We start from the raw sequence: 115343 nt of genomic DNA, 5'->3' as shown, positions 1-115343 counted from the left end.
ACTTCCCTATTTTTCGGGCGGCATGCGCTCCGACACGACACAGCGGCGCTTTCTCGATGCGCATCACGCATGGTGGAACAGCGATGCCGCTCCCGCCGGCATGGTCAACCCGGGTCATATGTTCCTCTGGGCCTGGGATGCCCGCGCCATGCCGGCCTTCCCCGAGGACACCAGTCTTTTCGCCGATGGCGGCAACTGGACGCTCGGCCATTGGCTCAACGGGCGGCTGGGTGCCGGGACGTTGTCGACAGTTATTGCTGCGATTCTGAAGGATCACGGCGTCAGGGACTTCGATGTGTCCGGCGTGTCAGGCGAACTCAAGGGTTACGTCGCAGGTAATCTTGCGTCGGCGCGGGCGCTGCTTGAACCGCTGGTCTCGGCCTATCGGCTGGACCTAACGGATATCGACGGCGTTCTGACGTTCCGGTCGCGCGGGCAGGTCTCGGCGCCGGCCAGCGAGATATCAGTGTTCGCCGACCGCGATGACGAGCCGCGCTGGACTGAGATGAACGGCCAGGACTCGGATTTCGCTAGCGAGGCGGTGATCGATTTCCAGGGCGAGGCGGACGAATACGAGAACCAGACGGCGCGCTCGCGGCGGATCGAGCCGGTCAATGATCGCATCCTGCGGGTAGGGTTGCCCGGCGTGCTGCCCGAGGAATCTGCCGCACCCGTGGTCGAAGGGCTGCTGCGGGATCACCGGCTTTCCCGTCGCCAGGTGCGATTCTCGCTGCCGCCGACAGCGCTGGAATACGAGCCGGGCGATGTGATCACGTTTGATCAGGGGCCGGCGGGGCGTTTCATGATCGCTCGGATCGAGGACGGCGAGACCCGCGAAGTCGAAGCGCGGCAGACCGGTTCGGGCGACAGTGCCGCGGATTATACGCGCTCCGGCAAACGCTGGCGCGGCCGTGATGGCAACAAGGCCTTCTCGCCGGTCATGCATCTGATGGACCTTGCCAGATATAAAGATGGCGGGGGTTTTGCCCGTGCGGCGGTTGCGGCCCGGCCGTGGAAGCGAGTGGTCCTGTCGGTTTCGCCGGAGAGCGAGAATTACCAGCGCCGGCTGGTTCTCTCGCGTCCGGCCAGGATGGGCCGAGTCACATTGGCTGTTGGCGGTGGAGTGACCGGCCGCATCGACGCGGCGAGCCGCATATCGGTGCGGATGATCTATGGCGGGCTTTCCTCGGTGTCGGAGCTTGCGCTGCTCAACGGTGCGAACCGGGCGGCGATCAGGGCCGCGAACGGCGCGTGGGAAATCATCAGCTTCCGGAACGCCGAAGAAGTGATGGAGAACCATTGGGAACTGTCGGGCCTGCTGCGCGGGCTGGCCGGTACGGAAGACGCGATGGCAGCCGGCGCTGCCGTTGGTGCGCCCTTCGTTGTGCTCGATGAAGGCGTTCGGAGCCTCGGACTTGAGGCTGATGAGGCGGGGCTGGTGCTCAACTGGCTCGCGGAAGCTGCGGGTTCCGGCGGTGGAAGCGTCGGACCGGTAAGTTTTGCCGGTGGAGTGAGGAGCGAGGCGCCGCTTTCGCCGGTGCATCTGGCGGCGGCACGTACGGGTGGCGGCATTCAATTGAGCTGGGTCCGGCGCAGCAGGATCGCTGCCGACGGCTGGGAAGGCGACGAGATTCCGCTCGATGAGGATGTCGAGGCCTATCAGGTCGAGATTCTTGATGGCGGAGTGCCGGTCAGAATCGTCTCAGCCAATACGCCATCGTTCCTATACACATCGGCGATGGAGACAGCCGATTTCGGTGGTGCGCAGACGGCCATCAACTTCCGCATCCGGCAGAAGGGCGGGAAGGTCGCGCTGGGGATTAGGGCAGAGGCGAATATCGAACTTTAGATTTTTGAAAAGAAAGGGTTTTCCAATGATCGATACGAAATACTGGTACCAGTCGAAGACCGTCTGGGGCTCCCTGGTCGCAATCCTGGCCAGCGTGCTGCAGGCCGGCGGTTTCGAGCTCGACGAGGGGGCACAGGGCGATCTCGCCGAGGGCATCGTGGCGCTCGGCGGGGCGATCGGTGGGCTCCTGGCGCTCTATGGCCGCCTCAGTGCCGATAAGCGGCTCGGTTGACGAACGGATTACCATAGCGACAACCGGCAACTTCTCGGGAGCCCCACATTCATTTGCCATTCATTGTGGTTCGACTAAAGATGATCACAAGTTAGGTAAATCCCCGAGAGGGATATGGAAAGTAGATGACATCGTTTGTGGTAACGGCGCTGGTGGCGGCAGGCTTGATGGTGACCCCGTCCGAGCCACTTCCCGACGCCGGTGTGTATGCCCCCCAGGCTGAGGTTACGCAAGCACGCGGCGCCTGCGACCGCGCGGTGGAACAGGCGCTCGAAATGACCGGCGGCGAATTGCTGTCGGTGCAGCCGGCGCGCAACGGCAAGCCGATCTGTCGCGTCACCGTCCTCGTCGTGAAAGCCAATGGCCGCCCGAAAAAGATAAGACTCCGCATTCCCATGGACTTCTAGCAATGCGTTTCCAATTCGTCAGGGCGGGCTGCAAATGGCGATTTCTGCGCTTCCGGTGCTCGCGTACTTGAAGGTACGCTGCGCTCCGGTTCTCGAAATCACCATTTTCGCCGCACCCTGCCGAATTGTCGAACGCATTGCGCGTCGCGGCTAGTCTCACCAAGGCTGGTTCCGGTCAATTCTTGAATGGGCGGCGATGGACGGTTAGGGTAAGGCCTCAGGAAATCAGGATTCATTGATGCGCATACTTGTTGTCGAAGACGATCAGAACCTCAATCGCCAGCTCACCGACACGTTGAAGGAGGCGGGCTATGTGGTCGATCAGGCCTTCGATGGCGAGGAGGGCCACTATCTCGGCGAGAACGAACCTTATGATGCAGTCGTGCTCGATATCGGCCTGCCCGAGATGGACGGCGTGACGGTGCTCGAGAAATGGCGCGAGGCCGGCCGCAAGATGCCGGTGCTGATCCTGACCGCCCGCGACCGCTGGAGCGACAAGGTGGCGGGCATCGATGCCGGCGCCGACGATTACGTGACCAAGCCTTTCCATATGGAAGAGGTGCAGGCGCGGTTGCGCGCGCTGATCCGTCGCGCGGCGGGGCATGCGAGTTCCGAAATCTCCTGCGGTCCGGTCAAGCTCGATACCAAGAGTTCGAAGGTCACCGTCAGCGGCATGACACTGAAGCTCACCAGCCACGAATTCCGGCTTCTCTCCTATTTGATGCATCACATGGGGCAGGTGGTTTCGCGCACCGAGCTTGTCGAGCACATGTACGACCAGGATTTCGACCGCGATTCCAACACGATCGAGGTGTTCGTCGGGCGGCTGCGCAAGAAGATGGGCATCGACCTGATCGAGACCGTGCGGGGCCTCGGCTATCGCATGCAGCCGCCGGCCGAAGGAGACGCCAAGGGCGGCAAATAATGGCGGACAACGCGGACAGCGGGCCGACCGCCGAGACGGCCAAGGGAAAACTGGTCCGGCGCCTACGCGCATTCTCGGCATCGCTGCCGGCCCGGCTCAACTCACTGACCGCGCGCGTCTTGCTCTACACCACCGTCTGGTCGGTGATCGGGCTGGTTATCCTCGCTTTCGTCATTTCCAACCTCTATGCCGCGGGCGCCGAGCGCAACCTGCGAGATCTTCTCCGGACGCAGCTCTATTCGGCCGTCAACTCGGTCTCGATCGATCCCGGCACCAAGGCGCTCCAGGGCCGGCCGGCGCTTGACGAGCTGGCGTTCCAGCAGCCCGGCAGCGGCTGGTACTGGGAGGTGCTGCCGCTGGGCGACTACAAGACCGACAAGCTCGCCTCCGACAGCATGGAAGGAATCGTAGTGCCGACGCCTTCCAACACCGAAGTGCAGTTCAACCCGCGCTTCGAGCGCTTTTACCAGACGAAGGACTCGGCCGGAAACGATGTACGCGTCGCCGAAGCCGAAATCAGCATGCAGGAAGAGGCCGGCGACGAGGGCAGTGATTTCTCCGCTGACGAGCCGGAGGCTGTCTATCGCAGCGTCCGCTTCCGGATGATCGGCAACCACAAGGTCGTCGACGACGATGTGGCGCTCTTCAACCGCAGCCTCTATTTCGCGCTGGCGTTGTTCGGCGCCGGATCGCTGGTGCTCAATGCGTTCGTCGTGCTCGTGGGTCTAAGGCCACTCGATCGGGTACGGGCGGCGCTGACACGGATCCGGGATGGGCACGCCGAGCGGCTCGACGGCAACCTGCCGCTGGAGATCCAGCCGATGGCGACCGAGGTCAATGCGCTGATCGAGAGCAATCGCCGCGTCGTCGAGCGCGCGCGCATGCAGGTCGGCAATCTCGCGCATTCGCTGAAGACGCCGATCGCCGTGCTGCTCAACGATGCCAGCCAGATGCAGGCGCCGCATAACGGTCTGGTCCGTTCGCAGGCCGAGATCATGCAGGGCCAGGTGCAATCCTACCTCAACCGCGCCCGCATCGCCGCCCAGCGCGACAGCATTCTCGCCCGCACGGAGGCCGAGCCCGTGCTGCAGAGGCTGGTGCGCGTTATGCGCAAGCTCAATCCGGACAAGGAATATGCGCTTTCGATCGAGCCCAAGAACCTGAGGCTCGCCATGGAGGCGCAGGATATCGAGGAAACGATCGGCAACCTCGTGGAGAATGCCGGCCGCTTCGCGAAGCACCGGATCACGATCGCCGCGCGCATCGCGCCGCAGGGCGTGACGGGCGACGATCCCGCGCGCCGGCACTGGGCGCAATTGACGATCGAGGACGACGGGCCGGGACTGGAGCCCGGCCAGATCAAGGAAGCGCTCAAGCGCGGCCGCAGGCTCGATGAGAGCAAGCCCGGCACGGGGCTTGGCCTGTCGATCGTCTCGGAGATCGTCTCCGAATACAAGGGCGCATTCTCGCTTTCTCGCGCCGCGTCCGGCGGGCTTCGGGCCGAACTGGTGTTGCCGATGATCGCCGCCCGGGAGATTTGAAACAATTCGCTGGCCGCCGGCACGGTTTAGGGTCGCCGAATCGAATATAAGCCGGTTATGATGCTGCCTTAATACTGCCATCAGTGCTGAGCAGATGGGGTTGATACCGTGACTGTCTCGCAGTCGCGGCCTTGAAGGGGCAAAGCAGATTCGAATGGCGATCCTCGATCCCGCAATCATGAGCCGCATGAAGCTTGCCGGCATGCTGTTGGCCGCCCTGCTCGCGGCGGGTTGCACCACCACGTCGGGATCGGACAGGCTCGATGAAACCGGCGAGCAGATGGCCGAGGCGACGACAAGCGAGCCGGAACCGTCCGCCTTCTATATCCAGGCACTGAAGGGCGGGCTGGTTTCCAAGATCGCCGACATCAAGCTCTCCTCCGCCGACCGTTCGCGCGCGCTGGAGGCGGAATACAGGGTGCTGGAATCGACGCCCAGCGGACAGACCGTGGCCTGGGAAGGCTCCGGCGGGATGAAGGGCCAGGTGATCGCGGCCGTGCCCTACCAGGTCGGTTCACAGAACTGCCGGCAGTATAGCCATTCGATCACGCTCAAGACGGGCGCCGAGCCGAAGCTGGCGCGCGGCGCTGCCTGCCGCAATGCCAACGGCTCCTGGACGCCGCTCTGAAATTCATCGCGTTATAGAATTGGAAAGGCCGGACCCGCGCTGCGGGTCCGGCCTTTTTTGACGTTTTGTCATTTGCGATAGCCGCCAGCAAATTGCGGCTTATCGCCTCAAATTTGCGTTATGTTTGATCCTGGTCATTGGAATGTCGGCGCCTTTGACATAGTGGATCGTGGATATGTTCTGGATTCTCGCCATTTCGATTGCGCTGGTCGCAGCGCTGCTGATCGCCTCTCCGCTGCTTCGGCGCGGGGAAGAGGACGTTGCCGCGCGTCCGAACGATGCCGAAGTCTATCGCGACCAGCTCTCCGAGATCGAAAGCGACGAGAAAAGCGGGTTGATCGATGGAGAAAGCGCCGGACAGGCGCGGGCCGAGATCGCGCGCCGGCTGATTGCCGCGAGCCAGGATGCGCCGCGCAAGTCGTCGTTGCTCGGCGGGCGGCAGGCGGTGATGCTGGCCGTCTTTCTCTGTCTTGTCGTGCCTGCCGGGGCAATGGCGCTATATAGCCATGCCGGCCGGCCGGATGAGCCGGATTATCCGCTCAGGGCGCGCTTCGAAAGCCCGCAGCCCGACAGCAACATCCTGATCCGGCGCGTCGAACTCAGGCTCGAAGAGCATCCGGAGGACGGACGCGGCTGGGAAATACTGGCGCCGGTCTATCTCAAGCGGGGCCAGATCGCCGAGTCTGTGAATGCCTGGCGCAATGCAATCAAGTATCTCGGCGCCGATGCCCGCCGCTATGGCGGTCTCGTCGAGACGCTTGTCGTGAGTAGCAAGGGGCGTGTGGATGCCGAGGCGCGCGACGCCTTCACCAAGATCCTGGAGCTTGTGCCCGGCGATCCCAGGGCGCGGTTCTACCTGGCGCTCGCCGAGGCGCAGGATGGCAAGGCCGACGCCGCGATTGCGGCGCTTGAGGCACTGAAGAAGGATTCGGATCCCGCCGCACCCTGGATCGAGGTGACCGACGCCCAGATCGCACGCATCCGCGCCGAGAAGGAGCAGGCCGCCAAGGCGCCCGGCAACCCCGATGAAGACGATGTGGCGGCGGCAGCCGACATGTCGGACGAGGACCGGACGCAGATGATCCGCACCATGGTCGAGAGCCTCGATGCCCGCCTCGCGGATGACCCCAAGAATTTCGAGGGCTGGAAGCGGCTAATGCGTTCTTATGTGATGCTGCAGGATCCGGTTAAGGCCACGGAAGCGCTCAAGCGCGGCCTTGCGGCTTTTCCCGCCGACAGCGACAATGGCAAGGCACTGATATCAGATGCCAAGGAATTGGGCATCAGCCTGGAGGGCGTTACTGAATGACCCGCAAGCAAAAGAGACTGGCGCTGATCGGTGGCGGCGTGGCCTTCCTTTGCGCGGCCGTGATCCTCGTCATGTTCGCCTTCAGCCAGTCTGTCGCCTATTTCTACGTACCGTCCGACCTTGCCAAGGCCGCGCTGAAGCCGGAAACGCGCGTGCGGCTTGGCGGGCTGGTCAAGGAAGGCTCGTGGAAGCGCGGGCAGGGTATGGTCGAGACATTCGAGGTGACCGATACGCTGGCGACCGTCTCCGTCAGCTATACCGGCATCCTGCCCGATCTCTTCCGCGAGGGGCAGGGCGTGGTGGCGGAGGGCAGGCTCCAGGGTAATCCAATGGTGTTCCGCGCCGACAGCGTGCTCGCCAAGCATGACGAGACCTATATGCCGAAGGATGTCGCCGACCGGCTGAAGGCGAAGGGCGTGACCATGTCGGGCAAGGAGACCATCAAGTGATCGTCGAGCTTGGCCATTTTGCGCTGGCGCTGGCGCTGGTTGCGGCGCTTCTGCAGGCGACGGTTCCGCTATTGGGGGCGCTACGCCGCGACGAGCGGTTGATGGCGGTTTCGACATCAGGCGCGCTGGTCACCTTTCTGCTGGTCGGTCTTTCCTATGCGGCACTGACCTGGGCCTATGCGACCTCGGACTTTTCAGTGCTGAATGTGTGGGAAAACTCGCATTCGAAGATGCCCGATCTCTACAAGATCACCGGCGTCTGGGGCAATCACGAGGGATCGATGATGCTCTGGCTGTTGATCCTCGTCTTCTTTTCGGCGCTGGTGGCGATCTTCGGCGGCAACCTGCCGGCGACGCTGAAGGCCAATGTGCTGGCAGTCCAGGGCTGGATTGCTTCGGCTTTCCTGCTCTTCGTGCTCTTGACCTCCAATCCGTTCACCCGCGTGTTGGGGCTTCCTGGCATGAACCCGCCGCCGGCCGAGGGCCAGGACCTCAATCCGGTGCTGCAGGATTTCGGCCTCGCGATCCATCCTCCGCTGCTCTATCTCGGCTATGTCGGCTTCTCGGTCTGCTTCTCCTTCGCGGTCGCCGCCCTCATCGACGGGCGGATCGATGCGGCCTGGGCGCGCTGGGTGCGGCCCTGGGCGCTGCTCGCCTGGACCTTCCTTACCGCTGGCATCGCCATGGGCTCCTATTGGGCCTATTACGAGCTCGGCTGGGGCGGCTGGTGGTTCTGGGATCCGGTGGAGAACGCCTCCTTCATGCCGTGGCTCGCTGGCACGGCGTTGCTGCACTCGGCACTGGTGATGGAAAAGCGCCAGGCGCTGAAGATCTGGACCGTGCTGCTGGCAATCCTCGCCTTCTCGCTGTCGCTGCTCGGCACGTTCCTTGTGCGCTCGGGCGTGCTGACTTCCGTGCATTCCTTCGCGTCGGACCCGTCGCGCGGCCTGTTCATCCTCTGCATTCTTGCGATTTTCATCGGCGGGGCGTTTGCGCTGTTCGCGCTGAGGGCTGGTTCGCTGGCGCCCGGCGGGCTGTTCCAGCCTGTGTCGCGCGAAGGGGCGCTGGTACTCAACAACCTGATCCTGGTGGTTGCGACCGGCGCGGTGCTGACCGGCACGCTCTATCCGATGCTGCTGGAAGCACTGACCGGCGACAAGATATCGGTCGGCGCGCCCTTCTTCAACATCGCATTCGGCTGGCTGATGGTGCCGCTCATCGCGGTGCTGCCCTTCGGGCCGCTGCTCGCCTGGAAACGGGGTGATATGGTCGCGGCGGCCAGCCGGTTGCGGCTCGCCTTCGTGCTGTCGCTTGCGCTGGGGATCATCATCTGGATCGCACGTGGCGATGGGCCGATGCTGACCGCGCTCGGCGTCGCGGGCGGGCTTTGGCTGATCTTCGGCGCGCTGACCGATCTCTGGGGCAGGGCGGGTTTCGCCCGCGCCGGGTTCTCGAACGGTAGTCGGCGGCTGATCGGCCTGCCGCGCTCGGCCTTCGGCGCAGCGCTTGCGCATGCGGGGCTCGGCGTAACGGTCCTCGGCGTCGTGCTGGTAACGAGCTGGGAGACCGAGCAGGTGCTGGAAATGTCGGCCGGCCAGACGGTGGAGGCGGGAGGCTATTCCGTCCGCTTCGACCGGGAAAGCGTGCGCGCCGGCCCGAACTATGTCGAGGATGCCGCTCATTTCTCGATTCTCACCGGCGGCGTGGTGCAGGCCGAGACCGACAGCGCCAAGCGCATCTATCCGGCGCGCCAGATGCCGACGACCGAGGCGGGCATCGTCAGCTTCGGGCTTTCCCAGCTCTATATCTCGATCGGCGACAAGACCGAGGACGGCAAGCTCGTCGTCCGCATCTGGTGGAAGCCCTGGATCCTCTGCATCTGGGGCGGGGCCTTGGTCATGATGGCTGGCGGTGTGGTTTCGCTGTCGGATCGCCGGCTGAGGGTCGGCGCGCCCACGCGGCGGCCAAAGGCTGCGCCTGTCCTGGGGGCGGCCGAATGAGGACGATCCTGGTGGCTCTGATCTTGCTGGCTGCCTCACTGACCCCGGCGTTTGCGGTCAATCCCGACGAGGTGCTGGCCGATCCCGCGCTCGAAGCGCGTGCCCGTGCGATCTCCGCCGAACTCCGCTGCATGGTCTGCCAGAACCAGTCGATCGACGATTCCAATGCCGAACTCGCCAGGGATCTGCGCGTGCTGGTGCGCGAACGGCTGACGGCGGGCGATACGGACGACGAGGTGCTCGCCTATCTCGTCTCCCGCTACGGCGAATTTGTGCTGCTCAAGCCGCCGCTGGGATTCAATACGGTGTTGCTGTGGGGCATGCCCGTGGCGCTGCTGGTGATCGGCGGTGTGGTGATTTTCCGTCAGTCGGCCCGGCGCAGGCACCCCGTTCCAGCGGCACCGCTGTCGGAAGACGAACAAAAGGCACTGGACGCGATTCTGGCCGACCGATCCGGAAAATAATCGGCTGCATACATTACCAATTTTTCATTCTCCGGAAACATTGCCGCAAGGTGCCCGGCTCTACATCTTTCCCATCGAACGAATTCGCCGGTTGCACCGATGCTCCGGCACTATCGAAGGAAAATGTGACATGATCGGCAAGTTTGCTAACGTCTCTTCTCTCCTCAAGGCAGGCACCATCGCCGGTGCCGCCGTCGCCGTGACCATTACCGGCATGCCGGCGATCCACAGCGCATTTGCGGCCCCCGTCAAGATCGAAGCCCAGCAGGTCCCGGGCTTCGCCGATGTAGTTGCCGCCGTGACCCCCGCCGTCGTTTCGGTCCGCGTCCAGTCGCGCGCCAACCCGGTCAACGACGACATGTCCTTCAATTTCGGCGGCCCGAACGGGTTCGACGACCTCCCCGACGATCATCCTCTGAAGCGTTTCTTCCGTGAGTTCGGCGAGGGCGACCAGCGCTTCGGCAACCAGATGCCCGGCCAGCGCAATGACGATCGCTGGAATCGCGACAACCGCCGTGCCGACAGGCCTATGAAGCCCCGCCTGCGTCCGACGTCGCAGGGCTCCGGCTTCTTCATCACCGAAGACGGTTATCTCGTCACCAACAACCACGTGATCGACGGCGGCACGGCGTTCACCGTCGTGATGACCGACGGTACCGAACTCGATGCCAAGCTGATCGGCAAGGATCCGCGCACCGACCTCGCCGTGCTGAAGGTGGACGACAAGGAAAAGCGCAAGTTCACCTATGTCTCCTTCGCCGACGAACACAAGGTTCGCGTGGGTGACTGGGTCGTCGCCGTCGGCAATCCCTTCGGCCTTGGCGGCACGGTGACCGCGGGCATCGTTTCGGCACTTGGCCGCGATATCGGCGCCGGCCCCTATGACGACTTCCTGCAGGTGGACGCTGCCGTCAACCGCGGCAATTCCGGTGGCCCGACCTTCAACCTTTCGGGCGAAGTCGTCGGCATCAACACCGCGATCTTCTCGCCGTCGGGCGGCAATGTCGGTATCGCGTTTGCCATCCCGGCTTCGGTTGCCAAGGATGTGGTCAACCAGCTCATGAAGGGCGGCGATATCGCCCGAGGCTGGCTGGGCGTCAAGATCGAGCCGGTGACGGCGGATGTCGCCGAATCCCTCGGCCTGGCGGAAGCCGCCGGTGCCCTGATCAACGAGCCGCAGGCCGACTCGCCGGGCTTCAAGGCCGGCCTGAAGGAAGGCGACGTGGTTACCGCCGTCGATGGCGATCCGATCAAAGGGCCGAAGGAGCTCGCCCGCAAGATCGGCTCCATGCAGCCCAACAAGGTGGTGGACCTCTCGGTCTGGCGCGACGGCAAGTCGATCAGCGTCAAGGTCACGCTCGGCAAGCTGCCGGATGAGAACCGCGTTGCTTCCGCCGATCCCAACATGGGCGGCCAGAATGGCGCCCAGGAACCGGAGACCCCTGCCGAGCAGACGCTCGACAAGCTCGGCATCGTGGTCACCCCGGCTGACGACGGCAACGGCGTGCAGATCACCTCGGTCGATCCCGAATCCGACGCTGCCGACAAGGGCCTGAAGAACGGCGAGAAGATCACGTCGGTCAACAACCAGGACGTCAAGTCGGCGTCCGATATCCAGAAGGTGATCGACGAAGCCAAGGCCGGTGGCCGCAAGAAGGCGCTGTTCCAGATCCAGGATCAGAACGGCAACCGCTTCGTGGCGCTCGATCTCGGCTGATAGAGCCGGCCCACCAGCAACCACGACACCCTGACGGTTTGCCCTTTCCCCAAAATTTTGGGGGGAGGGCTTCCTGACACCTGAAATTCATGCGTTATGCTCCAGTCCATGAAGATTCTCATCATCGAAGACGACCTGGATGCGGCGAGCTATCTGGTGAAGGCCTTCCGCGAGGCGGGTCACAGCACCGAACACGCCAGCGACGGCGAGAGCGGCCTCTTCATGGCGTCGGAAAACAATTATGACGTTGTGGTCGTAGACCGCATGCTGCCGCGCCGCGATGGCCTGTCGGTGATCTCCGAACTCCGCAAGCGCGGCGTCAACACGCCGGTGCTGATCCTCTCGGCGCTCGGCCAGGTCGATGACCGGGTGACCGGCCTCCGGGCCGGCGGCGACGACTATCTCCCCAAACCCTATTCCTTCACCGAACTGCTGGCCCGCGTCGAGGTTCTGGGCCGCCGACGGGGTTCGCCCGAGCAGGACATGGTCTACAAGGTCGGCGACCTCGAACTCGATCGGCTCGCCCATGACGTGCGCCGCGCCGGCAAGGAAATCGTGCTCCAGCCGCGCGAATACCGCCTGCTCGAATATCTCATGAAGAATGCCGGCCAGGTGGTGACCCGCACCATGCTGCTGGAGAATGTCTGGGACTATCATTTCGATCCGCAGACCAATGTGATCGACGTCCACGTGTCGCGGCTGCGCTCCAAGATCGAGAAGGACTTCGACCGGCCGCTCCTGCGCACCGTGCGCGGCGCCGGCTATATGATCAAGGATGACGCCTGATGGCTGAAAAGGGCACGAGCGCGGCGCTCGCCCGTTTCCAGATGCTCTACAGGAATACGGCCGTCCGGCTCTCGGCACTCTATCTGCTGCTTTTCGCCGTCTGCGCGGCGACCCTCGTTTTCTACGTCACCTCGATCTCAGAGAGCCAGCTGCAGCGGCGGATGAAGGATTCCGTCGCCGAAGAAGTCGGCATTCTCAACGACATTTTCACCCAGGGTGGGCTTCAGGCGCTGCTCAGCGTGCTGGAGCGGCAATCCCACCAGCCGGGTGCCAATCTCTATGTCATCGCCGGCCCCAATGGCGAGATGCTTGCCGGCAATGTCGCCAAGCTGCAGCCTGGTGTCATCGATGCCGAGGGCTGGACCGACCGGCCGTTCCTTTACAACCGCTTCGGCGACCAGTCCTCGAAGGACAAGCACATGGCGGTCGCCAATGTCTTCTTTCTCGACAACGGCATGCGCATCCTTGTCGGCCGCGATCTCGGCGAGCCGGAAAATGCCCGCCTGCTGGTCCGCCAGGCATTGATGCTGGCGCTCGGCATCATGGGGCTGGGCGCGCTGATCATCTGGTTTGCGATCGGCCGCAGAGCACTTCAGCGCATCGACCGGATGTCGGGCGCAGCGCAGAACATCATGGCGGGCGATCTCTCCGAACGGCTGCCGGTGACCGGCTCGGGCGATGAGTTCGACCGGCTCTCGACGTCGCTCAACACCATGTTGTCACGCATGGAGCGGCTGGACGAAGGGCTACGACAGGTCTCCGACAATATTGCCCACGACCTCAAGACGCCGCTGACGCGGCTGCGCAACAAGGCTGAAAGCGCGCTGGGCGACAAGAGCGAGCGCGGCCATACGGCAGCGCTCGAGGATATCATCGCCGAGAGCGACCAGTTGATCCGCACCTTCAACGCGCTCCTGATGATCTCGCGCGTCGAAGCGGGTTCGGCGGTCGCCGAGATGTCGGATATCGACCTTTCGGCCGTGGCCTCGGAGGTCGCGGAACTCTATGAGCCCGTCGCCGAGGATGCGGGGCTGTCGATCGAGAAGGTGCTGGCGGCCGATTGCCGGGTGCGCGGCAACCGCGAACTGATCGGCCAGGCGATCTCCAACCTGATCGACAATGCGATCAAATATGGCGGCGGCACCGGGCCGAACACGATTGTGCTTGTCACCAGCCGCGCGGGCGGCGGGACGGAACTTGCCGTCTCCGATCATGGTCCTGGCGTCCCGGACGACAAATACGAGGAAGTCACCAAGCGCTTCGTTCGGCTCGATGAAAGCCGTTCCAAGCCGGGTACCGGGCTGGGGCTGGCACTCGCCGTGGCGGTGATGGAACTGCATGGCGGACGCATCGATTTTGCCGCGACCGTTCCAGATAAGACTGAGAATAGTGGATTGACGGTGAAAATGGTGTTTCCGGAGAGCAAAGCGAACTAGGTTTGCGTTGTTCTGGGAGGAATGCGCGTGGCAGATGACAATGGCGGCAGGCTCAGCGATATCGAGCCGAACGCACTGAAACCCTTCAATCAGCAGGAACTGAAATCGGTTCTGTCCGACCTGAAGGATTGGGCGAAGGGCGAGCCTGATATTGCACGCCTGCTCGAACAAGGCGGGCCGCTCAAGGATTTCGTGTCGGCCGCCTTCACGTTGTCGCCTTATCTGCGCGATACCGCGCGGCTGATGCCCTCCTTACTCTCGGCGGCGATCACGCAGGATATCCGCGCGCTTCTCGCCGAGATCACGCGACAGGCGCGAGACGCCTGGCATGGTGCGACGGAAGCCGAACTGATGACGGCGCTGCGCAAGGCCAAGCGCCGGGCGTCGTTCCTGATCGCCATGGCCGACTTGGCCGGCTTGTTCGATGGCCGGGAGACGACGCACTGGTTGTCGGAACTCGCTGATGTCAGCATTTCCGCCGCCTTCGACCATCTTCTGACAATCGCCCATCAGACCGGAAAACTGGTTCTTCCCCACGAAGACGAGCCGTGCCGTGAAACCGGCCTCGTCGTGCTGGGCATGGGCAAGCTTGGCGGCCGCGAACTCAACTATTCCTCGGATATCGACATCGTCGTGTTCTTCGATCCGGATAATGGCATGTTGGCCGATCCCGACGAGGCGACCGACACTTTCGCGCGCATGTTGCGGCGGCTGATCCGCATTCTGCAGGACCGCACCGGCGACGGCTATGTGTTTCGCACCGATCTGCGGCTCCGGCCCGATCCCGGTTCGACGCCACTGGCGATCCCCGTCGACGCGGCCATGCTCTATTACGAGGGCAGGGGGCAGAACTGGGAGCGTGCGGCCTTCATCAAGGCGCGACCCGTCGGCGGCGACCTCAAGGCCGGAGAACGGTTCCTCAAAGACCTGGTGCCTTTCGTCTTCCGCAAATATCTCGACTATGCGGCGATATCGGACATCCACTCGATCAAGCGGCAGATCCACGCCCATCGCGGCCATGACGAGATCGCGGTCAAGGGTCACAATATCAAGCTCGGTCGCGGCGGTATCCGCGAGATCGAGTTCTTCGCCCAGACCCAGCAGCTGATCGCCGGCGGGCGCATGCCGGAACTTCGAACAAAGAGCACCGAGCAAGCGCTTCTGCCGCTGGAGCAAGCGCGCTGGATCGATACGAAAACCAGGATCGAACTGACCGAGGCCTATTGGTATCTGCGTGCGGTCGAGCACCGCATTCAGATGGTCAATGACGAGCAGTCGCACAATCTGCCGGAGGGCGAGGCCGAGCTGAAGCGCATCGCCTTCATGATGGGCTGTGACGGCACGGCGAGCTTTTCGGCTGATCTGGTCAAAATGCTGAGGACCGTCGAGAAGCGCTATGCCCAGCTTTTCGAACAGGAGGCGAAGCTCTCCACCGAGACCGGCAACCTCGTCTTCACAGGCCGGGTCGACGATCCCGATACGCTGGAGACGCTGAGAGGCCTCGGCTTCAAGCGGCCCGAAGGGGTGTCGGCGACGATCCGCGCCTGGCACTATGGCCGCTATCGCGCTACGCAATCGGTCGAGGCGCGGGAACGTCTGACTGAATTGATGCCGGAACTGTTGCGTACCTTCGGCCAGGCGGCCGAGGCCGACGAGGCGCTGTTGCGTTTCGACCAGTTCATCTCCGGCCTGCCGGCGGGCATCCAGCTGTTCTCGCTGCTCTCCTCCAATCCCTCGCTGCTGTCGCTGATCGCCACGATCATGTCTGCGGCGCCGAAGCTTGCCAGCATCATCGCCTCCAAGCCGCATGTCTTCGACGGCATGCTCGATCCGGCGCTGATGTCGGAACTGCCGACGCGCGACTATCTGCAAAGACGGCTGCGAAGCTTCCTGTCGGGCTCGTCGCATTTCGAGGAGACACTCGACCGCCTCAGAATCTTTGCCTTCGAGCACAGGTTCCTGATCGGCATCCGCCTGCTGACCGGTGTGATTGGCGGCGCGTCGGCGGCGTCCGCTTTCACCCATCTCGCCGATCTCGTGATATCGGAGGCGCTTGCCGCAGTGACGTCAGAGCTTGAGACAGTGCACGGCAAATATCCCGGCGGCCGGGTGGCGATCATGGGGCTCGGCAAGCTCGGCAGCGGTGAACTGACGGCCGGTTCCGATGTCGACCTCATCCTGCTCTACGACTATGACAGCGAGGCGGCGGAATCGGATGGCCCGAAGCCGATCGACTCCAATCGCTATTTCGCGCGGCTGGCCCAGCGCATGATCGCGGCGCTCTCGGCGCCGACCGCCGAGGGCGTGCTCTATGAAGTCGACATGCGGCTGAGGCCCTCCGGCAACAAGGGGCCGGTGGCGACGCGCATCAACGCCTTCGAGAAATACCAGTCGGAGGAGGCCTGGACCTGGGAGCATATGGCGCTCAGCCGTGCGCGCATGGTGGCGGGCGATGAAAGCCTGAAGACCGAGGCGGAGCGTATCATCGAGCGTGTCCTGGGTATGCCGGCCGACGCCAGGAAGATCACCAAGGAGGTCGCCGAGATGCGCGATCTGATCGAGGAGGAAAAGCCGCCCAAAGACATCTGGGATGTGAAGCTGATCCCTGGTGGGCTGGTCGACATCGAGTTCATCGCGCAATACCTCACGCTGATAGCACCGGGAGAGGGAATCTCGGCCGAGGGCCGCACTGCCAATACCGAGGCGACGCTGAAGCGGCTCGGGCCACACTTCCTCAAACCGGCCGATCTCGACACGGTGGTCGCCGCACTCAAGCTCTATTCGGACTTGGCGCAGGTGGTGCGGCTCTGCATCGGCAACGGCTTCGACCCCAGGGAAGCTCCCGAAGGGTTGAAAGAGATCATCTGCCGCATAACGGAGTTGCCCGACCTCAAGGTGCTCGAGGGCGAGCTGAAGCGCTATTCGCAAGAGGTTCGCGCTATTTTCAAGCAGGTGGTCAGCGCGGCACGTGAGCGAGACTAGTAAGAGTGCTGCGGCAACCGGTTGCTGCAGGTGGCATGGCGTCCTCCCGCAGCAAGGCGGAGTGGGTCCGCCCCTTCTGTCCCCGCTGCGAATGCAGAATCGTATCATGACAAATTTATGAAACGTCGCAATCACAACATTCAGGGATGTGGGGTCTGCCGGTGGAATAGCCGCCGCTCAATGGGAGACGGCCGACGCCCCATTTGAGGGGACGCCCGACCGTCGGAGGGGCAATCTTTTTGGGGGATTGCAATCTTAGTATATGCTTAAGTGCGGTTCATTTCTATCTTCGGCGTAACTTTGTACGCTTTTGACCAACCACCGTTGGCCGGGAACCCGCTAAGAATAGCGGCGTTTCAGGAGGTCGTGTCTAGCGTATTAGGACGACACGCCGCGCGCATGGTGAGCCCTGCACATCGGCGCGCGGCACCTTGACAACATGGCCGTGACCCCGCTTTTTCGGCGGCACAGTATTTCGTCACAGCAAAAAGAAGTCCGCTACGGGAGCCATCAAGTAGGGAGCAAACTATTTTAGCGCGGCACAATGCGCGTGGGCGGGTGATGGTTGAGAGCAGCGCAAGGAGCACTGAGAGCCTCTGTCGCATCCGTCATTGAGCAAGCAAGTAAAACTTAGCCAGATTGAAATAGTGGTTGACCTAAGCTTCGAAAGTGCCACCATCACTTCGCTATCACCGTTCACCCGCTACACTGGGTGAGGCGAGCCGAAGGAGGACGTCATGATAGAGAATGGCAGCCACACCGGAAAGTGCTTCTGCGGCTCAGTTGAGATCGAGGTGAGCGGCGACCCGGCTGCCATGGGCTTCTGTCATTGCAGTTCGTGTCGGACATGGTCGGCGGGACCCGTGAACGCCTTCACGCTTTGGCCACCCGAGAAGGTCCGGATCGTCAAGGGCGCGGACAATCTGTTAGATTATCAGAAGACCGCCAACAGCGTGCGCAAATCGTGCAAAATCTGCGGTGGACATCTTATGACCGACCATCCGCTCTGGAGTGTCACCGACGTTTATGCCGCAATTATTCCAACACTGCCGTTCGAACCCGCGCTCCATGTAAATTATCAGGAGACGGTGCTGCCGATGAAGGACGGATTGCCCAAGTATCGGGACGTGCCAACGGACCTGGGAGGCACGGGAGAATTGATCGCGGAGTGATCAGGCCAGCCAGACGGAGCGGTACCCCCGGAAGCTTGGTCCGGAGCCATCCCGTTTCGAAGGCTGAGTGGAACTAACCATCGGTGCATTGCATTCCCGGCTCGCAATCAGAGGCCGCGCGCCGTGTCAGACGATGACATCCCGTTTCTGTGGGACTCAGTGACGAAGACCGCTCGCGTGTTGAAAGGCAACCGAACCGCTACCGTACCCGGCAGCTACGTCGATCGGAGCCAGGCGACTGAGGCTGCCTTAACCCTTTGCCGCAAGCTTGGGTGTGGATGCGGTCGCGAGCGAAGCTAAAGCACCATGAAAACGAAGTCGTTTACATCGAGATTGGGTTTGCCCCCACCTTCACTCTCGACATGGGCGAGAAGGACCTGATATTCAGTGTCATCTCCATCGCGAAAGACCTGCAGGAACGAGCCGGTGGATTCTTCATAGATCATCTCGTCGGCAAAAAAGCCTGCATTGCCCGAGAAAAGACCACGGTCCATGATCCGGCCGTTGTCGTAGTTCAAGTAACCCATCTCGTCCATTTCACGATCGATTATCCGAATTTGATCTCCGAATTTCGCAGGGTCGAACTCGCCGCCGATGTCGAGCACGAGCGCGATCTTGTCGATGCCCTTCTGGAAATCGGTGATGTTGGAGTAGGAGTAGTCCTCGGTCAGATGAAACTGGAAAACGTCCGCGCCTGCGCCGCCTGTCAGTTGGTTCCGTCCACCGGCAGCGCTGAGGAAGTCGTTGCCACCACCGCCGTTCAGCACATCGTCGCCGCGCCCGGCGAAGAGATAGTCGTTTCCGTTCTCTCCGCGGATCTTTGCGCCGTTTTCGCCGCCATAGATGGTCTCGCCCGCTTTTGTACCCATCAGAGTCTGCTGGAGGGTCGCTTCGCTGAAATTGTAGATAATTTCTTCAACGCCGCTGACTTTGGCGACAAGGCCCATGCGGCTGAGTTCGGTGGTTTTGGCGCCGCCCTCCGCGTCCACGATCAACGTGTCGTCGCCGCCATCGCCGTCGATCGAGGCGCCTCTCGATTTCGATCGATTGGGATTGCTGAAGTTGAAGCTGAAGCCGCTGATCAGGTCATTGCCCCCGCCCGCATGAATCACGTCGGCCGCCCCGTCGCCGATTTCTTCCCAGCCCGATATCAGGTCATTTCCGGCATTGCCCCAGATCAGATCCTTGGCTTTTCCTCCCCGCAGTGTATCGTTGTAGGTCGAACCAGTCATCTTCATCGCAATATCCTCCGGGCAAATCATCATTGTTGCTGCACACGCCGGATCGGCGGGCGTTTGGGGTTGCCGCAATCATTGGATGAAATTTGTTAAGAGGAGTTAAATCCGCACGCCGATAACCGTGCCTTTGCCCTCGGCCGAGCGGATGCGCATCGCGCCGCCATGGAGCTGGGTCAGCGAGCGGGAAATGGCGAGCCCCAGCCCCGAACCGCCCTGGCTCTTGGCATACTGGCTCTGCACCTGCTCGAAAGGCTGGCCGATCTTCTGCATCGCGGCCCTCGGGATGCCGATGCCGGTGTCGCCGATGACGAGCGCAACCCTGCCGTCGATCTTGCGCGCACGCACGATCACCCGGCCGTTTTGGTTGGTGAACTTGACCGCGTTGGAGAGCAGGTTGAGCAGGATTTGCTTCATCGCGCGCCGGTCTGCATGGAGGTTGAGGTCGGGGCTGATATCCTGCTCGACCACGATGTTCTTGGCACCCGCCTCAATCGAAATCAGCCTGAGGCTCTCCTCGATCAGCACGGCGAGATTGGTCGGTTCGGTCTTGATCTGCAACTGACCCGCCTCGATCTTCGACATGTCGAGAATGTCGCTGATGACGTTGAGCAGGTGAATGCCGCTGTCATGGATGTCGCAGGAATATTCGTGATACTTGTCGCTGCCGAGCGGGCCAAACATCTGGCTCTGCAGGATTTCCGAGAAGCCGAGAATGGCGTTGAGCGGCGTCCTGAGTTCGTGCGACATGTTGGCGAGGAATTCGGACTTGGCGCGGTTGGCGCCCTCGGCGCGCTCCTTTTCCGCCTGGTAATTTGCGTTGGCGACGGAGAGCGCGGCCTTCTGCCGTTCGAGCTTGACGCGCGAGGCGGAGAGGTCGCCGATCGTCGCCATCAGCCGGCGCTCGGATTCGCGCAGGCGTTCCTGGTGCCGCTTGAGCAGCGTGATGTCGGTGCCGACCGAAACCAGCCCGCCATCATGCGTGCGGCGTTCGTTGATCTGCAGCCAGCGGCCGTCGGCGAGTTGCACTTCCGTCGTCTGCGACTGGCAGTTCTCCGGGTCCGGATCGGCAAGCCGGCGCTCGATCACCGGGCGGCAGGCGGAGGCCATCAGCGAACTTCTCTCCGTGCCGGTCACCAGCACGCTGTCGGGCAGGCCATAGGCTTGCTGATAATGCGCGTTGCACATCACCAGCCGGTCGTTCTTGTCCCACAGCACGAAGGCTTCCGAGGTGGATTCGATGGCGTCCGCCAGGCGCTGGTCGGCCTCGGCATAGCGCTGTGCGAGCTTGGTTTGCTCGGTCACGTCCATCGCGATGCCGATCAGGTGGACGCGGCCGGAATGGGCGCGGATGATCTGGGCGCGGGCGCGCAGCCAGACATAATGTCCGCCGGCATGGCGCACCCGGAAAATCTGGTCGACATTCCTCAGTTCCCCTTTGGCAATGCCGCGGGCCAGCGAATAGATCGAATTGTCATCCGGGTGCATCATCCGGGCCATGTCTCCGAAGGAGAGCACGTCGGTGCGCGGCGGTATGCCGAGCATTTCATACATCGACCGCGACCAGAACAGGCGGCCGTCGGCCATGTCGAAATCCCACAATCCGCAGCGGCCGCGCGACAGCGCTGTTTCGACGCGCAGGTTGGATTCGACGAAGACGTCGTCGGCGTCACGCGCCCGTTTCGCCTGGGTGTAATAGGCGTAGAGGATGACCAGGATGATTGCCGAAATGCCGGTAAACAGCGTGACGTTCAGGGAAATCTCATCGCGAAGATGGCCGGAAATCGCATCGAGCGGGGTTACCGCCAGCACGAAGCCGCCCTTGCCGGGGAGGGCCATGAAGGATGCGAGATGCTCGCGCCCACTGAGCGAGATGTTCAGAAGACGGTTGATTTCGAACTCGCCGGAGAAGAGTTCCGGCAGCAGGACCTGGAGGTAGCGGCCCTTGAGGAAGAAGCCGTCGCCGGTGCCGGCGATCACGTAGCCGCCATTATCGGCAAGCAGGACATGGGCACGAAATGCGCCCGGTGTCGTCTTGCCGAGTTCGGTCAGCATCGCCTGGGCGCGCTCTGCATTGGCGCGTTTTGCGAGTTCGGGCAGCGTCGAGAGTTTGGCGGAAACCAGCGATGCGGTGAAGGCGGCCTCGCGGCCCGCCGTGTCTTCCATGCGCACGACTTCGCCATAGATGCCGAAGACGCGCGATGCCGCAACAACGAGCAGGAAGGCGGTAATAAGGATCGGGATCGATTTCCTGAGCGCAGGCTCGGCCCGCGCCAGTTCGATCGCGGGCGGAAAATTGAGCCGCCGGGAGCCTTCCCTGATGCTTCGTTCGACCCCCGAAAGGCCCGTCAGGCCACGCCTGAGCCAGCCGCCGGCCACGCTTCCTCGTTGCGCATCCGCCATGATTCCCGCCTTGATTCTCTTGCAGATTCGCCGCGCCGCTCGCCCGAATCATCCATAAGGAATCACGCGGCGGGGACATTGTCCAGATGCCGCATTTAACGGATTTTTAACCCGTTCTTTTGACTCACAGATTTTTTTGCCCGCAAGCACCGCGCAAGCAGTTTGTAGTGCTTTACACCTTCTGCATGCGGTCGATGAGGTCTCGCACGTCGGTGGAGAGCGGGCCGGACTGGTCGATTTGCAGAAGCGCGAAGCGGGCGTGTCCCGCACGGTTCTGCTCCAGCGAACGCCAGGACCGCATCGACGTGAGAATGCGGGCGGCGACCTGCGGGTTGCGCTTGTCGATATCGATGATCTGCTCGGCGAGGAACCGGTAGCCGGCACCGTCGGCGCGGTTGAATCCGGTCGGGTTGGCCATGGCGTAGGAGCCGATCAGCGCGCGCAGCCGGTTGGGATTGTTCGGCGCGAAATGAACACTCTCCATCAGGCCCTTGATCCGGTCGAGCGTGTCCGCTCCGGGGATCGTTGCCTGGATCGTGAACCACTTGTCGATGACCAGTGGATTGCCGCTGAAACGCTCTTCGAAGGCCGCGATGGCATCCGATGCCGCCGTCGTCTGGGGAAAGCGATGCGCCAGCACCATCAGAGCATGCGACAGTTCCGTCATGTTGTTGGCATTGCCGAAGGCGGCGGCCGCGCGGGCCGGATCGTCGTCGGCATAGGAAAGCCACGTCAGAGACGCATTGGCGAGCGCGCGCCTTCCGGCACTGGCCGCGTCGGGGCTGAACGGCCCTTCGACCTTCATGCTCGCTTGAAGGGTATTGAACTCGTCCCTGGCGTTCGCTGCGATCGACCAGATCACACCATCGCGGACATCATGAATGAGGTCGGGGTCGATGTTGCTGCCCATTTCTCGGGCAATGTCGGCTTCCGACGGAAGTGCAAGCACTTGTGCCCGGAAAGCAGGCTCGAGCGCTTCGTCGGCGATCGTCGCCGTGATGATCGAATGCAGCGCATCCGACGCGCTAGTGGTTTCGCCTAAGCCGGCGTTTACGCCAATGATCATGTCCTGCATGGCTAGGTGATTGATCGCCTGCCAGCGGGAAAAGAGATCGCCGTCGTGGCGGGCGATATGGACGATATCGTCCGACGACTGGTCGAAATGCATGTTGACCGGCGCCGAGAAGCTGCGGTTTAGCGATACGACGGGCCGGGACGAAATGCCCTCGAACGTGACTTCCTGGGCGCGCTCGGTCAGGTGCAGCACGCCGCCCGAATATTCACCGCCCGTGACAGCACTTGGCGTGGCTTCCGAACCATTGTCCAGGATCAGGCCCATCGCCAGCGGGATGTGCATGGGCTCCTTCACCTGCTGGCCGGGCGTCGGCGGGATCATCTGCTCGAGCGAGAGCTTGAGATTACGGGCCGAGGCGTCATAGGCAGCCGAGACGGTGACCGCCGGCGTGCCGGCCTGGTGATACCAGCGCGTGAACTGCGTGAGATCGCGGCCGCTTGCTTCCTCGAAGCACTTGACGAAATCCTCGATCGTCACCGCCTGACCGTCATGGCGCTCGAAATAGAGGTCCATGCCCTTGCGGAACGTGTCGCGGCCGAGAAGCGTCGCGATCATGCGCGTGACTTCCGAGCCTTTTTCATAGACCGTCGTCGTGTAGAAGTTGTTGATTTCGCGGTAGATGTTCGGCCGCACCGGATGCGCCAGCGGGCCGGCATCCTCGGCGAACTGCTCAGCCTTGAGGTGGCGCACTTCGGCGATGCGCTTGACCGCGCGGCTGCGCTGGTCGGCGGAGAATTCGTGGTCGCGGAAGACGGTGAGGCCTTCCTTCAGGCAAAGCTGGAACCAGTCGCGGCAGGTGATGCGGTTGCCGGTCCAGTTGTGGAAATATTCGTGCGCGACGATCGCCTCGATATTGGCGTAGTCCTGGTCGGTGGCGGTTTCCGGGTCGGCCAGGATGTACTTGTCGTTGAAGACGTTGAGGCCCTTGTTCTCCATGGCGCCCATGTTGAAATCGGACACGGCGACGATCATGAAAATATCGAGATCGTATTCGCGTCCAAAGGCTTCCTCGTCCCACTTCATCGAACGCTTGAGCGCATCCATGGCATAGGCCGCGCGGTCTTCCTTGCCGTGCTCGACATAGATCTTCAGCGCCACTTCGCGCTCGCTCATGGTGGTGAACGTGTCTTCCACGACCCCGAGGTCACCGGCAACAAGTGCGAACAAATAGCTCGGCTTCGGATGCGGATCATACCAGGCGGCAAAGCGCCGGCCGTCGCCGTAATCGCCGGCGCCGAGGAAATTGCCGTTCGACAGCATCAGCGGGTTGGCGGCGCCGTCGCCGATGATGGTGATCGTATAGATGCCCAGCACATCCGGCCGGTCCATGAAATAGGTGATGCGGCGGAAGCCCTCGGCCTCGCACTGGGTGCAATAGGTGCCGTTGGTGCGGTAGAGCCCCATCAGCTTGGTATTGGCTTCCGGATTGACGATGGTCTCGACCGTGACCTCGAAGGTCGTGCCGGTCGGCAGGCCTCTAATGGTCAGCGTGTTGGGGCCGACCGTGTACTGGCTCTCGTCGATCGGATTGCCGTCGATGGCTACCGCGCGCAGATTGAGTTCGTCGCCGTCGAGGACCAGCGGCGCATTCTCGTCGGCGCCTTCGCGGCGGTGCATCAGCGAGCGCTGGATGACGAGGGTTTCGCGCGGGTCGAGCTCGAAGGTCAGATCCACCCGTTCGAGAACGAAATCGGTCGGACGGTAGTCTGCCAGATGGATGACCTGGCCGGCGGTAGCTTCCATGTGATGTCCCGAATGGCATGCGCCATTGTCTGCGTTCAATTCATCTGCGCCAAGTATCGCGGAACGTGAGCGACAGGGCGAGTCCCGGCGGCAGCATCCCAGTCAAACCCTGAAACATCGTTAAACGCAATCCCGGAATGACACAATTCAGGAGGGCCATTTTCATAATTTCATGATCAGCGGGGTTCAAAATATGACGAAAGGCAATATGGTAGTGTGATCAACGAAGCGGCATCGCCGATCCTGTCCGCCGCAGCTTCACCAGACCGTCCGATAGCAGGGTTGCACATATGAACGTGCCGAAATTTGGTATTGGAGCCTCGGCGCTCCGCAAGGAAGACTTCAAACTCGTCAGGGGCGAGGGAAGCTATACCGACGATGTGCAAGTGGAGAATGCGCTGCACGGCTTCGTCTGGCGCTCGTCGCATGCGCATGCCTGGTTCAAGATCGTTTCGACGGAGGCAGCACTTGCGTCGCCGGGCGTGCATCTGGTGTTGACGGGGGAAGACGTCGGCCACCTCGGCGCGATGCCGAGCAAGGAGCAGGTCACCCAGCCGGATGGCACCCTGAACGTCAAGCGCGAGGCGCCGGTTCTCTGCAGCGGCGTTGCCAGGCATGTCGGCGATGCGCTCGCCTTCATTGTCGCCGATACGCGCGAACAGGCCGAGGACGCGGCCGAACTGATCGAGATCGAGGGCGATGGAATTGGAGCGCATGTCGATCTCGCGACCGCGCTCGACGAAGGGGCATCGCTGGTCTGGGAGGAACTCGGCAGCAATCAGGCTTTTCACTACCGGATCGGCGACAGGCAAGCGACAGACGGGGCCTTCGCGACGGCAGCGCATACGACAGAGCTTCGCGTGGTCAACAACCGGGTGATCTCGCATTATCTGGAGCCGCGCGCGGCGGTCGGCGCCTATGACGCCGAAGCCGATAGTTTCACGCTGCATACGCCGTCGCAGGGCGTCCATTCCCAGCGCAGCATTCTTGCCAAGGATGTCTTCCGCATCGATCCCGAGAAAATCCGCGTGATCACCGGCGATGTCGGCGGCGGCTTCGGCACCAAGATGTTCACCTACCGCGAATATGCACTCGTGCTGGAAGCATCGCGCCGGCTCGGCCGCCCGGTCCGCTGGGTTTCGAGCCGCACCGAGCACGCGCTTGCCGACACGCACGGGCGCGACAGCATCATGGATGCCTCGCTTGCCTTCGATGCCGATTACCGGATCACCGGCATGCGCGTGGATATGGTTGCCAATATGGGCGCCTACCTCTCGCAATACGGGCCGATGATCCCGACCATGGCGGCGCTGATGGCGACCGGCGTCTACGACATTCCCAACCTCGATTACGAAATCAAAGGTGCTTACACAAACACCACGCCGGTGGATGCCTATCGGGGCGCCGGCCGCCCGGAAGCCGCCTATCTCATCGAGCGCCTGATGGATTCCTCGGCGCGCGATCTCGGCGTCAGCCCGGTCGAACTCAGGCGGATCAATTTCATCAAGCCGGAGCAGTTCCCCTATCGCACCCAGTCGGACTGTCTTTACGACGTCGGCGAATTCGATGGGCATCTGCAGCAGGCGCTTGAAATGTCCGGATATGGCAGCTTTCAGGAGCGCTACGACGAGGCGGCATCGCGCGGCAAGGTTCGCGGCGTCGGGCTTTCGACCTATGTCGAGATCTGCGCGTTTCCCGGCTCCGAACCGGCGCATCTCCATCTCAACCTCGATGGCACGATCACGCTCTTCATCGGCACCCAGACCAACGGCCAGGGCCATGCCACCGCCTACAGCCAGCTCATCGCCGAGAAGATCGGGATTGATTTCGACAAGATCATCGTCCGCCAGGGTGACACGGCCGAGCTCTCGCGCGGCGGCGGCACCGGCGGCTCGCGCTCCATCCCGATCGGCGGCGTCTCGGTGGTCCGCGCCGGCGAGGATCTGGCGGAAAAGATAAAACGTATTGCCGGCGACGAACTCGAAAGTGCCACTGACGACATCGAACTGGTTGGCGGCATGGCACGCATCGCCGGCACTGACCGCATGATGAGCTTCGCCGACGTCGCTCGCGCCGCGAAAGACCCGGCGGACATCATCGCGATTGCCGACGTCAAACAGGACGAGGCGACATTCCCCAACGGCACGCATGTCGTGGAAGTCGAGGTCGATCCGGAAACCGGGATGACCGACATCGTCAACTACCAGATCGTCGACGACTTCGGCGTCATCGTGAACCCGGTTCTGCTGATGGGCCAGATCCATGGCGGCGTTGCGCAAGGTGCGGGACAGGCGCTGGTCGAAGGCGTACAATATTCCGAAGAGGGCCAGCTGCTCACCGCCACCTTCATGGATTACGCCGTGCCGCGCGCGGGAGACCTGCCGTTCTTCAAATTCGAGACCCGCAACGTGCCCTCGGTCGCCAATGCGCTCGGCATCAAGGGCGCGGGCGAGGCGGCGACGATCGGCTCGACGCCCGCGGTGATGAATGCGGTGATCGACGCGCTCCATCGCGGATATGGTATCAAGACGTTGGACATGCCCGCCACGCCGGGCAAGGTCTGGGAAGCGATCGAGGCCGCCAAGGCCGGCTGATCATTCCATGCTTCATGCCGGTCGCCGGATGGCGGCCGGGCAATGCTCTATTCGGACATGCATCCATGGACAAGACCGTCGCCAACCCCGCTCGCGGCATCGCAATGAAAGTGATGTCGATCCTGCTGTTCATCTCGATGCAATCGATGGTGAAGCTGGCCGGGCCGGGCATCGCGACCGGCGAGATCACCTTCTTCCGCTCCTTCTTCGCGCTCGTGCCGATCATGGTCTGGCTGTTTTTCCGTGGCGAACTGGGCGTGTCGTTCAAGACGGCCAATCCGATGGGGCATTTCTACCGCGGCTTCATCGGCGTCTCGTCGATGGCGCTCGGCTTCTACGGTGTGGTGCACCTGCCTCTGCCCGAGGCCGTGGCGATCGGCTATGCCATGCCGCTGTTCGCCGTCGTCGCGGGCGCAGTGCTGCTGGGCGAAGACGTGCGGCGCTACCGATGGGGTGCGGTGTTCGCGGGTTTCATCGGCGTGGTGATCATCGTGTGGCCCAAGCTCACATTGTTCGAGCAGGGCGGCCTCAGTCCCAATGAAATCTCCGGCGTGGCGGCGGTGCTATTTTCTGCGGCGCTGGCGGCAGTCGCCATGGTGCATGTGCGCCAACTGGTCCGTACCGAGAATACGCCGACGATCGTGCTCTATTTCTCGCTGTCCTCCGCCATCTTCTCGCTGATGACGCATCCCTTCGGCTGGAACGCCTTGCCCTGGTCTTCCGCTGCTCTTTTGATCGGCGCCGGTTTCGTCGGTGGGCTGGGGCAGATCCTGCTGACCCAGAGCTATCGCTTCGCCGACGTCTCGACCATCGCACCCTTCGAATATACCTCGATCATCTGGGCGACGTTCTTCGGCTATTACCTGTTCGGAGACCTGCCGGGCGGCACGCTGCTGTTCGGCGCGGCGATCGTCATCGGTGCCGGCGTCTTCATCCTCTATCGCGAGACCCGGCGGAAGGTGCCAACCCACCGCGAGGACCAAACGCTCACGCCTTAGGGCAACGCGACATTCAGGCTCTGCGAGTTCGTTGAAACGTCTCTTTACAAAAGCTTCATTTTGAAGAATTGCTTTTACGCCTCTTCGACCGTTGTGAAGTAGACTGTTCCTATGTCACCAGAGATCATCGACTTTGTCTCGCAACATCAAACATTGATCGCCGCCCTGTTTGTCGGCGTTGTTGCGGGGTTGGCGGTAGCGCGCTTGAGAACAAGCCTGCGGCGGCATGCTTGGAGAAAGCGCGACCGCGCATACCAACAAGGACGGCAACCTGTAATCTCCCATGCGGAGCCTAATCCGTGGTTCCGAGAGTCTGAGGCATCCAACAGGCCCACCGATGCCGCAGACCAACTGCGCATTGTCATGGCCGCGAACTTCTCGCCGCAGCCGCTTCTTAGTAAAAGCGAAGCGCGTGTCTTCCAGGAACTCGATGCCTTTGTCACCGCCTGCAATCCGCACTGGCTGGTCATGGCGCAAGTGTCACTTGGCGAGATACTCAAAAGTCGAGATGCCCACGCATATAGTTGCATCAACTCCAAGCGGGTAGACTTGCTGCTGATTGACGAAAATTGTCATCCTCGTCATGTCGTCGAGTACCAAGGCAGTGGACATCATCAAGGCACCGCCGCAGCACGTGACGCAGTCAAGAAGGAAGCGCTGCGGCGTGCCGGCATTGGTTACCATGAAGTGGTGGCCGGGCAGACGACGCCATCCGAATTGAAGCGGCTTGTCGAAAGGCTGGTTGAAAGTCCCGCACCTGCGCAGCCCGCGGCGACGCGGACGTCCAGCAACTGAAGCGTCCAACTACGCTCACGCCTTGGCCGGACGCCTGAGTATGCGCCACGTCGCATAGACTCCGTAAATGGCGAAGAAGACCGCCAGCACCATGGGCAGACCGCGTGCTCCGGCATTGGCGATGGCCTGGCCGCCGATCAGCGGTCCGAGGATGACGCCCACTCCGTAAAGCACGGTGATGCCCGACGATATCCGGACGAATTCGCCCGGCAGTGCCATGTCGTTGGCATGGGCGACGTTGAGCGAGTAGATCGGAAACATCACCATGCCGGACAGGCAGGCCGCCATGTAGAGCTGGTATTCGTGGCGGGCATCGAGCGTGAACATCCACAGCCCGGCGATCACGCCGAGAATGCAGCAGAACACCATCACCGCACGGCGGTCGACATGGTCCGAAACGCGGCCGAGCGGAAATTGTGCAACGATCGCACCCACGGTGATCGCCGCGATCAGGTTGGCGCCGCCGGTTTCGGTGAGGCCCGACATCTTGGCGAAGACCGCTGCGAAGTTCAGCCATGCGCCTGCGATGACGCCAGACAGAAACGTGCCGACGAAGGCCACTGGCGAGCGCCGCCATAAGCTCTTGAGATCGAAGCCGACTTCGGTTGGCGGTGTCGGCGTCGAAGAGGCCGAGAGCGCGACGGGGAAAACGGCGGAGGCGAGGATGATCGCCGCGACGATGAACAGCGCGGTGTTCATCACATCGCCGAGCGAGGCGATATAGGGTCCGGCGATCGTGCCGCCCATCGCGGTCACCATGTAGACCGAGAACATAAAGCCGCGATATTCGTTTTCGGCCTTCTCGTTGATCCAGCTTTCCATGATCAGGTAGCAACTGGCGATGGCAAAGCCGAACATGCCGCGGAATGCCATCCATGCCCAGAGATCGGCGACCAGCGCGCAGAGCAGGATCGACACCACCATCAGCGCGATATTGGCGGCGAAGACGCGGATATGGCCGGTGAGCCGGATGAACTTCGGGGTGATGAAAGAGGCAAGCGTATAACCCGCCGAATAGACCGCGCCGATCAGTGCGATGTCGGTCGCCGTCCAGCCTTCGCCGAGCGCGCGCAGTGGCACGACATAATTGGCCAGCCCAAAGCCCGACATCAGGATGAAGACCGAGGCAATCAGGCTCGATACCGCGCGTATGCTCGCAATCAAGAGGGGGACTCCATCCGCATAAAGACAAGTTCCAAGGCAGCCGCGTGAATCTCTGTTCTCGCGGCTGCTCCGGTGACGGCTGTCAAACTACTACACCGGTTCAGGCGCGGCTGCCGGATTGCGCCAGCAGCTGGCGCGCGGGCATCGTCGTCCAGTTGGCGATGTCGCCGCGTTCGCCGATCAGCGCCAGGCCGTGGGCGATGGACAGCAGCTCGCCGCCGCTCTCGATCCGGCCGCGGTCGAAACGGTTTTCGAAGATGCGGCGCACGGCGGGCACGAAGCTCGTGCCGCCGGTGAGGAATACCTTGTCGATCGCGCCGGGCAGGGTGCGGGTCTTGACCAGCACCTCGTCGAGCGCACCCTCGATCTGGGCGAGATCACTCGCGATCCAGCCCTCGAAGGCCGGACGCTTGATCACACGCTTCGAATGCGGCCCGAGCGGCGGGAAATAGAACTCGACTTCGTCGGCTTCGGACAGCTTCATCTTAGCCGCCGAGACCGCCTGGTAGAGCGGATAGCCCTCGTCGTGCTCGATCAGCTCGATGAAGGTTTCCAGCCGTTCCGGATCGAGGCTGGAGCGCACCAGCTGCTTGAGGTCCTGGAAGTCCTTCAGCGTCTTGAAGATCGACAGCTGGTTCCATCGGCCGAAATTGGCGTAGTAATTCGACGGGATTTCAAGAACCTTGTCGAAGCTCTTGTAAGAACTGCCCTTGCCGATCTGCGGCGAGACGACGTTGTCGATGATCCGGAAGTCGAAATGATCGCCCGCAATGCCGACGCCGGAATGGCCGAGCGGCACGGCCGTGAGCTTGCCGGCATGGCTCTCGAAACGGATCAGCGAATAGTCGGTCGTGCCGCCGCCGAAATCGGCGACCAGCACCGTGGCGTCCTGCTTCAGGTTCTGGGCGAAGTAGAAGGCTGCCGCCACCGGCTCGTAGACGAAGTGGATCTCAGGAAATCCGAGGCGGTTGAGCGCGTTGTTGTAGCGGTCGAGCGCCAGGTTTTCGTCCGGATTGGACCCGGCGAACTTCACCGGCCGGCCGGTGACGACGCGGCCATAGGTGGCGCCAAAATCCATACCGGCATATTTTTCCAGCCGCTTGAGGAAGATCTCCATCAGATCCTCGAACTGGTGCCGCCGGGCATGGATCAGCGTGCCCTGGAAGACAGCGCTTGCGGCAAAAGTCTTGATCGACTGCAGGAAGCGCGCTTCGCCGGGATTGTCGATGAAGGCGCGGATCGCCGCCGCCCCCGCCTCGACCTTCAAGGCCTGCGCACCGAGCTTGGTATCCTTCATGAAGGACAGGCAGGTCCGCATGCTGTCGGAATGGCCGGCGGAGCTTTCAAAGCCCATCGACCGGGTCGTCTCGCCATCCCTGACGGCGAGCACGGTGTTTGTCGTGCCGAAATCGAGGCCGATTGCCGAGGCCATGGGACGCTCCGGTTGAAATGTGGTTGATGTGGCGATGACTGTGCGGCGCAACAAGGCGCGCGCTGGCGAGCGGGCCTAATGGCACAGCAGGGCCATCATGGCAAGACCAATGCGTTTGACGGGCGCGATCAGCCGGTTTAGATTGATGCGGTACCGGAGCCGAGGCAGTCCGATGAACACGAATGTGACGATCAGCGACGAGCAGATGGAGAAGATCAGGACAATCTCGGCGGAGACCGGAGTGTCCGAGGCCGAACTGGTACGCGAGGCAATTGACAAACTGATTGAGGAGAAGGCGCCTCGCACCGGCAACTGGCGTGAGGCCCTCATGGGCATTTACGGCATCTGGGCGGATCGCGACGATCTGGATGAGCTGTTCCGGGAAGGGCGTGCTCAATTGGAACGCCGACATCGGGAAATGTTTCCGGGTTCTTCATGATCGTCGACAGTTGCATTCTGATCGATGTCTCCCGGAGATTGCCTGCTGCGCTGGACTATCTGGCCGCTCTTGAAGCGTCCGGCATCGTACCGGCTGTAGCGGCCGTGACAGTCACGGAAATCATGCGTGGGGTTCGCATGGATCATGAGAGAGAACTGTTCGAGGCGTTCTTCCAGCGGTGGACGATCATCCCCATTGATCTTGCGATCGCTCTCAAGGCAGCGGAGTTCCTGAAGGCATATCATGCGAGCCATCGTTTGGACATTATTGATGCTTTGATCGCAGCAACGGCAAGCGTTCAAGACGAACCACTTGTTACCCTCAACCTGAAACACTTTCCGATGTTTCCGGGCCTCGCGCGGCCCTACTGACCTACCGCCGCCGCGACCACCACATCACAACCAGCCCGGCCACCACGAGCAGTCCGCCGTAATAAATCCATTGGCTGTTGTTGATCATCGGACTTGTGGCCGGGTAGGGCGCCAGGCCGCTGCCCTGGCCGGCCCAGAGCAGGCCCATGATGACGGCGATGACGCCGGCGAGAAACAGCAAGGTTTTCAATCCGCCCATGGTCTTTCCTCGATTTGCGCAAGCACTGGTGGAATCGAACCTATCCCAGGACAGGCGGCAAGCCAATCGCCTCGGTGCCATGTGCGACGATTGGTGTCCATTTGAGGCTCAGACACAATTGAATTTGCCGCGCATTGGCTCGACAAGCCTGTTTTGTTTTGCCAATAGTCGAACCCTGCCAAATGTAGCTAAGTCCGGACGGGGTTGAGAATATGAGCGAGATGGAACTTCCGGAACGGGAGAGCATGGAATTCGACGTGGTGATCGTGGGCGCTGGGCCTGCGGGGCTTTCGGCTGCGATCCGGCTCAAGCAGGTCAATCCGGACCTCACCGTCGTCGTGCTCGAAAAGGGTGCGGAAGTCGGCGCGCACATTCTCTCCGGCGCGGTGGTCGATCCTATCGGCATCGACAAGCTGTTGCCCGGCTGGCGCGAGGATAGCGAACACCCGTTCAATACCGAAGTCACGGCCGACCACTTCCTGCTGCTCGGTCCCGCCGGCTCGATCCGTCTGCCGAATGTCATGATGCCGCCGTTGATGAACAATCACGGCAATTACATCGTCTCTCTCGGCAACGTCTGTCGCTGGCTAGCGACCAAGGCGGAAGAACTCGGCGTCGAGATTTATCCGGGTTTTGCCGCCACCGAAGTGCTCTATGACGAGAACGGCGCGGTGCGGGGCGTCGCCACTGGCGACATGGGCATCGGCCGCGATGGCGAACCGACCAGCGCCTATGCGCGCGGCATGGAACTGCTCGGCAAATATACGCTGATCGGCGAGGGCGTGCGCGGTTCGCTCGCCAAGCAGCTGATCGCGAAATTCAAGCTCGACGAGGGCCGCGAGCCCCAGAAATTCGGCATCGGCATCAAGGAACTCTGGCAGGTCAAGCCGGAGAACCACAAGCCCGGCCTGGTGCAGCATTCCTTCGGCTGGCCGCTCGACATGCGCACCGGCGGCGGCTCGTTCCTCTACCATCTCGAGGACAATCAGGTCGCCGTCGGCTTCGTGCTGCATCTGAACTACAAGAATCCCTGGATCTATCCGTTCGAGGAGTTCCAGCGCTTCAAGACTCATCCCGCCATTCGCGGCACGTTCGCGGGCGGCAAGCGGCTTTCCTATGGCGCTCGCGCCATCACCGAGGGCGGCTACCAGTCGGTGCCGAAGCTGACATTCCCCGGCGGCTCGCTGATCGGCTGTTCGGCGGGCTTCGTCAACGTGCCGCGCATCAAGGGCTCGCACAACGCGGTGCTGTCGGGCATGCTGGCGGCCGAGAAGATCGCCGCCGCGATCGAGGCGGGACGCGCCAACGACGAGGTCATCGAGATCGAGAACGAATGGCGTTCGACTGATATCGGCAAGGATCTCAAGCGCGTCAGGAACGTCAAGCCCTTGTGGTCGAAGTTCGGCACTTATATCGGCATCGCGCTCGGTGGGCTGGACATGTGGGTCAACCAGATTTTCGGGACGTCTTTCTTCACGCTCAAGCACGGCAAGACCGATGCGGCCTCGCTGGAGCCGGCGGCGAACTACAAGAAGATCGATTACCCCAAGCCCGACGGCGTGCTGACCTTCGACCGGCTGTCCTCGGTCTATCTCTCCAACACCAATCACGAGGAAGACCAGCCGATACATCTTCAGGTCAAGGACGCGGCACTTCAGGTGAAATCCGAACTCGGCGTCTATGGTGGACCGTCCGCCCGCTACTGTCCGGCCGGCGTCTACGAATGGGTGGAGAAGGACGGCAACGAGATCTTCGTCATCAACGCGCAGAACTGCGTCCACTGCAAGACCTGCGACATCAAGGATCCCAACCAGAACATCAACTGGGTGCCCCCTCAGGGCGGCGAGGGGCCGGTCTATCCGAACATGTGATGGGCGTGCGCGCCCGGTTATCGTACCTCGAAATTCAATCGGGCACTCTTTCTCCCGGACCGCCGGGAATGACGTTCTCCATACCTGAGCCGTCTTCTTTCCAGCGCCGTCTGCGTGGGGCAACCAACTCGGGCGAGGAGCCTCCAAGCTGGATCAGGCCGCGCGCGGCTCCGCGCTGGACCAGTGATGTCAAGGCGTGGCGAATGAGGGCGTGCTTATCCTCAATGCCTGTGAATTCCATCGCATCCGCAATGAGTTCGTCGTCTAAGGTCACGGTGATGCGCATCTTCGTCTCCTGAAGTACTCGAATGTACACTCAGTGAGTTCGGAATCCAACGCCCGCCATCCATGCATCACTGCCCCGGCTCAACGCTCGCGCCACCCTCCGGCGCTGGCCTCAGCGACGGCACGAACACACCGGCGACAACAGTCAGGCAGGCGATCAGCACCATGGCTCCGAATGTGAGATGAAGAGAATCCTGCAGCGCCGCCCTGATCGGCGCGACGGCGCTGGCGATCTCGGTCGACCTGTTCAGCAAATCCTGCAACTGGCCGGCGGTGACCGAACTGCCCCCGGTGGAGTGAAGCAGGCCGTAATTCAGCACGGCGCCGAAGAGTGACGCGCCGAGCGTGCTGCCCAGATTGCGCGAGAAAATGTTGGATGCAGTCGCACTTCCCCGTTCGGTCCGGCCGGCGGATGCCTGGATCAGCATCAGCGCCGAAATGCTGGTCAGGCCCATGCCGACGCCGACGATGAGCGATCCAGCCGCGGCGACCAACGGGCTGCTCGCCGGTGTCAGTGACAGGAACAGGCTGCATCCAAGCGGCACGAACACGCTGCCCGTTATCATTAACGGCCTGATGCCGATCTTGTGGAAACTTCTGGCGGCAAAGGTCGCGGCGGCGGGCCAGCCGAGCAGCATGGCCGACAAAGCAAGTCCTGCAACCAGGGCGGAGCGGTTGAGGACGGTCTGGATGTAGATCGGCAGAAACGTCGTCAAGCCCATCATCGCCATGCCGGCGATGAAGGTGACCATGTTGGAACTGGCGATCGGCCGCCTGAGCCACAGGTCTAGCGACAGCATGGGATGCGTCGTGCGGATCTCCTGCCAGATGAACAATCCCAATGCGGCCAGGAACACAGCGCCAGCCGTGATGATGTAGGTCGCGGATGCCTGCTCTATGTTGGTGAGCCCGATCATCAGGGCGCCCACCGCAATTGAAAACAGCACGGCGCCCATCACATCGACCTTCTCGTCGCGACTTTGGAAGTCCTCGCGCAGGAACACGATGAATCCGGCTGCGGCCAGAATGCCGACCGGAATATTGACCCAGAATACCCAGGACCAGGAAACCGCGTCGACAATAATGCTGCCCGCCAACGGTCCAACGACGGCTGACACGGCCCACACACTGGCGAGATATCCCTGGACCTTGCCGCGCTCATGGAGAGGATAGAGATCCGCCACAACAGTCATGGCAACGGGCTGGATCGCGCCGGCACCCAGGCCCTGAAGCAGGCGGAACGCAATCAGCATATGCATGCTCTGGGCAAATCCGGCGAAAATGGTGCCGACGAGGAAGATGGCGATGCCGACGAGCAGCACCGGCTTCCGGCCATAGATATCCGCGAGCCGGCCGAAGATGATCGTGGTCGCCGTCTGTGCCAGCAGAAATGACGAAAACGTCCAGCTGTAGAGGTTGATGTCGCCGAGTTCCGCAGCAATCTGCGGCATGGCGGTAGCGACGATCGTTGCCTCGATGGCGATCATTGCCATGCTTGCCATGACGGCGGCAATGACAAGTGCTCTGTTCGAGCCTTTGGCTGACATGATATGTCCTTGGCGTGGAATTGTCGGTAGCAAATGCGCGTGCGCGCGAAGCAACGTTACTCTAGGCGTCTGGATTGTACAGTCAACCAATTGTGCCCGGGCAAGCCAGTTCGATCTGCATTTTTCGATTCCGCACGGACCTTGCCCGCTATCGCCTCGGCCTGCTATCCCTGTTCAACGCCTTCAAGGGATTTTCGCGGGTCGGCGAAGCTTCGCAGCTCGGCAATCGTGCCTCGCTGCTACTCAGGTGGCTGATGCGGACGACGTGGTCGTCAAGCTGCGTGCGCTGCGTGGTTAAGCGGATCAACAAACGCCTTATCATTGTCCTGGAGTTGCTGTTCAGTACTGCTGCGGCGATACACCTGTTCACAAAGAGCGGCCGCCATCTGTTGATCGATCAAATTCATACGTCACCCCTTGTGCTTTCGAGATAATATTGTCGGTAGCGAAGCAGGTATTGGTCACGCTCGACGATGGTGGGCACGTCGGCGCCAAGACCCCAGCGATCGATCACCCCCTTGACCGGCTCGCCATCGACAGTTGCCCCCGCCGGAACGCTTTCCGCTACCTGCTGGAATTGCCGGGGCCACTCCATCGCGTAACAATAGGCGAAGCCCCGCTTCTTGCCGCCGTCTACCTCGATGCCGGCTGTGGTAATCGACTTCAAAGTCGCATAGGCGGCCGCCCGCTCGTCCGGAAGCTCTGGCCATTTGTTCTGGCTCATCGTCGTGCCGGCGGGGTAGAGAGAGGCGGCGTTTGCAAGATGGGGCAAAGAGAACCCCGCTCTGGCGGAGCCATCGCGCCTCATCGCCCCCCAATCTACATCCCAGATCGAGCCTCCGCCTGACGCAACAATGCGCCCATCGTCTCGCATCATCTCGGCCCCGCCCGGGGTCTGGGCCGCGTCGGCGATTTCGCCACCCAAATCACTCAGTTGCTTCCGGTCGGTTAAGGTCCAATATTTCGGCCGATTCGCCGGCCAGTATTTCCGGACAATCGCCTGCTGCTCCGCGTTGAGCTTCCAGCGCGAATAGGCATAACAATGCCAGCCGAAGGCCGGATGGCTGCGCTTCAGGCCGAGCCGCTTCAGCGTGTCGTCCCATTGTACGGAGTGATACTGGCTGCGCGTGACGGCGTTGGGCGGACCGTTTTCGCGGAAGTCGATGAACTCTTCGCGCGTCGCCTTTTCGATCGTCGCCTTGCCGAAGGTCATCAGCGAATAGGGGCTGTCATAGGCCTCGTCGGACATGTAGGCCGTGCCGAAACCCATCGTGTTGGTATCGTCATAAACGATCATGACCGGCAGAAAATTGCGCGGAACCTCGCCATTTGCAGTCGTGGAGCCGCGGCACGCATCGGGCGGACGCACGACGACGGCCTTGCCATCGCTCATTCGCTGGCCATAGACAGTCGGCGTCATCCCCGGCTCGTAAGTGCCTGAGCCATCCTTGTAGCGAATATTGAGAACACTGCACCCGACAACGATATCGAATTTCTTCGGTTCGCCGCGATAGGTGAAATCGACTTTGAGCCTGAAATACACGCTGCGATCGACTGCCGCCTTTTCAACAAAGCTCGTCGATGAAATCAAGAACCGAGTGACTGGTAGCGACAATACAGCGATGATTCCGAGAAATATCAAACCCGTCGCGATGATAACCAGCTTACGCATCCAGAGCGGCCTCTTCCTTGGTGGTAACATGAGCGCCTGGCTGGCGGCGTATATTTCCTGCTCGCATTAGTGGAGATAGAGGTAGCACGAGGCTAAGTGATCGCAAGTTGTATTTTCGAACCTTTGTTGAATTGCGTTGGGAGCGCTGTCTCGGCTATGCCCGGCACGCCGGGCGTGACCCTCGCCGGGCTCCAATGATTGTGTAGGCTTTATAACTCTTTGGAAGACTTGATCTCCGCCTTGAGTACATTTCACCGTCCTCCGTTCGACCATTGGGCCGTCGAAACACATGGAGGCCTGATATGCTCACCCCGATGTCCATCACCTCGCTTGATCAGGGCAGGGATCTTGCCCATTGGCAGATCGGGCGGCTTTACGCCGAACCCGAACAGCAGATCGAGGAGGAAGCGCCGAATGTGGTAACCGTATCTGAGCCCTCGCGCTGGCATCGCATCGCGACCGCGCTGGTCCGCATGGCGCGTGCTTTGCATGGGCATGAAATGCCGGCAAGTTTAGGTGTTTCATGGACCGCGACAAGCCGAAATCACACGGCCGTTTAACCGGCTGTTAACCATAATTCCTTACTTCTCGTTAGCACTTAGGAGAAGCAAGGGGATATGGGAATGTCGATTTCGCGGCGCGGGTTGTTGCTGGGTTCACTCGCACTCTTGGCTGGCTGCAGCACCAACGGATCGACGCAGCGCGCCAATTATGCGGCGCGGACGGAAGAAGCCCATCCGCTGCCGGCCATGCCGCTCGATAAGATCAAGCCGGAACTGCGCCGCACCGAAGTCGCCTACGAGACCGGCCAGACGCCCGGCACGATCGTCGTCGATACGCCGGCGCGGCGCCTCTATTACATTCTCGGCGACGGCATGGCGATGCGCTACGGTATCGGCGTCGGCCGCGAGGGCCTCGCGCTCTCGGGCAGTGCCTATATCGGCCGCAAGGCTGAATGGCCGAGCTGGACGCCGACGGCCAACATGATCCGCCGCGATCCGGCCAAGAACCGGAGATATGCCGGCGGTGTGCCGGGCGGCCTCGCCAATCCCCTCGGCGCCCGCGCGCTCTATCTCTATCGCGGTGGCGGCGATACGCATTTCCGCATCCACGGCACCAACCAGCCGAGTTCGATCGGCCACGCCATGTCGTCGGGCTGCATCCGCATGCTCAACCACGATGTGATCGATCTATACAGCCGCGTCGACGTCGGTACCAAGGTCTTCGTGATCCAGGCTTAAGCCTTTTTCCGCGACAGGATACCCGTCGACAACAGCACGCCTGCGCCGGTGACGACGGCGGCGGCGATGATCAGCATCCCCACGGGCTCGCCGAGAATCCATGCGCCGGCAAAGGCGGCCGCGACCGGGGTGATCGCGGTATAGGCCGCCGCCTGCGTACCGCCGAGCGTACGCACCGCGTAACCATAGAGGATCATTGTTCCGAGGCCCGAGAGCACGCCTTGCGTCAGCACCTGCAAGCCGATCTCGCGCATGGGTACATCGAAGAAGCCAGTGCCGAAGAAGGGCAGCAGGGCAAGGTTGATGATGGTCGACCAGACGGAGATCAGCGCGCCGCCTTCGAACGCGTTGAGACCGGAATGCTTGAAGGCATGGGTGTAGATCGCAAAGCAGGTCGCCCCCAGCGGGAGAACGACATAGCTCACCCAGGACAACGCATGTCCCGTGAGGCTGCCGGCAAGCAGGATCAAGCCGCCGGCGAGAATCGCGGCCATGCCGAGCTTGCGGGCATTGTCCGGTCGTTCGCCGAGTACCGCCATGCCGATCAGCGCGACGAAGAAGGGCATGGCGCCGGGCAGCAGCACGCCGGCGGCAGAGGCAGGCGTGTGATGCATGCCGAGGGCGACGATCTGGAAGAAGAAGGCGCCGCAGCCCAGCACCATCAAGACAAGCGGCAATTTCGGCGTGTTTTTCGGCCAGAGGCCCGTCCGCAGCCAGAATGGAGCCAGCACGATTGCGGGCACGCCATAGCGCAACAGGCTCAGGTCGAGTGTGGTCAGCGCCGTGCCGAACCCATGGCGCGTGGAGGTGAGCCATGCGGCCCAGATGAAGACCACGCCCAGCGCTGATAGCGCTCCGAGCAGGTTATGGGAGGATCCGGATGTCGTCGTGATTGCTGTATCGCTCATCGTCATCTCCGTTCTTTGGATGTCACGATGGTAGGCGGAAGCGCCGGGGCGTGTCCTTGCGCATTCGGTCTTGAATTTCCATCATGGCGCAATATTATGCCAATGCACATTGCGCAGGAGATGGAAAATGCCAAAGCTTGATGCATTCGATCTCGCCATCCTCTCCAACTTGCAGGAGAATGGCCGCGCTGCCAACGTCGATATTGCCGAGGCGGTGCACCTGTCGCCATCGCCCTGCCTGCGGCGAATCCGCAATCTTGAGGAGCAAGGCGTGATCCGCGGCTATCGCGCCGACATAGACCGGACCAAAGTCGGGCTTGGACTGACGGTCTTCGTCGAAATGAAGGTCGGTGGACATAACAAGGAGAGCGCCAACCGCTTCCAGGAAGTGCTGGCCGAAGTGCCGGAGGTGATCTCCTGTTTCATGATCTCGGGCAGCGCCGATTTCCTCGCGGAGGTCGTCGTCGAGGATCTGCCGGCCTATGAGCGCGTGCTGACCGACAAGCTTTTGACGCTGCCCTTCGTCGTCGACATCCGCTCCAACTTCGCGATCCGCACGGTCAAGACCGCTGGGCCGCTGAAGCTGCCGGGCACCGGTGAGAGCGTCCGGAAGTCTTCAGGCGACCCGTTCGATGAGCTTTTCAAGAAGTAACTCAGAAGCCTTCGAGCACGATCTTGCCGATCGTCGTATGGCTCTCGATCTGCCGATGGGCGCGCCGGAGATTGGCGGCATTGATCGTGCCGTAGCTTTCGGCCGCCGTGGTCCTGATCTTTCCTGCATCGACGAGTTCCGAGACCTGATTGAGAAGCCGGTGCTGCTCGATCATGTCTGATGTGCCGAAGACCGCGCGGGTGAACATCGACTCCCAGCGGACCGAGGCGGACTTGCCCTTGAACGGCTTGATGTTGAGCTCGACGGGATCGTCGATCAGGCCGAAGCGGCCTTGCGGCGCGATGATTTCGGCGATGCCGGCGACATGCTGGTCGGTATGCGTGGTCGAGAAGACGAAGCCGGGCGTGATGCCAAGTGCCTTGAACTGCTCGGGCAGGGGCTTGCTGTGGCTGACTACGTGATGCGCGCCAAGCGACTTGACCCATTCGGCTGTCTCCGGACGCGAAGAGGTGGCGATGACCGTCAGGTCGGTCAGCTGGCGCGCGAGTTGGATGGCGATGGAACTCACGCCACCGGCGCCGCCGATAATCAGGATCGACCGGAAGTCGCCGGGAACCGGATCCTTCACCTGCAGCCGGTCGAACAGCATCTCATAGGCCGTGATCGAGGTGAGGGGCAGGGCGGCGGCTTGCGCGAAGTTCAGCGACTTGGGCTTGCGACCGACGATGCGCTCGTCGACCAGATGATATTCGGCGTTCGTCCCATCTCGATTGATGACGCCGGCGTAAAAGACCTCGTCACCCGGCTTGAAGAGTGTAACATCACTGCCAACTGATTTGACGACACCGGCGGCATCGTAGCCCAGTTGCACCAGCCCGCCCGGCGCCGCTTCGCGGCTCTTGCGCACCTTGGTATCGACCGGGTTGACCGAGATCGCCTTGATCTCCACCAAAAGGTCATGGCCCTTGGCCTCCGGCATCGGCCGCTCGACATCGACGAGCGAGGTCTCGGAGGAAATGTCCTGGGGCTTTTCGTAAGCGACTGCGCGCATGATTGGTCTCCTTCAATGTTGTCGAGAAGGTAGATGCGCATTATCTATCGGGAACGCAAGAATGCACATTTTGTGTATATAGGTACAAAAAGGATACCGTGAATTCAGCGGCATCCGCAAACGGAAGGCTTACCCCATGTCCCGTCCGCGCGCCAAGCTCACCAACAATTTCCCCGGCTGCCCGGTGGAATCGACGCTGACTTTTCTCGACGGCAAATGGAAGGGCGTCATCCTCTTCCACCTCTTCGATGGCACGCATCGGTTCAGCGAATTGAAGCGGAAGCTGAAGTCGATCACTCAGCGCATGCTGACCAAGCAGTTGCGGGAACTGGAAGAGGCGGGGCTGGTGTCGCGCACCGTGCATCCGGTCGTGCCGCCGCATGTCGATTATGCGCTGACGCCGCTGGGCAAGAGCATGGAGCCGGTGATCCGGGCGCTCGCCACCTGGGGCGAGCAGCATGTCGTCTGCCGGGATGGCGAGAAGTTCGTTATTCCGCCGCTTGCGGAAGTTGCGGCCGCATAGAACGCGTCGGGCTCTTGCGTTCGAGCCAGACCGAAAGGCCGAAGATACCCAGGCCGATAATCGACAGGACCACACCGACCCAGCCGGTCGCGGCATAGCCGAAACCCATGGCGATGACCACGCCGCCGAGCCATGCGCCGATGGCGTTGGCGACGTTGAAGGCAGAATGCATCGAGGCTGCGGCCATGGTCTGGCCATCGGCCGCGACATCCATCAGCCGTGTCTGCACGGCAGGACCCGCCGCAAAGCCGCAGCCGATCAGGAAAACCGACAGGCAGAGCAGCCACACGCTGCCGGCACCGAGCGCAAACATCGTCATGACGACCATGTTCATCACCAGCATGCTGCCGATCGTGCCCATCAGGAACATGTCGGCAAGCTTGGAGCCGATGAGATTGCCGATATTCATGCCGACGCCGAAAATCACCATGACCACAGGCACCATGCCGACGGAGAGCAGCGTCACTTCGGTCACCGTCAGCGCGATATAGCTGAAAATGGCGAACATGCCGCCGAAGCCGGTGGCGGCAATGGCGAGCGTCAACCACACTTGCGGGCGGGTGAAGGCACCGAGTTCGCGAGCAATGCTGGCGCCTTCGACCACGCGGTCCTGCGGCAGGTAGATCCAGATCAGCGTCACGGTCAGCGCCGCGATCAGGCCGACCGCCCAGAACATCACTTCCCAGGACAGCGCCTGGCCGAAGAAGGCCATGACGGGCGTGCCGGCCAGCGTCGCGACCGTCAGGCCGAGCATGACCTTGCCGACAGCGCGCACGCGATAGTGCAGCGGCACCATGGAGGCGGCGACCAGCGCGCCGACGCCGAAATAGGCGCCATGCGGCAGGCCGGACAGGAAACGCAGGATCGTGAACGAAGTGAAATCTGGCGCGGCCGCGCTCAGGATATTGGTGACCGCAAAGAAGCCCATCAGCAGGAGCAGTAGCGGCCGCCGCGCCATTTTAGCCGCCATGATCGCGATCAACGGCGCGCCGACGACCACGCCCAGTGCATAGGCGCTGATCACATAGCCCGCGACAGGTGTCGAGACGGAGAAGGTGGCGGCAACGTTGGGCAGCAGGCCCATGATGGCGAACTCGCCCGTTCCGATCGCAAAGCCGCCGACTGCGAGCGCGAACAACACCAGCGCCACCTGCAGCTTGGAATAGCTTGCCGCGGGTTCCGCCTGGTCGAGCGAATCGGAATAGGCCATATCGGTCACGAGCGGCATGCTTTCTGTCTTGGAGCGCTTCCGGATGGCCGGAGAAAATCGGGGTTTGCCAGGCACGGCCTGTGAATCCGCGATTGGTCATACGATATAACAAGAAGCTTCGCTGAGCGTAAAGCTTTTGTTGCGGCGCACAAAGCCGCGCGCGGCGCGGAACCGGCCTTCCCCGTCACGCGTTTCTATGGGATTGATCGGAAAATCCGATTTTCAGGGCGAATTCATGCATTTCAAAGCGTATTTCAACCGGGACGGCGGTACTTTCCGGACCATCGACATGCCGGCCTATGTGCAGAAGGCAGAGCAGGTATTCCGTGATGCGGGACATGAGATCGAGTGCCATGTGATCGGCGGCAAGGAAATCGTCCGTGCGATCGAGAAAGGCGCGTCTGAGCAGGGCACTGAGGGTCTGATCGCCGGCGGCGGCGACGGCACGATCTCGACCGCGGCGGGCATTGCCTGGAAAGCGGACCTGCCGCTGGGCATCGTTCCGGCCGGCACGATGAATCTGTTTGCGCGCTCGCTGAAACTGCCGCTCGATATCTGGGCTGTCCTCGACGTGCTCGCCAGGGGAAGGGTGGAGCATGTCGATATCGGCACCGCCGACGGCCGGCCGTTCGTGCATCAATTTTCGGCCGGCATGCATGCCCGGATGGTTCGCCTTCGCGACGCGATGACCTATGCCTCCCGCTTCGGCAAGATCGCGGCCAATGTGCGGGCCTCGGTCGGCGTGGTGCTCGATCCACCACAGTTCGAGGTGGAGTTCGATGTTGACGGACATCGTGAACATCGCATGGTCTCGGCCGTTTCCGTGTCCAACAATCCTCGCGGCAACAACAGCTTGTTGTTCTCGGAAGAGATCAATACGGGTGAACTCGGCTTCTACCTCACCGATGCGTTGCGGCCGGCAGGTGCGGCCAAGCTGGCCATTGATATCCTGCGCGGCAGGATGCGCCAGAACACCGCTATCACCGAGATGCGCGCGCGTTCGGTCGACCTGCATTTCCCCAAGCTCTACCGCAAGGCCAATTGCGTGCTCGACGGCGAGTTGATGCCGCTCGGCCGCAATGTGTCGCTCCGGCTGCATGCAGGGGCGCTGAAGGTCATCGTGCCGGAAAATATACCTGTCATGCCCTGATCTTGTTCCAGATCAAGGTCACAGGATGCCTCCGGCGTGATACCGTCCGCCATATCGGCGACGCGGGCGGATGGAGCATTCATGGCTACTCACGAAAATCACCCGAACCATGTGCATCATGGCCATCACGGGCATGAGCATCACGACGCCCATGGCGCATATACGCCACAATCGGCCCGGATGCTGCCTGAGGGAACGGTCTATACCTGCCCCATGCATCCCGAAATCCGGCGGATGGCGCCCGGCAATTGCCCGATCTGCGGTATGGCCCTCGAACCGGAAGTGGCGACGCTCGACCAGGGGCCGAGCGCCGAATATCTCGACATGAGAAGACGGTTCCTGATCGGCCTCGCGCTGGCGCTGCCGGTCTTCGTGCTCGAAATGGGCGGTCATCTCTTCGATCTGCACATGATCGTCGGACAGCAGCAATCGAACTGGATTCAACTGGTTCTCGCAACCCCCGTGGTTTTGTGGGCCGGATGGCCGTTTTTCGAACGGGCCTGGACGTCGCTGGTCACCCGCCATCTCAACATGTTCACGCTGATCGCCATGGGCACCGGCGTCGCCTGGCTCTATAGCGTCGTGGCGACCGTCGCGCCCGGTATTTTCCCACCGACCTTCCAGGAGATGGACGGATCGGTGGCGATCTATTTCGAGGCGGCGGCGGTCATCACCGTACTCGTTCTGCTGGGTCAGGTCCTGGAATTGAGGGCACGCGAACAGACCGGCGGTGCGATCCGGGCGCTTCTCGACCTCGCGCCGAAAATGGCGCGGCGAGTACACGATGACGGCGCCGAGGAGGATGTTTCCCTCGATGCCGTCAATGTCGGTGATCGCCTTCGGGTGCGTCCCGGCGAAAAGGTGCCCGTCGACGGCACGCTGGTCGAGGGCCGCAGTTCGGTCGATGAATCGATGATCACCGGCGAATCCATGCCGGTAACCAAGGAAGAGGGCGCCCGGCTGATCGGCGGCACAATGAACCAGACGGGCGGTTTCCTGATGGAGGCCGGCAAGGTCGGCCGTGACACTGTGCTCTCCCAGATCGTCCAGATGGTCGCGAATGCCCAGCGGTCGCGTGCCCCCATCCAGCGGCTGGCCGACGATGTATCTGGCTGGTTCGTGCCGGCCGTCATCGCGATTGCCGTCATGGCGTTCGTCGTCTGGATGGCGGTCGGGCCGGAACCGCGCTTCGCGCATGGGCTGGTGGCGGCGGTCGCCGTCCTCATCATCGCATGCCCCTGTGCGCTGGGTCTCGCCACGCCGATGTCTATCATGGTCGGTGTCGGCCGCGGCGCGGGGCTCGGCGTGCTCATCAAAAATGCCGAGGCTCTCGAACGCCTTGAAAAGATCGATACCCTCGTGGTCGACAAAACGGGCACGCTGACCGAGGGGCGGCCGAAAGTCACCACGATCAGGACCGTCGAAGGTGTCGACGAAAACGAATTCCTCCGCCTCGCGGCAACGCTCGAACGGCCGAGCGAACATCCGCTGGCCGCCGCCATCGTCGATGCCGCCGGCGAACGGAAGCTGTCCCCCGGCAGCGTGAGCGGCTTCGACAGCCCCTTGGGCAAGGGCGTCACCGGCATCGTCGAGGGCAAGAGCCTGGTGATCGGCAGCCTTCGCATCATGGCCGAGGCGCATATCGATCTGTCGGTTCTGGCAAGGGAGGCCGAGCGGCTCCGGGGCGACGGCGCGACCGTCATCTTCATGAGCATCGATGGCCGGCTGGCCGGTCTGATGGCGATCGCCGATCCTGTCAAGACGACGACGCCGGCAGCGCTCGCGGCCCTCAGGCAGGCCGGCATCCGCGTGGTGATGCTCACCGGCGACAACAAGACAACTGCGGCGGCCGTGGCACGCGACCTGGGCATAGACGAGGTCGAAGCCGAAGTGCTGCCCGAGAACAAGGCGGAGATCGTCGAGCGATTACGATCGGAAGGCCGCGTCGTGGCCATGGCCGGCGACGGCGTCAACGATGCACCGGCGCTCGCGGCAGCCGATGTCGGCATAGCGATGGGAACCGGAACCGATGTGGCGATCGAGAGCGCCGGTGTCACGCTGCTGAAAGGCGATCTCCTGGGTCTGGTCAAGGCCCGGCAACTCAGCCACGCCACGATGAGCAATATTCGCCAGAACCTGTTCTTCGCCTTCGTCTACAATGCCGCCGGCGTGCCGATCGCCGCTGGCATTCTTTATCCGGCGTTCGGGCTTCTGCTATCGCCCGTTCTGGCAGCGGCGGCCATGGCGCTCTCTTCCGTCAGTGTGATCGGAAACGCGCTCAGGCTGCGCGGGGCCAAGATTTCGTGACACGACGCGCCGGCCTGTCCCAAGGCGCGCCGGTCAAGTGCGCCGTAACATCACTGGAAAGCCGTCTCGAAGAAGCTCCTGAGCTTGCGCGAATGAAGCTGTGCGGCAGGCATGGCGGATAGCTTTTCGAGCGCCAGGATGCCGATCCTCAGATGCTGGTTGACTTGGTTCTTGTAGAAGGCGGTGGCCATGCCCGGCAGTTTGAGCTCGCCATGCAGCGGCTTGTCGGACACGCAGAGCAGCGTGCCATAGGGCACCCGGAAGCGGAAGCCGTTGGCGGCGATGGTTGCCGATTCCATGTCGAGCGCGATGGCGCGCGCCTGGCTGAGCCGCTTGACCGGTCCGCGCTGGTCACGCAGTTCCCAGTTGCGGTTGTCGATCGTCGCCACGGTGCCGGTGCGCATGATGCGCTTGAGCTCATAGCCGTCATAGCCGGTCACGTCGGCCACCGCATCCTGCAGCGCCTGCTGGACCTCGGCGAGCGCCGGAATCGGCACCCAGAGCGGCAGGTCGTCGTCCAGAACGTGATCCTCGCGCATATAGGCATGCGCGAGCACATAATCGCCCAGCGTCTGGCTGTTGCGCAGGCCGGCGCAATGGCCGAGCATCAGCCAGGCATGCGGCCTGAGCACCGCCACGTGGTCGGTGATCGTCTTGGCATTCGATGGCCCGATGCCGATATTGACCAGCGTAATGCCCGCATGGCCCTTCTTCTTGAGGTGGTAGGCCGGCATCTGCGGCAGTCGGGTGGCAGGCACGCCGGATTGCGGTTCGCTGAAACCCGGCGGCGTGACGGCATTGCCGGGCTCGACGAATTCGGCATAGCCATTGCCGCCCTCGGCCATCATCTGGCGCGCCCAGGCGCAGAACTCATCGACATAGAACTGGTAGTTCGTAAACAGCACGAAGTTCTGGAAATGCTTGGCGCGCGTGGCGGTGTAATGGCTGAGCCGCGCCAGCGAATAATCGATGCGTTGCGCGGTGAAGGGTGCCAGCGGACGCGGACCACCCGGCGGCGGTTCGTATTCGCCATTGGCGATCTCATCATCCGTGGTGGCAAGATCGGGCGTGTCGAAGAGATCACGCAGCGGCACATCGAGGGTGTTGGCGGCACTCGCCTCCACATGCGCGCCCTCGCCGTAGGCGAAATGCAGGGGGATCGGCGTCGCCGATTCCGAGATCGTTACCGGCAGGCCATGATTGACGATAAGCTGGCCGATCTGGGTCTTGAGGTAATGCCGGAATAGCTTCGGCTGCGTGATCGTGGTGGAATAGAGCCCGGGCTCGCTGAGGAAGCCATAGGGCAGGCGGGAGTCGATGCGATCGTAGCGCAGGGTCTCCATGCGGACTTCGGGATAATAGGCCCGGTAGCGCTTGTGCGGCTGGCCGCCCTTGATCACCGCCTCGAAACTGTCGCGCAGGAAGGCGGTGTTGCGGTCGTAGAGCCCTTCGAGCGCGTCGACCGCGGCAGTCGCGTCGTGGAATGCGGCCGATGGGAAATTCTCAGGGGTGACGGTGTCGAGGAGGGACGTGGAGAGGATTCGCTTTGCCATGTGCCATTATAATAGGCACTCGATGACAATCAATCGGGGCCGTCGGATTTCAAGCGGAATTTTGCTTGAAATCCGGCGACAGCATATTTCAAAGCGATGCCTTGCAATGGATGCCCGAAGGCTGCGGGCAGGGGGCGCTCAGTCCGATGAGACCGCCATGGTTGCGCTTGCCGCTGCTTTCCACAGCCGCGGTGAGGCCGACAGCGAAGAGCGACATGATGAGGCAGATGATGGTGAAGCGGCGTGCGAGAATGGTCATTTCCGTTCCGAAGTGTCCCAGTGTTGAAAGCCTTCTAAACCGCCGAGGCTGAACTCACGCTGATCTCGCCATTCATTCGGCATTCAGAATGGTTGCCGATCTACAAACGAAACACTACCTGACAGAGGGCGCGACGGAATGCGGCATCGGCGGGCGCGGCCTGTTGGTCTATATGTTGCGCCTCAAAGGAAATGGTCCCTCATGGAAGATGCCGCCGAACGCCGGGCGCGGATTGTCGAACAGAAGAAGCGCGAGACGGGCATCGATGAAGCGATGATCGACCGTCTGGTACGCGCATTCTATGGCAAGGTCCGGCTCGACGCGGCTCTCGGCCCGATCTTCAACGAACGCGTCGTGGATTGGGAACACCATTTCAAACAACTGGGCGCCTTCTGGTCCTCGGTGACATTAGGCAGCGGCGCCTATGCCGGCTCACCGATGCAGAAACATATCGGCCTTCCCGTCGATGGCAGGCATTTCGACCGGTGGCTCAGGCTGTTCGCCGAGACCGCGATGGAAACCTGCCCGCCCGCCGCGGCACGCCTCTTCCTCGAACGCGCGATCCGCATTGCGGAGAGTCTGGAACTCGCCATATCGGGCGATCTCGGCGTGATACTGGCCAAGGGCGAACGCCTGCACCGACCGGAGCTCGATGCCACGGCCTTGCCACAGGCCTGAAAGCGCTTCTCGCCCGGCTCTCAAATGCCCCCATTTCTTAATATCCGGCGGCGGTTTTCGTGTCTCCGCGCGGGCATCTTTTTACGACGCCCTGATTTCCAACCTTTTTCGTGGTGAACAAAGGGTTGAAACCACAAGCTGAAATTTCGGTAAAGTTTTTCGCGGAATCCGCCGGACTCAACAGGTCCGATGCTTAACAAAAACCCAAGTTTACCAAGCGTTTGTACTTTGTTTGTCTCAAATTAATCATGCATTTTAAGCGAGTATTGAAAGCCGTCCGGCATAGTGAAGCCATAAGACGAGCGGGGACGAAAACACCGCCAGACACCGGGGAAGACCGAGAAAAACCGCTGAAGCGGACCGGCCTTCTCCGGAGCCTTCCAAGGCAAAACAGAGAGAAAAAGAACAACGGTTACTGGCAAACAAAGGGACGACTGAAATGGCACGCTTTGACATGAACACGATGGAAGCTTCGATGGGCGGCGAGACCCGCGCTGATACTTTCTGCACCATGGGCCTGATGTATGCGACCGGCCGCGGTTGCGAAATCGACCTGGTCTCGGCGCACAAGTGGCTCAACATTGCCGCCATCAAGGGTTCCGAACGCGCCGCTCACCTCCGCGCCGAGCTTTCCCGCTCGATGAGCAAGAGCGAACTCGCCACGGCACTCCGCGCCGCTCGCGAATGGATGACAATGCATTGAGTGATCAGTTTTTGGCGAATGGCGAGTAGTTTTGGGCTTGTGACCTCCAGTCAGCCCGGCAAACTATTCGCTATTCGCTATTCGCTATTCGCTATTCGCTAATCGTCTAGACCTTTTCCATCGAGAATCCGCGGCATGCATTTCGCGATCCGAGCCTCGCGGGTCTTGGCTTGCTTGGCCGATGAAAAGTGAAGCAGATAGCCCCGCTGCCGGCCCGGTGTCAGCGCGTGGAAGGCGGTCTTCAGCTCGGGCATTGCGTCCAGCTTGGCCTGGAACTCCTCGGGCATTGCGAATTCCTTGGTGTCCTTGAAATCCACTTTCAGGCCGGCCTTTTCCACATCGATCGCCTGGTGGATATAGTCCTTCAGGATGTTGTCCATTCGCTTGATTTCGGCGAGTCCGCTAAACCGGATCTGCCGCGCCGCCTGCACATTCTCCGTCTGCTGGATCAGGATCTTTTCGGGATCCTTCATCAATGCGCCTTTGAAGAGCAGCAGCGCGCAATAGTCCTTGAAGCCATGAGTCAGCACCACGTTCTTCTTGTCGATGGAATAACAGGGCCAGCCCCATTTGAAATCCTCGGTCAGCTGACAGTCGAGAATGATCCTTCTCAGTGCCTCGATTTCCGCGTGCCATTCCGTGGTCCGTGCCAGGAATGCATCGACCTTGGGATTTGTCTCGCTTTTTGCCATTGTCTACCTCCCAGTTGGCAACGGTCTACTGGTTTCCCAACCGCTTCAAGACTTTCGGCAGTGCCGCCTCAAAGAGATCGAGATCCTTGTCCGGACCGACACTGACCCGGATGCAGCGGTTGAGAGGCGCGACACCGGGCATGCGGATGAACACGCCTTCCTCCATCAGGCCATCGACGATGGCGCGCGAATAGGCGCCGTCGCGGCCGCAATCCACCGCCACGAAATTCGTCGCCGAGGGCAGAGGGCTGAGCCCATTGGCGCGTGCGATGGTGGCGATGCGATCGCGCGCTGCGCTGATCTTGCCCAGAACCTCCTCAAGGTAGGTCTTGTCCTTGAGCGCCGCGATGGCTGCCGCCACACCGATCCGGTTCAGCCCGAAATGGTTGCGGATCTTGTCGAAGGCGGTGGCGGTATCCTCAGCCGAGATGACGTAGCCGATACGCGAGCCGGCCAGGCCATAGGCTTTCGAGAAGGTGCGGGTGCGGATCACGTTCGGCCGGTCGATCAGCGCCTCGGATGGCGGTATAGTGCCGGATGGTGCGGTCTCGCCATAGGCCTCGTCGAGGATCAGCATCGTGGTTTCCGGCACCGCGCGCGCGAATTCCAGCACGCGTTCGGCACTGTACCAGCTGCCCATCGGATTGTCCGGATTGGCGAAATAGGCGAGCGGCGCATCCTCGCGCTTGATCGCCGCGAGCAGGCCGTCGAGGTCTTCCTTGTCATCCCTGTAGGGAACCGTGACCAGCCGGCCGCCGAAACCCACGACGTGGTAATTGAACGTCGGATAGCCGCCGAGCGAGGTGACGACCGGCATGCCGGGCTCGATCACCAGCCGCACGATCTGGCCGAGAATGCCGTCTATGCCTTCGCCGATATTGATGAATTTGGGGTCGAGGCCTAGATGCGCGGCGATCGCGTGCCTGAGCTCGAAGCTCTCCGGATCGGTATATTTCCAGGTCTCGGTCGCGGCCTGCCGCATCGCCTCGATCACCGACGGCGCCGGTCCGAAGCCGCTCTCATTGGCGCCGATCCGCGCCTTGACCTCTAGATGGCGGTTGCGCTCGATGGCCTCCGGCCCGACGAACGGAACGGTGGCCGGCAGATCGCGGGCGATGCGCGTGAAGCGCGAGAAAGTCGACATGCTGGAAAACCCTGATTCACTCCGGAGGAGGACAATAAGGTTTTCGCTTGCGCCTGCAAGATGGTCATTTGGCTTCGGTGAAGAAGTCGCCGCGAACGATCACGTGCAGCAACTCGTCCTCGATCGGCTTGATGAATTTCACGCCGACGCGGCTGCCATTGCGATAGATCTCGGCGCAACCGATGCGGTTCGAGGTGCCGACGATGTTGAGGTAGTAGTGATCCGGCAGGCCGATCGTGGTCATCAGGTTGATGGTTGCGCCGATCTTTGAAATGTCCACGAGGTGACAGCTGCGGATCGACATGCCGGCGAGCGCGGGATTGACCGCCATCAACCGCGCAGCGCGGTTGAGGACAAATCGCTCGGCGCCGCGGCCGTGCTGAGAGGCGTCGCTATGAAGGCTGGCTAGTGCGTTCTCGGCCATGATGGCTCCCCAGGGGTTACCGGGACAACTTCGCACAGGAGTGTTTCACTCGCTTCAATCCGAAAGTTAGATTTTTATCTATTGCGAAATTTATTGAGGAAAACCAACGGTCAGTGTCCAGCTTTGAAACGCATCTCTGGATTGCGCGCCGAGCGTTCGTAGAGGTTGGTTAGGCGAGCGGCTCGATCTCGAGCGAAGCGGTGCCGACGATGCTCTGCAGGAAGCCGACATCGAGGAACATGTTGAACTTGACCAGCATGTGATCGCCTTCGCGGCTTGCTTCGGTCGCACCGATCTCCTCGCTCGAGCCGAGGATGACGAGGAAGAAATTCTTCGGCAGCTCGATGCGGGGATTGATGTTGATCAGCGCCGCAGCACAGGAAATGCGCTGGATGACGCAGTGATGCTGGGTGGAGATGGTAAGATGATGGCCAACCGGGATGATCAGCCCGGAACGATCGATACTGTGCAGGCGGAAGCTGCGCTTCGGATTCTGGAGTTGCAGCCGCTCGTGAAAGTCCTTGAAATGATGTAAGGACATGGCTCCCTCCAGAGTGTTGCGTCGGTGCAATCATATCATCCGATCGTTTAACAAATCTGAATCCGCTTTGGCGCCAACGCGTTACGCTTTATCGGCCTGGAGATGGGTGTCATAAGACAATGTCATGGATCGGCAGATTGACGCTTTTGCCGGCGTCCCGTATATCGATTGGCGGCCGAGGTGCCTGCCGCTCGCGAGCAAATGCTCATGGTGAATTCCTCTTCTGATCGAACCCTGTCACATCGCTTGAGCGAACTGACGGCAATGCGAGCTCCCGACATAGTGCGTTCTGAAGCGTGCTGGTTTCGCGAACTGGATTGACGAGGTTTCGATGAATTCCACTGATGCGAACAATATGTTCCTGCATGGCAGCCTGCCTGCGCTTTTTGCCAGGACCGCGGCGCCGATCATCCTGATCATGACCATCAACGGCCTCTATGTCGTGGCCGACGCCTATTTCATCGGCCTTTATGCCGGAGCCGATGCGCTCTCCGCCGTGTCCCTCATCTTTCCCATGGCGATGATGATGGTCGCGCTGCAGACGCTTGTGTCGAATGGCATGTCGAGCATTCTGGCGCGCCATCTCGGCGCCGGACGCCGCGATCAGGCGCGCCAGACCTTCACCGGCGCGCATCTGCTGGTTCTCGCCGTGATCGCTTTCGTCTATCTGCTGTTCTTCACGCTCGGCCGCATGGCGATCGCCGAGGGCGCTGCGGGTGCGCCCGCCGTGGCTGCCAATGCCGAACTCTTCATGACGATCATGGTCGCCTTCGCGCCCGTCACCTTCTTCCTGTCGCTCAATATCGACGGGCTGCGCTGCGAGGGGCGCCTCGGCTTCATGACGCTGGTGACGATCTCGGCGACGCTGATGAATATCGCCTTCAACTGGCTGTTCATGGGCGTCTTTGGCTGGGGCGTCGCGGGCTCGGCCTTCGGCTCGGTGCTGGCCCAGGCGATCTGCCTGTCGATCGTGCTGGCCTTCCGTTTCCGGACCCCCGGCGTGCTGAAGCTCGCACGTCCCGGCCCGGTGACCGAATGGAAACAGATGCTGGCACTCGGCGCCCCGTCGAGCCTCGGCTTCCTCGGCACCTCGCTGATTTCGGCGGCAATGATCACAAATATCCGCCTTTGGGAGATGGAGCACTATGTGGCGACGATCGCCGCCTATGGCATCGTCACGCGTCTGCTGACGGTCGCCTATCTGCCGATGCTGGGCATCTCGATCGCCTTCCAGACGATCGCGGGCAACAATTACGGCGCACGATTGATGGACCGCACCAATGCCAGCCTCAAGATCGCGCTCCTAGTCGTCACGCTGCATTGCGGGGCCGTACAGCTTGTCGCCTGGCTCATGGCGCCACAGATCGGCGCGATGTTCTCAAGCGACCCGCTGATCATTAGCGAGACCGCGCGAATCCTGCCCTGGATTGCCGCTGTCTACGTGCTCTGCGGCCTGCCGATCATCCTGTCCGGCTATTTCCAGTCGATCGGCGATGCCGCCAATGCCGGTATCCTGGGCCTGTCACGGAACTATCTGTTCACGATGCCACTGCTCCTGATCCTGCCGCATCTGTTCGGCGAGACGGGCATATGGATGGCAGGTCCCGCCTCCGACATCGCCATGGTCGGCCTGATCGCGGTGGTGCTGGGGGTGAACGCCATGCGGCGGGGTTGGCGGTTTGGGGTGTTGCAGCCGGTGTGAAGTGATTATGAATCCGAATGGGCGGGGATTTCTCCGCCCGTTTGGTCCGGTTGCTTGACAATCGGCTCCATCCGGACAGTCCTACCAGGCCCTTCAGAAATAAGAATTTCTTCTCCAGAGCGAGCGCGCTCCATCAACTCTTCAAAGCGTTCCACAGCCTCTTCCACATTGAAAAGCATCGCGACCTCCAGTTTGACTCGAGAGTCTCAAACTGGAGGCAAAAGTCAAGCTGTGGGCCGTTGTCGCTCACGCCTTCAGCAGCCACTCGTGCTCGGGCGCATTATGAAACTTCCACACCCGCTTCGGCCCGGCCATGACGTTGAGATAATAGAGGTCATAGCCGTGGATCGTCGCGCAGGGATGATAGCCCTTCGGCACCAGCGTCACATCGCCGTCCTCCACCGCCATCGCCTCGTCGAGCGAGCGGTCGTCGGTGTAGACGCGCTGGAAGGCGAAGCCTTGCGGCGGGTTCAGGCGGTGGTAGTAGGTCTCTTCAAGCAGGCTCTCGTTCGGCAGGTCGTCCTGGTCGTGCTTGTGCGAGGGATAGGACGAGGTGTTCCCGGATGGCGTGATCACTTCCACCACCAGCAGCGAATGGGCGGAATTATCGTCTTCCGGCATGATGTTGGTGACATGCCTGACATTGGCGCCCTTGCCGCGGATGAATTGCGGATGCGTGCCGGGCGGAATGAGCTTGGTTTTGTGGTCGCCGCCGCTGGGTGCCGAGCAGACGGCGAGTTCGAGATCGGTCAGCGCCTTGACCTGCCATTCCGAACCAGCCGGGACATAGAGCGCATGCGGTGCGCCTTCGAACGGGCTCATCCGCTCGCCGAGCACGCCCATCGGTTTCTCTTCGACAACAGTCTCGCTCTTGCCGCTGATCCAGACGAGGCAGACTTCGCGGTCGCCGGTCAGGGCGCTGATCCGGTCGCCGGATTTCACCCGGTGCATGTCGAAGCCGACATAGGTCCAGCCCGCGCTTTCCGGCGTCACATGTGTGACGCGGCCTTGGGTGCCGTTTGGTTTTACGAGTAGGTTTGGCATGGCTGTGTTCTCCATTGATTTTGAGGAGAATTTACCCCTCACCAACTTCGGCCAAGGGTTCGCTTCGCTCACCCGGCCTTCGTATCCTCTCCCACAAGGGGAGAGGTAAGGTGCCTCACGCTCGGCCTCCCTTGTGGCAAGGCTGTGCCGCGAGTTTACCTCTCCCCCTGTGGGAGAGGATAGTAAGCCCGCGTGAGACGAAGTCGAACGCTTGGGCGCACTAGGTGAGGGGTGAAACGACGTACGCCGCTAACCCTTCGGAAACCCTTCCGTCTCCACCGTATAGCCCGCCGCCGTCATCACCCGCATCAGCTCCTTATACCCGATCTCGGCCATCCTAGCGGGCGGCGCTTTCCTCGGGTCCTGCTCGGCCTCGACGACGAACCAGCCTTCGTAGCCGTGATCGGCCAGCCGCTGGACGATCGCGCCGAAATCCAGCGAGCCGTCGCCCGGCACGGTGAAGGCGCCGAGCGCCACGGCATCGAGGAACGATTGCCGGCTGCGGTCGAGACCATCCACCACGGATTTGCGGATATCCTTGACGTGGACATGATTGATACGGGCATGGTGGTTGTCGATGGCGCGCAACACGTCGCCGCCGGCAAAGGCCAGGTGCCCGGCATCGAGCAGCAGCGGAATACCTTCGCCCGAATTCTTCATGAAAGCATCGAGTTCAGGTTCAGTCTCGACCACGGCGGCCATATGGTGGTGGTAGGACAGCGGCATACCCTGCTCGGCGCACCATTCGCCGAACTGGGTGACCTTGCGGCCATAGGCCTTCATCTCGTCGTCATCGAGGCGCGGCTTTGTGGCGAGCGGCTTCGAACGGTCGCCCTGGATCGAGCGGCCCACTTCGCCATAGACGATGCAGGGCGCTTCTACCGCCTTGAACAGTTCGATCATCGGGAGGATGCGATCCTTGTTGGGGCCAAGTTCCTCGTCGACCAGCGTGCCGGAGAACCAGCCGCCGCACAGCGTCACGTCGGCGGCGCGCAGGATCGGCAGCATCTCCGAGGGATTGTTGGGGAAGCGGCGGCCCTGTTCCATGCCGGTGAAGCCGGCGCTGCGCGACTGGCGGAGGCATTCCTCGAGCGACACATCGTCGCTGAGTTCCGGAAGGTCGTCGTTCCACCAGGCGATGGGCGACATGCCGAGTTTGGCTTTCATACTATTCTCCTTCATGCATCGCCAGGCGATCGAGACCCGATCTTTCGGCGACGGTCATTCCTGTTGGCCTTAGTTGATACGCTGGGCGGAGAGGGCCTTCACATACTCCGCGCGCGCCTTGTTGACCTGTTCGCGGGTGCTGACTTCAGGCACCGCGACATCCCACCAATGGCCGCCCTCATCCGTGGTGATCAGCGGATCGGTATCGATGACGATCACGGTGGTCCTGCCGTTGTCCCTGGTGTCCTTCAGCGCCTGTTCCAGCTCGGCGATCGAGGCAACCTTTATTGCCACGGCGCCCATGCTCTCCGCATGCTTGCGGAAATCGATGTCGGGCATCACCTCGTGATAGGCGTCCTTCAACAGGTTGTTGAAGTTCGCGCCGCCGGTCGCCATCTGCAGCCGGTTGATGCAGCCAAAGCCCCGGTTGTCGAGCAACACGACCGTAATCTTCTGGCCGATCATGACGGAGGTCGAGAGCTCCGAATTCATCATCATGTAGGAGCCGTCGCCGAGCATCACGACGACATCGGCATCGGGGCGCGCCATCTTGACGCCCAGCCCGCCGGCGATCTCGTAGCCCATGCAGGAAAAGCCGTATTCCATATGGTAGCTGCCCGGCGAGGTGGCCGGCCAGAGCTTGTGGAGTTCGCCCGGCAGGCCGCCCGAGGCGCAGACCAGCACGGTGTTCTCGCCGGAATGATTGCGAGCGGTGCCGCCGATGACATGGGCGTCGGAGGGGAGCGCCACATTGGTCGCGGCCATTGCCTTGTCGGCCGCCGTCATCCATTCGGCCTTCACCCTGGCTGCCTTGTCCTTGAGAGCGGCAGGTGCTGCCCAGCCGCCGAGCGCCTTCGACATCGCATCGAGCGTCACCTTGGCATCGCCGACAACGGGCAGCGCATCATGCTTGGCGGCGTCGAAGCCCGCGGTGTTGATACCGACGAACTTGACGTGATCGCCCTTGAAGATCGCCCAGGAGCCGGTCGTAAAATCCTGCAGGCGGCTGCCGACGGCGAGGATCAGATCGGCCTCTTCGGTCAGTGCATTGGCGGCCGAAGTGCCGGTCACGCCGACCGAACCCATGGCGAGCGGATGGCGCTCGTCGATCGAGGACTTTCCCGCCTGTGTGACGACGACGGGGATGCCGTGCTTTTCAGCGAAGGCGGTGAGTTCCCCGGTTGCCAGCGAATAGAGCACGCCACCGCCGGCGATGATGACCGGCTTGGTCGAGGCCTTGAGCGCCGCGACGGCTGCCGCAAGCTCGTTCTCGTCGGGTAGCGGGCGGCGGAAGGACCAGATTTTTTCCTCGAAGAAGCTTTCCGGATAGTCGAAAGCCTCGGCCTGTACGTCCTGGCAGAGCGACAGGCAGACCGGGCCGCAATCGACGGGATCGGTCATCACCTGCATGGCGCGGCGAAGTGCCGAGATGATTTGTTCCGGCCGCGTGATGCGGTCGAAATAGCGGACCACCGGGCGGAAGGCATCATTCGCCGAGAGGGTGCCGTCCTGAAAACTCTCGATCTGCTGCAGCACTGGGTCCGGCGCGCGGTTGGCGAAGACGTCGCCAGGCAGGAACAGCACGGGGAGGCGGTTTACATGGGCGACACCGGCGGCGGTCACCATGTTGAGCGCGCCCGGTCCGATCGAGGTCGTCACCGCCATGAAGCGCTGGCGGAAGCTGGCCTTGGCATAGGCGACGGCGGCATTTGCCATGCCCTGTTCGTTATGCGCGCGGTAGGTCTTCAGTTCGTCGCGCACCTGGTAAAGCGCTTCGCCCATGCCGGCGACATTGCCATGCCCGAAGATCGCCCAGACGCCGCCGAAGATGGACACTTTTTTGCCGTCGACCACGGTCATCTGCTTCTTGAGGTAATGCGCGACAGCCTGTGCCATCGTCAGCCGGATCGTCTTGGTCATCGTGTTCCTCCCGCCATTCAATTCGGTCGCGGTTTAATTCGTTCTCGTTTGATTTGGAGAGGATTCACCCCTCACCAACTTCGGCCAAGGGTTCACTATCGTTCACCCGGCCTTCGTATCCTCTCCCGCAAGGGGAGAGGTAAACTCGGCGCCTACCTCTCCCCCTGCGGGAGAGGATAGCAAGCCCGTGTGAGCCGAAGGCGAAGACTTGGGCGCGCTTGGTGAGGGGTTTTATCCCAACCAAGCAACATCACCGCCCCCGCGTCCTCAACCACGCCTTCGTCAATTCCTCAAACCGCCCCGCCATGTCTGATATGGCAGCCTCATCACTCATCTGCCCCGACAGCCATTGCTGGGCGGCATGCGCGAAGATCGTGCGGCCGACGGCAAAACCTTTCACAGACGAGGCAACAGCGGTGGCCGCAAAAGCCTTCTCCAGTTCCGCAGCCGGAGCTTCCAAGCCCAGCAACACGATGCCACGGCAATATTCGTCGTTCTCGGCGATCACGGCTTCGATGTTCTTCCACGCCTGGGCCGAATGCTGGGGTTCAAGCTTCCACCAGTCGGGCTTGATGCCGAGATCATAGAGTTCCTGCACGGCGCGGGCGATCGTGTCGTCATCGAGCTTGCCATGCTTGCCAGCGATGATCTCGACCAGCAGTTCGCGGCCCACCTTGCGGGCGGCTTCGAACAGCGTGCGCAATTTCTGCTGTTGCTCTTTCTTGAGGTGCTCCGGATCGTCGGGGTGGTAGAAGCACAGGCACTTGATGCAATGGTCGACAGGCCATTCGACGAGTTGCGAGCCGATGTCCTGGCTGAACTCGAAGCGCAGCGGACGCGAGCCGGGCAGTTCCACCGGCCGGCCGATCCAGGTGAGGTTCTTCTTGGCCGCATCGAAAAAGGCTTCGCGGCCGAAACGCTCGTCGATCAGCATGCCATAGCCCTCGCGACCTTGGCTGACGCGGGCGCAAGCGGCGACGGCGAGCCGCTTGAAGGCATTGATCTTGCTATGAGAAACCTTCAACTCGTCGGCGATGTCGGTCAGCTGCGAGCGATGGTCGATGGCGAGCGCCATCAAGAGCGGGATTTCCTTGCGGCGGTTGGTGGCCCAATGGATATGGTTGATCGCCTCGTCTTTGCGCAGCGCCTTGAACTTCGAACCGTTGCGGAGGAAGAACTGCAATTCATCCCAGGTCGGATATTCCGGCGCGCAGAGCAGCCGGGAGACGGCGAAAGCACCACAGGCATTGGCCCAGGTGGCCGATGTCGCGTGCGGCTCGTCCTTCAGCCAGCCGCGCAGGAAGCCGGACATGAAGGCATCGCCGGCGCCTAGCACATTATAGACCTCGATCGGAAAGCCCTGGCCGATGATGCCGTCTTCGAGATCATCGCTGATCGGACCGTCATAGACGATGCAGCCCATGGCGCCGCGCTTGAGCACGATGGTCGCAGGCGTCACAGCGCGGATCGCCTTCAGCGACGCCAGCACATTATCCGCACCCGAGGCGATCATGATCTCCTCCTCGGTGCCGACGATCAAATCGCAATCCGGCAGTACCGACTTCATCAGCGCCGAGACGCGGTCGGATTTCACATAGCGCTCAAAGCCCTCGGCATGGCCTGCGAGGCCCCACAAATTGGGGCGATAGTCGATATCGAAGATCACCTTGCCGCCGCTTTCCCTGGCGAGGCGGATCGCCTTGCGCTGTGCGGCTTCGGTGTTCGGCTTGGAGAAATGCGTGCCGGAAACCAGCACGGCGGCTGAGGATTTCACGAAATCCTCGTCGATATCGTCCTCGTCGAGCGCCATGTCGGCGCAGTCCGTGCGCACGAAGATCATCGGCGAGACGCCTTCGGATTCGACCGACAGCAGCACCAGCGCGGTCAGCCGTTCCTTGTCGGTGACGATGCCTGATGTGTTCACACCCTCACGGTCGAGCTGTTCGCGGATGAAGCGGCCCATCTGCTCGTCGCCGACCCGGGTGACCAGCGCGGAACGCAGGCCCAGCCGCGCCGTGCCGACGGAAATGTTGGTCGGGCAGCCGCCGACGGATTTGGCGAAGGAGGCGATGTCCTCGAGCCGCGAGCCGCTCTGCTGGCCATAGAGATCCACGGAGGACCGGCCGATGGCGATCACATCGAGACGTCTTTCAAGACCGCTACCGGACTGGGCCATGTTTTCCTCCGCGCAAGGCGTCTTCTGCATTATCGATTTATTTGTTTTGAAACATTAGTTCCATTATAAAGTCAAATGGAATTTTCATTTCATCTCTCGTTCTGCAACTTTTCACGCCCGCTCTGCCGTCGCTTCTCGGCGATCGCTACCGGCAGGGCCATGGCAAGCGCCATGGAGGCCGAGAGTGAGCGGAAGCCCGAGAAATCCGATTCCGCAACCTCGAACCATGTGGTCGAAAAACCGGTCAGCGGAGAGAAGACTGAGTCGGTGATCGACACCAGTGGCACGCCGCGCTTCGCAAAAGCCTGGGCATAGGCGATGCTGTCGGCGGCGTAGGGCGAGAAGGAGACTGCAAAGGCGGCGTCACGCGTGGTGGCGAACTGCGCCATCTCCGGCTCCACCCCATTGGGCGAGGAGACCATGATATAGCGGATACCGAGCTTGCCGCAGGCGTAGGCCATGTGGGCGGTGAGCGGATAGGAGCGGCGTTTGGCGATCAGGTAGATCGTCTCGGCTTGCGCCATTATATCGACCGCTTTGGCAAAATGCGCCGGATCGATTGCCGAGGCGAGGCGAGCGATGGATTGTGAAGCCGCGTTGAGGAAGCCGCTCAAAAGCTCGGCTTCCTCGACATGCTTCCTGTCTTTTTCGAGGATGTTGAGGCGTTCCTCGTAGGAGAGGTTCTTCTCCTTGAGTCGATCGCGGAAAATGCTCTGGAGATCGGAGAAACCTTCATAGCCGAGGTGCCTCGCCAGACGCACCAGCGTCGATGGCTGCACCTCGGCGGCTGAGGCAATGCTGGCGGCCGTGCCGAAGGCGATTTCATCGGGATTGGCGAGCGAATAGGCTGCAACCTGCGCTAGCCGTTTGGGCATGTCGGACTTGCGCTCGACCATGAACGCACGCAAACTGTCGAAATCGCGGGGCACCGCTCCGGTCTTCGCCTGATCGTCCATCCATTCCTCCACATTTGAGAGGATTGCATACCAAGACCGGAACGTTTATTCCACAAGAAAGCGAAACCACTGTCACAATCCCCATAATGGCGAAATTTATATTCCCAAATTACTAGCGATAGCGTATCCGTTCCGGCAATCGGATGTGGAGGTCATCGTGGCGGGATTGGGAATCGGGCTTATCGGCACGGGTTACATGGGCAAGTGCCATGCGCTGGCGTGGAACGCGGTGGCGTCCGTATTCGGCGATGTCGAGCGGCCGCGCCTGGTCAGTCTCGGCGAGGTCAATGCCGAGCTCGCCCGCAAGAAAGCCGACGAATTCGGCTTTGCCCAATCCACGGCTGACTGGCGCGAGGTCGTCGCCAACCCGGATGTCGATGTCGTCTCGGTCACCACGCCTAACCAGTTCCACGCCGAAATGGCGATCGCCGCGCTCGAAGCCGGCAAGCATGTCTGGTGCGAAAAGCCGATGGCAACCTCGTTTGCCGATGCCGAGCGCATGCTGGCCGCCGCCCGCGCATCGGGCAAGGTCACTGTGATGGGCTACAACTACATCCAGAATCCGCTGATCCGCCACATTGCCGCGCTCATCCGTTCGGGTGCCATCGGCAATGTGACCCACGTCCGCGTCGAGATGGACGAGGATTACATGGCCGATCCCGCCGAGGCCTTCTATTGGAAGAGCGAGGCGCGATCCGGCTATGGCGCGCTCGACGATTTTGCGGTCCATCCTCTGTCGCTGCTCTCGGTCCTTGTCGGCCTGCCCACCGAAGTGATGACCGACATGGCCAAGCCCTATGCCGACCGGCCGGCGCGGGAAGGGGGCAGGCGGGCGGTCGAGAACCACGACATCGCCAATGTGCTGATGCACATGGAGGGCGGCGTGTCGGGCGTGCTGCTCGCCAACCGTTCGGCCTGGGGCCGCAAGGGTCGAATCATGGTGCAGGTCTATGGCTCCGAGGGCTCCATCCTTTACGACCAGGAGCGGATGAACGAATTCCAGCTCTACGACCGCAAGGGCGAGCCGGCAAATCACGGCTTCCGCACGGTCATGACATCGGGCAATCACCCGATCTATGGCAAGTTCATCCCGGCGCCCGGCCATGGCCTGGGTTTCAACGATCTGAAGATCATCGAGTGCCGGGAAATGCTGTCGGCAATATCCGGGCAACCGGCCCACGTGATCGATTTCGAACGCGGTCTGGAAATAGAACGGGCCGTTCACGCGATGGCCAGATCGCATTTCGAGCGCCGCTGGATGACCGTTGCGTGAGCCCCGGGTTTATCAATTATTAAATTTTCTCCATGCGCGACATTGAATCTCATGGGGCCATCCGTAATACTCCCGATAGACTTTCTGGAGGTACGGGCATGTCCATGCGGCTAACACCACGCCGTCTCCCTTTGTTGTTTGTATTCGCGGCGGTTTTCGCATTCTCCAGTGGTGCCGCGGAAGCGGGCAAGAGAGTTGCGCTGCTGATCGGCAATCAGCAATACCTCGCGACGGCGCCGCTCAAGAATCCCAGCAATGACGTCCAGCTGATGCGCACCACGCTGCTCGCTGCAGGCTTCGACGAAGTCGATGTCGCGATCGATGTCGATCTTGTGGGCATGAAGAAGGCGCTGCGTTCCTTCGAGGACAAGGTCTACGGCTCCGAGGTCGCGGTGCTCTATTACTCGGGCCACGGCCTGGAAATGAAGGGCACCAACTACCTCATCCCGACCGATGCCCTGCTGAAATCCGACCGCGACGTTGAAGACGAAGCGCTGCCGCTGGAGCGCGCCGAACGTTCGCTCAATGGCGCCTCGCGCCTCAAGCTAATCATCCTGGATGCCTGCCGCAACAATCCATTCATCGAGGCGATGGCAGCATCGTCCGGCACGCGCGCCGTGCAGAAGGGCCTTGCCAAGGTCGAGCCCGAAGGCGCCGACACGCTGGTCGCCTACGCCTCGCGCGCCGGCACCGTCGCGCTCGACGGCTCGGGCGAGAACTCCCCCTTCGCCGAGGCGCTGTCGAAATATATCGCCCAGCCCGGCGTCGATATCCGCATCGCACTCGGCCAGGTCCGCGACGAGGTGGTCAAGGTCACGCAGCGCAAGCAGGAACCGTTCGTCTATGGCTCGCTCGGCGGTGCGCAGATCTACCTTTCGATCAAGGAACTGAACGTCACCGTCAACAACAATGCCGATGCCAAGCCCGAGGAAAAGAAGGAAGAGGTCGCCCCGAACGGTATCTCATCTGCTGCCGCCGATTGGCAGAACATCAAGGACCTCGCCGACAAGGAACTGCTCGAAGCCTTCATCGCCAAGCACGGCTCGGACGCCGTCTACAAGATGCTGGCCGAGAAGAAGCTCAAGCTTCTCGCCGCAGCCGAAGCCGACCCTGACATAAGCGCAGACCAGATCGCCTGGGAGGCACTGAAAGGGTCGACCGATACGTCGGCCCTGAAACGGTTCCTCGAGCGCTACCCGGACAGCAAGTACAAGGGCGAGGCCGAGCAGGCGATCGCCTCGCTCGCGCCGGCGCAGAATCAGAACATCGCCTCCTTCACCCTCAAGGACACGCCCGCCGCGCGCGACTGCTACCTGCTGGCGGCAGAACCACAGTCGCTCAGCGGCTTTCCCGGCGTCTACCTGACCAAGATCGACGCCAAGCGTGCGCTCACGGCCTGCGCCCAGGCCGTCAACGAAAATCCGCAGGACGGCATGTTGGCCGACCTTCTCGGCCGCGCCCATGAGGCCGACCGGAACTATGCCGAAGCACGCCGCAACTACAAGAAGGCGGCAGATCTCGGCAACCTCTTCGCGCTGACCAATCTCGGCTGGTTCTCGGTCTATGGCCTTGATGGCCCGGTCAATGTCGGGGAAGGTCGCAAGGCATTCGAAAAGGGTGCGATCTCGGGCAACCATGCGGCCCAGGCTTCGCTCGCTTTCCTCTATCGCGATGGCTATGGCGGCACCGAGCAGAACAATGCCGAGGCGATCCGCTGGTACGAGAAATCGGCCGAGCAGGGCAATGCCACCGCACTCGGCAATCTCGGCTGGTTCTATCGCGAAGGCGTAGGCGTCGAGAAGGATTTCGAGAAGTCACTCGCCTATTATCGTCGCGGCGCCGATGCCGGCGACATGAGTTCGATCACGGCCATGGGCTATGCCGCCCAGAATGGCCTCGGCATGCCGCAGAGCTACGAAGAGGCGCGCAATTGGTACGAGAAGGGCGCCAATGCCGGCGATTCCTATTCCATGGCCTCGCTCGGCTTCCTCTATGATGCCGGTGCCGGCGTGAAGCAGGACTATGTCGAAGCCCGCTACTGGTATGAGAAGGCCGCCGATGCAGGCAGCGCCTATGCTATGGGCAATCTCTCACGCCTCTACGACCAGGGCCTCGGCACATCGGTCGATGCCAAGGAAGCCGTGCGCTGGGCAGTGGCTGCCGTGGAACGCGGCGATACCGGCAAGCTCGACGAGTTGAAGAAGTCGCCGACCAATTTCTCGGCCAATTTCCGGGTCGAATTCCAGCGCGTGCTCAAGGAGCGCGGCTATTTCCGTGGCGTCGTCAACGGCGATTTCGGTGCCGACACCATGACCGCCATCGACAGCCTGGCGGCAGGCAAGGATCTCAATCCCGAGACCGCCAACAATAACACCAACACAAACAACAATGTCGGCATCTCCTCGAGCGGCAAGGTCGAGAACGGCGCCGACGTCAATAGCGCCAATTCGGTCTCGACCACGATTGCCGATGCCATCACCTTCCGTCCGAATGTGAAGAGCCTGACCAGCACCGCGCGCGAATGCTATGCGCTGGCGGGCGAACCCGGTTCGGAGCCGAACTTCCCGGGCGTCGTCTTCGCCGATATCCAGATCCGCAAGGCAATCGATGTCTGCACGAGGGCATCAGAGGAAGACCCGCGCGACTCCATGCTCTATGACATGATCGGCCGCGCCAACGACATGGACCGCAATTACGAGCAGGCGCGCCGCTGGTACCAGAAGGCCGTCGATCTCGGCAATTCGCACGCCTATACCAACATGTCGTGGCTGGCGATCTACGGCAACGGCGAGCCGCAGGACATGCAGAAGGGCATGCGGATGATGGAGCGGGCGGCAAATGCCGGCAACTCCTATGCCCAGGCCTCGCTCGGCTGGATCTACCGTGAAGGCTATGGCGGCATTTCGCAGAACTACAAGGTTGCCTTCGACTGGTACCTGAAGGCGGCGATGCAGGATTATGCGAATGCACAGGCCTCCGTGGGCTGGCTCTATCGCGAAGGTCTCGGCGTCGAGCGCGATTATGCGAAGTCGCTCGATTTCTACCGCAAGGCGGCGCTCCAGGGTGATATCAATGCCATGGGTTCTGTCGGCTATGCGCTGCAGAACGGCTTCGGCACCGACGTCAATTTCGACGAGGCGCGCTACTGGTACGAGAAGGGCGTCGACAAGAACGATGCCTATGCGCTCTCGGCGCTCGCCTGGCTCTATCGCGAGGGCAAGGGCGTCGACCAGAATTATGGCCGCGCGCTCGATCTCTATCGTCGTGCCGCCGAAAAGAACGATGTCACGGGCATGTCGTCGCTCGGCTACATGGCGCAATATGGTCTCGGCATGCCGGTCAACTATCCCGAGGCGCTGCGCTGGTACGAGATGGCGGCGGCACAGAACGATGCTTATTCCTTCTCCTCGCTCGGGTGGATGTATCGCGAGGGCGTGGGCGTGACGCGCGACTACGTGAAGTCGCTGGATTACTATCGCCGCGGCGCCGAGCTCGGCGACCTCAACTCGATGGGTTCCGTCGGCTACGCATTGCAGAACGGCCTCGGTGCGCCGATCAATTTCGAAGAAGCGCGCCAATGGTACGAGAAGGCCGCCGAGCGGGAGGATCCCTATTCGATGGCGTCACTCGCCTGGCTCTACGAGAACGGCAAGGGCGTCCCCCAGGACTATAACCAGGCCAAGATCTGGTATGAGAAGGCGGCCGGCAGCGGCAATACCTACGCGATGGGCAACCTCGCCTATCTCCTGGATCGCGGCATGGGCACCAGCCCCGACCCGCGCGAGGCCGCACGGTTGGCGATCTCGGCGCTGGAAGGCGGCGAGGCACCCTTCATCAACGACATGAAGAAGGGCGCGGCGAACTACAGCCAGGAATTCCGCCGTGAAATTCAGCGCGTGCTGCAGCAGCGCGGCTATTACAAAGGCCCGCTCGATGGCGTCTTCGGTGTCACGACCTCGACAGCCATCGACAAGCTGACGGGTTCGCGCACCTGAGATCCGCGACAGCCTAAACGGAAGAACGCCCGGTGATGAGCCGGGCGTTCTGCATTTCAGAAAGATGTTATCCCCGTCAGAGGATGAAATCGCTGTTCTGCAGGCTGTTGACGCCCTTGACCTCGATCTGGAAGTCGGCGGTGCCGTCGCCATCCACGTCACCGGAAACAACGCCGTTATCGAAGCGAAGCTCGCCGGCTGTGTTGCTGAAATTCGCCGAGCCGATGAAGGTGAAACTGCCTGCGGCGCTCAGGTCGATCTTGTCGCCGTTCTCGAAATCCTCGATGATATCGCGATTGCCGCTGCCGACGCCCGTGTCGGTAACGTCGGTGAAGATGAAGTGATCGTTGCCCGCATCGCCCCACATCTTGTCGACGCCCTTGCCGCCGGTGAGATCGTCCGCGCCATTGCCGCCATAAATGAAGTCTGCACCATTGCCGCCGAACAGATTGTCATTGCCTTTGAAGCCGTTGACATCGTCGCTGCCATTCATGCCCCAGAGCTTGTTGTCGCCCTTGGAGCCAAGGATGCCGTCGCCGTAGGATGTGCCTTCGGCATTTTCAAAATCGAAGATCTTTTCCTTGCGGCCCTGGCCGGTGCGGGCGAATTCCCGGCCGAGGTCGAGATCGACGCCCCAGCCTTTCAGGAAGTCGTCGTCCTGGGCCATGTAGCTGACGGTGTCGTTGCCATTGCCGCCGACAAGGAGATTCCAGTAACCGGCAGAGGAGATGAAATCATTGCCGCCGTCGCCGAAATAGTCGCTCTGGCGGGTATGGATCGTCATCGTGTCGTTGCCGCCGGCGCCATAGATCTCGTCATGACGTCCACTCTTGGCGAAGCCGTCACCGGTATAGATGTCCGCGCCATTACCCAGGTTAAACCTGTTGGCGCCTTCGACATCGCTGGTCACCACGTCGGCACCATCGCCGGCGTTGACCCAGGTGTTGGTCAGTATCACGTTGATCTGGTCAGCGCCGCCCTTGGTGATGATGTTGTAATAGGCGTGATTGCCATTGTTCTGGTTGACAATATCGACCCCGTTGGTGCCTGTGTAAGTCTTGGCCATGGATTTTTCCTCGATGTTCCTTGTGCCCGCTGTTCTCTGGCCGCTCGTGTCCCAAATAAATGGTCAAATCGCGGCGAAGGGAAGTGGCATTGTGGGCGCTCTACCGGATACCTTCTGAATCCAGCCTGAAACGTCCGTTAATCCCACGTTCAGGAATCTTTCTGGCGATTCCCGAAATGGCTCAGCGGCTCGAACGCCGGACACGGAAAGTGGTTCCGCGCGGTCGGAGAGCGCCTTACGCAGAGTCAATGAATGAACCGAGAGTCACCCTTGGAGATTACATACCCCAGCGCAGGCCTGCCGTATGCACCGGCCGGTCCCAGAGATCGAGCATTTCACCGTCCATCATGACAACGGTGATCGAGCAACCCGCCATGTCGAGCGAGGTGACATAGGAGCCGACGAGCGAGCGGACGATCGTCACGCCCTTCTTCTCAAGGATCGCCCGGGCGGAATTGTACATCAGGTAGAGTTCCATAACAGGCGTGCCGCCGAAGCCGTTGACGAAGAGCAGGGCATTGCCCTTCGCCCTGTCGCCAAGGTCGTTGACGATGGATGTGCAGATTTCCTCGGCGATCGCATCGGCGCTCTTCAGCGTATCGCGGCGGCGGCCCGGCTCGCCATGGATGCCGACACCGAATTCCATTTCGCCGTCGCCGATGTCGAAGGTCGGCTTGCCGGCGGCCGGCACGGTGCAACTGGTCAGCGCCACGCCCATCGAGCGGGCATTGGCATTGACGCGCTTGGCAAGCTCGGCGAGGGGGGCGAGCGCCATGCCGCTTTCGGCGGCCGCACCGGCGATCTTCTCGACCACCATTGTGCCCGCGACGCCGCGCCGGCCGGTCGTCCAGGTGGAATCCTCGACGGCGACGTCGTCATTGGTGATGACGCTCATCACCTGGCCGCCGGCCATTTCGGCGCCCATCTCGAAATTCATCACATCGCCCTCATAGTTCTTGACGATGAACAGGCAGCCCGCGCCGGTATCGACGGCGGCGGCCGCTTCCACCATCTGGTCGGGTGTCGGCGAGGTGAAGACCTGGCCTGGGCAGGCGGCATCCAGCATGCCGTGGCCGACGAAGCCGCCATGCAGCGGCTCATGGCCCGAACCACCGCCCGAGATCAGCGCCACCTTGCCCGCCTTGAGCGCCTTGCGCTGGATGAATTTGCCGGATGGGTCGAGCGTCAGGATATCGGCGTGTGCCGCGGCAAAGCCATGCAGGCTCTCGGTCAGGATCGTGTCCACCGAATTCATGAATTTTTTCATTGTGTTCCTCCTAAATTGCATTTCACGTCTGCCCCTCATCCGGCTGCCGGCACCTTCTCCCCGTGAAAAACGGGGAGAAGGGAGATGGGGGCGCTGTCCGTGCCACAAGCCCCTTCTCCCCGCATGCGGGGAGAAGATGCCGGCAGGCAGATGAGGGGCAGCCCCAACCGCCCAAATTCTACTCACTCTTCCCCATGATCGCCGCCATGCGATGGGCGAATTCCGCGATTGCCTCGTCGAACCGCCGGTTCCGCTCCTCGTCCTTGAAGTCGAGCACCATCAGCGACATGTGCCGAAGCACGGTGCCGCCTTCCAGTTCCTCGCGTTTCTCGGGATGAGCGGCGTGATAGTCTTCGAGGAATTGCCGTTTTTCCTCGCCGTTGAAATGGCAGACCGAAAAGATCACCGGCACATGCTTGGCCGGCAGCGGCGTCGCGTAAGCCGTCGACAGGATCTGCGTCACGAAGCTGCGGTGCTTGCCGAGCGCATCGGCGATGCGCTGGCGCGTGCCGGATGGGCGCTTGTCGATGAGCGCCGAGAGCCGGGCCTTGTAGAGCTTGACGGGATCTTCGGCCGAAATGTCTGTCACGCGGTTCTTTCCATGGCCTGCAGATCGATCTCCGCGATTGCCGCCTTGACCATGCCGATCCTCGACGCGGCGACGGAGACGGAGCGTAATCCCGCCTTTAACAGGAGCGGGATAAGTTCGGGATCGCTGCCTGCATCTCCGCAAAGACTGATGGGAATGTTGTTCTTCAGTCCATATCGCGCGACATTGCCGATCAACGACAGCACGGCCGGATTGCTCGCCTCGGCGATCTTTGCCAGCGCGCCGCTGTCGCGCGACGCCGCCATCACATATTGCGTCAGGTCGTTCGAGCCGATCGAGAAGAAGGCGGCCTTGCTGAAGCGCTCAGGCGTGATCGCGACCGAGGGGACCTCGACCATGATGCCGAGCTCGGGCGGTGCGAAGGCCACGCCCGAGGCCTCAAGCTTGCGCATCTCCTCGTCGAACAGCGCGCGCGCCTGTTCGATTTCATCGGGCACCGAGACCATCGGCAGCATGATCTTGAGATTGCCGTGCACACCGGCACGCAGCAGCGCCCGTATCTGCACCTGGAAGACATGCGGCTTGGCGAGGCAAAGGCGGATGCCACGCACGCCGAGAAATGGATTGCTCTCGGCTTCCGTGAAGCCGGGCACCGGCTTGTCACCGCCGGCATCGGCCGTGCGGATCGTCACCGGCTTGCCGCCGGCCCATAGCAGGACTTTTCGATAAGCGGCGTACTGCGTCTCCTCGTCGGGGAGCCTGCTATTGTAGAGGAATTCGGTCCGCATCAGCCCGACGCCGTCGACATGGCCGATGTCGATGGCTTCCGTCTCGTGCGGGTCCGCGATGTTGACATGGACCGCGATCGACACGCCATCAGCGGTCCTGCCGGGCTTGGGCGCGAACCGCGCGGCGACCGTTGCCTTGCGTTCGAAGGCACCCCAGTCGTCCTTCCACGTCCTAAGCGATGCGTCGTCCGGCTGGACGATGAAGCGGCCCGCCTGCGCATCGAGGATCGAGGGCAGGCCGGAATCCACATGACCGCCACCGATGCCGACGACCATCGGCACGCCGCGCTGGCGGGCCAGCATGGCGACATGGCTGGTGGGGCTGCCTTGCCGCAATACGATGCCACCGTCCGTCCAATTGTGGAAGAGGAAGGTGGTCGGCGCGATATCGTCCGCAAGATAGATAACATTTTCAGGAATGGCCGCCTCCAACTCGTCGCGCAATTCCCGCAGCACGCGGTCCTTGATGTCGATCAGATCGGCCGTGCGGGCGCGAAAATACTCCTCCTCGGATTGGGCATAGTTCTCGATCTCGGCGTCGAGCACTTGGCTCCAGGCGAGATCGGCGGCCATGCCGTTGTCGATCAATTCTTTCGCCGCGTCTCGGAATGTGTCGTCTCCAAGCATGGCGGCCTGGAACTCGAGAATGTCGGCGGCATCACCACGCGCCTTTGACATCATGTCGATGGTAATTCCCATCGTCAGTTCGACTGTATGGACCAGATGTGCATATTCCGCGTCGGTCGATTTGTGGCGCTGGTAATGACCGTGCGCGGCAAGCGCGGCACAAAAGACCGGCCCGATGGCAAAACCTGCACTGGCCGGCGTTCCTGTGAAAACCTGTTCATCCCTGCTCATGGACTCCGCCCTCGTCGAAATCGCGCTCCACCAGCGCGCGGAGCGTCTCCACTGCCTGATCGGCATCCCGGCCCGTGGCACGGATATGCAGCACCGTGCCCTCGGGCGCCTTCATCGCCATGACCTTGACGATGCTCTTGGCATCGATCCAAGGCCCACCATCCCTGGCCGCGATCTCTGTCCTGGCCTGGAATGTCTTGGCGAGCTTGGTGAACTTCACCGACGGACGGGCATGCAGGCCCACCGCATGGGTGATCGTCACCTGGGTCGCTGCTGTTGCCGTATCCATCTCAGCATTCTCCATAATACCGCTCCTGGCCCGCTTATCAAAGCGGGGAAAGTTCTTCCGCCGTTGCCACCACCGCGCCGAGCGCAGCACCCCCCGAAGCCTCGGTCGCGGCCATCACCGCGCCCTCGACGATGGGCGCGTTGCAGATGCGGAGCTTCTCCGAACGCGGCTCGCCGATGATCTCGATCGCCATTTCCGAATTGGTTTCCGCCCCGCCGAGATCGACGAGGATGGCGACACCCTTTTCGGTCCAGGCATTCTCGATCGCAGCAATAATGGATTCGACCGATGTACCAAGCCCGCCCGAGGGATCGCCGCCGCACCATGCGAGTTTCACCTCGTCGCCGACCATTTGCCGCACCATGTCGGCCGTGCCTTCGGCAACCTTCGGCGAGTGGGAAACGATGACGATCCCGACATTGTCTTCCGGTGAGCCATTCATCGGCGCGTCTCCATGAAATCCGCAATCGTCCTTGCCATCAGCGCCACCGAACGCGAACCGGGGTCCATATGGCCCACCGAGCGCTCACCGAGGAAGGAGGCACGGCCCCGGGAGGCGATGACGGGAATGGTGGCCTCCGCTGCTTTGTCCGCCTCGACACTGATCCCCAGCGGATCGCCCCCGCCATCAAGCGCATCGGCGATAGGGTAGAGCACATCGAGCATGGTCTTCTGGCCCTTTTCGGATTTGCCCCGCGCGGCGACGCTATCCACCGCCTTGCGGAAGGCGGCATTGAAGGCCGCGCGATCCGGTGCCTCGCCGATTTCCTTGCCGAGCGTCATCAGCAAGGTGCCGAACAGCGGGCCGGACGCGCCGCCCACTGTCATGACGAGCTTCATGCCGGCGGCCTTCAACGCTTCACCGATGGGCTTAGTGGACAGTGCGTCGGCTTCAGCAGCCAGCGCCTCGAAGCCACGCTTCATGTTGTAGCCGTGGTCGCCATCGCCGATCGCCGAATCGAGCGCCGTCAGTTCGTCGGCGTGATCGGTGATATCCTTGGCGAGCGCCCCGATCAGGGCCTTGATGTCGTCAGGTTTGAGCATCGTTACCGTGTCCATTTCCATCATCCGATCCGCCTGCCATCCGCGCCGAAAAAGAGTGGGTTGGTCAGCGAAAGCGCTACCCTGTCGCCCGCCTTAAGTGGCGAAGCGGGGTCGGCGAGGCTGACCAGTTTCTTTGGTCCGCATTTCAGGTGCAAGTGCTTCTGGTCGCCGAGATGTTCGATCCAGTCGATTTCGGCATTGGCCGACCCGTTGGCGGAGGCCAAGATTTCGAGATGCTCTGTCCGGACACCGATCGTCCGCACGCCATCCGGCATGCTGACCGCCGGGATCAGGCCAGGCTCGACAAAGTTGATCGCCGGCTGGCCGAGACGCGCTGCGACGTGCAGGTTGGCGGGCCGCTCGTAGATGTCGCGCGGCGTGCCGGTCTGGATCAACTCGCCCTCATGCAGGATGCCGATCCGGTCGGCCATGGTCATCGCCTCGATCTGGTCGTGGGTGACATAGAGCATGGTGGCGCCGAGATCGCTCTGGATGCGCTTGAGCTCCAGCCTGAGATCAGCGCGCAGCTTGGCGTCAAGCGAGGAGAGGGGCTCGTCCATCAGGAACACACTCGGCTCGCGCACCAGCGCCCGGCCGATCGCGACACGCTGCATCTCGCCGCCCGAAAGCCGGGTCGCCTTGTTCTCCAGCTTGTGCCCGATGCGGACCATCGCCGCGACCTCACGCACGCGCCGGTCGATCGCTGCCTTGTCCATCTTCCGCGCCGGCGACTTCAGGGGGAAGGCGAGGTTCTCGTAGACAGTCAGATGCGGATAGAGCGAATATTGCTGGAACACGAAGGCCGTGTCGCGCGCCGATGGCGGCAGGTCATTGACCCTCTCGCCTGATATCATGATGTTGCCGCTGTCGGCCTTCTCAAGCCCGGCGATCAGCCGCAGCGTCGTGGTCTTGCCCGCACCCGTCGGGCCGAGCAGCACGACGAATTCGCCGTCGTGGATCTCGAGCGACACGCCCCTGACCGCCTGGTTGTCGCCGAAGGCCTTGCTGACCTGGTTGAGGACGATATCAGCCATTGAGCCCTCCATCGTAAAGCACCGAGCGGACCGCCCGGCCGGAGGCTTCCTCGAACAGCGACAGTTTCGGCCCGTCGAAATTCAGCCCGACATTGTCGCCCGATGAAAGCTGGCGCGCCGAGGAGGTGCGCGCCTTGATCATCGTGCCGCCGATATCGATGGCGACGATCTGCGACGTACCGAGATAGGCGGTCTCGAACACCTGGCCCCGCAGGCCCGAGCGGTCATCGAAGCGGATATGTTCCGGCCGCACGCCGAGCACAAGCCTGGTGGGTGCGATATCCTCGCGGACCTCGGGCACGAAGACCGGCTGGCCGTCGATCGCAATGCTGGTATCGCCTTTCTTGAGCCCGCCTTCGAAGCGGATGAAATTCATCGGCGGCGAGCCGACGAAATCGGCGACGAACATGGTCGCCGGGCGGTTATAGACCTCCTCCGGCGTGCCATATTGCTCGATCACGCCATTGCTCATGATGGCGATCTTGTCGGCCATCGACATGGCTTCGAGCTGGTCGTGGGTGACATAAACCGTCGTGGCGCCGATCCGGTTATGGAGTTCGCGGAGTTCCCGCACCATCAGGTCGCGGAACTCGGTGTCGAGCGTGCCGAGCGGCTCGTCCATCAGGAAGCATTTCGGGCGCCGTACGATCGCGCGGCCGAGCGCCACGCGCTGGCGGTCACCGCCTGCAAGACCGGACACGGAGCGGTCGAGCAGATGGGTAATCTGCAGCAGCTTCGCCGTTTCCTCGACTCGTGTCGTGATCTCGCCGCGCGGCATGCCCTGGTTGACCAGCGGATAGGCCATGTTCTTACGCACATTCATATGCGGATAGAGCGCGAAGAGCTGGAAGACGAAGGCGATGTCGCGGTCGCGCGCCCGGCGCATCGTCACGTCATTGCCATCGAGCAGGATCTGGCCCGAGGTCGGCAGTTCGAGGCCGGCAATCATCCTGAGCGTCGTCGTCTTGCCGCAGCCGGATGGTCCCAGCAGCGCCAGGAACTCGCCATCCTCGACCACGAAATTCGAGTTCTGCACGGCATTGAAGCTGCCGAATGATTTTTGCAGATTTTCCACGCGTATTTCGGACATCATCTACTCCGGAAACTTCGAGACGATGACGAACATGGCCGTGCCTGCCAGCAGCGTCACGAAGGAATAGGTATAAAGCGCCATCACGAATGGCTGGAACATCATCAGGAAGCCGGCGCCGATCATCGCCACCGCGATATTCTCCAGCCGGCCGCGGCGCAGCCAGGGCGATTTCTTGTTGACCGGCTTTGTGCTGTCGATGCTCATTTGCGCACGGCTCCGAAGGTGATCCCGCGCAGCAGTTGCTTGCGCAGCAGGATGGTGAAGAGCAGGATCGGGATCAGGAAGATCGTGGTGCCGGAGGCCACGGCCGGCCAGTCCTGCCCGCCTTCGCCGATGATGGTCGGGATGAAGGGCGGCGCGGTCTGAGCGGTGCCAGAGGTCAAGAGCGCCGCGAAGGCATATTCGTTCCAGGCGAAGATCAGGCAGAAGATCGCGGTGGCGGCAATGCCCGTTGTCGCCTGCGGCAGCACGACCTTGCGGAAGGCCTGCAGCCGCGTATAGCCGTCGATCATCGCTGCTTCCTCGTATTCCCGCGGGATTTCGTCGATGAAGCCCTTGAGCAGCCAGACGGCGAGCGACACGTTGACCGCCGTATAGAGCAGGATCATGCCGAGCGCCGTGTCGGACAGGCCGAGTTCGCGATACATGAGATAGATCGGGATCGCCACCGCCACCGGCGGCATCATGCGGGTGGACAGGATGAAGAACAGCAGGTCATCGGCCAGCGGCACCTTGAAGCGCGAGAAGCCGTAGGCGGCGAGCGTGCCGAGGAACACCGCGAGGAAGGTCGAACCGAAGGCGATAACCAGCGAATTGACGAAGCGCGGCAGGAAGTTCGACGGCCCGGCAATCACCATGTTGCGCTTGCGGGTGACCGTGTCGCAGGTGCCCTGCGGCGCGCCGAGTGCTGCGATGTAATCGGGCGTCTGCCGCGTCCGGGTCGTGAACAGGTTGCAATAGCCCTCGAGCGTCGGCGTGAACAGGATGCGCGGCGGATAGGCAATCGAATCCGGCGGCGACTTGATGCTGGTCAGGAAGATCCAGGCGAGCGGCACCATCGTGATCAGCGCATAGATGATGACGATCGTGCCGGCGACGTACTTTGTGGTCTGGCTCGGCTCGACGACCGAGTGGGCTGTGTTGCCGGAGCTCATCTCTGCTTCACCTTGTTGAGTGCCTTGACATAGATGTTGGCGAGGCCGAACACCGCGACGAAGAGAACGATGGCGAAGGCGGAGGACCGGCCGGTCGCCCAGCTCTCGAACGCCTGGCGCTTGAGCGTGATCGAGGCGACCTCGGTGGTCGAGCCGGGTCCGCCACCGGTCAGCAGCGTCACCATGTCGAACATCTTGAAATTCTCGATGCCCCGGAACAGCACCGCCAGCATGATGAAGGGCAGCGCCATCGGCACGGTGATCGTCCAGAACTGCCGCCAGGGAGAGGCGCGATCGACCTCGGCTGCCTCGTAGATGTAATCCGGGATCGAGCGCAGGCCGGCAAGGCAGATCAGCATCACATAGGGCGTCCACATCCAGGTATCGACGATGATGATCGACCAGGGCGCGAGGCTTGTATTGCCGAGCATCTGGATATCCGAGGGATGCAGCCCCGAGACGAACGACACGGCATAGGCGAAGAGGCCGATCTGCGGCTCGTAGAGAAAGCGCCAGAAGTTTCCCACCACCGCGGGCGACAGCATCATCGGGATCAGGATGATCGTCGTCCAGAAGGCATGTCCCCGGAACTTGCGGTCGATCAGATAGGCAAGAGAGAAGCCGATTAGCGTTTGCAGCACGATGGTCCAGAACACGAAATGCGCCGTGGTCTGCATCGCCATCCAGATATCGGGATCGTTGAGCACCCGCTCGTAATTTCTCAAGCCCACGCTTTCGACGACCGCGTTCGGCCGGTTGGCGCGGAAATTGGTGAAGGACAGATAGATCGCCCAGAACAGCGGAAAGATATTGATCGCCAGCAACAGCACGATGGCCGGGGAGATGAAGACCCAGGCGATCCACCTGTCGGACAGGCCACGTATGCGGTGCGCGGCCTTGAGCGGCGTCTTCCGGGCCAAGACTTCGGCGGCCCTATCCATCGCGGATGAGGTGGTGTCGGTCACCGGATTTTCCTTGGGTTTCATGTGCCGGTCTTCCGGCCTTGATTGTCAGGCTCCGGTCAGGCCCCGCCGCCGTAACGGCGAGACCTTTCCGGGGAGAAGGTTAGATCTTGCCGTCGTCTTCGAACACTTCAGTCCAGTCCTTGACCAGGCCGTCGAGTGCCTCTTTCGCGGTGCCGTTGCCGGCAACGACATAGTCGTGGAAGCGCTTCTGCGAAGCCTGCAGCAGCGAAGCGTAGCTCGGCTCTGCCCAGAAGTCCTTCACGATCGCCATCGATTCCAGGAAGGTCTTGGCATAGGGCTGGCTGGCGACGAAGCCCGGGTCTTCGACCACCGCCTTCAGGCATGAGAAGCCGCCGAGCTGCCACCACTTGGCCTGTACGTCAGGCTGGGCGAACCACTTGATGTACTTGAGCGCGGCTTCCTGCTTGTCGGAATAGGCGACGACCGAGATACCCTGACCACCGAGCTGCGCGAACTGCTCGCCATCCGGTCCCTTGGGGTTGGCGAAGTAGCCGATCTTGTCGCCACCGACGGCTTCGTCCTTCTGCAGGCCAGGCCAGGTGAAGGCGAAGTTCATGTGCATCGCCACCTGTCCGGATTTGAAGGCATCGACGCCTTCGCCCATATAGCTGTTCGATGCGCCCGGAGGCGTGCAGCAATCGTAAAGCGCCTTGTAGAATTCCAGGCCCTTCACGGATTTCTCGGAATTCACGAAGCCTTCCATGTCGTAGGGCTTGTCCGGGTTTTCATACTTGAAGCCGAACGAGTAGAGTACGTCCATCGTGCCCATTGTCACGCCTTCCGAGCCGCGCTCGGTATAGATCGATGCGCCATAGACGGTCTTGCCGTCGACCTCGCGCTTCTGGAAGAACTCGGCGATCTGCTTGAGCTGCTCGAAAGTCGTCGGCGCGGCCAGATCCCAGCCGTACTTTTCCTTGAATTCCTTCTGCAGTTCCGGCTTGGTGAACCAGTCCTTGCGATAGGTCCAGCCGACGACGTCGCCCATGGCGGGCAGCGCCCAGTAATTCGGCGTGTTCTTCGGCCATTCGGAATAACCCACGACCGTCGCCGGCACGAAGTCATCCATCTTGATGCCTTCCTTGTCGAAGAAGTCGTTGAGCTTGACATAGTGGCCGTTCTCGGCCGAGCCGCCGATCCACTGGCTGTCGCCGATAATCAGGTCGCAGAGCTTGCCCTTGGAATTGAGTTCGTTGAGGAAGCGGTCGGCGTAGTTGGTCCACGGCACGAATTCGAATTTCATGTCGATGCCGGATTTGGCGGTGAAGTCCTTCGACAGTTCCACCAGCGCGTTGGCCGGGTCCCATGCCGCCCAGCAGAGCGTGAGTTGTTCGGCTTGCGCGCTCTGTCCAATGCCGAGGCTCAGCACAGCAGCGGTCGTGGCTCCGAGTATGGCTTTTCCTAAATGACGCATGATTTCCTCCCAGTTGGCACCGGCCCCATGCCGGCCCGAATCGGCCCCGTTCCCGTGGGACCAATAACTCGGACAAACCAGGTCTCCCCACCCGAATGTTGAGTTATATGTTTATATCGACACAAATCACTAAACATGGCAATCGGAAAATGTGCTGCATTGCAGCAGGTGCGGCGCGCGCTTGAGGCAGGAATTGTTTAGTTGATTGGATTCACTCAAGTTTTGGCGCAAGAACGAGAGTGTTGGAAACGCGCGACGAGATCGCATTTTGACCGTCTGCTTCCGTTTCTTCAAACCAATGCGACTGCAAAGATTACTTTATCTGAAGCAGCGGCTATGGCTCGTTGCGTTGCATGAAGGAGGAACGCGATGGATGAATTCGTGGAATGGGGCACCAAGCTGGCGCGGCCCGCCCGCTATGACGTGCTGTTCGAGCCCGTCAAGATCGGGCCCGTGACGGCACGCAACCGGTTCTACCAGGTGCCGCATTGCAACGGCATGGGCTACCGCGACCCCACCGCGCTCGCCCATATGCGCGGCGTCAAGGCCGAGGGCGGCTGGGCGGTGATCTGCACCGAACAGGTCGAGCTTCATCACACCTCCGAGATCACGCCCTTCATCGAACTCAGGCTGTGGGACGATCGCGATATCCCGGCGCTCTCGCGCATGGCCGACAAGATCCATGAACACGGCAGCCTCGCCGGCATCGAGCTTGCCTATAACGGCATGAACGGCTCCAACCTCTATACGCGCGAAGTGCCGATGGGACCGGCGCATCTGCCGGTCGCCACGTTCACCTACGATCCAGTGCAGGCGCGTCGCATGGATGCCGAGGACATCAGGAATGTCCGCAAATGGCATCTGGCGGCGGTCCGGCGTGCGAAGCGTGCGGGCTTCGACCTGATCTACGTCTATGCCGCCCACGCGCTCGGCTTCCTGCATCACTTCCTGTCGCGCCGCTACAACCAGCGTACCGACGAATACGGCGGTTCGATCGAAAATCGCATTCGCCTGATGCGCGAGATCACCGAGGAGACGATTTCGGCGGTGGGCGATACCTGCGCCGTGCCGATCCGTATTTCGGTCGATGAACTGCTGGGTGAGGGCGGTCTCTATAAGGAGGAGGTCGAGGACATGATCGGCCTGATGGGCGATCTGCCCGACCTCTGGGACGTGACGTTGGCCGGCTGGGAAAACGACAGCCGCACCTCACGCTTCGGCGAGGAGGGCGAACAGGAGCCGTTCATATCGGGCATCAAGCGGCTCACCTCCAAGCCGGTCGTCGGCGTCGGCCGTTATACCTCGGTCGATCGCATGGTCAGCCTGGTCAACAAGGGCATTCTCGACATGATCGGTGCCGCACGGCCCTCGATCGCCGATCCATTCCTGCCCAAGAAGATCGAGGATGGCCGCTTCGACGACATCCGCGAATGCATCGGCTGCAACATCTGCGTCTCCGGCGATTTCACCCAATCGCCGATCCGCTGCACCCAGAACCCCACCATGGCCGAGGAATGGCGCAAGGGCTGGCACCCGGAGAAGGTGCGCCGGAAGAAGACCGACAAGCCGGTGCTGATCGTCGGCTCCGGCCCGGCAGGACTTGAGGCTGCGCAGACGCTTGGCAAGCGCGGCTATGACGTGACGCTCGCCGAAGCCGGCACCGAACTCGGTGGCCGCGTGCTGAAGGAGGCGAAGCTGCCGGGCCTCTCCGCCTGGATCCGCGTCGCCGATTACCGCAAGTTGCAGCTCAACCAGTTGCCCAATGTCGCAACCTATTTCGAGAGCCGCCTTACGGCCGACGATGTGTTGAGCTTCGGCATCCCGCGCGTGGTGATCGCCACCGGCTCGACCTGGCGCGCCGATGGCGTCGGCCACTATCACACGCTGCCGATGCCGATCGCCGAGAGAAGCCAGGTGCTCTCGCCGAGCGACGTGATGGACGGCCGCATGCCTGTTGGCAGGACGGTTCTCATCTGGGACGACGAGCATTATTACATGGGCGGCGTCATGGCCGAACTCATGGCCGAGAAGGGTTTTGACGTGACTTATGCCACACCCGCCTCGGAAGCTTCGACCTGGACCCGCAACACGATGGAGCAGCATTTCATCCAGAAGCGGATGCTGGAAAAAGGCATCAAGATCATCAGCTTCAAGGCGCTGGAAAGTATCTCGCCCGGCGAAGCCGTGCTCGCCTGCACCTTCACCGGCAAGCTGGAAAAGATCGCCGCCGATTGCGTCATCCCGGTCACCGCACGCCTGCCGAATGATGAACTCTGTCTCGATTTGCAGGCGCGAAAACCCGAATGGGCCGACAGCGGCATCGAAAGCGTCACCGCAATCGGCGATGCACTGGCGCCCGCAACCATCGCCCACGCCACCTATGCCGGCCGCCGCTATGCCGAGGAACTCGACCAGCCGCCGCTCGCCGAGGACGAACTCCCCTTCAAACGCGAAATCACCGGCCTCGTGCCGCTATGAGGAATGACATGATGATACCGTTCAAGCTCGATATGGACCGCGCCGGCCTCGACGCCTGGGGCACGCCGGAGGATATCGGCGCGGAGACCATTGAGGGTCCGATGCAGGTGTCGGGCAAGCTCGCCTTCGGTGCGTTCGAAACACCGGTTTCCGGCGGCCTTTATGCTGCGACCCGAGGCAAGTACCGCGTCACCTATCCCTTCCATGAACACGCCACGCTGCTCGATGGCGAACTTGCACTCACCGACGAGGCGACCGGCATGACGGTTCATTACGAGCCCGGCGACAGCTGGATCATCGCCAAGGGTACAAAGGTGATCTGGCACGTCATCTCGCCGTCCATCCGCAAAAGCTACCTCGCTGTGAACACCGACATTTGATGGTCGCGGGCAGGTCGCGACGTCTTGTCATTTGACTGGCAGGGGCCGTCGGCGCTAACTCGCCCGCACAATGGAGCCTTCCACCTGATGAAACGATTGCGCCGCATCGCTATCATATCCGTCGCGCTCGTATTGGGAGCCGGCGTCTGGCTCGGCCTGCAATATCTCACCGGCAATGTGCATGAGGTCATCGCCGGGCAATTCTACCGCTCCGGCCAGCTCTCTGGCAACGGCTTTGCTACGGTCATCGAGCGCTACAACATCAAGACCGTGCTGAATCTCAGGGGCGAAAGCCATCGCCAGTGGTACCAGGATGAGGTCGGCGCCACGACGCGCCTCGGCGTCCGCCACATCGACTTCAAGATGTCGGCGCTCAAGGAACTCACGCTTGACGAAACCAAGCAGCTGGTGACGATGATGCGCGATGCGCCCAAGCCGCTGCTCATCCATTGCGAGGGCGGTGCCGACCGCTCCGGCTTCGCTGCCGTCCTCTACCTCCAGCAGATCGCCGGCATCAACGAGGACATCGCCGAACTCCAGTTGTCCCCCTATTTCGGCCATTTCGGCATTTCCTGGCTCACCGGCACCCAAGCCATGGACGAGAGTTGGGAGAAGTTCGAGGACGAAAACGGCATCGAGGCGACTGGGTTTCTGTGAAGACGTTTCTCGCTTGGCGCTAGCCGTCAATGCACCGAGGCGGGTTGGCGCGAGGCTCGATCACCTGCAGCGCCGCCACCCCTTCGGCACCGCCGCTGGCTCCGGTCAGTGGACGGCGGCGTCCGGCGCCATCCCCGGAGGCGTTGGCACATCCGGCGTTGGCGCAATCCTGATCACGCGCCAGCCAAGGAGAGTGAAGGCGATCGTGACGAGCGGGTTGAGGATGTTGAAGAAACAGTAGCCGAAATAGGCCGTCGTGCTCACGCCAAGGGCTGCGGCCATGTAGGCGCCGCAGCTGTTCCAGGGGATGAGCGGCGAGGTGACGGTGGCCGAATCCCCGACGACGCGCGACAGCATGACCGGCGCAAGGCCGCGTTGGGCGAAGGCCTGGCCGAACAGGCGTCCGGGCAGCGCGATGGAGATATACTGGTCGGATGTCACGACGTTCGACAGGACCGACGTGCCGACAACAGTTGACACCAGGCGCGAGGCGGACTTCGCGCTCTTGATCAGCGGGTCGATCAGCCGGTTCAGCAGGCGGGCATGTTCCATGACGGAGCCGAATGCGAGCGCCGTGATGATCAGCCAGACGGTGTTCATCATGCTCGATATACCGCCTCGGGTCAGAATCTGATCGAGCCCCTTGTCGCCGGTCGATGCGACATAGCCGTTCGCGAGCGCCGACCAACTGCCCTTGAGCATGGCGAGCCCACTTGGAAGCTCGGGCGCGCCGGCGAATGCGATGACCCTCGCGGGATCGCTGATCAAGGCCAGGATGGCGCCGAACAGCGCGCCGGAGAAAATGGCGACGACGGCTGAAACCCGCAGGATGGACAGGCCCAAAACCAGCACCAGCGGCAGAAATGCCCAGAGCGATACCGGTATCTTGCTGTCGATGGATGCAAGCAACGCGCTCGCATCGAAATCGCCTGGACTGCCCAGCATGCCGAAGCCAATCAAGGAGAGCAGGAGCGCTGGGACGGACGTCCAGAGTGACTCGCGGATGTGGGCATAGATATTCGAACCGGACACCGCAGTTGCGAGGTTGACCGTATCGGAAAGGGGCGAAGCCTTGTCGCCGAAATAGGCACCGGAGATCACAGCACCGGCGGTGATCGCCGGCGACAGGCCCATGTTGGCGGCAATGCCCATGAGGCCGATGCCGATCGTGCCGGCGACCGTCCAGGAACTGCCGATGCTGAAGGCGACCGCGGCGCAGACCAGTGCTGTCGTGGCGTAGAAATAGTGGGGGCTCAGAATCTTCATCCCGTAATAGACCATCGAGACGATCGTGCTACTCAGCGCCCAGGCGCCAATCAGCGCACCGACCGCCAGCAGGATGAGGATGGCCGGCAGACCCTTGGCGATGCCCGCGACCACCGACTGGCGGATGCCCTCCCAATCCATGCCATTCTTGTAGGCAATGCCGGCCGCGATCAGGCCGCAGAACACAAGCGCGACCTGGTTTGGCCCGGAGGATGCGGCATCGCCAAAGAGCAGATACGAGAGCGCAAGCAGACCGATCAGCGCCAGGCTCGGAATCAAGGCGTCGAGTAGTGATGGCGGCCGAACGGTCCCGGCAGGTTCCTTCAATTCAACCATCTTCCCACCCGCTGCCCGGCCCCCTGGCCGGCATGTTCAATGCCAACTGATGTCTTGGTAGCTTGAGCTGATGATCGTGCCGCGCTCGTGCTTGACGATATGGGGAATGTCCGCCAGCGAACCGATCGCCGCCGCCTTGCCGGTTGCCTTGGCGAACTGGCAGGCAGCATCGACCTTTGGTCCCATCGAGCCGGCGGGGAATGAATATTTGCCGATCGCCTCGGGGCTGGTCTTGTGGATCGCCTTCTGGTTCGGCGTACCCCAGTCAACGAACACGGCATCCGCATCGGTCGCCATGATGTAGAGGTCGGCTTCCAACTCACGGGCAAGGAGTTCGGAGCAGAGGTCCTTGTCGATGACGGCCTCGACACCCTTGAGTTTTCGATCGGCGCCCTTCTCATACATGGTCGGAATGCCGCCGCCGCCGGCGCAAATGACCACCGCACCCTTTTCGAGCATCCAGCGCACCGGCCTGATCTCGAAGATGCGCTTGGGCAGCGGCGACGGCACGACGCGCCGCCACTTCTGCCCGTCCTGCTTGAAGACCCAGCCCTTTTCGCCCGCGAGCCGGTCCGCATCGGCTTTTTCATAGACGGGCCCGACGAACTTGGTTGGATTCTTGAAGCCGGGGTCGTCGCCATCGACCTCGACCATCGTCAAGAGCGTGGCGAAAGGCACCTCGAAAGGCAGGAGATTGCCGAGTTCCTGTTCCAGCATGTAGCCGATCATGCCTTCAGTCTCGGCACCTAGCACGTCGAGTGGATAGGCCTCGTCGGGCTTGTAGGCGGCGCCCTGCAGGGCAAGCAGGCCCACTTGCGGGCCGTTGCCATGGGTAATCACCACCTGATGCTCCTGGGCGATCGGCGCGATCGCTTCCGCGGCAATGCGGATGTTCCTGCGCTGGGCCTCCGCCGTCATGGGCTCGCCGCGTTTCAGCAGCGCGTTGCCGCCCAATGCGATGACGATACGCATGATCAATCCCCCAGCGTGGCGACGAGCAGGGCCTTGATCGAATGCAGCCGGTTTTCGGCCTGCTCGAACGCGACATTGGCCTCGGATTCGAAGACGTCATTCGTCACTTCCAGGCCGTTCTTCATGCCATAGTCTTCGGCTATCTGTTTGCCCAGCGTGGTCTCGGAATCATGGAACGCCGGCAGGCAGTGCATGAACTTGACCTGCGGATTGCCGCTGGCCTTCATGAGCGCCGGGTTGACCTGGTAGGGCGTCAGCAGCTTGATGCGCTCCTTCCAGACGTCCTTCGGCTCTCCCATCGACACCCACACATCCGTGTGGATGAAATCGACATCCTTGACGGCCGCTGCGGGATCATCCGTGACCGTCAGACGGGCACCCGATGCTTTTGCCAGCTCTTCTGCAATCTTCATATAGTCGTCCGCCGGCCAAAGCGATTTCGGACCGCAGATGCGAACGTCCATGCCCATGAGGCAGCCGACGATCAGCAGCGAATGGCCCATGTTCGACCTCGTATCGCCGACATAGGCGTATTTGATCTGCTCGACCGGCTTGTCGCTGAATTCACGCATCGTCATGACGTCGGCGAGCATCTGGGTGGGATGATACTCGTCCGTCAGACCGTTATAGACCGGTACGCCGGCCCATTTCGCCAGCGTTTCCACGCCACCCTGGGCAGCGCCACGATATTCGATCGCATCAAACATGCGTCCGAGCACGCGAGCAGTATCCTTGAACGATTCCTTGTGGCCGATCTGCGAGCCGGCTGGATCGAGATAGGTGACATTGGCGCCCTGGTCGGAGCAGGCGACTTCGAAGGCGCACCGGGTGCGGGTAGAAGTCTTCTCGAAGATCAGGCACACTTCCTTGCCCTTGAGGTGCTGCTGTTCCGTCCGGGCATATTTGGCGCGCTTCAGGTCTCGGCTGAGGTCGAGCAGGAAGCGGAATTCCCGCGGCGTGTAGTCCTGCACGGTCAGCAGCGAACGATTGCGAAGGTTGAGGCTCATGATAGTTCTCCTGATATCTCAAATATTTCGGCTTCGTTGCCGTCAGTAAGCTGGATCCCGCGAAATCGGGCAGGTCATGCAATGGCCGCCGCCCCGGCCGCGGCCGAGTTCCGCGCCACGGATGGTGATCACCTCGACGCCCGCCTTGCGCAGCAGCGTGTTGGTGTGGGTGTTGCGGTCGTAGGCCACGACCACGCCCGGCTCGAGCGCCACGACATTGTTGCCGTCGTCCCACTGTTCACGCTCGGCTTCATAGGCGTCGCCGCCAGTGCCTACCGTGCGCAGCTTGTCAATGCCCAGGGCCTCGGCGACCACTTCGAGCATCGGCTTCTTGTCTTCCCGGATCTCGAATCCGCCATTGTCACCGGTCGGATAAAGGCTGTAGCAGCGGATCTGGTCGACAACGTCGCGGAACAGGGTGACGAGATCGCGGTCGCAGAAACTGAAAACGGTATCGAGATGCATGGCAGCGCGGCTCTTCGGCATCAGGCAGCCGATGACGCGATCCGCGGCCTTGCTCTTGAACAACGAACTGGCGACCTGGCTCACGGCCTGGTAGGTCGTGCGCTCGCCCATGCCGATGAGCACATTGCCCTTGCCGATCGGCATGACGTCGCCGCCCTCCATGGTGGAACTGGCGAAGTGCTCGTCGGAGTCGCCCCACCAGATCTTGAAGTCGCCCCCCTGGAACATCGGATGGAACTTGTAGATCGCGCGCTGGATCAGCGTCTCCGGGCGGCGCGCCGGCCAGAACATCGGGTTGACGGTGACCCCATTGTAGATCCAGCAGGACGGGTCGCGCTGGAACAATGTGTTGGGAATCGGCGCTGTGATGAACTCGGAAGGACCGAATGCCTCCAGCAACATTGTCTTGGCCTTGGAATCAGGCAGATCGGCGATGGCGATCCCGCCGATGAGAAAGCGGGCGAGTTGGTTCGCCGGTAATTCGTCCAGCCAGGGCCGGACGGTATCGACCACCTGCATGCCAAGCGCATTGGGAACAATTCGCCGATCGAGCACGAAAGCCCGGGCCTCTCGATTTTCCATCGTCGTGGCCAGCAGGTCGTGCATCTCCAGAACTTCGACGCCCCGTTCCTGCATCTTCAGCACGAAGTCATAGTGGTCCTTCTGGGCTTCGTGGACCCAGATGACGTCGTCGAAGAGCAGATCGTGGCAATTGCCTGGGGTGAGGCGCTCGTGAGCGAGCGATGGCCTGCACACCATCACTGTCCTGAGTTTGCCGACTTCCGAATGAACACCAAATTTAGGCACGGTTAGGTCCTCCACTGGTCACTGGAATGTTCAAAACTTTCTGGTCCAACTCGGTCAGAGCGGGCTGATCTTGCCCGTAATGAGGAGGTAGGCCGCTATCACTGCAAGCAGGGTTATGACGACGGCAATCAGGGCTTCGGCGCCGGTAAATACCTTTTCGCCGTGCTCCCGCCGCGCCAGGACGTAGACAAGAATGCCGGGGACGAAGAGGATCGTGCACATCAGCAGGAAGGTGAGACCGGCGGCATAGACCAGCCACAGGCCATAGAGCGTGGCAACAAGGCCGACGATCAGGTCGCGGCTGCGTCCCTTTCCACCGGTGTAGGTTTCTCCGCTCAGGGCAAGCTTCAGCGCGTAGCCGCCCGAGAGAACATAGGGCGGCAGAATGGCGACCGAAGCGATGAAGTAGAAGAACTGATAGGCGCTCTTCGAGAAGAGGCTGAGGATCAGGAAGACCTGGATCAGGATGTTGGTCGCCCACAGCGCGTTGACGGGCGAACCGTTGGCGTTCTCGCTAGCGAACCAGCGTGGGAACGTGCCATCCTTGCCGCATGTGTAGGGAATTTCCGCACAGAGCAGCGTCCATGACAGGAAGGCTCCGCCGACCGAGACCATCAGGCCGAGGTTGATCATTGCCGCACCCCAATAGCCGATCAGCGGTTCGAGTACGCCGGCCATGGATGGGACCTTGAGCCCCGCAAGCTCGGTCTGGCTGAGCACGCCGGTCGAGATCAGCGACACCAGAATATAGATGCCGAGGGCACCGATGAAACCGATGACCGTTGCCCGGCCAACATCCGAACGATTGGCCGCACGTGCGGAATAGACGCTGGCGCCCTCGATGCCGATGAACACCCAGAGCGTCACCAGCATGGTGCTCTTGACCTGGTTGACGATGCTTCCGAGCCCGGTATCGCCCTCGGCGCCCGACGGCTGGCCCCAGAAATTGAAGGTGAACTTGTCCCAGTTGAAGGCGATGATCGCGATAATCACGAACAACAGCAGAGGTACGAGCTTCGCAGCCGTGGTGACGATATTGATGAAGGCAGCGCCCTTCACGCCCTGGAGCACGAGAAAGTGCACGAGCCATAGGCAGATCGAGGCGCCGGCGATGGAGATCAGGTTGTTGCCGTCGCCGAAGGTCGGCGCAAAGAAGGACAGGGCGGAGAAAATTGCTACCGCATAGGCGACGTTGCCGAGGAAGGCGCTGAGCCAATAGCCCCAGGCGCTGTTGAAGCCGACGAAAGCCCCGAAGCCCGCCTTGGCGTAGGCGTAAGGGCCAGCGTTGAGATCCGGCTTCCGCACGGCGAGCGACTGATAGACGAAAGCGAGCATCAGCATGCCGATGCCGGTGATAATCCAGCCGATGACGATCGCCCCCGGCGAAGCGTGGCGCGACATGTCGGAGGGAAGATTGAAGACGCCGCCACCGATCATAGAGCCGACCACGAGCGCAGTCAGCGGTATCAGCGTGAGCTTGTCCGACTTCTTTTCTGCCACCAAGTCCTGATCAACAACAACAGCCATAATATCACCTGACCTTTTTGGATTGGTACGTGAAGACTATGCGGAGCGGACGAATGTCACGGCACGATCGCCGGCACAAAGCCAGGTCGTGGCGAACGATGTCATTGTGGTTTTGGGTGCTAAGTTTCTTGTGCAGCTCGCGTTGAGAATGCACTGCGCGATGCGCCTATTCGCTCGTGTACAGCGTGTTGTCTCAACTGTTCTTGTAGTCTTACGGTCCCATCCCATCCCATGCCCGTTCATTTGGGATACTGCCGTGTTTCCCAACATTCAAGCACGTTACTGTAACGTGTTACGGTAATTTACGTGGCAATGGCGTGGTCATCAGGATTAGATGGTTTTGGGTGCCTTTGGGCTAGCCAAGAGTTAACCCCAACGCTTTGCCTTGATATGCCTACCGAGCTCTAAACCGGAGAGGCATTTCGGCCCTTACGTGTGGCAGTCCGAGTGTATGCCTTTCTGGGCACCTGGGAGGAAGATGTGGACGGCAAGATCGAATCTGGCGCGCCTATCGACTTCCGCAAACGCCGGCTGCGCGAGTTGGCGACCTTTTTCGTGCTCGCGTTTGGTATTTGGCCGATCGTCGCGGTTGGCGTCGTGGGCGGGTACGGCTTTCTTGTGTGGTTCTACCAGATTCTCAACGGGCCCCCCGGCCCGCATGGAGGCTAGAAGTCCATGCTTGGTTCGGCAGCAACGAGACGCAGTTTCCTGTTTGGCTTGGGTGAGAGCCGACCACAGGGCGTTCTGCCGCCTGGCGCGACGGCGGAGAGCATTTCGACGTGCTCGGGTTGCGGTAAATGCGTCGCCGGTTGCCCCCAGAAAATCATCCTCTTGGAGAGTGGCCGGCCTCGGGTCGATTTCTCCCGGGGTGAATGCACCTTTTGCGGCGAATGTAGCGCGCGATGTCCCGAGGCCGTGTTCACCACGGCCCACGCACTTCACTTTGATCACGTCGCCAACATCCAGGATCGTTGCCTGGCCCTGAACGCTGTCGATTGCCAATCCTGCAGAGACGCCTGCCCGGAGACCGCGATCCATTTCGTGCCGTTGCGCGGCATGCCATTCCAACCCGTACTCGACGCAGCCTGTTGCACCGGGTGCGGCGCTTGCATGTCTGTCTGTCCCGTCCAGGCGATTGGATTGTCAGCCGTTTCAAGGGAGTTCGAGCATGTCTGATGCCCGGGATTTCTGGCACGTCTCAAGCGCAATCGTGATGGCCCATCCCGACCGAGCAGCGGCGGTGGCAGAGACGATCGACCTCTTGCCGGGCGTGGAGGTTCATGCGGTGGGCGGCAGCAAGATTGTCGTGGTGATCGAGGGTGACTGCTTGGGTGCGCTCGGAGACACCTTGATTGAAATATCGGCGATGGCGGGGGTTCTCTCCGCCAACATGGTGTTTGAACAGGCGATTCAGCAGGAGATTGCGACATGACGATCGAGCTTACCCGCCGCCAGCTGCTGAAGGCGCATGCCGCCGCGGTCGCCGCGTCAACCGCCGGGATCGCATTGCCCGCCGCCGCCCAATCGATCGCTGGTGGCGTCGAGGCGGTCGAGATCAAGTGGTCCAAAGCACCCTGCCGCTTCTGCGGCACGGGTTGCGGCGTGATGGTCGGGGTGAAGGCTGGCCAGGTGGTCGCCACCCACGGCGACATGGAGGCGGAAGTCAACCGCGGTCTCAACTGCGTCAAGGGCTATTTCCTGTCGAAGATCATGTATGGCAAGGATCGCCTTACCGTACCCCTGCTTCGCAAGGCCGGCGGCATGTATGACAAGGACGGCGAGTTCGAGCCCGTCAGCTGGGACGAAGCCTTCGACGTGATGGCCGAACAATGCAAGCGGGTTCTCAAGGCGAAGGGACCGACGGCTGTTGGCATGTTCGGCTCCGGACAGTGGACGATCTTCGAAGGCTATGCTGCCACCAAATTGATGCGCGCGGGCTTCCGTTCCAACAATCTCGACCCGAATGCCCGACACTGCATGGCCTCGGCTGTCGTCGCCTTCATGCGCACCTTCGGCATGGATGAGCCGATGGGCTGCTATGACGATTTCGAGCATGCGGATGCCTTCGTGCTCTGGGGCTCCAACATGGCGGAGATGCACCCGATCCTCTGGACGCGCATTGCCGATCGGAGACTCGGACACGAGCATGTGAAGGTGGCGGTACTTTCGACGTTCACCCACCGCAGCATGGATCTCGCCGACGTCCCGATCATCTTCAAGCCAGGCACGGACCTCGCGATCCTCAACTACATCGCAAACTACATCATCGAGAACGGCAAGGTGAACCAGGACTTCGTCGACAAGCATACGAAGTTCATGAAGGGTACGACGGACATTGGTTACGGGCTCAGGCCGGATAATCCGCTGGAGCTGAACGCGACAGGGGTCGCAACGGCCGACAAGATGACCCCGATCGATTTCGAGGCCTTCAAGGCGCAGGTGTCCGAATACACTCTGGAAAAGACCGCCGAGATGACGGGCGCCGACACCGCTTTCCTCAAGCAATTGGCGGAACTTTACGCCGACCCCAAGATCAAAGTGATGTCGCTTTGGACGATGGGCTTCAACCAGCATGTCCGGGGCGTCTGGGCCAATCAGATGGTCTACAATCTTCATCTTCTGACCGGGAAGATATCGGAGCCGGGCAACAGCCCCTTCTCGCTCACCGGCCAGCCATCGGCATGCGGCACGGCGCGTGAGGTCGGCACGTTTGCGCATCGCTTGCCCGCCGACATGGTGGTGACCAATCCGGAACATCGCAAGCATGCCGAGGAAATCTGGAAACTGCCGCACGGATTGCTGCCCGACAAGCCCGGCTATCACGCGGTCCTGCAGGATCGGATGCTGCATGACGGCAAGCTGAATTTCTATTGGGTACAATGCAACAACAACGTCCAGGCCGCCCCCAATACCAGCAACGAGACCTACAAGGGCTACCGCAACCCGGATAACTTCATTGTCGTTTCGGACGTCTATCCGACAGTCACGGCGATGAGCGCCGATCTCATCCTGCCCGCGGCGATGTGGGTGGAAAAGGAAGGTGCGTACGGCAATGCCGAGCGGCGCACTCATGTCTGGCATCAATTGGTGGACGCGCCGGGAGCCGCCCGTTCCGATCTCTGGCAACTGGTGGAATTTTCCAAGCGCTTCACGACCGACGAGGTCTGGACCAAGGAAATTCTCGACGCCAATCCTGCTTACAAGGGCAAGACGCTCTATGAAGTGCTGTTCCAGAACGGCAATGTCGATCGTTTTCCAGCGAGCGAGGTGTCGCCGGAATACGCAAACCTCGAGGTCAAGGATTTCGGATTCTATATCCAGAAGGGACTGTTCGAGGAATATGCGGCATTCGGGCGTGGTCATGGACACGATCTCGCGCCATACGACAAGTACCATACGGTACGCGGGCTGCGGTGGCCCGTCGTGAACGGAGAGGAAACGCGGTGGCGATATCGCGAGGGATATGACCCCTATGTGAAACCTGGCGAGGGCTTGAAATTCTATGGTCAGAAGGACGGTCGGGCGGTTATTCTTTCCGTGCCATATGAACCGCCGGCTGAATCGCCCGACGACGAGTTCGATTTCTGGCTTGTGACTGGGAGAGTGCTCGAGCACTGGCACTCCGGCTCGATGACGATGCGGGTTCCTGAACTCTACAGGGCCTTCCCCGGTGCACGCTGCTTCATGAATCCTGAAGATGCGCGCACGCGCGGCATCAACCAGGGTGCGGAGGTGCGGATCGTCTCACGGCGCGGCGAGATACGCTCGTGGATCGATATTCGGGGCCGCAACCGGATGCCGAAGGGTCTGATCTTCGTGCCGTGGTTCGATGCGAGCCAGTTGATCAACAAGGTGACGCTCGACGCCACCGATCCCATCTCCAAACAGACGGATTTCAAAAAATGCGCGGTCAAGATTCTTCCCGTCGCCTGATCTCGCGTCAGGTCTGGGGCGTCGTCGTCGTCGCCCTTCTGCTTGTTACCACCACGGTCGCGGTCGCGCAGATGGCCGACCGACGTGTTCCCCAGCTCTCGGGAAACATCGATCCGATGCAGGACGTCGATCCGGGCTACTTTCCAAAATGGGTCGTCGATGACCAGCGGCGCATGCGGGCCTATCCGGAGCAGCCGCCGATCATCCCGCATTCCATCGAGGGCTACCAGCTGACGGTCAACGCCAATCGCTGCCTCTCTTGCCACAAACGCGAGTTCACGGAGATCTCGGGCGCACCGATGATCAGCGTTACGCACTTCATGACGCGCCGGGCTCAGATGCTCGCCGACGTTGCACCGCGGCGATATTTCTGCACCGCTTGCCATGTGCCCCAGGCCGACATCAAGCCGCTGGTGGAAAACACGTTCAAGGATATGAGCGAACTCGGGTTCAGGCCGACTGGAAGCGAGCAATGATCAGGTGGCTAAGATTACTCTTTCAATGGGCGTGGGGAATCCTGACAAGGCCGGCGGCGACGCTCGGGCTCGGCTTTCTCACGCTTGGCGGCTTTGTCGGTGGCGTCATTTTTTGGGGCGCGTTCAATACCGCGCTCGAAGTCACCAACACTGAAGCTTTCTGTACATCCTGCCACGAAATGCGCGACAACGTATTCGAGGAACTCGGTCGCACCGTCCATTTTTCCAACCGCTCAGGCGTACGCGCCAGTTGTCCCGATTGCCATGTACCGCACGAGTGGACACGCAAGATCGCCCGGAAGATGCAAGCGTCCAAGGAAGTCTGGGGGAAGATATTCGGCACCATCGACACGCGGGAGAAATTTCTGGAACACCGTCTTGTACTTGCCAAGAACGAATGGGCGAGATTGAAGGCCAATGACAGCCTCGAATGCCGCAATTGCCACTCCACGATCGCGATGGATCTGTCCAAACAGACGCAGAGGGCCGCCGACATTCACACCAGATATCTACTGCCTGGCAAGGCGACCTGCATCGACTGCCACAAGGGCATCGCGCATGAGCTTCCCGACATGAGAGGTGTCGAGCCGGGTTGGAAAATGCCGGCTGATGCAACGGACGTATCATCGCTGCACTGGTCGGAAGTCCATGCATTGTCAAGTTATCTGGGCGAGCCTCAGCAGTAGCGAGGAACGATCGGCGAAGAAAGAGATCGTCCCAGGACCGCCTGGGAAACCTAGGAAACTTCGAACCGAGTTGGCGCGTCAACAGGAATTTGACCCCATCGCCGGGAGGCTGGCAAGAGGGCTAAAAGAACGGCCGGGCCTGGACGTAAAATGCAATGCGAATTTGACGAGGATGCAGACACGTGGCATTATACTACCTACTTAAGATTGCTGGCTGTCCTGCTGCATCAGGGGCGAATTCCATTGCGCAGATTGGTGCGCGCAGCCTTATTTTTCGCAGACATTTTGACGGCTGGGAACGACAGACAATGTAATACCTATGCCTGATTAGCAGTGCCTCATTGGAACCGTCATGAGTCAATCGTTGTTCGGGAGGACAGGAAAATGGACAGGACCAAAGATAGTGCTATCGACAGAGGCGCTGTACCCATAAGCGCTGAACAACTTCGAATGAACCTTCTGAAGGAGCAAATGGAGGCGCTCGCCAAGGAGGATCAGCTCCGTGCCCGGAAGCATGACGAACTGGCGAAATTCACCGAGAGCTTCATGAAGGATCACGTGAGCGACGAGGAAGTCGCGATGGTTCGCCGCATCGTCCTCGATGCGGCCAAGAACGGCAAGTACGAGGCCATGGTCTATAGCTTTCCCTCTGACCTTTGCACCGATAGCGGCAGGGCGATAAACAGCGGGGACCCGCAATGGACCGAAACGCTCCTCGGAAAGGCCAAGGAGTTCTATGAACGGTACATCACGCTGGCCAGACCGCAGGGCTATAAGCTCAAGGCCATGATCGTCACATTTCCCGAAGGCATACCGGGAGACGTGGGCTTTTTCCTGAATTGGGCCCCTGAGGTAAAATAGCGTCCAATTTGCCATATGCGGATGAGCGTAACCTGGAGCGTTTCACGCTTTGACGGAAGCGTACCTCCGCTCGTGAAGTCCTGTGGCTGGGTGGAGCTATGAAGGCGTCTGTAACACCTCCGGAACCGTGTTTCGCGGGGTCGGGTCGCTGACGAAGTCATCGGGGCGTTTTTGACGTTTCCCGAATACGGGTTTGTCGAACGGGACGTGCTCATACGGTATCGACTTCAAAATATGAGAAATGCAGTTTATCCGCGCACGCTTCTTGTCGTTGGACGGAACGATCCACCATGGCGCATGTCGGGTATCCGTCGCTGTGATCATTTCGTCATACGCACGCGTGTAATCCCACCAGCGGTTATACGATTCAACGTCCATCGGGCTCAGTTTCCATTGCCGAAGGGGGTCTTCGACCCGCTGCCGGAAACGCTTTTCCTGTTCCTCCTCGCTCACGTCGAGGAAGTATTTGAGCAACAGGATGCCACTCTCGACAAGTGCAGCCTCGAAACGGGGTGTGGTTTCGAGAAATCTACGCGCCTTCTTCTCGCTGCAGAAGCCCATGACACGTTCGACGCCGGGACGATTGTACCAGGAGCGATCGAAGATCACGACCTCGCCGCCGGCCGGCAGGTGTTGAAAGTAGCGCTGCATATAGATTTGGCTTTTCTCTCGATCGCCCGGTGCAGGCAATGCAACGACCCGAAATACCCGCGGGCTTACTTTCTCGGTGAGACGTTTGATAACGCCACCCTTGCCTGCGGCATCGCGACCTTCAAAAATGATAACGATGCGCGCGCCGGATTTCTTGACCCAGGCTTGCAGGTAGGAAAGCTCGATCTGCAGCCGGTTCAGCTCCTTGTCGTACGCTTTCCCCTTTAATCCGGCGTCGGATTCTGCGGACGTCGTGGCCGCTTTGTCATTCTTTTTGCTCATTTTCCCTCTCCCTTGCAATCTCTAGCATGACAGTAAAGCGAATGAAGAAAAAGCCGTTGCAAGGACAGGACTTGGCGGTTTCGCAGTCGGACTGCTGGTTCCAGTTGCACCGGTGAAATAAGTCTTATGCTTGACAGAATACCTGTGTCGTTCTGCGCCAAGCGTCACGACGGTTGTTGAGTCAGCCACCGCGTGTGCAATGGCAATGTTCGGTTTGTGTGCGCCGTACATTCGCGAATTATCGAGCTGTTATGCGATCGGGGTCCCCTGGAAAATGCTCAACTCCGAGGCAAAAACTACCAGTCCATCTCACTCAACACGAAGAAGTCGATGCGTCCCTCTGGCCTTTGGATGTTGCCCAAGGGACGCGGATTTTACCTCTCTGCCGTCAACGCAGCGAACAGCGCCCCGAACGGCCACTGTTCGCCACGCTGCGACGATCAGAACTCGCGCTGGAAGCGCAGCATGCCGGCCTTGGTGTCTGCGCCCTCGTCGTGGTTGAAGTAGATGCCTTCGGCGAGAACCGAGAAGCCCGACGCAACCTGCCAGTTGACATCGCCGACCAGGCGCCAGTCGCCGTTGTCGAACCACTGGATGTCCTTCGCGATATAGACGCTTTCGGTCACCTGCGCCGAGAAGCTGGCGATGGCGCTGAAGCCGTCATAGGCGAAGTAGATGTTTTCCGAGCTGTTCGAATAAAGGCCGTAGAACGTGAAGCCGTATTTGTCGATATCGGCCTTGAAGACCTTCTTGAAGGCAAAGGATTCATCGGATTCGTCATAGGCAATCGCCGCACCGGCCTGATAATTGCCCCACGTGCCCATGAAACCGCCGGAGATATCCGGCAGGTACTGGCGGCCGCGCTTGCCGGCGACGCCGTCGCCGTCATGGTCTTCCGGCTTGTAGAACTCGTCGGCATCGTTATCGAGCGAGATGAAGGCCTTGATGCTGCCGAAGTCGGCCGTGTAGCTCACATACTGGCGTGAATCCGGATAGTTGAAATCGGTCGAGTAGATGCTGCCGTCGTCGGTGCGGCTGCCGTCGCCCATGAACTTCGCCCACAGGCTGTCGTAGTTGCCGAATTCGAGACCGCCGATGCCGAAATAGAAATAGTAGGTCAGGTAGCTGTTATTGCCGTCGCCATAGATGTCTTCGCCGTTGTTGACGGAGTCACTCTGGATACGAAACCAGCTGAAGGCGGTGCCCCATTCGGTATCGTTCTTGGCTTCGGTATCGAGCCGGAGGCGCGTATGGTTGTCATAGGAATCCTTCGACACGTTGTCGCTGAGGAGACCGGCGCGGTCATATTTTTCAGTGCCGTCGGAGGAGAAGCGCTTTTCATAGCGCAACTCGCCACGAATCTTCAGGCAGGTCTCTGTCCCCGGAATGTAGAAGAAGCCGGTGCCGTAGGCATCGCAGACGCGGACATATTCCATCGGTTCCGGCTCGGCGGCGACGACCGCGTCGGCCGCCTGGGCGCCGGAGACAACTGCCAGAGCAGCGGCGGAGCCGAGAAGCAGGCTCTTGATGTTCATGGTATTGGTCCCCTCGATTGAGCATTCAGAACAGGCTGGAACAGAGAGGCCTCCCGCAGGCCTGGAATCTCCCACTCCGCGTTCAGGAATCTACTGCCCAAACGGCGTGACAGACAAACGGAATTGAGTCACCCTCCGCTCACGGGCTCTAATATACGATGTAACAGTTGCGCTTGTGCAACTAACCCCGCGTTAGCTGATCTGCGCCACGGCAGGAAGCTGCCCGCCACCGTCGCAACACCAGACCCGTCCGGCATTGATTGTGCTTGTCATTCGAAGGCAGTGCCATGACAGCCCGGCGATCCGCCCCCCTCGAACGCAAACGGAATTGCCGATCGCTTTCAACCGCAAACGGATTTGTTGTAACAGCACAGTAGGACTGAGCCAGGATGTCTGGCGACGATTGCGCCTGGATTCGAAGCTGCATATCATCACCATCCGCCACGGCCGACAGCGGCCGCCCGCCCAACCCCTCGATTCCGATGATGAACACGATTTGACATGACCCACGTTTACGAAATATTCGACCGCCTCATCGCCTTCCCGACCGTCAGTCGCGATGGCAATATCGAGCTTATCCGCTACATCGCCGATTTCCTGAGCGGCGCCGGCATCGAGGCCGAACTCTACCCGCATAGGGATGGCGACCGGGCGTCGCTGTTCGCGACTGTCGGCCCGCACAAAAGCGGCGGCGTCGTGCTGTCGGGTCATACCGATGTCGTGCCGGTCGAGGGGCAGGCATGGACCAGCGATCCCTTCCGCCTGACACGGCGCGAGGACCGGCTGTTTGCGCGTGGCGCGGCCGATATGAAAGGCTTCGTCGCCTGCGCGATCGAAGCGCTGGTGGCCGCCAAGGATGAGGATTTGGCGCGCCCGCTGCACGTCGCCTTCTCCTATGACGAGGAGATCGGCTGCGTCGGCGTGCGCCCGATGTTGGCCGAGCTCGCGGCCGCCGGCATACGGCCCGAATGGGTGTTGATCGGTGAGCCAACCTCGATGCAGGTCGCCACCGGCCACAAGGGCAAGACGGGCATCCGCGCCACCTGCAAGGGCCACGCCGCACATTCGGCGCTGGCACCGACCGGCCTCAACGCAATCCATCTTGCATCCGACTTGCTGACCGGCATTCGCGAGATGCAGGCCGAGATCGAGCGCACCGGGCGCCGCGACGATGACTACGACGTCCCCTATACGACGCTTCATGCCGGCGTCATCAAGGGCGGCACGGCGCTCAACATTGTGCCCGACAATTGCGAGATGCTGTTCGAGATCCGCAACATCGCGGGCGATGATCCGAAGTCGATCATGGATCAGTTCTTCGATCGCGCGGAAGTCATTGTTTCAAAATCGAAAAGCCGGTTCCCCGAAGCCGAGATCAGACTCGAGATCTTCAACGAATATCCCGGTCTCGGCACCGACGAGGCGGGCGCTGTGGCGGAGCGGGCGATCACCTTGTCCGGCCAGTCCAACCGCATCAAGGTTGCCTTCGGCACCGAGGGCGGGCTGTTCCAGGAAGTGCTCGGCACCACCGCGATCGTCTGCGGCCCGGGCAGCATGGACCAGGGCCACAAGCCGGATGAATTCGTCAGCGTCCAGCAGATGGAGGAATGCCGCAGCATGTTGCTGCGCGTGACCGATACGCTCAGGGCAGATTAACGGCTCCGCGCGGCGATGTGTTCGGCGATGTTCTTGGCATCGCCCCATGCGCCCCAGATGAAGGCCGAGGCCCGGCGCGACAGCCATGACAGGCCGACGAAGTAGAGGCCGGGGATGGGGGAGACACCATCCTTGTGAACGGGGCGGCCCTTCGCATCGAAATCACCCACTTTCAGCCAGCTGAAATCGAGCGCATAGCCGGTTGCCCAGATGATCGATGTCACGCCGGCCTTGGCGAGATCGAGTTCGAGCACTGGATTGATTGCGCATTCGGGGGCCGGCCCGATGACGCGGGCATCCGGCTCTTCAGGAAAATCCAGCCCCTCGCGAACGGCATACGCATCGGCGGCATCAAGCACGGAGAGGTAGTCCGCGTCGCCAGCCGCAATGTTTTTCGCCAGATCCGGCGCAAAACGCATCACGCCATCCTGATAAGCCTCCGCGCGTCCGACCAGCGTGATACCGCCGGCGGCAAGTTTGCGGAAATCCACGGTATGGCCGCCGCGCGCGCCGCTGACCGCAATCGTCACATGTTCCAGGGCAGGGTCGTAAGTCTTGACATCCCAATGCCCGAGCGCACCCAGCCACCAGACGAAATCGCGACCGCGATAGGCTCGTGGCGGCCGGTTGTGCGGGCCGACGGAGAGATAGACCGTCCGTCCCGCACGCGCCAGTTCGTCGGCGATCTGGGTGCCGGATGAGCCGGCGCCGATCACCATAACGGCTCCATCAGGCAATTGGCCGGGATTGCGATAGGCGACGGAATGGATCTGCAGGATCGCGGTCTCGGACGGCACGAGGACGGGAATGATGGGCTTCTGGAACGGTCCCGTCGCGGCAATCACGTTTTTCGCTTCGATCACGCCTTGCGAGGTCTCTGCGCGAAAGCCCGAGCCATCCTCCATCCGGGCGAGCGACGTGACCTCGACGCCGCAACGGATCGGTGCTGCGATCTGCTCGGCAAAGGCCTCGAAATAGCCGACGATCCTGTCGCGCGGGGCGAAACTGTCGGGATCCAGGTTGGCAAATTCCATGGTGGGAAAGCGGTCGTGCCAGGCGGGACCATTGGCAACGAGCGAATCCCAGCGTTCGCTACGCCAGCGCTCGGCAATCCGGCTCCGCTCGACAAGCAGATGGGGCACTTTGTTATTTGACAGGTGCTCGCTCGCCGCGAGCCCCGCCTGGCCGCCACCGACGATGAGCGTGTCGACTTTTTCAACCGTCATAGGCCGGCTCCCTGCTCGAACTCAAACTTTGCGCCCGGAATTGCAGGTGCAGGAAAATGTCTAGTCGAAGCCCTTGGTTCGGGAAATAATGATTTATATCGCTCTTGCTTTGGATATCTTGATGTAGTGTTCGGCCTAACCAGTCCGATTGATTGGTTCGGAATTTCCGATGCAAAATCCACGGAAAGTCTTCTTTCCTTATTGGATCGGATATGGCTCCAATGACCATGTCGAACCATGTTCAACGCCAGGAATGGAATCGTTATGCCCACCCACAAGCGCATCCGGATGTTCAACACGAAAGACACCTACCCGGAACAGAAACTCGACAACGACCTCTGCCAGGTGGTGGTTGCCAAAGGGACGATGGTGTTCGTGCGCGGCCAGATCGGCCAGAACCTCGACACAGCGGAAAATGTCGGCATCGGCGATGTCGTCGCCCAGACGGAGCAGGCCATGGCGAATATCAAGATGCTGCTCGACGAGGCCGGCTCGGAACTCTCCCATATCTGCAAGATCACCATCTATCTCGTCGATCCGCGCTACCGCGAGGCGGTCTATCGTGTGATCGGCAAGTGGCTGAAGGGCGTGTTTCCAGTCTCCACCGGCGTGGTGATCTCGGCGCTCGCCCGGCCGGAATGGCTGGTCGAGGTCGACGTGACGGCGGTGATTCCGGATGCGTGAGGCCCGCACATGACCTTCTCGATCATCGCCCGCTGCGCCGGGACCGGCATGATGGGCATCGCCATCTCCTCGTCCTCGCCTGCTGTTGCCGCACGCTGCGCCCATGCCCGCGCTGGCGTCGGCGTGGTGGCAACACAGAATATCACCGATCCCTCCCTCGGGCCGAAGGGCCTCGATCTGATGGCAAGCGGTCTCTCGTCCGATGCGGCGCTCGACAAACTGTTCGATGGTTATTCGAACGCGCCCTGGCGGCAGATCATGCTGCTCGACAAGAATGGCAACACTGCCCAGCATTCCGGCGAGCACACGCTCGGCGTCAACAATCTCGCGCAGGGCAAGGATTGCGCAGCGGGCGGCAACCTGCTGGCCAGTCCCGACGTGCCCAAAAGCATGGTCGCGGCTTTCGAGGCGTCCACGGGCCATCTCGGCGACCGGCTGCTGACCGCGATGCGCGCGGCATTGTCCGCCGGTGGTGAAGCCGGGCCGGTGCAGTCGGCCGGCATGCTGATCGTCCACCAAGTCTCATGGCCGGTGGCTGATCTGCGCGTCGATTGGGCCGAGGACGACCCGATCGGCGAACTCGAAACGCTCTGGGGCATCTACAAGCCGCAGCTCAACGACTATGTCATGCGTGCGCTCAATCCGTCGGGCTCGCCCAGTTACGGCGTGCCGGGGGATGAATGAGAATTAGATAGGGAAGATTCCACCGAACCTCTTCCGACAGGCCGGAGGGCTTAATCTTTGGCGTCAGAACAGCCCGCGGAAGAAGCCTTCGATCATGTTCCAGATCGAGGACGCCTCGGCGATGATGAGCCTGATGTAGTAGCCATTGAGCAGGAACAGGTCATACGCGATGAGCCCGGCCGCGATGAGGATAATGACCATTTGCCGCAAACGAATCTCCTCTCTATGGCACCATTCTGCACCATACAGCCTGCAATTGCACCCCCGCACCGAGCACTTTTGAAACGCTATGCATTTGACAAACCGACGCAAACGCTGAAACTGGTGATGAACCGATAATGGCCCGCTCGATGCGCTTCACACTCCGACAGCTCGAATATTTCATTGCCGCCGGGGAGACGGGTTCGATCACCCATGCCTCAGAGCGCATCAACATCTCCCAGCCGTCGATCTCCACCGCCATATCGCAGCTCGAGCAGGAGCTCGACACCCAGCTCTTCATCCGCCACCACGCCCAGGGCCTGTCGCTGACGCCCGCCGGCCGGATCATGCTCATGGAGGCCAAGCGGCTGGTGGAGCAGGCGGAGTCGCTCTATGCGGCGGCGTCCGAGGCGAGCGAGGAGGTGCGCGGCCAATTGAATGTCGGCTGCCTCACCACGCTGGCGCCGATGGTGCTGCCCGAGCTCTCCATCTCCTTCATGTCGGCCTTCCCCCGGGCCTCGATCCGGCCGCATGCCGATCACCAGGAGATGCTGCTCAACGGCCTGCATCGGGCGATGATCGATGTTGCCATCACCTACGACCTGCAAATCCCTGCGGATATCGAATTCACGCCGCTGGTCGACCTGCCGGTCCATGCGATCGTCGGCGAGAGCCATCCGCTGGCGCGTCACTCGGCGGTGACGTTGTCCGAACTCGCTGAATTACCGCTGATCCTACTCGACCTGCCGCTGTCGGCGGAGTATTTCACGGCGCTCTTCATGAAAGAGGGGCTGTCGCCGAACATCGCCTTCCGCTTCAGCCAGCCAGACATCATCCGCACGATGGTCGCCAATGGCTATGGCTATTCGCTGGCCAATGTCACGCCGCGTTCCGATACTGCGCTCGACGGCCGCAAGGTGGTGCGGGTGAGGTTGTCCGGCGAAAACCGGCCGATGACGATCGGCTTTGCCACGCTCAAGCAACTCAAGAAGTCGCGGCTGCTCGCAGCCTTCGCCACGCACGCGAAATCCTTCATTTCGGACGCCTATATTCCCGGCATGGTGGCACCCGCCATGGGTCAGAAGAAGCGCTGAAGCTAAGGCTTGGTCTGATTAGGCAATGCCTAAGCAGATGCGCCGAAAATGCTTATTTTTCCGATGCGGGTTTGATGCTTTGCTGCTGCAATCAAGAGCCGGCACGTCACGCTTGAATTGTTCGCGGGCTGGGCTCATGATCGAAAAGACGGGAAAAGGCGCGGAAAGCGCAGGCATATAACGCCACTCAACCAGAGACAGGGAACGCTATGACAAAGACACTTTCGCGCTGGCTCAAAGCCTCCATTGCCGGCGGCGTGGCACTCGTTGCCGCCACCGCAGCCGATGCCGGCACTATGAAGCTCGGCATGACCACCTGGGTCGGCTATGGCCCGCTCTTCCTCGCCCGTGATAAGGGCTTCTTCAAGGAAAATGGCCTCGAGATCGATCTGCAGATCATCGAGGAAGCCTCGATCTACATGGCGGCGGTTGCTGCCGGCGAGCTTGACGGCAATGCGTCGACCATCGACGAGATCATGAAATACCGCTCGCCGGAATTCTGCTTCAAGGCGGTCTATGCGCTCGATGACAGCCATGGCGGTGACGGCATTCTCGCACCCGAAGGCGTGAAATCGCTTGTCGACCTCAAGGGCAAGGAAGTCGGGATGAACGAAGGTTCGGTCTCGCAGTTCTGGTTCAACATCCTGCTCAAGCAGGAAGGCCTGACGGAATCCGATTTCAAGATCACCAACATGACCGCCGACGATGCCGCCGCCGCTTTCATGGCTGACCGCATTCCTGTCGCGGTAACCTGGGAGCCGCATTTGACGCTCGCCAAGAACGCCAAGAAGGGCCAGGTCCTGATCGACTCGTCCAAGACGCCGGGCGCGATCGTCGATGTCGTGGCGCTCAACTGCGCCTATATCGAGAAGAATCCCAAGGACGTGGAAGCGCTCGTCAAGGGCCTCTACAAGGCCAACGAGTTCATCAAGACGAATCAGAAGGAAGCCTACGAGATCATGGCCAAGGGCGTCGGCGGCTGGCTCTCCAAGCCCGAGGATTTCACATCTTCCGCGGCGGGCGTGAACTTCTATGGCGTCGAGCGCAATGCCGAATTCTTCAAGGATGGCAAGGACGGCGAATCCGGCAAGCTGGTGACGCTCGGCGGTGAGATCTGGGGCTCCTTCAAGAAGCTGAAGATGGACGTCAAGTATGACGACCTGGTCGACACGACCTTTCTTGGCGCCAAGTAAGACCAGCGCATTCTTCCCAAATATCGGACGCGGATCCATGCCGCCCGCGTCCGGCCTCCCTTCTTGACGTCCCGGACTTCAGAAATGGCCGGGAACGAGGACCGTTGACGTGATGAGACAATCGCTGCTGAAGGATATCAGCACCCCCTTTCGTGCCATTCCCAAATGGGTCGCGATCCTGCTGTCGATCCTGATCTGGGTCTTGGTGATCGGCCTGTGGTTCGCGGTCACCTATTCGGGTTTCGTCCGCGAGATGTTCCTGCCGAAGCCCGACAAGGTGGTCGAAACCACGATCAGCATGGCCATGGACGGCTCGCTTTGGGAGCATGTCTTCTCCAGTGTCCAGGTGGTCCTGATCGGCTTCGTCATATCCAGCATCGTGGCGGTGCCGCTCGGCCTGGTCATGGGCACCTACAAGATCGTCCAGAGCTTCCTCGATCCGCTGGTCAATTTCATCCGTTACCTGCCAGTCACGTCGCTTGTGCCGCTCTCCATTCTCTGGATCGGCATCGGCATCGAACAGCGCGTGGCGATCATCATCTTCGGCATTTTCTTCCAGCAACTGGTGATGATGGCGGATGCGGCGCGCTCGGTGCCGCGCGATCTCGTCAATGCCGCCTACACGCTCGGCACCAGCCGGACGGAAACCGTCTTCCACATCGTCATGCCCGCCACGCTGCCGCAGGTGCTCGATATCCTGCGCGTCACCATGGGCTGGGCGTGGACCTATCTCGTCGTCGCCGAACTCGTCGCCGCGCGCAGCGGGCTTGGCTATATCTCGCTCAAGGCCATGCGTGGCTTCCAGGTCGATGTGATCTTCATGGCAATCGCCCTGATCGGCATATTGGGTCTCCTGACCGATCAGATTTTCCGACTGACGCGCCGTTTCGTTGCCCCCTGGGCCGTCTAGATAATGAAGGTTTGATAATGCTGATGGCCGCAACCGACCAGAGAAGTGCCGATATATCCGTCGACCAGGTGACGCTCCGCTACGGCGAGGGCGATGGCTCGGTCCTGGCGCTGTCGGACATTTCCTTGCATGTCGCGAAAAACGAGTTCTGCGTGATCGTCGGCCCGTCCGGCTGCGGTAAGTCGAGCCTGCTCTACTTGATCGCGGGCCTTGAGGATCGCTCGGCCGGCGATATCCGGGTCGGCAATCGCACGATTGTGGAGCCGGGTCCCGATCGCGGCATGGTGTTCCAGGCCTATACGCTGTTTCCCTGGCTGACGGTGGCGCAGAATGTCGAGTATGGCCCCAAACGCAAAGGCATCCCTGCCGCCCAGCGCAAGGAGATCGTCGATTACTATCTCGGCGAGATCGGCCTGACCAAGTTCGCCGGTCATTATCCGTCGCAGCTTTCGGGCGGTATGAAACAGCGCGTGGCGATCGCGCGCGCCATGGCCAACGATCCCGAAGTACTGCTGATGGACGAGCCCTTCGGAGCGCTCGATAGCCAGACCCGGCACACGATGCAGAAGTTGCTGTTACGTGTGTGGGAACACAGCAAGAAGACCGTGCTCTTCGTCACCCACGATATCGACGAGGCGATCCTGCTCGCCGACCGCGTGCTGGTCATGTCCGGCCGGCCGGGCGTGATCAAGAAGGAGATCGTGGTCGATTTCCCGCGTCCGCGCTCGATCGATATCGCGCTCGAACCGGATTTCATCGCCCGCAAGCGCGAGATACTGGAACTGCTCCGCCACGACGAAGACGAGGAGCATTGAGCCACGCCATGGAAGACGCCGTGTTCGACTATATCGTGATCGGCGCGGGCTCGGCCGGCTGCGTGCTCGCCAACCGGCTCTCCGCCAACCCGGCGCATCGGGTCTGTCTGATCGAAGGCGGCGGCAGCGACAACGACATAAGGGTCAAGGTACCCGCCGGCATTCTAGCGCTCTACGGCAACAAGCGTTTCGACTACGGCTATTACGGTACGCCGCAACCCGAGATGAACAACCGCCGCCTGCCGGTCAATCGCGGCAAGGCGCTGGGCGGCTCGTCCTCGATCAATTCGATGATCTATATCCGGGGAGCCAAAGAGGACTACGACGAATGGGCGAGCCTCGGTTGCTCCGGCTGGTCCTATGCCGACGTGCTGCCGGTGTTCAAATCCCTCGAAAAGAACCTGCTCAATCAGGATGCCGATTACCACGGCTTCTCGGGCGAATTGCTCGTCGACAAGCCTCGTGATCCAAACCCCCTCTCGAAAACCTGGGTCGAGGCGGGCAGGCAGATCGGCCTGTCGGAGAACACGGATTTCAACGCCGAGAGCCAGCTCGGCCTCGGCATCTACAACGTCACGCAGGATCGCGGCCAGCGCTTCTCCGCCTACACCGCCTTTGTCAAGCCAATCCGCAACCGTTCGAACCTGACCGTACTCACCGGTGCCGAAGTGCTGGATCTGGCGATCGACAAGCGCCGCGTCACCGGCGTGCACATCATGAGGGACGGCGTGCCCGCGACGATCGCCTGCCGTGGCGAGGTGGTGCTGAGCGCTGGCGCCATCGGTAGCCCACGTATCCTGCTGGCATCCGGCATCGGCCCGGCCGCATCGCTCCAGAAGCTCGGCGTCCATTCCCGCGTCGATCTTGCGGGCGTCGGCCAGAACCTGCGCGATCATATCGACGGCATGATCACCGTCCGCTCGAAAAGCCGGGATACGCTTGGCTTGAGCTTTCCCAATGCGGCCGCGATCCTCGCGAGCCCCTTCCGCTATTTCGGCAAGCGCATGGGCATGCTGACCACCAACTATGTCGAGGCCGGCGGCTTTGCCCGCACGAAATATTCCAATGGCGTGCCTGATATCCAGTTTCATTTCGTCCCCGGCTATCGCAGCCATCGCGGCAGGCTGGTCGAATACGGCCACGGCTTCGCAGTCCACACCTGCGTGCTCCGGCCGAAAAGCATCGGCGAGATCACCTTGGCCGATGACGGCACACGCAAGAACGTCCTGATTGATCACCGGTTCTTTACATCAGAGGAAGACTGGCGGACGCTGGTGGAGGGCATCAAGATCGCCCGCTCGATTTTCGCGGCACCCGCCTTCGCGCCGCTCGAGGGCAATGAAATCCTGCCCGGTCCCGGCGTCCAGACCGATGACGAAATCCTCGCCTATCTCCGCGCCGAAGCGCTCACCGTCTACCATCCCGTCGGCACGGTGAAGATGGGGACCGATGACATGGCGGTCGTCGATCCCACATCGCTCAAGGTGCGGGGCACGGAAAATCTCCGCGTCGCCGATGCCTCCGTCATGCCGACGTTGATTGGCGGCAACACCAATGCACCGTCGATGATGATTGGTGAAAAGTGCGCGCGGGCGATGCTTCCCGCCTGAAAAGACTGATCAGTGTATCGGGGTCTTCTCCGTGTTGCCTCCCGTGATAGGGTATTTCAATAATACGCCTTCATCTCTTAGGCATTGGAATAGTACGCCCGTACGTCATTAGCGTTTGCAATTTGCATTCTTCCAATTTTATGCCACATTCCAATGGATAGATTGGAGAACTGCAATGGCAAGGATTCAGTTCAAATTTTCCGCGCCGAACACCGACTATTTCAACGCCTTTTATTCGGCCGGTCAGCCGCTTACTATTGATGATCACTCGGGACGATCAGCAAGATTCATTGAGACCAGCGGTGGAGCGGACCAAATAATTCTATTTGGTGAAAATTTTACCTACAGCAGCAATAATATTGTCGGTGGCGTGATCGAAAGGATTGTTTTTTCCAACGTCAGTGGCGCTGGATACGCAACCATTTCCGGTCTGAATATAAATGCCAAACAATTTGACGATGCAGCCCCGCTTTCATTTAACGCTTTGCTTGAAGCGGCAACCAAGGGCGATGATCTCGCCAAGGGTTCGAACGATAACGATTTCCTGTATTCGGGATTGGGCAATGATCGTCTTGTTGGCTTGGATGGGGAGGACGAATTCCTTGGCTATGCCGGTCGCGACCGCATGACGGGCGGTGAGGGTTCGGATGTATTCCGTTTTCTTCACAATGACGGAAGGGACGTGATTACTGATTTTGACGCAAATGGCGGCACAGGGAATCAAGACTTCATCAAAACCATGTTGGAATTTGAAATCCGGAAATCGGGCATTAATACCGTGATAGATTTTGGTGAGGGTAACATGGTGACGCTTCTGAATGTGAAGCTATCAGATGTCGATATTTCCGATTTCATACTATGAGTGCGGCTTTGCAATGACGTTTCTCGCCATTTGATTTGATGGTGTTCCAAGCAGGACTATCTAGACCTGCCTCTGAACGTGGAGTTTACCGAAATCCAGAAGGGAGAGAACCTCGTCCTGGACTTCGGCGAGGGTGACACGCTCACTCCGCTCGGCGTCAAGGCGAAGGATTCGGGGAGGAAGATATCCTTTCCGTCATGTAAGCACTCTTGCGAATTGCATCCATCGCCTTTACCCATGGGCCGGTAATGCCCGAGGTGGAACCCATGCAAGAAGGCGAGATCGAGATTCTGCACTGGCTGGCTGGCGCCGGTCTGCGGGGCGAAGAGCCGAACGAGATATTCTGGAGCTTCTGCGAGCGATGCAACAATATCGGCATCCCGGTCGCTTATGCCGTCGGGTTGATGGACACGCTGCACCCGGAATTCGAGGGCCATGCCTTTGAGTGGAAGTCGGAAGACACCAAGGTCCGGCCGCTCCGAACCTATGCGTCCACTGAAGCCGGCCAGACCCGTGCGAACTGGGAAAACTCGGTCTTCAATTACCTGATGACATCGGGCGAGACGGAAGTGCGCCGCGAGATCTGGAAGGGCGCACCGCTCGATTTCTACCGGCTGCCGCAACTCAGCGAAGAGGGCTATACCGACGTCGTCGCCCGCATCGAGCGGTTTACGAAGAAGGGCAGCATCGGGGCAATGGACTCCGTCTACATCATATGGGCGACGCGGGAGCCTGAAGGCTTCAGCGAGGATCACCTCCATGTGCTGCGGCGGTTTCTGCCGACGCTTGCGCTGGCGCTCAAGAGCGTCGGCAGCATCCGAATCGTCAAGACGCTGGCGCGCGTCTATCTCGGCCAGGATGCGGCGACCCGCGTCATCGACGGGCAGGTTGCACGCGGCCAGGCCGAGATGATCGATGCGGTGATCTGGCTGTCCGACCTCAAGAACTTTACCGCAATCACCGACGCTGCGCGCCCTGAACAGATCCTCCCGCTGCTCAACGATTATGCCTCGGTCGTCATCAGCGCGCTGCATCGCAACGGCGGCAATGTGCTTAAACTGATCGGCGATGGCGTGCTGGCGACATTCAAGGGACCCGACGCTACTGCTGCCGCATCACGCGCACTGAAAACCGAACGCGAATTGCGCCGCGACTTCGAATATCTCAACCAGCGGCGCGCCGCGCGAGGCGAGCCCTGCACTGGCGTCTATGTCGGGCTGCACAAGGGGCAGATGTTCTATGGCAATGTCGGTAGCCGCAACCGGCTCGATTTCACCGTCGTCGGCCCCGCCGTCAACGAGGTCAGCCGCATCTGCACCATCTGCAAGACCACCGATAACGACGCGCTCGTGTCAGCCGATTTCGTCGACGCCTGCGACCCCGCCGCCCGCGAAAAGCTGGCATCGCTCGGCCAGTTTTCGCTGCGCGGCGTGAGCGAGCCGATGGAACTGTTTACGGTGGAGCACTAACGGCGGCGCGAGTTCACTAGCCGCCGAAACCTTTGTCCCGGTGAACTTCCCTACCACCCAGCAGCGTCAGCATCACCTCGGTGTCCCCGATATCGTAGACATCGCAGGTGAAGATATCGCGGTCGAGAATGATGATGTCGGCATATTTGCCCGGCGTCAGCGAACCGGTATCGGCCGAACGCCAGGCGGCCTCCGCCGCGTGGATCGTGTAGCCCTTGACGCATTCCTCGCGTGTCATCCGTTGCTCCGGCAGGAAGATCGGATGGGTCTTCGGTCGGCCGGGCGGCTGCCGGGTGATCGCGGTTTCCATGATCTCGAACGGATTGAGCGTCGAGACGCCCCAATCCGACGACAGCGCATAGGGCGCGCCGGCATCGATCAGCGAGCGGAAGGCGTACATCCATTTGCCGCGCGCGTTCCCGACCATCGGCAGCGCGACATCGGTGACCGAGGGCTCGTGCCGCGCCCAAAGGGGCTGGATGTTCATCATCGCGCCGAGTTCGTGGAAGCGGGGAATGTCCGAGGGATCGATGCATTGCACATGGGCGATCTGGTGCAGGCTCGGCCAGCGGCCGTTGGCCTTGCGTGCCGCCTCCATGCCATCGAGGGCGGCACGTACAGCATAGTCGCCGATCGTATGGACATGCAGTTGGAAGCGCGCGGCGTCGAAGGCGGTGAAGAGTTCGAGTATCTGGTCGTAATCGAACATCAGCGGTGCGTTGCCGCCGAGGCTGTCCGAGTAGTCCTCGAGCATGGCGCCGGTGCGATTTTCCAGCACGCCGTCGAGGAAGAATTTCGCCGAATGCACGGTGAACATCTCGGACTGGTGCGCGGCGCGATAGGCCGAGATGCGGGCCAGCGCATCGGCGGTCGCTTCATGTGGCTCGACACGGGCTGTGGCGCGGACGCGAACGGTGAGCGCGCCGGCTTTCTCCAGCCCGTCATAGACCCGCACATGCCGGTCGGCGACCGAAGCGTCGAGCACGCCGGTTATGCCATGGCGGTTCGCGAGCGCGGCGGCATATTTGACGCCGAAGGCGAAGTCCTCGTCATCAGGTTGCGGCATGCGGGCGTCGGCCCATTTGATCGCATCCTCGTGCAACATGCCGGTCGGCACGCCGTTTTCGTCCAGCACGAAATGCCCGTTCGGCGGATCGGCGAGGCCCTTGACCAGCCCGACAAATTCGCAGGCGAGCGAATTCATGCAGGCATTGTGGCCGTCCGAGGCGAGGATGAAGCTTGGACGATCCGGCACGGCGCGGTCCAGTACCTCGCGGGTCAGGTTGTGGTCGGTGAAAATGCCGGTATACCAGCCGACGCCATCGACCCATGGCCGGTCATGCGAGGCGGCGAAGGCGCGCATGATCGCCACCAGTTCGTCGATCGTCCGCGCTTCATCCAGCGCGGCATTCTGTCCATAGCCCTGTCCGGAATCCTGCAAATGGATATGCGTGTCCTGGAAACCCGGTAGGACGAGGCGCCCACCGGCATCGATCACGCGGGTGGCACTCGTTGCCAGCGCCTTGATCTCGGCCGTCGTACCGAGCGCGATAACGCGCCCACCAGTCGCTGCCAGTGCTTCCGCCTTCGGCGTCAGCGGGTCCATGGTCACGATATTGCCGTTGATGATGATCAGATCGGGGGAGGGCATGATGCTGCTTTCAGGATTTCAGGCGTGGGGATTGTCGGCTTCGAGCGCGGGCCAGTCGTCGCACGGCACCATCTCGGCCGGGACGTTGATGTCTTTCGTCCAGCCGAAGACGCAGAAATAGGGATTTGGACCCGCCTTGAAGGCGTGCTGCGCCCATGGCTCGTTCCATTGCGGTTGGTGCGAGGAATGCCAATTGAGCGGCTCACCGGACTTGAAGCGCCAACCATGTGGCGCGGTCAGCGGCACATACAGTTCGGGCGCGGCATGCCGATGGTCGCGATAGAGGATGTTCGGTCCGAAGCCGAACAAGCCGAGATCGAAATTCGTGGCGCCGATCTGCCCGCCTTCGCCGATCAGCGAGGCCATGGTGTGGTTCTCGGCATAGACATCGCCGATCAGTTCGCGCGGATAGGGATCGTATGCCATCCATTCGAGATAGGGCATGGCGGCGCGGATGGCCGAGGCGAGGGAACGGTCGCCGTGGGCGTCCATCCAGTCGAGCGCGGCATCAACATGCGCAACCTGCTTTATCCGCTTCGGCGTCACCTCTCGGATCGGTCCGCCCTTCCATCTGGCTATCCCGGCGCGGACGTCGGCTATCCCTGGACCATCGAAACGCCCGAGATAGGTCTCGATCTCGTCGATCAGATTGCGGATCGCAATTTCCCTGTTCATGAATTCACTCATTCGCTGCGGTCGCCATATGGATGTCGCGGTCGCGCCGCCGCTCCGCCCGCATCATGATGATGCCGGCAATGCCGACGCAGATGCCGACGATGATGATGACGATCGAGGCGAGCGCGTTGATATCGGGAGTCACGCCGAGCTTGACTTTCGACCAGATCAGGATCGGGAGCGTGGTCGCGCCCGGGCCGGTGGTGAAGTTGGTGATCACGACGTCGTCGAGCGAGATGGTGAAGGCGAGCAGCCAGCCCGACATGATCGCCGGCATGATGATCGGCAGCGTCACGTCCTTCAGCACCTGCCAGGGCTTCGAGCCGAGATCCATCGCGGCCTCCTCGATCGAAATATCCATCGAGGTGAGGCGCGACTGCACGATCGTCGTCACGAAAGTCAGCGAGAAGGTGATGTGGGCGATGGTGACCGTCGTGAAGCCGCGCTTGCTCGGCCAGCCGATATATTGGCCCATCAGGATGAACAGCATCAGCATGGAAATGCCGGTGATGACCTCCGGCATGATCAGCGGCGCGGTGACGAAGCCGGAGAAGATCGTGCGGCCGCGAAAGCGCTTGAAGCGGGCCAGTGCAATGCCGGCCATCGTACCCAGTATCGTGGCGATCGTGGCGCTGACCAGAGCGATCTCGAGCGACAGCAGGGCCGCATTCATGACCTGCTTGTTGGCGAACAGCTTCCAGTACCACTCGGTCGAGAACCCGCCCCAGACGGTGGCAAGCCGCGACCTGTTGAACGAGAAGAAGATCATCGACAGGATCGGGATATAGAAGAAGGCGAAGCCGATGAAGAGGCAGGTCTTCAGGAAATAGTGCTTCTGGTTCATCAGCCGTTCTCCCGTCCGGCTTGGGCCTTGGCATCGAAATGGCTGTAAGCCATCATCGGGATAACGAGTAGGAGCAACAGCGCCACGGCGACCGCGGCGGCCATCGGCCAGTCGCGCGCCGAGGAGAATTCGTCCGAAATCACCCGCCCGATCATCGGGTCATAGGCGTTGCCGACGAGGCTCGGGATCACCAGCTCGCCGGAGGCTGGAATGAACACCAGCAGTCCACCGGCGATGATGCCGGGGATCGAGAGCGGCAGCGTCACATCGCGGAACACCTGGCTCGGCCGCGAGCCGAGGTCCATCGCCGCCTCGTTCAGCGTGTTGTCGAGCTTTTCGAGATTGGCGTAGAGCGGCAGGATCATGAACGGCAGGTAGGTATAGACCATGACCAGGATGACCGCGAAATTCGAGTTCATCATGGGAATGGAGGTCAATTCCCAGCTCTGCGGGACAAGCGTGTTCCAGATCGAGGTCAGGCCCTTGTTGAACCAGCTGTTGGAGCCCATCAGGCCCATCCAGGCGTAGACGCGCAGCAGGAACGAGGTCCAGAACGGCAGGATGACGAGGATCAGCAGGAAGCTGCGCCAGCTGCGGCTGACGCGGGTCAGGCCCAGCGCCATCGGATAGCCGATGAGCAGGCAAAGAGCGGTGGCAATCGCGGCATTGTAGACCGAGACGAAATAGGCCCTGATATAGAGCGTGTCGGTGAACAGGCGCCCGTAGCCTTCGAGATAGATCCAGGGAAATTCCGGCTTGAATGCGAAGGGCGGAGAAATCGGTGCCGTCTTGCCGAGGCTGATCCACACGATGATCAGGAACGGAATGAAGAAGAAGATGGTGAGCCAGACATAGGGCGTGGCGATGATGACCTGGCGCCAGCCATTGCCGTTGAACCAGCGGGAGAGGGCGGAGGCGTGGGCGGGTTCGTTCATACTGCGGCCCTCGAGTTAGCTCTCCTCTTCTCCCCTTGGGGAGAAGGTGGCCCGAAGGGTCGGATGAGGGGTTGCGCGAAGCGCCATGGACGCGTTTGGGAACCCCTCATCGCCTCGCATGCGCTCGGCACTTCTCCCCAAGGGGAGAAGAGGGCACTTGCGGCAACCGATGGCGTTCCATATGCGATTGCCCTGCCCTTGAGGGGGAGATGCCCGGCAGGGCAGAGGGGGGTATCACGAAGCACAAGCATCACCCTCAATCCCTCAACAAAATCACGGACGAGGGCTCGAAGGACAGCCAGACCCGGTCTTCCCACTGCGCCACGCGCTCGCTCTCGGCGGCGCGCCGGGAATTCACATTGTTGACGGCGATCACCGTGCCGCTGTCGAGCTTGATGCGGTAAAGCGAATCCTTGCCGAAATAGCCGAGATCCTGCACCGTGCCCTGCACCGCGTTGGCCCCCGCAATAGGCTGGTCTCGGGTGATGTGGATCTTTTCCGGCCGCACGGCGACCTTGATCTTCTCGCCCTGGCGGATCGTCGAACTTTGCGGCGCGGTCACCGTCGCGCCAAGCTTCGGCACCACCACCGATGCCGTGCCGTTCATCGCTAGCACCTCGCCGTCGAACATATTGATCGAGCCGATGAAGCCCGCGACGAAGGCGCAGTTGGGATATTCGTAGACTTCGGTCGCCGAACCGATCTGGCGCACTTCCCCCTTGTCCATGACGGCGATGCGGGTGGCGAGCGTCATCGCCTCTTCCTGGTCGTGGGTCACAACGACGAAGGTGATGCCTGTCTTGTCCTGGATATTGGCAATCTCGAACTGGGTATGCTCGCGCAGCTTCTTGTCGAGCGCGCCGAGCGGCTCGTCGAGCAGCAGCACCTTCGGATGCTTGGCGAGCGAGCGGGCGAGCGCCACGCGCTGGCGCTGGCCGCCGGAGAGCTGGTGCGGTTTGCGATGGCCGAGTTCGGAAAGCTGCACGAGATCAAGCATCTGCCTGACGCGATCCTTGCGTGCCGCTTCGCTCATCCTGTCGTGCTTGAGGCCGTATCCCACATTCTTCTCGACTGTCATGTGCGGGAACAGCGCGTAGGACTGGAACATCATGTTGACCGGCCGCTCATAGGCCGGCACGCCGGTCATGTCCTTGCCGTCGATGAAGATCCGGCCCGATGTCGGCGTTTCGAAGCCGGCCAGCATCCTCAGAAGCGTGGTTTTGCCGCAACCGGAGCCGCCGAGAAGGGCGAAGAGCTCGCCCTTGGCGATGTCGATCGACACATTCTTGACAGCGGGCAGGCCCGCAAAGGTTTTCGTGACATTTTCGATTTTCACGAAGGCCTTTGAATTGGCCTGCTCGTTGCTTTGAATCATGATGACCTCGATTGCGAATTCGTCCGACAGTGAAATGAAAGGCGGGCCTCAGCCCGACTTCACATCCGTCCAGACGCGGGTCAGCGCGCGTTCCTGCTCTTCGGTCTGGGCCTTGGTGACGAACAGGCGGTTCATCGTCTCGGCATCCGGATAGACCGCAGGGTTGTTGGCGACCGCTGGATCGAGGAAGGGCTTGGCCTTGGCGTTGGCGTTGGCATAGTTGGTGAAGTTCGAGCACTTGGCGGCCACTTCGGGCTGCAGCATGTATTCGATGAACTTATAGGCGTTGTCGACGCTTGCCGAATCCGACGGGATGCACATCGTGTCGACCCAGGCGGGCGAACCCGTCTTCGGCACGTAGTAGGCGAGGTTGATCTCGACACCGGCTTCCTTGGCGCGCGTCTTGGCCGTGGCATAGTCGCCCGACCAGTTGTTGATGAGGCAGAGTTCCTTGTTGGGAATGGCGTTGAGATAGTTCGAATTGTCGAAGGTCTTGATGTACTGGCGGATCGGCTTGAAGACCTCCGCGGCGGCGCGGTAGTCGGCCTCGGTCGCGGTGTTCGGGTCCTTGCCGATATACTTCAGCACCATGTACATGATGTCCGTCGGGCTATCGAGCACGGATATGCCGCAATCGGCGAGCTTCGCGG

At 61.3% G+C, this 115343-nt stretch carries 105 protein-coding genes (2 of these 105 running past the window's edge); 52 read left to right on the top strand and 53 right to left on the bottom strand.

The genetic code is table 11. The annotated features are described in order from the left end of the window. The 15 genes from ACSQ26_RS14395 to ACSQ26_RS14325 all read left to right on the top strand — a co-directional run. Positions 1-1849: the end of a baseplate multidomain protein megatron gene (locus tag ACSQ26_RS14395; RefSeq protein WP_436009876.1), read on the top strand. 1991 nt of this gene lie to the left of the window's left edge; 1849 of the gene's 3840 nt are visible here — the last part of the coding sequence; the start codon falls outside the window, past its left edge; its stop codon occupies positions 1847-1849. A gap of 25 nt (positions 1850-1874) precedes the next feature. Then, complete coding sequence (locus ACSQ26_RS14390) at positions 1875-2081, top strand: hypothetical protein (RefSeq protein WP_436009874.1); 207 nt, start codon at positions 1875-1877, stop codon at positions 2079-2081. A gap of 125 nt (positions 2082-2206) precedes the next feature. Next, positions 2207-2488 carry a hypothetical protein gene (locus ACSQ26_RS14385; protein ID WP_436009872.1) on the top strand — a complete coding sequence of 94 codons (282 nt, stop codon included), beginning with the start codon at positions 2207-2209 and terminating at the stop codon, positions 2486-2488. Between the two features lie 238 nt (positions 2489-2726). Then, on the top strand, positions 2727-3413 hold the full coding sequence (locus tag ACSQ26_RS14380) for a response regulator transcription factor (RefSeq protein ID WP_436009870.1): 687 nt from the start codon (positions 2727-2729) through the stop codon (positions 3411-3413). Continuing rightward, positions 3413-4954 (top strand): sensor histidine kinase, encoded by a 1542-nt coding sequence (locus tag ACSQ26_RS14375; RefSeq protein ID WP_436009868.1) that lies wholly within the window; start codon positions 3413-3415, stop codon positions 4952-4954. The genes ACSQ26_RS14380 and ACSQ26_RS14375 overlap by 1 nt, the downstream gene beginning before the upstream one ends. A gap of 154 nt (positions 4955-5108) precedes the next feature. Next, positions 5109-5582 (top strand): hypothetical protein, encoded by a 474-nt coding sequence (locus ACSQ26_RS14370; protein WP_436009866.1) that lies wholly within the window; start codon positions 5109-5111, stop codon positions 5580-5582. A 175-nt stretch (positions 5583-5757) separates the two neighbouring features. Continuing rightward, positions 5758-6891, top strand: coding sequence for a c-type cytochrome biogenesis protein CcmI (gene ccmI, locus ACSQ26_RS14365; protein ID WP_436009864.1), 1134 nt, complete (start codon positions 5758-5760; stop codon positions 6889-6891). After that, positions 6888-7340 carry a cytochrome c maturation protein CcmE gene (gene ccmE, locus ACSQ26_RS14360; RefSeq protein WP_436009862.1) on the top strand — a complete coding sequence of 151 codons (453 nt, stop codon included), beginning with the start codon at positions 6888-6890 and terminating at the stop codon, positions 7338-7340. Before ccmI ends, ccmE begins: the two co-directional genes overlap by 4 nt. Beyond that, entirely contained in the window at positions 7337-9340 is a 2004-nt protein-coding gene (locus ACSQ26_RS14355; protein ID WP_436009860.1) for a heme lyase CcmF/NrfE family subunit, read from the top strand. Before ccmE ends, ACSQ26_RS14355 begins: the two co-directional genes overlap by 4 nt. Next, positions 9337-9804, top strand: coding sequence for a cytochrome c-type biogenesis protein (locus tag ACSQ26_RS14350; protein WP_436009858.1), 468 nt, complete (start codon positions 9337-9339; stop codon positions 9802-9804). Before ACSQ26_RS14355 ends, ACSQ26_RS14350 begins: the two co-directional genes overlap by 4 nt. Positions 9805-9934: 130 nt before the next feature. Next, a complete protein-coding gene (locus tag ACSQ26_RS14345; protein WP_436009856.1) occupies positions 9935-11521 on the top strand; it encodes a Do family serine endopeptidase in 1587 nt (528 codons plus the stop codon). 96 nt (positions 11522-11617) lie between these two features. Continuing rightward, entirely contained in the window at positions 11618-12307 is a 690-nt protein-coding gene (locus ACSQ26_RS14340; RefSeq protein ID WP_436009854.1) for a response regulator transcription factor, read from the top strand. Beyond that, positions 12307-13743, top strand: a complete 1437-nt coding sequence (locus ACSQ26_RS14335) for a sensor histidine kinase (RefSeq protein WP_436009852.1) — start codon at positions 12307-12309, stop codon at positions 13741-13743. The genes ACSQ26_RS14340 and ACSQ26_RS14335 overlap by 1 nt, the downstream gene beginning before the upstream one ends. A gap of 27 nt (positions 13744-13770) precedes the next feature. Next, a complete protein-coding gene (locus tag ACSQ26_RS14330) occupies positions 13771-16725 on the top strand; it encodes a bifunctional [glutamine synthetase] adenylyltransferase/[glutamine synthetase]-adenylyl-L-tyrosine phosphorylase (RefSeq protein WP_436009850.1) in 2955 nt (984 codons plus the stop codon). A gap of 737 nt (positions 16726-17462) precedes the next feature. Beyond that, a complete protein-coding gene (locus ACSQ26_RS14325; RefSeq protein ID WP_436009848.1) occupies positions 17463-17897 on the top strand; it encodes a GFA family protein in 435 nt (144 codons plus the stop codon). Between the two features lie 296 nt (positions 17898-18193). On the opposite strand, the gene ACSQ26_RS14320 is transcribed toward ACSQ26_RS14325, so the two are convergent. From ACSQ26_RS14320 to pepN, 3 genes are all read right to left on the bottom strand, one after another. Then, entirely contained in the window at positions 18194-19135 is a 942-nt protein-coding gene (locus ACSQ26_RS14320; protein WP_436009846.1) for a calcium-binding protein, read from the bottom strand. 99 nt (positions 19136-19234) lie between these two features. Then, positions 19235-21535 carry a PAS domain-containing sensor histidine kinase gene (locus tag ACSQ26_RS14315; RefSeq protein WP_436009844.1) on the bottom strand — a complete coding sequence of 767 codons (2301 nt, stop codon included), beginning with the start codon at positions 21533-21535 and terminating at the stop codon, positions 19235-19237. A 172-nt stretch (positions 21536-21707) separates the two neighbouring features. Then, positions 21708-24353: an aminopeptidase N gene (gene pepN, locus ACSQ26_RS14310; RefSeq protein ID WP_436009842.1), complete on the bottom strand. Its 2646-nt coding sequence runs from the start codon at positions 24351-24353 to the stop codon at positions 21708-21710. A 290-nt stretch (positions 24354-24643) separates the two neighbouring features. Between pepN and ACSQ26_RS14305 the strand changes: the two genes are divergently transcribed. The 3 genes from ACSQ26_RS14305 (at position 24644) to ACSQ26_RS14295 (ending at position 28740) form a co-directional block, all read left to right on the top strand. Then, the gene (locus tag ACSQ26_RS14305; protein WP_436009840.1) at positions 24644-26947 is read left to right on the top strand and encodes a xanthine dehydrogenase family protein molybdopterin-binding subunit; all 2304 of its coding nucleotides are present in this window, start codon (positions 24644-24646) and stop codon (positions 26945-26947) included. A gap of 65 nt (positions 26948-27012) precedes the next feature. After that, the gene (locus tag ACSQ26_RS14300; protein WP_436009838.1) at positions 27013-27945 is read left to right on the top strand and encodes a DMT family transporter; all 933 of its coding nucleotides are present in this window, start codon (positions 27013-27015) and stop codon (positions 27943-27945) included. Positions 27946-28056: 111 nt separating this feature from the next. Next, on the top strand, positions 28057-28740 hold the full coding sequence (locus ACSQ26_RS14295; protein WP_436009836.1) for a DUF2726 domain-containing protein: 684 nt from the start codon (positions 28057-28059) through the stop codon (positions 28738-28740). 15 nt (positions 28741-28755) lie between these two features. Here ACSQ26_RS14295 and ACSQ26_RS14290 read toward each other — a convergent pair whose 3' ends face one another. Both ACSQ26_RS14290 and ACSQ26_RS14285 read right to left on the bottom strand, forming a co-directional pair. Continuing rightward, positions 28756-29904, bottom strand: a complete 1149-nt coding sequence (locus ACSQ26_RS14290) for an MFS transporter (RefSeq protein ID WP_436009834.1) — start codon at positions 29902-29904, stop codon at positions 28756-28758. Between the two features lie 100 nt (positions 29905-30004). After that, positions 30005-31336, bottom strand: coding sequence for an Hsp70 family protein (locus ACSQ26_RS14285; protein ID WP_436009832.1), 1332 nt, complete (start codon positions 31334-31336; stop codon positions 30005-30007). A gap of 172 nt (positions 31337-31508) precedes the next feature. Between ACSQ26_RS14285 and ACSQ26_RS14280 the strand changes: the two genes are divergently transcribed. Further along, positions 31509-31775 (top strand): ribbon-helix-helix domain-containing protein, encoded by a 267-nt coding sequence (locus tag ACSQ26_RS14280; protein ID WP_436009830.1) that lies wholly within the window; start codon positions 31509-31511, stop codon positions 31773-31775. Continuing rightward, complete coding sequence (locus ACSQ26_RS14275) at positions 31772-32146, top strand: type II toxin-antitoxin system VapC family toxin (protein ID WP_436009828.1); 375 nt, start codon at positions 31772-31774, stop codon at positions 32144-32146. Before ACSQ26_RS14280 ends, ACSQ26_RS14275 begins: the two co-directional genes overlap by 4 nt. 1 nt (position 32147) lies before the next feature. Here ACSQ26_RS14275 and ACSQ26_RS14270 read toward each other — a convergent pair whose 3' ends face one another. Next, positions 32148-32345 (bottom strand): hypothetical protein, encoded by a 198-nt coding sequence (locus tag ACSQ26_RS14270; RefSeq protein ID WP_436009826.1) that lies wholly within the window; start codon positions 32343-32345, stop codon positions 32148-32150. 212 nt (positions 32346-32557) lie between these two features. On the opposite strand from ACSQ26_RS14270, the gene ACSQ26_RS14265 reads away from it, so the two are divergent. Further along, positions 32558-34216 carry an electron transfer flavoprotein-ubiquinone oxidoreductase gene (locus ACSQ26_RS14265; RefSeq protein WP_436009824.1) on the top strand — a complete coding sequence of 553 codons (1659 nt, stop codon included), beginning with the start codon at positions 32558-32560 and terminating at the stop codon, positions 34214-34216. 34 nt (positions 34217-34250) lie between these two features. Here the strand turns inward: ACSQ26_RS14265 and ACSQ26_RS14260 are convergent, their stop codons facing one another. From ACSQ26_RS14260 to ACSQ26_RS14245, 4 genes are all read right to left on the bottom strand, one after another. Next, positions 34251-34502 carry a type II toxin-antitoxin system VapB family antitoxin gene (locus ACSQ26_RS14260; RefSeq protein ID WP_436009822.1) on the bottom strand — a complete coding sequence of 84 codons (252 nt, stop codon included), beginning with the start codon at positions 34500-34502 and terminating at the stop codon, positions 34251-34253. A gap of 67 nt (positions 34503-34569) precedes the next feature. After that, positions 34570-36048: an MDR family MFS transporter gene (locus ACSQ26_RS14255; RefSeq protein ID WP_436009820.1), complete on the bottom strand. Its 1479-nt coding sequence runs from the start codon at positions 36046-36048 to the stop codon at positions 34570-34572. A gap of 272 nt (positions 36049-36320) precedes the next feature. After that, on the bottom strand, positions 36321-36455 hold the full coding sequence (locus ACSQ26_RS14250; RefSeq protein WP_436009818.1) for a hypothetical protein: 135 nt from the start codon (positions 36453-36455) through the stop codon (positions 36321-36323). Continuing rightward, a complete protein-coding gene (locus ACSQ26_RS14245) occupies positions 36452-37720 on the bottom strand; it encodes a hypothetical protein (protein WP_436009816.1) in 1269 nt (422 codons plus the stop codon). The genes ACSQ26_RS14250 and ACSQ26_RS14245 overlap by 4 nt, the downstream gene beginning before the upstream one ends. Before the next feature lie 302 nt (positions 37721-38022). Here ACSQ26_RS14245 and ACSQ26_RS14240 point away from each other — a divergent pair, with 302 nt between their 5' ends. Beyond that, the gene (locus ACSQ26_RS14240; protein WP_436009814.1) at positions 38023-38280 is read left to right on the top strand and encodes a hypothetical protein; all 258 of its coding nucleotides are present in this window, start codon (positions 38023-38025) and stop codon (positions 38278-38280) included. Positions 38281-38343: 63 nt separating this feature from the next. Continuing rightward, complete coding sequence (locus ACSQ26_RS14235) at positions 38344-38961, top strand: L,D-transpeptidase (protein WP_436009812.1); 618 nt, start codon at positions 38344-38346, stop codon at positions 38959-38961. Here the strand turns inward: ACSQ26_RS14235 and ACSQ26_RS14230 are convergent. Next, the gene (locus tag ACSQ26_RS14230; protein WP_436009810.1) at positions 38958-39869 is read right to left on the bottom strand and encodes a DMT family transporter; all 912 of its coding nucleotides are present in this window, start codon (positions 39867-39869) and stop codon (positions 38958-38960) included. The genes ACSQ26_RS14235 and ACSQ26_RS14230 overlap by 4 nt on opposite strands. Positions 39870-39996: 127 nt before the next feature. Between ACSQ26_RS14230 and ACSQ26_RS14225 the strand changes: the two genes are divergently transcribed. Next, the gene (locus ACSQ26_RS14225; protein ID WP_436009808.1) at positions 39997-40521 is read left to right on the top strand and encodes an Lrp/AsnC family transcriptional regulator; all 525 of its coding nucleotides are present in this window, start codon (positions 39997-39999) and stop codon (positions 40519-40521) included. Between the two features lies 1 nt (position 40522). On the opposite strand, the gene ACSQ26_RS14220 is transcribed toward ACSQ26_RS14225, so the two are convergent. Continuing rightward, positions 40523-41533, bottom strand: coding sequence for a zinc-binding alcohol dehydrogenase family protein (locus ACSQ26_RS14220; RefSeq protein WP_436009806.1), 1011 nt, complete (start codon positions 41531-41533; stop codon positions 40523-40525). A gap of 136 nt (positions 41534-41669) precedes the next feature. On the opposite strand from ACSQ26_RS14220, the gene ACSQ26_RS14215 reads away from it, so the two are divergent. Then, a complete protein-coding gene (locus ACSQ26_RS14215; RefSeq protein ID WP_436009804.1) occupies positions 41670-42056 on the top strand; it encodes a winged helix-turn-helix transcriptional regulator in 387 nt (128 codons plus the stop codon). Here the strand turns inward: ACSQ26_RS14215 and ACSQ26_RS14210 are convergent. Continuing rightward, the gene (locus tag ACSQ26_RS14210) at positions 42022-43275 is read right to left on the bottom strand and encodes an MFS transporter (RefSeq protein ID WP_436015274.1); all 1254 of its coding nucleotides are present in this window, start codon (positions 43273-43275) and stop codon (positions 42022-42024) included. The genes ACSQ26_RS14215 and ACSQ26_RS14210 overlap by 35 nt on opposite strands. Positions 43276-43501: 226 nt before the next feature. On the opposite strand from ACSQ26_RS14210, the gene ACSQ26_RS14205 reads away from it, so the two are divergent. Further along, positions 43502-44416 carry a diacylglycerol/lipid kinase family protein gene (locus ACSQ26_RS14205; protein WP_436009802.1) on the top strand — a complete coding sequence of 305 codons (915 nt, stop codon included), beginning with the start codon at positions 43502-43504 and terminating at the stop codon, positions 44414-44416. A gap of 81 nt (positions 44417-44497) precedes the next feature. Next, on the top strand, positions 44498-46723 hold the full coding sequence (locus ACSQ26_RS14200) for a copper-transporting P-type ATPase (RefSeq protein WP_436009800.1): 2226 nt from the start codon (positions 44498-44500) through the stop codon (positions 46721-46723). A gap of 50 nt (positions 46724-46773) precedes the next feature. Here ACSQ26_RS14200 and ACSQ26_RS14195 read toward each other — a convergent pair whose 3' ends face one another. Together ACSQ26_RS14195 and ACSQ26_RS14190 are read right to left on the bottom strand one after the other, a co-directional pair. Beyond that, positions 46774-48276, bottom strand: coding sequence for an AMP nucleosidase (locus ACSQ26_RS14195; RefSeq protein ID WP_436009798.1), 1503 nt, complete (start codon positions 48274-48276; stop codon positions 46774-46776). A gap of 88 nt (positions 48277-48364) precedes the next feature. Further along, entirely contained in the window at positions 48365-48535 is a 171-nt protein-coding gene (locus tag ACSQ26_RS14190; RefSeq protein ID WP_436009796.1) for a hypothetical protein, read from the bottom strand. Positions 48536-48736: 201 nt separating this feature from the next. Between ACSQ26_RS14190 and ACSQ26_RS14185 the strand changes: the two genes are divergently transcribed. Continuing rightward, entirely contained in the window at positions 48737-49213 is a 477-nt protein-coding gene (locus ACSQ26_RS14185; RefSeq protein ID WP_436009794.1) for a group III truncated hemoglobin, read from the top strand. A 439-nt stretch (positions 49214-49652) separates the two neighbouring features. Further along, positions 49653-49916: a sel1 repeat family protein gene (locus ACSQ26_RS14180; RefSeq protein ID WP_436009792.1), complete on the top strand. Its 264-nt coding sequence runs from the start codon at positions 49653-49655 to the stop codon at positions 49914-49916. Positions 49917-50014: 98 nt separating this feature from the next. On the opposite strand, the gene ACSQ26_RS14175 is transcribed toward ACSQ26_RS14180, so the two are convergent. From ACSQ26_RS14175 to ACSQ26_RS14160, 4 genes are all read right to left on the bottom strand, one after another. After that, complete coding sequence (locus tag ACSQ26_RS14175) at positions 50015-50608, bottom strand: YdeI/OmpD-associated family protein (protein WP_436009790.1); 594 nt, start codon at positions 50606-50608, stop codon at positions 50015-50017. 25 nt (positions 50609-50633) lie between these two features. Then, positions 50634-51752: a pyridoxal phosphate-dependent aminotransferase gene (locus tag ACSQ26_RS14170; protein WP_436009788.1), complete on the bottom strand. Its 1119-nt coding sequence runs from the start codon at positions 51750-51752 to the stop codon at positions 50634-50636. Between the two features lie 64 nt (positions 51753-51816). Continuing rightward, positions 51817-52176 (bottom strand): PilZ domain-containing protein, encoded by a 360-nt coding sequence (locus ACSQ26_RS14165; protein WP_436009786.1) that lies wholly within the window; start codon positions 52174-52176, stop codon positions 51817-51819. 169 nt (positions 52177-52345) lie between these two features. Continuing rightward, positions 52346-52717, bottom strand: coding sequence for a hypothetical protein (locus tag ACSQ26_RS14160; protein WP_436009784.1), 372 nt, complete (start codon positions 52715-52717; stop codon positions 52346-52348). 331 nt (positions 52718-53048) lie between these two features. Here ACSQ26_RS14160 and ACSQ26_RS14155 point away from each other — a divergent pair, with 331 nt between their 5' ends. Next, positions 53049-54419, top strand: coding sequence for an MATE family efflux transporter (locus ACSQ26_RS14155; protein WP_436009782.1), 1371 nt, complete (start codon positions 53049-53051; stop codon positions 54417-54419). A gap of 5 nt (positions 54420-54424) precedes the next feature. Here ACSQ26_RS14155 and ACSQ26_RS14150 read toward each other — a convergent pair whose 3' ends face one another. The 6 genes from ACSQ26_RS14150 to ACSQ26_RS14125 form a co-directional block, all read right to left on the bottom strand. Then, complete coding sequence (locus tag ACSQ26_RS14150; RefSeq protein WP_436009780.1) at positions 54425-54598, bottom strand: hypothetical protein; 174 nt, start codon at positions 54596-54598, stop codon at positions 54425-54427. A 67-nt stretch (positions 54599-54665) separates the two neighbouring features. Further along, positions 54666-55463, bottom strand: coding sequence for a 5-deoxy-glucuronate isomerase (gene iolB, locus ACSQ26_RS14145; protein ID WP_436009778.1), 798 nt, complete (start codon positions 55461-55463; stop codon positions 54666-54668). A 249-nt stretch (positions 55464-55712) separates the two neighbouring features. Next, complete coding sequence (iolE, locus tag ACSQ26_RS14140; RefSeq protein WP_436009776.1) at positions 55713-56630, bottom strand: myo-inosose-2 dehydratase; 918 nt, start codon at positions 56628-56630, stop codon at positions 55713-55715. A 69-nt stretch (positions 56631-56699) separates the two neighbouring features. After that, complete coding sequence (gene iolD / locus ACSQ26_RS14135; protein WP_436009774.1) at positions 56700-58550, bottom strand: 3D-(3,5/4)-trihydroxycyclohexane-1,2-dione acylhydrolase (decyclizing); 1851 nt, start codon at positions 58548-58550, stop codon at positions 56700-56702. Between the two features lie 250 nt (positions 58551-58800). After that, positions 58801-60726, bottom strand: coding sequence for a bifunctional 5-dehydro-2-deoxygluconokinase/5-dehydro-2-deoxyphosphogluconate aldolase (locus ACSQ26_RS14130; RefSeq protein ID WP_436009772.1), 1926 nt, complete (start codon positions 60724-60726; stop codon positions 58801-58803). Positions 60727-60815: 89 nt separating this feature from the next. Beyond that, positions 60816-61682, bottom strand: a complete 867-nt coding sequence (locus ACSQ26_RS14125) for a MurR/RpiR family transcriptional regulator (protein WP_436009770.1) — start codon at positions 61680-61682, stop codon at positions 60816-60818. Between the two features lie 157 nt (positions 61683-61839). On the opposite strand from ACSQ26_RS14125, the gene ACSQ26_RS14120 reads away from it, so the two are divergent. Together ACSQ26_RS14120 and ACSQ26_RS14115 are read left to right on the top strand one after the other, a co-directional pair. After that, positions 61840-62955 (top strand): Gfo/Idh/MocA family protein, encoded by a 1116-nt coding sequence (locus ACSQ26_RS14120; protein WP_436009768.1) that lies wholly within the window; start codon positions 61840-61842, stop codon positions 62953-62955. A 98-nt stretch (positions 62956-63053) separates the two neighbouring features. Continuing rightward, positions 63054-66950, top strand: coding sequence for a caspase family protein (locus ACSQ26_RS14115; RefSeq protein ID WP_436009766.1), 3897 nt, complete (start codon positions 63054-63056; stop codon positions 66948-66950). Between the two features lie 76 nt (positions 66951-67026). On the opposite strand, the gene ACSQ26_RS14110 is transcribed toward ACSQ26_RS14115, so the two are convergent. The 13 genes from ACSQ26_RS14110 to ACSQ26_RS14050 form a co-directional block, all read right to left on the bottom strand. Then, positions 67027-68016, bottom strand: a complete 990-nt coding sequence (locus tag ACSQ26_RS14110) for a calcium-binding protein (RefSeq protein WP_436009764.1) — start codon at positions 68014-68016, stop codon at positions 67027-67029. Positions 68017-68293: 277 nt separating this feature from the next. Beyond that, positions 68294-69283, bottom strand: a complete 990-nt coding sequence (dhaK, locus tag ACSQ26_RS14105) for a dihydroxyacetone kinase subunit DhaK (protein WP_436009762.1) — start codon at positions 69281-69283, stop codon at positions 68294-68296. A gap of 178 nt (positions 69284-69461) precedes the next feature. Next, positions 69462-69872 (bottom strand): hypothetical protein, encoded by a 411-nt coding sequence (locus ACSQ26_RS14100; RefSeq protein ID WP_436009760.1) that lies wholly within the window; start codon positions 69870-69872, stop codon positions 69462-69464. Next, entirely contained in the window at positions 69869-71479 is a 1611-nt protein-coding gene (ptsP, locus tag ACSQ26_RS14095) for a phosphoenolpyruvate--protein phosphotransferase (RefSeq protein WP_436009758.1), read from the bottom strand. Before ptsP ends, ACSQ26_RS14100 begins: the two co-directional genes overlap by 4 nt. Then, on the bottom strand, positions 71466-71768 hold the full coding sequence (locus ACSQ26_RS14090) for an HPr family phosphocarrier protein (RefSeq protein ID WP_258161303.1): 303 nt from the start codon (positions 71766-71768) through the stop codon (positions 71466-71468). Before ACSQ26_RS14090 ends, ptsP begins: the two co-directional genes overlap by 14 nt. Before the next feature lie 37 nt (positions 71769-71805). Continuing rightward, positions 71806-72210 (bottom strand): dihydroxyacetone kinase phosphoryl donor subunit DhaM, encoded by a 405-nt coding sequence (gene dhaM, locus ACSQ26_RS14085; protein WP_436009756.1) that lies wholly within the window; start codon positions 72208-72210, stop codon positions 71806-71808. Further along, positions 72207-72827, bottom strand: a complete 621-nt coding sequence (gene dhaL / locus ACSQ26_RS14080; RefSeq protein ID WP_436009754.1) for a dihydroxyacetone kinase subunit DhaL — start codon at positions 72825-72827, stop codon at positions 72207-72209. Before dhaL ends, dhaM begins: the two co-directional genes overlap by 4 nt. Before the next feature lie 5 nt (positions 72828-72832). After that, on the bottom strand, positions 72833-73846 hold the full coding sequence (locus ACSQ26_RS14075; protein ID WP_436009752.1) for an ABC transporter ATP-binding protein: 1014 nt from the start codon (positions 73844-73846) through the stop codon (positions 72833-72835). Continuing rightward, the gene (locus ACSQ26_RS14070; protein ID WP_436009750.1) at positions 73839-74936 is read right to left on the bottom strand and encodes an ABC transporter ATP-binding protein; all 1098 of its coding nucleotides are present in this window, start codon (positions 74934-74936) and stop codon (positions 73839-73841) included. The genes ACSQ26_RS14075 and ACSQ26_RS14070 overlap by 8 nt, the downstream gene beginning before the upstream one ends. A gap of 3 nt (positions 74937-74939) precedes the next feature. Continuing rightward, positions 74940-75143, bottom strand: a complete 204-nt coding sequence (locus tag ACSQ26_RS14065) for a hypothetical protein (RefSeq protein WP_436009748.1) — start codon at positions 75141-75143, stop codon at positions 74940-74942. Then, entirely contained in the window at positions 75140-76093 is a 954-nt protein-coding gene (locus ACSQ26_RS14060; protein ID WP_258161309.1) for a carbohydrate ABC transporter permease, read from the bottom strand. The genes ACSQ26_RS14065 and ACSQ26_RS14060 overlap by 4 nt, the downstream gene beginning before the upstream one ends. Continuing rightward, positions 76090-77034: a carbohydrate ABC transporter permease gene (locus ACSQ26_RS14055; protein ID WP_436015272.1), complete on the bottom strand. Its 945-nt coding sequence runs from the start codon at positions 77032-77034 to the stop codon at positions 76090-76092. Before ACSQ26_RS14055 ends, ACSQ26_RS14060 begins: the two co-directional genes overlap by 4 nt. Before the next feature lie 124 nt (positions 77035-77158). Further along, complete coding sequence (locus tag ACSQ26_RS14050; protein ID WP_436009745.1) at positions 77159-78490, bottom strand: ABC transporter substrate-binding protein; 1332 nt, start codon at positions 78488-78490, stop codon at positions 77159-77161. Between the two features lie 369 nt (positions 78491-78859). On the opposite strand from ACSQ26_RS14050, the gene ACSQ26_RS14045 reads away from it, so the two are divergent. The 3 genes from ACSQ26_RS14045 to ACSQ26_RS14035 all read left to right on the top strand — a co-directional run bounded on the left by ACSQ26_RS14045 (position 78860) and on the right by ACSQ26_RS14035 (position 82005). Continuing rightward, complete coding sequence (locus tag ACSQ26_RS14045) at positions 78860-80968, top strand: FAD-dependent oxidoreductase (protein ID WP_436009743.1); 2109 nt, start codon at positions 78860-78862, stop codon at positions 80966-80968. An 8-nt stretch (positions 80969-80976) separates the two neighbouring features. Beyond that, a complete protein-coding gene (locus ACSQ26_RS14040; protein WP_436009741.1) occupies positions 80977-81348 on the top strand; it encodes a cupin domain-containing protein in 372 nt (123 codons plus the stop codon). An 87-nt stretch (positions 81349-81435) separates the two neighbouring features. Next, entirely contained in the window at positions 81436-82005 is a 570-nt protein-coding gene (locus tag ACSQ26_RS14035; RefSeq protein WP_436009739.1) for a tyrosine-protein phosphatase, read from the top strand. Positions 82006-82110: 105 nt separating this feature from the next. Here the strand turns inward: ACSQ26_RS14035 and ACSQ26_RS14030 are convergent, their stop codons facing one another. From ACSQ26_RS14030 to arcD, 5 genes are read right to left on the bottom strand one after another with little or no spacing between them, the layout of a single operon-like run. Continuing rightward, positions 82111-83607, bottom strand: a complete 1497-nt coding sequence (locus ACSQ26_RS14030; protein WP_436009737.1) for a Na+/H+ antiporter NhaC family protein — start codon at positions 83605-83607, stop codon at positions 82111-82113. A gap of 36 nt (positions 83608-83643) precedes the next feature. After that, positions 83644-84579 carry a carbamate kinase gene (gene arcC / locus ACSQ26_RS14025; protein WP_436009735.1) on the bottom strand — a complete coding sequence of 312 codons (936 nt, stop codon included), beginning with the start codon at positions 84577-84579 and terminating at the stop codon, positions 83644-83646. 2 nt (positions 84580-84581) lie between these two features. Further along, positions 84582-85586, bottom strand: coding sequence for an ornithine carbamoyltransferase (locus ACSQ26_RS14020; protein ID WP_436009733.1), 1005 nt, complete (start codon positions 85584-85586; stop codon positions 84582-84584). 42 nt (positions 85587-85628) lie between these two features. Continuing rightward, a complete protein-coding gene (gene arcA, locus ACSQ26_RS14015) occupies positions 85629-86858 on the bottom strand; it encodes an arginine deiminase (protein WP_436009731.1) in 1230 nt (409 codons plus the stop codon). Positions 86859-86912: 54 nt separating this feature from the next. After that, positions 86913-88385, bottom strand: a complete 1473-nt coding sequence (gene arcD / locus ACSQ26_RS14010; RefSeq protein WP_436009729.1) for an arginine-ornithine antiporter — start codon at positions 88383-88385, stop codon at positions 86913-86915. A gap of 492 nt (positions 88386-88877) precedes the next feature. Between arcD and napE the strand changes: the two genes are divergently transcribed. From napE to ACSQ26_RS13975, 7 genes are all read left to right on the top strand, one after another. Then, a complete protein-coding gene (gene napE, locus ACSQ26_RS14005; protein WP_436015270.1) occupies positions 88878-89054 on the top strand; it encodes a periplasmic nitrate reductase, NapE protein in 177 nt (58 codons plus the stop codon). A gap of 6 nt (positions 89055-89060) precedes the next feature. Continuing rightward, positions 89061-89561 carry a ferredoxin-type protein NapF gene (locus ACSQ26_RS14000; RefSeq protein ID WP_436009727.1) on the top strand — a complete coding sequence of 167 codons (501 nt, stop codon included), beginning with the start codon at positions 89061-89063 and terminating at the stop codon, positions 89559-89561. Continuing rightward, positions 89554-89817: a chaperone NapD gene (locus tag ACSQ26_RS13995; protein WP_258161322.1), complete on the top strand. Its 264-nt coding sequence runs from the start codon at positions 89554-89556 to the stop codon at positions 89815-89817. The genes ACSQ26_RS14000 and ACSQ26_RS13995 overlap by 8 nt, the downstream gene beginning before the upstream one ends. Continuing rightward, positions 89814-92318, top strand: a complete 2505-nt coding sequence (gene napA / locus ACSQ26_RS13990) for a periplasmic nitrate reductase subunit alpha (protein WP_436009725.1) — start codon at positions 89814-89816, stop codon at positions 92316-92318. Before ACSQ26_RS13995 ends, napA begins: the two co-directional genes overlap by 4 nt. Beyond that, positions 92288-92794 carry a nitrate reductase cytochrome c-type subunit gene (locus ACSQ26_RS13985; RefSeq protein ID WP_436009723.1) on the top strand — a complete coding sequence of 169 codons (507 nt, stop codon included), beginning with the start codon at positions 92288-92290 and terminating at the stop codon, positions 92792-92794. Before napA ends, ACSQ26_RS13985 begins: the two co-directional genes overlap by 31 nt. Next, positions 92791-93480, top strand: a complete 690-nt coding sequence (locus tag ACSQ26_RS13980; protein WP_436009721.1) for a NapC/NirT family cytochrome c — start codon at positions 92791-92793, stop codon at positions 93478-93480. Before ACSQ26_RS13985 ends, ACSQ26_RS13980 begins: the two co-directional genes overlap by 4 nt. Positions 93481-93864: 384 nt before the next feature. Further along, positions 93865-94341, top strand: coding sequence for a histidine kinase (locus ACSQ26_RS13975; protein ID WP_436009719.1), 477 nt, complete (start codon positions 93865-93867; stop codon positions 94339-94341). Positions 94342-94437: 96 nt separating this feature from the next. Here ACSQ26_RS13975 and ppk2 read toward each other — a convergent pair whose 3' ends face one another. Continuing rightward, positions 94438-95274, bottom strand: a complete 837-nt coding sequence (gene ppk2, locus ACSQ26_RS13970) for a polyphosphate kinase 2 (RefSeq protein WP_436009717.1) — start codon at positions 95272-95274, stop codon at positions 94438-94440. A gap of 440 nt (positions 95275-95714) precedes the next feature. Beyond that, positions 95715-96809, bottom strand: coding sequence for a porin (locus ACSQ26_RS13965; RefSeq protein ID WP_436009715.1), 1095 nt, complete (start codon positions 96807-96809; stop codon positions 95715-95717). A 501-nt stretch (positions 96810-97310) separates the two neighbouring features. Between ACSQ26_RS13965 and argE the strand changes: the two genes are divergently transcribed. After that, positions 97311-98465: an acetylornithine deacetylase gene (gene argE, locus ACSQ26_RS13960; protein WP_436009713.1), complete on the top strand. Its 1155-nt coding sequence runs from the start codon at positions 97311-97313 to the stop codon at positions 98463-98465. On the opposite strand, the gene ACSQ26_RS13955 is transcribed toward argE, so the two are convergent. Continuing rightward, positions 98462-99691, bottom strand: a complete 1230-nt coding sequence (locus ACSQ26_RS13955) for a flavin-containing monooxygenase (protein WP_436009711.1) — start codon at positions 99689-99691, stop codon at positions 98462-98464. The genes argE and ACSQ26_RS13955 overlap by 4 nt on opposite strands. A gap of 264 nt (positions 99692-99955) precedes the next feature. Between ACSQ26_RS13955 and ACSQ26_RS13950 the strand changes: the two genes are divergently transcribed. Together ACSQ26_RS13950 and ACSQ26_RS13945 are read left to right on the top strand one after the other, a co-directional pair. Next, a complete protein-coding gene (locus ACSQ26_RS13950) occupies positions 99956-100375 on the top strand; it encodes a RidA family protein (RefSeq protein WP_436009709.1) in 420 nt (139 codons plus the stop codon). A 9-nt stretch (positions 100376-100384) separates the two neighbouring features. Further along, positions 100385-101059, top strand: coding sequence for a DUF1028 domain-containing protein (locus tag ACSQ26_RS13945; RefSeq protein WP_436009707.1), 675 nt, complete (start codon positions 100385-100387; stop codon positions 101057-101059). A 63-nt stretch (positions 101060-101122) separates the two neighbouring features. On the opposite strand, the gene ACSQ26_RS13940 is transcribed toward ACSQ26_RS13945, so the two are convergent. Continuing rightward, a complete protein-coding gene (locus ACSQ26_RS13940; protein WP_436009705.1) occupies positions 101123-101260 on the bottom strand; it encodes a hypothetical protein in 138 nt (45 codons plus the stop codon). Between the two features lie 149 nt (positions 101261-101409). Between ACSQ26_RS13940 and ACSQ26_RS13935 the strand changes: the two genes are divergently transcribed. The 7 genes from ACSQ26_RS13935 (at position 101410) to ACSQ26_RS13905 (ending at position 109213) form a co-directional block, all read left to right on the top strand. Beyond that, positions 101410-102354 carry a LysR substrate-binding domain-containing protein gene (locus tag ACSQ26_RS13935; RefSeq protein ID WP_436015268.1) on the top strand — a complete coding sequence of 315 codons (945 nt, stop codon included), beginning with the start codon at positions 101410-101412 and terminating at the stop codon, positions 102352-102354. 209 nt (positions 102355-102563) lie between these two features. Further along, positions 102564-103547 carry an ABC transporter substrate-binding protein gene (locus tag ACSQ26_RS13930; protein WP_436009703.1) on the top strand — a complete coding sequence of 328 codons (984 nt, stop codon included), beginning with the start codon at positions 102564-102566 and terminating at the stop codon, positions 103545-103547. A 112-nt stretch (positions 103548-103659) separates the two neighbouring features. Continuing rightward, positions 103660-104457, top strand: a complete 798-nt coding sequence (locus tag ACSQ26_RS13925; protein ID WP_436015266.1) for an ABC transporter permease — start codon at positions 103660-103662, stop codon at positions 104455-104457. Positions 104458-104474: 17 nt separating this feature from the next. Beyond that, positions 104475-105272 (top strand): ABC transporter ATP-binding protein, encoded by a 798-nt coding sequence (locus ACSQ26_RS13920; RefSeq protein ID WP_436009701.1) that lies wholly within the window; start codon positions 104475-104477, stop codon positions 105270-105272. A gap of 8 nt (positions 105273-105280) precedes the next feature. Then, a complete protein-coding gene (locus ACSQ26_RS13915; RefSeq protein WP_436009699.1) occupies positions 105281-106882 on the top strand; it encodes a GMC family oxidoreductase in 1602 nt (533 codons plus the stop codon). Positions 106883-107057: 175 nt separating this feature from the next. After that, positions 107058-107744 carry a calcium-binding protein gene (locus ACSQ26_RS13910; RefSeq protein WP_436009697.1) on the top strand — a complete coding sequence of 229 codons (687 nt, stop codon included), beginning with the start codon at positions 107058-107060 and terminating at the stop codon, positions 107742-107744. Between the two features lie 266 nt (positions 107745-108010). Then, the gene (locus ACSQ26_RS13905; protein WP_436009695.1) at positions 108011-109213 is read left to right on the top strand and encodes an adenylate/guanylate cyclase domain-containing protein; all 1203 of its coding nucleotides are present in this window, start codon (positions 108011-108013) and stop codon (positions 109211-109213) included. 16 nt (positions 109214-109229) lie between these two features. Here the strand turns inward: ACSQ26_RS13905 and ACSQ26_RS13900 are convergent, their stop codons facing one another. From ACSQ26_RS13900 to ACSQ26_RS13875, 6 genes are all read right to left on the bottom strand, one after another. Continuing rightward, the gene (locus ACSQ26_RS13900) at positions 109230-110864 is read right to left on the bottom strand and encodes an amidohydrolase (protein WP_436009693.1); all 1635 of its coding nucleotides are present in this window, start codon (positions 110862-110864) and stop codon (positions 109230-109232) included. An 18-nt stretch (positions 110865-110882) separates the two neighbouring features. Then, on the bottom strand, positions 110883-111539 hold the full coding sequence (locus ACSQ26_RS13895; RefSeq protein ID WP_436009691.1) for a dimethylsulfonioproprionate lyase family protein: 657 nt from the start codon (positions 111537-111539) through the stop codon (positions 110883-110885). 4 nt (positions 111540-111543) lie between these two features. After that, complete coding sequence (locus ACSQ26_RS13890) at positions 111544-112383, bottom strand: ABC transporter permease subunit (RefSeq protein ID WP_436009689.1); 840 nt, start codon at positions 112381-112383, stop codon at positions 111544-111546. After that, entirely contained in the window at positions 112383-113318 is a 936-nt protein-coding gene (locus ACSQ26_RS13885; protein WP_436009687.1) for an ABC transporter permease, read from the bottom strand. Before ACSQ26_RS13885 ends, ACSQ26_RS13890 begins: the two co-directional genes overlap by 1 nt. 256 nt (positions 113319-113574) lie before the next feature. Then, positions 113575-114693 carry an ABC transporter ATP-binding protein gene (locus ACSQ26_RS13880; protein ID WP_436009685.1) on the bottom strand — a complete coding sequence of 373 codons (1119 nt, stop codon included), beginning with the start codon at positions 114691-114693 and terminating at the stop codon, positions 113575-113577. A 48-nt stretch (positions 114694-114741) separates the two neighbouring features. Further along, positions 114742-115343 carry the 3' portion of a polyamine ABC transporter substrate-binding protein gene (locus ACSQ26_RS13875; RefSeq protein WP_436009683.1) on the bottom strand. 502 nt of this gene lie beyond the right edge of the window, so 602 of the gene's 1104 nt are visible here — the last part of the coding sequence; the start codon falls outside the window, past its right edge; the stop codon is at positions 114742-114744.

The organism is Rhizobium sp. LjRoot254 (genome assembly GCF_964254105.1).
Taxonomy (GTDB): Bacteria; Pseudomonadota; Alphaproteobacteria; order Rhizobiales; family Rhizobiaceae; genus Rhizobium_E.
Note: the sequence above shows the minus strand (reverse complement) of the source record. Positions and strands in the feature narration are given on the sequence as shown.

Bases quoted from the DNA above. Each gene is read 5' to 3' on its own strand.
- ACSQ26_RS14375 (WP_436009868.1), top strand. From the start codon at position 3,413: ATGGCGGACAACGCGGACAGCGGGCCGACCGCCGAGACGGCCAAGGGA.
- ACSQ26_RS14315 (WP_436009844.1), bottom strand. From the start codon at position 21,535: ATGGCGGATGCGCAACGAGGAAGCGTGGCCGGCGGCTGGCTCAGGCGT.
- ACSQ26_RS13930 (WP_436009703.1), top strand. From the start codon at position 102,564: ATGACAAAGACACTTTCGCGCTGGCTCAAAGCCTCCATTGCCGGCGGC.
- ACSQ26_RS14115 (WP_436009766.1), top strand. From the start codon at position 63,054: ATGTCCATGCGGCTAACACCACGCCGTCTCCCTTTGTTGTTTGTATTC.
- ACSQ26_RS14180 (WP_436009792.1), top strand. From the start codon at position 49,653: ATGGCACGCTTTGACATGAACACGATGGAAGCTTCGATGGGCGGCGAG.
- ACSQ26_RS14240 (WP_436009814.1), top strand. From the start codon at position 38,023: ATGCTCACCCCGATGTCCATCACCTCGCTTGATCAGGGCAGGGATCTT.
- ACSQ26_RS13955 (WP_436009711.1), bottom strand. From the start codon at position 99,691: ATGACGGTTGAAAAAGTCGACACGCTCATCGTCGGTGGCGGCCAGGCG.
- ACSQ26_RS14170 (WP_436009788.1), bottom strand. From the start codon at position 51,752: ATGTCGACTTTCTCGCGCTTCACGCGCATCGCCCGCGATCTGCCGGCC.
- ACSQ26_RS13945 (WP_436009707.1), top strand. From the start codon at position 100,385: ATGACCTTCTCGATCATCGCCCGCTGCGCCGGGACCGGCATGATGGGC.
- ACSQ26_RS13925 (WP_436015266.1), top strand. From the start codon at position 103,660: ATGAGACAATCGCTGCTGAAGGATATCAGCACCCCCTTTCGTGCCATT.
- iolD (WP_436009774.1), bottom strand. From the start codon at position 58,550: ATGACCAAGACGATCCGGCTGACGATGGCACAGGCTGTCGCGCATTAC.
- ACSQ26_RS14295 (WP_436009836.1), top strand. From the start codon at position 28,057: ATGTCACCAGAGATCATCGACTTTGTCTCGCAACATCAAACATTGATC.
- ACSQ26_RS14045 (WP_436009743.1), top strand. From the start codon at position 78,860: ATGGATGAATTCGTGGAATGGGGCACCAAGCTGGCGCGGCCCGCCCGC.
- ACSQ26_RS14305 (WP_436009840.1), top strand. From the start codon at position 24,644: ATGAACGTGCCGAAATTTGGTATTGGAGCCTCGGCGCTCCGCAAGGAA.
- ACSQ26_RS14325 (WP_436009848.1), top strand. From the start codon at position 17,463: ATGATAGAGAATGGCAGCCACACCGGAAAGTGCTTCTGCGGCTCAGTT.
- ACSQ26_RS14125 (WP_436009770.1), bottom strand. From the start codon at position 61,682: ATGGACGATCAGGCGAAGACCGGAGCGGTGCCCCGCGATTTCGACAGT.
- ACSQ26_RS14255 (WP_436009820.1), bottom strand. From the start codon at position 36,048: ATGTCAGCCAAAGGCTCGAACAGAGCACTTGTCATTGCCGCCGTCATG.
- ACSQ26_RS14150 (WP_436009780.1), bottom strand. From the start codon at position 54,598: ATGCTTTTCAATGTGGAAGAGGCTGTGGAACGCTTTGAAGAGTTGATG.
- ACSQ26_RS14000 (WP_436009727.1), top strand. From the start codon at position 89,061: ATGCTTGGTTCGGCAGCAACGAGACGCAGTTTCCTGTTTGGCTTGGGT.
- ACSQ26_RS14215 (WP_436009804.1), top strand. From the start codon at position 41,670: ATGTCCCGTCCGCGCGCCAAGCTCACCAACAATTTCCCCGGCTGCCCG.
- iolB (WP_436009778.1), bottom strand. From the start codon at position 55,463: ATGCCAAACCTACTCGTAAAACCAAACGGCACCCAAGGCCGCGTCACA.
- ACSQ26_RS13935 (WP_436015268.1), top strand. From the start codon at position 101,410: ATGCGCTTCACACTCCGACAGCTCGAATATTTCATTGCCGCCGGGGAG.
- ACSQ26_RS13950 (WP_436009709.1), top strand. From the start codon at position 99,956: ATGCCCACCCACAAGCGCATCCGGATGTTCAACACGAAAGACACCTAC.
- ACSQ26_RS14075 (WP_436009752.1), bottom strand. From the start codon at position 73,846: ATGGCTGATATCGTCCTCAACCAGGTCAGCAAGGCCTTCGGCGACAAC.
- ACSQ26_RS14260 (WP_436009822.1), bottom strand. From the start codon at position 34,502: ATGCGCATCACCGTGACCTTAGACGACGAACTCATTGCGGATGCGATG.
- arcC (WP_436009735.1), bottom strand. From the start codon at position 84,579: ATGCGTATCGTCATCGCATTGGGCGGCAACGCGCTGCTGAAACGCGGC.
- ACSQ26_RS13965 (WP_436009715.1), bottom strand. From the start codon at position 96,809: ATGAACATCAAGAGCCTGCTTCTCGGCTCCGCCGCTGCTCTGGCAGTT.
- ACSQ26_RS14220 (WP_436009806.1), bottom strand. From the start codon at position 41,533: ATGCGCGCAGTCGCTTACGAAAAGCCCCAGGACATTTCCTCCGAGACC.
- ACSQ26_RS14205 (WP_436009802.1), top strand. From the start codon at position 43,502: ATGCATTTCAAAGCGTATTTCAACCGGGACGGCGGTACTTTCCGGACC.
- ACSQ26_RS14035 (WP_436009739.1), top strand. From the start codon at position 81,436: ATGAAACGATTGCGCCGCATCGCTATCATATCCGTCGCGCTCGTATTG.
- ACSQ26_RS14050 (WP_436009745.1), bottom strand. From the start codon at position 78,490: ATGCGTCATTTAGGAAAAGCCATACTCGGAGCCACGACCGCTGCTGTG.
- ACSQ26_RS14245 (WP_436009816.1), bottom strand. From the start codon at position 37,720: ATGCGTAAGCTGGTTATCATCGCGACGGGTTTGATATTTCTCGGAATC.
- ptsP (WP_436009758.1), bottom strand. From the start codon at position 71,479: ATGAGCAGGGATGAACAGGTTTTCACAGGAACGCCGGCCAGTGCAGGT.
- ACSQ26_RS13895 (WP_436009691.1), bottom strand. From the start codon at position 111,539: ATGAACAGGGAAATTGCGATCCGCAATCTGATCGACGAGATCGAGACC.
- ACSQ26_RS14225 (WP_436009808.1), top strand. From the start codon at position 39,997: ATGCCAAAGCTTGATGCATTCGATCTCGCCATCCTCTCCAACTTGCAG.
- dhaK (WP_436009762.1), bottom strand. From the start codon at position 69,283: ATGAAAAAATTCATGAATTCGGTGGACACGATCCTGACCGAGAGCCTG.
- ACSQ26_RS14285 (WP_436009832.1), bottom strand. From the start codon at position 31,336: ATGGCCTCGGCAATCGGCCTCGATTTCGGCACGACAAACACCGTGCTC.
- ACSQ26_RS14040 (WP_436009741.1), top strand. From the start codon at position 80,977: ATGATGATACCGTTCAAGCTCGATATGGACCGCGCCGGCCTCGACGCC.
- ACSQ26_RS13940 (WP_436009705.1), bottom strand. From the start codon at position 101,260: ATGGTCATTATCCTCATCGCGGCCGGGCTCATCGCGTATGACCTGTTC.
- argE (WP_436009713.1), top strand. From the start codon at position 97,311: ATGACCCACGTTTACGAAATATTCGACCGCCTCATCGCCTTCCCGACC.
- ACSQ26_RS13880 (WP_436009685.1), bottom strand. From the start codon at position 114,693: ATGATTCAAAGCAACGAGCAGGCCAATTCAAAGGCCTTCGTGAAAATC.
- ACSQ26_RS14275 (WP_436009828.1), top strand. From the start codon at position 31,772: ATGATCGTCGACAGTTGCATTCTGATCGATGTCTCCCGGAGATTGCCT.
- ACSQ26_RS14390 (WP_436009874.1), top strand. From the start codon at position 1,875: ATGATCGATACGAAATACTGGTACCAGTCGAAGACCGTCTGGGGCTCC.
- ACSQ26_RS14370 (WP_436009866.1), top strand. From the start codon at position 5,109: ATGGCGATCCTCGATCCCGCAATCATGAGCCGCATGAAGCTTGCCGGC.
- dhaM (WP_436009756.1), bottom strand. From the start codon at position 72,210: ATGAATGGCTCACCGGAAGACAATGTCGGGATCGTCATCGTTTCCCAC.
- ACSQ26_RS14230 (WP_436009810.1), bottom strand. From the start codon at position 39,869: ATGAGCGATACAGCAATCACGACGACATCCGGATCCTCCCATAACCTG.
- dhaL (WP_436009754.1), bottom strand. From the start codon at position 72,827: ATGGACACGGTAACGATGCTCAAACCTGACGACATCAAGGCCCTGATC.
- ACSQ26_RS14185 (WP_436009794.1), top strand. From the start codon at position 48,737: ATGGAAGATGCCGCCGAACGCCGGGCGCGGATTGTCGAACAGAAGAAG.
- ACSQ26_RS13890 (WP_436009689.1), bottom strand. From the start codon at position 112,383: ATGAACCAGAAGCACTATTTCCTGAAGACCTGCCTCTTCATCGGCTTC.
- ACSQ26_RS14280 (WP_436009830.1), top strand. From the start codon at position 31,509: ATGAACACGAATGTGACGATCAGCGACGAGCAGATGGAGAAGATCAGG.
- ACSQ26_RS13975 (WP_436009719.1), top strand. From the start codon at position 93,865: ATGGACAGGACCAAAGATAGTGCTATCGACAGAGGCGCTGTACCCATA.
- ACSQ26_RS13980 (WP_436009721.1), top strand. From the start codon at position 92,791: ATGATCAGGTGGCTAAGATTACTCTTTCAATGGGCGTGGGGAATCCTG.
- ACSQ26_RS13910 (WP_436009697.1), top strand. From the start codon at position 107,058: ATGGCAAGGATTCAGTTCAAATTTTCCGCGCCGAACACCGACTATTTC.
- iolE (WP_436009776.1), bottom strand. From the start codon at position 56,630: ATGAAAGCCAAACTCGGCATGTCGCCCATCGCCTGGTGGAACGACGAC.
- ACSQ26_RS14070 (WP_436009750.1), bottom strand. From the start codon at position 74,936: ATGTCCGAAATACGCGTGGAAAATCTGCAAAAATCATTCGGCAGCTTC.
- ACSQ26_RS13885 (WP_436009687.1), bottom strand. From the start codon at position 113,318: ATGAACGAACCCGCCCACGCCTCCGCCCTCTCCCGCTGGTTCAACGGC.
- ACSQ26_RS13900 (WP_436009693.1), bottom strand. From the start codon at position 110,864: ATGCCCTCCCCCGATCTGATCATCATCAACGGCAATATCGTGACCATG.
- ACSQ26_RS14250 (WP_436009818.1), bottom strand. From the start codon at position 36,455: ATGAATTTGATCGATCAACAGATGGCGGCCGCTCTTTGTGAACAGGTG.
- ACSQ26_RS14270 (WP_436009826.1), bottom strand. From the start codon at position 32,345: ATGGGCGGATTGAAAACCTTGCTGTTTCTCGCCGGCGTCATCGCCGTC.
- ppk2 (WP_436009717.1), bottom strand. From the start codon at position 95,274: ATGAGCAAAAAGAATGACAAAGCGGCCACGACGTCCGCAGAATCCGAC.
- napA (WP_436009725.1), top strand. From the start codon at position 89,814: ATGACGATCGAGCTTACCCGCCGCCAGCTGCTGAAGGCGCATGCCGCC.
- ACSQ26_RS14195 (WP_436009798.1), bottom strand. From the start codon at position 48,276: ATGGCAAAGCGAATCCTCTCCACGTCCCTCCTCGACACCGTCACCCCT.
- pepN (WP_436009842.1), bottom strand. From the start codon at position 24,353: ATGGAAGCTACCGCCGGCCAGGTCATCCATCTGGCAGACTACCGTCCG.
- ACSQ26_RS14155 (WP_436009782.1), top strand. From the start codon at position 53,049: ATGAATTCCACTGATGCGAACAATATGTTCCTGCATGGCAGCCTGCCT.
- ACSQ26_RS14320 (WP_436009846.1), bottom strand. From the start codon at position 19,135: ATGAAGATGACTGGTTCGACCTACAACGATACACTGCGGGGAGGAAAA.
- ACSQ26_RS14200 (WP_436009800.1), top strand. From the start codon at position 44,498: ATGGCTACTCACGAAAATCACCCGAACCATGTGCATCATGGCCATCAC.
- ACSQ26_RS14340 (WP_436009854.1), top strand. From the start codon at position 11,618: ATGCTCCAGTCCATGAAGATTCTCATCATCGAAGACGACCTGGATGCG.
- ACSQ26_RS14060 (WP_258161309.1), bottom strand. From the start codon at position 76,093: ATGAGCTCCGGCAACACAGCCCACTCGGTCGTCGAGCCGAGCCAGACC.
- ACSQ26_RS14165 (WP_436009786.1), bottom strand. From the start codon at position 52,176: ATGGCCGAGAACGCACTAGCCAGCCTTCATAGCGACGCCTCTCAGCAC.
- ACSQ26_RS14130 (WP_436009772.1), bottom strand. From the start codon at position 60,726: ATGGCCCAGTCCGGTAGCGGTCTTGAAAGACGTCTCGATGTGATCGCC.
- ACSQ26_RS14055 (WP_436015272.1), bottom strand. From the start codon at position 77,034: ATGGATAGGGCCGCCGAAGTCTTGGCCCGGAAGACGCCGCTCAAGGCC.
- ACSQ26_RS13905 (WP_436009695.1), top strand. From the start codon at position 108,011: ATGCAAGAAGGCGAGATCGAGATTCTGCACTGGCTGGCTGGCGCCGGT.
- ACSQ26_RS13920 (WP_436009701.1), top strand. From the start codon at position 104,475: ATGCTGATGGCCGCAACCGACCAGAGAAGTGCCGATATATCCGTCGAC.
- ACSQ26_RS13985 (WP_436009723.1), top strand. From the start codon at position 92,288: ATGCGCGGTCAAGATTCTTCCCGTCGCCTGATCTCGCGTCAGGTCTGG.
- ACSQ26_RS13915 (WP_436009699.1), top strand. From the start codon at position 105,281: ATGGAAGACGCCGTGTTCGACTATATCGTGATCGGCGCGGGCTCGGCC.
- ACSQ26_RS14235 (WP_436009812.1), top strand. From the start codon at position 38,344: ATGTCGATTTCGCGGCGCGGGTTGTTGCTGGGTTCACTCGCACTCTTG.
- ACSQ26_RS14300 (WP_436009838.1), top strand. From the start codon at position 27,013: ATGGACAAGACCGTCGCCAACCCCGCTCGCGGCATCGCAATGAAAGTG.
- ACSQ26_RS14190 (WP_436009796.1), bottom strand. From the start codon at position 48,535: ATGACCATTCTCGCACGCCGCTTCACCATCATCTGCCTCATCATGTCG.
- ccmI (WP_436009864.1), top strand. From the start codon at position 5,758: ATGTTCTGGATTCTCGCCATTTCGATTGCGCTGGTCGCAGCGCTGCTG.
- ACSQ26_RS14265 (WP_436009824.1), top strand. From the start codon at position 32,558: ATGAGCGAGATGGAACTTCCGGAACGGGAGAGCATGGAATTCGACGTG.
- ACSQ26_RS14175 (WP_436009790.1), bottom strand. From the start codon at position 50,608: ATGGCAAAAAGCGAGACAAATCCCAAGGTCGATGCATTCCTGGCACGG.
- ACSQ26_RS14030 (WP_436009737.1), bottom strand. From the start codon at position 83,607: ATGGTTGAATTGAAGGAACCTGCCGGGACCGTTCGGCCGCCATCACTA.
- ACSQ26_RS14110 (WP_436009764.1), bottom strand. From the start codon at position 68,016: ATGGCCAAGACTTACACAGGCACCAACGGGGTCGATATTGTCAACCAG.
- ACSQ26_RS14380 (WP_436009870.1), top strand. From the start codon at position 2,727: ATGCGCATACTTGTTGTCGAAGACGATCAGAACCTCAATCGCCAGCTC.
- ACSQ26_RS14160 (WP_436009784.1), bottom strand. From the start codon at position 52,717: ATGTCCTTACATCATTTCAAGGACTTTCACGAGCGGCTGCAACTCCAG.
- ACSQ26_RS14385 (WP_436009872.1), top strand. From the start codon at position 2,207: ATGACATCGTTTGTGGTAACGGCGCTGGTGGCGGCAGGCTTGATGGTG.
- ACSQ26_RS14090 (WP_258161303.1), bottom strand. From the start codon at position 71,768: ATGGATACGGCAACAGCAGCGACCCAGGTGACGATCACCCATGCGGTG.
- ccmE (WP_436009862.1), top strand. From the start codon at position 6,888: ATGACCCGCAAGCAAAAGAGACTGGCGCTGATCGGTGGCGGCGTGGCC.
- ACSQ26_RS14020 (WP_436009733.1), bottom strand. From the start codon at position 85,586: ATGAGCCTCAACCTTCGCAATCGTTCGCTGCTGACCGTGCAGGACTAC.
- ACSQ26_RS13995 (WP_258161322.1), top strand. From the start codon at position 89,554: ATGTCTGATGCCCGGGATTTCTGGCACGTCTCAAGCGCAATCGTGATG.
- arcD (WP_436009729.1), bottom strand. From the start codon at position 88,385: ATGGCTGTTGTTGTTGATCAGGACTTGGTGGCAGAAAAGAAGTCGGAC.
- ACSQ26_RS14345 (WP_436009856.1), top strand. From the start codon at position 9,935: ATGATCGGCAAGTTTGCTAACGTCTCTTCTCTCCTCAAGGCAGGCACC.
- ACSQ26_RS14350 (WP_436009858.1), top strand. From the start codon at position 9,337: ATGAGGACGATCCTGGTGGCTCTGATCTTGCTGGCTGCCTCACTGACC.
- ACSQ26_RS14065 (WP_436009748.1), bottom strand. From the start codon at position 75,143: ATGAGCATCGACAGCACAAAGCCGGTCAACAAGAAATCGCCCTGGCTG.
- ACSQ26_RS14335 (WP_436009852.1), top strand. From the start codon at position 12,307: ATGGCTGAAAAGGGCACGAGCGCGGCGCTCGCCCGTTTCCAGATGCTC.